Here is a 115,343-nt window from a genome sequence, read left to right on the forward strand (position 1 = left end):
GGAAAAGTGATTGGATTAGGCATCACATTATATACAGTATGGTCTTCAAGTGTTCATATACTTGATGCTATTATTTGGGGGTTAATCGGAATTGCCACACAAGTAGTTGTGTATTTGATTATTGAATACGTATTAACACCAAAAACAAGCTTGGAGAAAAAAGTGGAAGAAGGAAATACTGCAGTAGGCTTCAGCTTATTTGCAGTAGGCATTACGGTAGGGTTAATTATAGCAGGAAGTTTGTCATATTAATAAAGTATATTTGAGAGAATTATAATAAAACATTAGAGAGAGCATGTTATGTGAAAAAACATGCTCTCTCTTTATGTGATCTGTCCATAGTAAAAACTCTACAATAGCACATAATCTAGCGTGTCGATTAGGAAAACATAGGTTTATTATTTCCTCAATGGACAGTTCTTACAGTATGGAATATCCGCTTTTGTATTAACTTGATAGTATCGGCAACATGTTTTTCGAACGGGTACTTCACTCCATGTCTCTTTTCGCTGAAGATAAGTTTGAAAAGGATTTTGCTCCATACCTAACCAATTAGTTTCAGCGCATGTAAGTTCATTAAAATGTTCATTTAATTCATTTAAAGTATACAATTCTTCATTTTTACGAAGAGTTGCAAGTAGCCTTACAGCGAGATTTTCCCATAGGATTTTTAAGGAAATTTTACATTCTTCGCTGATGATAGTAATCATTGGTGTTAAATGTTGAGCGAAAATGCGATTTTTCCAACAGTCATCAAAAAGTGCTGTTGGATTTTCTTCAATTAGCAATTTATATGATGTTACATCAAGTCGAGCTGTAGACCACCAATCCATTTTTTTCTTTTGAAGTCCATAATAATCCAGACTCGAAGCTGCTACTAAAACAGCATAACGTTTTAAAAATAGAGAACCTGCTACAGCTAAGGAAGGCGTATTCAAATGATTTCCATACTGTTTAATGATTGGTAGTAAAGTATCCTTATTTAATAATTGATGTAAAGGAATACCTTGAGGTGAGGGGTGCTTTTCCACGCCATAAGGCTCTAAATTCATTTTATATACCTTCCTTTTCCTTTCGGGATACATAATGGAGTTCCAAAGAAAGGATCCTCCGATACTGCTACTTCCATACCAAATACTTCTTGAACCATTTCTACTGTGACAATATTCTCTGGAGGGCCTTGGTTTAAAAATCCTTATGTCACTCCCATGAAAGAACTTAATCATCTTTCATTATCTGTGATGTAGCGCTGTTTTGCGCTACATGGATGGCTAACAGGGCAGAATAATGAAATTAAGCTAAAAATCGCCAAATTCAATTTTAGTATCGAGGAATTACGCTATTTAGAATTAGAATTTCCCTAACATTGTAATTCCGTATTTTCTTAAACTACATCAAATTGTATGTGTAAAATATCGCTTAAAAAAGTGCAAAATACCTCCTGAAGCAACCCGTCCTAGATTAGAACGGGTTAACTTTACTGAGATTATAAAATTAAATAGCTATATTGTCACTTTATATTACTGCATCTGGTGGTTGTGTCTTTCTCCACCCATAAAGCTGCATAACGTCTTTTGATCATATAAATCATCTCATTTCCCACCTTTCATGTTTTTTAGTTAACAAAATTAATATTGACGAATACGAATATAATTTTCTACTTTTCTTCGGTTCTCTTCAAAGATTTTTTTCACATTTTCATTATGAAGTGCTTCCTCAAGAGACTTCTCACGTTTTGTAATCGTTATCGTGAGAGAAAAAATGTTTAATATCATTTATTATCACCTCCTTAAATTACCGTGAAAAATGAAAAAAACCGTAGAGAGACTCCCCTACGGTGAAAAAAGGCACAAAAATACCGCAGGGGCACACTTCTCCCTGCGGTATGGGTATGCTTAATTACAAAAAAAACCTTAAGCGATCCATTCCGATCTGGTCGAATGTGTGATTTTCATTTTTACTGAAGTTGTAACTACCAATGACATCAATTTAACAATAACGATCATTTCATTCGACCTCCTTAAGAATTTTTTTGTTTACTTTGTAAGTATACCTATCTTTAAGTTGTTTGTAAACATCTTTTACTAAGTTTTCCTTATTGTGTTAATGACTAGAGAAACTCATTGCTGCTTTACATTGTTAGTTACCTGATTTTTTCGGAGTAGCAAATAGAAGATATAGAAGACTTAAAGCCAAAAAACATAATACTAATTCAGCGGAAACAAACAATAAGTAATATATAGTAACTGGAGCTATCACAAAAGTGAAATTCTGCTAAGAGCTTTTGTAACGGCTTTTTTATTTGTAAGGTGTTGAATTTAAAAGGCAGTAATGATAAGGGTTTATTCTTTATCGTTACTGCCTAATTCGTGTAGCGTTTTATTCAAGCAACTTAAGATATATTTTTTCTGTCTAGAAAGGTTGGGATGTTTTATGAAAAAACGGATTCTGATTGCTGAAGATGAACGATTATCACAATGGCCTTGAAAATGATGCTTTGGAATCATGGTTATGAGATTGTCGGAGAAGGAGCAGATCGAGCGATTGGACTCGCTTTTAAGCTAAAACCAGATCTTGTATTAATGGATATTGAAATGCCAAAAATCAGTGGTTTAAAAGCAAGTGAGGTGATTGATCGTCAGCTGGATATCCCAGTGTTGTTGATTACTGCATATAGCCAAAAAGAATTTGTAGAAAAGTCTAAGCAAGATAATATAAGGGGTTATCTAGTTAAACCGGTTTCTGAAGCTAGCTTAATCCCAGCAGTCATCATGGCACTCCAACAAGCTAAGAGTGCACAGGCGCTAAAACAATCTTTACAACTTACACAAGAACAAATTCAAAAGAGGATTGAGCAAGCAAAAGGGCAAGGTAATAGAAAGTACAAATAATCGAGCGATAGTATACTGATAACCAATTTCACAAAAGAAAAATCCCGAATAGACCACTTTTTAAGTGTCCGCTATTCGGGATTTTTCAAAGAAACTAATGATGATTATTTTACTTTATAATGTGAATTTTTTAAGCTCTACAGACAATGTATTTGTCATGTCTTGAAGGTCAGAAACCTTTTCACTAATTTTCTCGAATGACAGAAGCTGTTCTTGAGTAGAGGCGGATATTTCTTCTGTGCCAGCTGCTGTTTCTTCAGTGATCGCTGAAATGTTTTCAATTGTACTGTTCATTTGCTGACTCATTGCAGTTGTTTGCACCATATCTTTAGTAAGGTGCTGTAACTGATCATTAATGTCTAAAACATGGGCTACAATCTCCTCAAATGACTTTTCTGTATCGGTCATCGATTGTAATTGTTCGTTAGAAAGCTGATGTCCTTGCTCAGCAGTAGAAAGAATAAGCATAATGCCATCTTCTATATGGGTAACCATAGAAGAGATGAGAGTAGTTGCTTTTTCGGTTTCAAATGACAGTTTTTTGACTTCTTGTGCGACAATGGCAAATCCTTTTCCGGCTTCTCCAGCACGCGCAGCCTCGATTGCAGCATTTAATGCCAAAAGATTTGTTTGTTCAGCAATCGTGTGAACTACATTAGCTGCGCCTTCAATTTCTGTTGTAAATTGAGAAAATTGAGTAACAGCCTCTTTAATGTTAATCGATGTGGATGAAATATCCTTCGCGATGGAGGATTGCTTTTCTAAGGAACTACGGCCATTTTGAACAGCAGCAAGTGCCAGTTTACTGTTTGCCGCCGATTGTTCGCTTGTCTGTTGAACAGTAGTAAATTGATCTGTCATCGTATTCATAAGGATAGACGTTGATTGGATATCTTCTGAAATAGTTAGGCTTCCTTTCGCCAATTCGTCCGTTGATGAAGCAATTTGTTTACTTCCGGCATTAACGGTTTCAATATAGCTCGTCACATCTTTTGTAAATAGGCTAACATTTTTACCTACATCGTCAATGGAATGTACGGTGCTTTTTAGATTGTCAATCATTATGGAAAAGTTCTCAGTCAGTTGATCAACTTCATTTCGACTGCCCTGCTTATAGGATAGGGAAGATGTATCTATAGTTAGATTCCCTGCGGCCACTAATTGTGCACAATCCACAATTTGATTAATCGGATTTGTAATTCTTTTCGCTACAACATATGAAAAAATGGATGTAACAATAAGTAATAGAATACTTCCTACGATTGTAGTTGTGGTAATAAAAGTAATTTTTTGCTCAGTCTTTTGATTTATTTCTTTATACCATTCATTTGTTTCTTTTTTCAGTAAATGCATATCATTTAGAATGCCAGAAATTCTAATTGCTTGTTTTTTTATTTCAGGACGGTTGTTCGCAACAAAACCTGTCTCTGTAGCTTTTGCTAGTTCTATGTATTTACCTTCGATTTTTTTGATAATGGCCTTATGTTCAGGTACCCTCGCAACAGAAGAAAGTGCTTTTAAATTCGCATCTGTTACTTTCAAATTTGCCAGAGCTTCATTTTTATTGGCCTCACTGTCTAAATAAGTGTAATTGTTTAATGATAGACTTGTTACAACTAAACTTTGTTCAAGTTCTTTCACTGCAAGCAAAAGTGCTGTATCATCTTGTGCAGTTGTTTGAATATCAGATGTTTGAACGATAATAAAGCCAATCATAGCCATTGCAAGCACAATTGGAATAAGGATGTTCATAAATAATCTTTTTCGTAACGTCACTGGCTATTCTCCTTTTCTGCGGTAACTTTTATTTTACCTGAGACAATATCTTCTTCGGCTTGTTCAATGGCAGCCTGCTGTTCAGATGTTAATTTGATAATACGGATATCTGCAAGTCCGACTCCATTATCAGCTAGACCGAATGAAAATGATTTTTCGGAAATTTGCCCTTCCTCAACTAATGTTTTACACATGTTAAAAACAGCTTGGTCGACATTTTTTAACATAGATGTTACGACCGTTTTTTCTGCAATGTAAAATTGATCTATATCTACACCCGCTGCATAAACACCCATTTCTTCAGCTTTTTTAATGGCGCCAAAGCCTGTGAATCCCGCTGCATGATAAATAAAATCTACTTTGTTCTTTATGTAACGTTCTGCGATTGCGGCACCAGCCTCGGTATCATCAAATGAGCCGGCATATTCACTAATGATTTCGATATTTGGATTATAATATTTAGCGCCCTCAATAAAGCCGTTTTCAAAGTGATGGATAACCGGAACATCTGCACCACCAATAAATCCTATTTTTCCAGTTTTACTCGTCATTGCAGCAACCATTCCAAGTAAAAAGCTTCCTTCCTGCTCTTTAAATGTTATTGAAATGATATTTTCAACTTCTGATTGCGCATCGATAAGGATGAATTGTTGATCTGGATGTTGTTTTGCTGTCTTTTCCAATGCTTCCTGTACAGAGAAGCCAAGACCAATAATGACGTTATAATTTTCTGAGACAAGTTCTTCAAGCTTCTCTTCGTAATTACCATCAGGCGCCTCTTTATAATCAAATAAAATACCTAGCTCATCTCGTGCTTTCTCAAGCCCTTTAAAAGCGGAGTCATTAAATGATTCGTCACCAAGACCAGCATCTGAAAGCAGGATCCCTATTTTATATTCTTCTTTCGATTTTTCTGTCTGAGCCGTTGAGCAGCCAGTTAATAACAAAGCTATCAAACAAAAGCCAATCATTAATTTTTTCAATAGTAGTACCCCCAGTTGTTGTATCATTTTCTCGGTAAAAAGTGTTTTTTTGTCTGATGTCAGACGGTATTTTTTTGAATCTAACTATTAAACTTGTACAATCTACAGATTTACAATAAAAAAATAAAAATCTATAATACCAATAAAGTAAGTAAATTATTCATTTTACCATTAAATACTATCAGATATTTTACATTTTACTAGAGGGAAATGGGTTCAAATTGTCCTGAATTTTTTTAAATTACTAAGTATTTAGTCTGTTGTGCAATGGATTTTCTCTATGTTTATAGTGAAAAAAGTACTGATATTTTCCTTTTTCAGAGGAGAAGCTGGAATGATATCCAAAAGAGGGTAGGAAGCTAAAAGAAAGGCTATACGCCCTATCTAGAACATTAACTAAACAAAAGCACCGTATCAGCGTTTATAAGCTTTACGGTGCTCTTTTCGTGTTAATTTAAACATGGTAAACAAAAAGTATACGAATAGCTTTCTGTTTGAGTATGTACAAAATTTATAAATTGTGTAGTATATCTTTTGTCAGTAATTCAGATAGCTATAACAACTCTAAATGGATATATTTTTATTGTTTAGCTAAGTCATAAATTACAGCTTTTACAAATGAATCCATTTTAGTTTCTAGACGAGATTTAGAGTAAATAAGTTGAATCTTTCTATTAAGCGCCACATCGTATAAGTCTTTTTTTATTAAAAGTCCTGATTTTAATTCATCCTCAATGAAGGCAACTGATAAAAAGGCAATTGTTTTTCCGAAAGTAAGCATCTTCTTAATCGTACTGACAGAATCAAGCTCGATTGTATAAATGGATGGGTGAAATGGATCCATCCATTTTTCTATAAAATGATTCGTTGAACTAGAGGAAGTGTGCAATAATACTTTGTTTTTTAGGACATCTGCTTTTGAGATGTCCTTTTTTGCTGCAAGCTCATGGGTAGGGCTTAATGCCAATACAAGTTCGTCTTCACCAATTGTTTCGTAGACAAGGGACGAATTTTCTTGTTTTGTTTCCATAATTAGCCCGAAATCTAATTCTTGAAGGGCTACTATTTGTTCAATTTCGGGAGCTGTTTTTACTTCCAGTGATATTCGGATATCTGGATAGGTTGTTGAAATTTGATGGATGATATCCGGCATAAAAATATGCGCAGGTAACCCGCTTGCTCCAAGCCGAATGGAGCCGATATTGCCGGCTAAAAGATTTTCGACAAAGCGGTTCATGTCTTTTTGTAGCTGTACAATTTGGCGAGCGTAATGATAGAGTCCTTCTCCCGCTTCTGTTAAACGGTATCCACCTGCATTTGTCCGAAATAAACGGATGCCATATTCCTCTTCAATTGAGCGAATATGAAAGGATACTGTTGGTGCTGTAAGACCAAGCTCTTTGGCAACAGGAGCTAATTTTTTTAATTCTACAAGTAGGCAAAATGCCTGTAATTTCACATTATTCATTTTATCCTCCTAAAGTAAATTAGAAAAAATCTTGTATTTGCTTTAGTTTATTAGATTTTTTTTAACGAGTTATTAATAGTAGATTAATATTTTCTAAATATCTGGAATTTATAGTTGTAATTAACAAGGAGGATATTATGAAAATCTCATTAACGAATATCGAGAAAAATATGGACAGGCTCAAGCGCTATGGCCTATCAATATTGAGTTGGATAGCAAATTCATTACAATCTTAGGACAATCAGGCTGTGGAAAGACAACGTTATTAAAACTATTAGCAGGTCTTGAACAACCAACAAATGGAGAAATCCGTTTTGATGAAACAATTATTTATTCATCCAAACTTCGTAAAAATGTAAAACCAAATAAGCGAAATATGACAATGGTATTTCAAGATTTTGCCTTATGGCCTCATATGACGATTTTCCAAAACATTGCTTTTGGCTTGAAGGGAATTGTTCCAAAGTCAGATATTCCGGCACGAGTAGAGCACGTTATGCGATTGGTCAAAATGGAAGGATTTGAAAAACGAAAGCCTGGTGAGTTATCTGGAGGACAGCAACAACGGGTAGCGCTTGCGAGGGCACTTGCGACAAATCCAAAGCTTATTTTGTTTGATGAACCTTTATCGGCGCTCGACGCAGTACTAAGAGAAAAAATGCAAGATGAAATCATGCATATTATTCATGAGCTAGATTGTCAGGCGATTTTTGTCACACATGATCAAACAGAGGCTATGGCAATGTCCGATCAAATTATCGTGATGGAGGCAGGAAGAATTGCACAAGTAGGAACGCCAGAAGAAATATATCACGCCCCAGCAACACCATATGTAGCAGATTTTATCGGAAAAGTGAACTGGTTTGATAAAGGTAATTATATTGTGCGACCTGAAGGAGTTTCCAGAGTAGCACGCCCAGGAACAATTGCGAAACAAGCGATGATTGTAAAAAGTACCTTTGTTGGAGATCGATATTTAGTGCAGGCACAGGTAGATGGTAAGCATTGGAGCTTTTACGAGGTAGAACCTATAGAACATGGTAAGCAGCTTGAGGTTTTTATTGATGAAAAACAAATCTATCAATTGGAGGGTTTACATTGAAAAAACGAAGTGTAAAACTATTTGCTACAGCGGGCATTCTTTTAACATTAGCATTAGCGGGCTGTGGAAATAAAACAGTAGAGAGCAATAAAGAATCCAGTGCAGAGCCTAAAGAAGAACAAACTTTAACGGTATATTCTGCTGGTCCAGATGGTTTAGCAGCGAATATTCAACAAGCATTTGAAGAGCAAACGGGAATAAAAGTTGAAATGTTCCAAGGGACAACAGGCAAAATATTATCACGTTTAGAAGCAGAGAAAAATAACCCTGTAGCAGACGTTGTTGTACTAGCCTCTGTCGCTTCAATGGATGGCTTAAAGGAAACGGATCAGCTTCAAAGCTATAAAGATGCTGCAAATGCAAAGAAAATCAATAGCGATTGGTCAGATGCAGAAGGTTATTATTATGGTTACAGTGCCTCCGCTTTAGGAATTGCTTATAATACAAAAAATACGCAACAGGCTCCGGAAGAATGGACAGATTTAGCAAAAGCTGAATGGCAAAATAAAATTAATATACCAGATCCAAGTTTGTCAGGCTCTGCTGTAGATTTCCTATATGGATATACAGAAGCGGAAAAAACGGCTTGGACTACGATGGAGAAGTGGAAGGAAAATGGTTTACAGGTGAATGGTGCCAATAAGGAAGCGTTAGATGCTGTTATTACTGGTGACAAAAATGCCACAATTTCAGGTGTAGATTACATGGCCTATAAAGCAAAAGCTGAGGGTGAGCCAGTAGAAATTGTTTATCCAAAAAGCGGGACAGTTGTCAGTCCACGAGCTGTTGGTATTTTAAAGGATGCAAAAAATGTAGAGAGTGCAAAAGCATACGTTGATTTTTTACTGTCAGATGAAGGGCAAAAGCTTGTCGCAGACGCCTACTTGCTACCAGGCAACAAAGATATAGCTGTAAAGAATCGTGCAGCCTTAGATGAAATTCCTCAGCTAAATGTGAACTGGAAGGGCGCAGAAGCGAAGCAACTTGAAATATTAACTAAATTCAATGATCTTTTTCGTTAAGTAGTTTTGGGAGGTTTTTAGCCTCCTTTAAGTTTTTCTAGGGAAGGATTGAAATATCAATGATTATGGAAGGCAGACGAACTTTTGGATTATTACTGACACTTGTCATCACGTTTGCTATCGCACCGTTAATTGCCATTGTGCTATATACATTTATGAAAGATGGGCAATTAGACGTTTCACAGATTAATAGAATGTTTACCAATGAGAGAGTGTGGCATACGCTTGGAAACTCTATACTATTAGGAGTTTTAGTTATTATAGGGACAACAATTATAGCATTCCCCATGGCGTTAATAAGAACGAAAACAAGCTTGTATAAATATAATTGGCTAGATATTGTTCTAACGATTCCGTTTATGACACCACCGTATATTGGCTCGATGGGCTGGATATTGTTTATGCAAAATAATGGTTTTCTCCAACAGCTATTTCCAAGTGCTGCTTGGATGACGGAAGCGTTCTTCTCCTTATCTGGAATGGTCATGATTATGAGCCTGCATCTTTTTCCTTTTTTATATTTAATGCTAAAAAATACGCTATTAAGAATCAATGGATCCTTTCTTGATGCTGGATTAATTTTCGGACGAAGCTCTTGGAGAAATTGGACGAAAATAGTTTTGCCTTTATTGGTTTCTAGCTACGTACTAGGAAGTTTGCTAATTTTCATCAAAACGTTAGCTGAATTTGGAACACCTGCAACATTTGGTAGTCGAATTGGTTTTCAAGTTTTTACGACTGAAATTCACTCTTACCTTTCTAGATGGCCAGTAGATATAAGTATGGCGACTTCGCTGTCATTATTTTTACTATCAGTTTGTCTCATTATCTGGTACTTTCAAAATCTTATTGGACGCAAATATACATATAGCGTGCTTTCTGGAAAAACACCAGCTATTCGCGAAATCAAAGATAAGTGGTATGTCAAGCTTGGCTCATGGTTTTTTGTGGGGATCATCATTTTGCTATCGATCGGTATTCCTTACTTTTCGATTATCGTGACATCTTTGCAGAAAGTTAGGGGAGATGGTTTGCAAGCAGGGAATTTTAGTTTTGCCTCCTACCAGGAAGTGTTTACAAGTGGAAGTGCTGGATTGTCAGCATTTTTAAATAGTGTTGTTTTCTCCATAATCACAGCTGTCGTTACAGTAATTATTGGTTTGTTCATTGCCTTATACATTAAAAAAGGAGAAACGAAAAAGCAGCAAGTATTAGATTTCTTTAGTTTAATGCCTAACATTATTCCTGGAATTGTTTTTGTAGTTGGGTTAATTATGTTTTGGAATGCGCCATGGCTACCAGCAACCATTTATAATACGAAGACAATGGTTGTAGTGACGTATTGTGTACTTTTCTTACCGTATTCCGTGCAATATATCAAGTCCTCTTTATCACAATTAGATTCTTCGATATTCCAATCAGCGGCTATTTTTGGGAGAAGTAGTTGGGTTGTTTATCGACAAATCATCATTCCATTATTAATGAAGGGAATTCTAGCTGGGATGACGATGACGTTTATTATCTCAATGCGTGAGCTTGTCGCTGGATTACTTATTTTGCCCCCTTCAGTGGAGACTGGCGCGACATTTATTTACAGTCAATTTGAGCAAGGAAATGTCGGGGAAGGAATGGCTGTTGCAGTCATCACAGTCATCATGACCGTTATTTTCATGTTGCTGTTTGCCTGGCTACAAAAAAGGGGAGGACATGCGGATGCTTAATGTGGAGATTTTAGGTGGGGTTGGTGAGTATGGCCGTAACTGCTTTTTCATTGAAAATAATGGACATGCTATTTTACTCGATTGCGGAGTGATGAACAATCGACAGAAGACTCCTCCGAATTTAACGCAAGCTCATGTAGCGAAGCTTGATGCAGTATTTATTTCCCATTCACATACAGATCATGTAGGTGCTCTTCCTTTACTTGAGAATTGGGGATACACAGGACCGATCATTATGAGTGAAATGACTGCGCAGCAATTAAAGCAGTCTTGCCAACTTGCAAAAACCTTTCAACCCGAATCCATCGGTGAGTGGATAGGTGTTAGTAATGGTCTTAGTTTTCAATGGGGCTATAGTGGACACCTAATAGGAAGTGTTTGGTATAAGATTCGTTTTTTTGAGGAGGTGATATTTTACTCTGGCGATTATGTGGTGGATTCCTATCTGTTGAAAGCAACATTGCCGATAGAGGACGGCACTATTTATGATGTGGCATTTATAGATAGCGGTCATGTTGAGAAGCGCATCAATAATTTAGACGTATTGCAGCAAATGACAGAATATATTCATGCAAATCCGGGCTGCCCAATTATTTTACCATCTTCTTTTTCAGGAAAAACAGTCGATATTGCTACTTATCTTTTTCAGCATACGACAAGATCGATATGTATACATGATAATTTGTTGTCGTTATTTGAAAACTATTATGAGGAACCTGAAAACTTATTGCCTACTAAAACAATATTACCATCGTTTAAACGACAATGTTTGATAAAGACGATAGATAGTGAAAATGCCATCTATTTTGTGCCTGAGCGTGATGAAACGAAATTAGAGGATCTACTTCATAAAAAGTCGAATGCAATAGTGATCTTTACGGGATATTGGAATAAAGGAAAATATAACATGCAGTTCAGCCGAAATCAACAGAAGGAATTTTTTTATAAAACGCATCCAGATTATCATGACTTCATCACACTTTCTAAGAAAATACATGCACAAAAGACCATCTATTTTCACAGTTCATTAACGACTAAAGAAACGACTTTCTTGCAATTAATAAAAAATGAGGAGGAAGTATTATGATGAATCGAATGAAGAAATGGGCACTAAATTTGTGTTTAATTGGAACTATCCTTGTTAGTATTATGTTTGTTGGATCCGTACAAGCAAAAGCAGCAATCGTACCAGAGCATGAAATTAAATTTAATATTAAATCAGAACTTTTCACAGAAACGGATATTGTGAATATTTTTCAGGCTACAAAAAAAGATGAAGTAAAGGTTTATTTCTTTGATACACCACAGAGAGCCTTTCTAAATGAAGACTATATCCAACGTTTGCGTGTCTATAAAGGGAGCAATAAGATGGATATTACCTATAAAAAGAGATTCTTAAATACACCTCTAGATGAAGCAATCGCTATTACAGAAAGTCATGGTTTCACTGGAGCAGAGTCTAATTATAAATTTGAAATGGATATTAAGGGTGGTAATCGGACATTCACGATTAGTCGTAAGGAATCATTAAAGACTACATCTAAAGTGTCCTATGATGCAGTCGATACAAACGCTGCTAAAAATTTATTTTTGAAAATGTACCACTAACGTCGCATGAATTTTAACTGAATTTTCTGTTTTCTAATTCTTCCGTTTTTGAAGAAAATGAAAGACGCTTAAGTAGAGATAGTAAACATCCATTTTTTTACTATAACCTTTGACTAGGGCAACTGCAGTTCAAAATCCTTAGGGTACCGTATTTCCTTCGATTTTTCGAAGCCAAATACGTGCTGGTTTCCATAGTGTTGCTTTTAAGTACCTACTAATTTGTAAATATGTCCGTGAACTGTTTGTGTGAAGCTTTGCTAGCACGTTTAAGCAGTAAACGATCATTGCGATGTATACCTGATTATGCACAGCTTGCTCGCTTTGCCCGTAGAACTTTTTAATGTTCAGATGCTGTTTCATCCATTTGAAAAACAGTTCGATTGCCCAGCGTGACTTATACAGTTCAGCGATCTCATCTGCACTTAAATCAAAACGATTCGTCATCAGATGTAGTTCTTTACCGTTTGGATCCAGTACTTCGATACGGCGAAATACATTTTCAGCGCGATTTTGCGTGTTGCCAATCAGAATCATTTCATCCGATAACACCGATGACTGTTCAGGTACTTCAAATGATTCAACCACACGTGTTACAGCGTTTTTTCGTAAGCGTGAGACAAAGAAAAATCCGTCATCTGTCATGCGATCAAAGCGCTCATAATCTAAGTAACCTCGGTCAAACACGTACATGCACTCCGTGTCATCAATGAGAATTTCAAGCTGACCACGATCATGTTCTTTCGCATTCGTCAACACCGCTTTATCAGGGTAGGAACAACCTTTTTCTAGGTAAACAAGGCGCAAATGTAACTTCACACCTGATTTTGTTTTACGGAATTCAGCCCATCTATGGTTGTTTAAGTTTAATGGCATTGTGCTGGAATCAATGATTTTCAGTGGTGTTGTGGTTTTTCGCCTATGCTCAAAATTCATTTTCTCATGAATTTGCTCGACTAAGTCTAGAAAAATTCGTTGGAAAAACTCAGTTGGCACTTGGGTTAATCGCCGACCTAACTGCGAAAAGCTGATGGACTCTAAATACGTTGCTTTTTGTAAGTCGTCTGATAATAGCGTGTCACTAATAGCACGTAGACTTTCGGTTTCATTCAGTTGCGCAAACAGTAATAATTTCAAGAATGAAGCGATGTGAAGCTTCTTTGTATAGTAATTTAATTGATGAATTTCAACTAATTTCTCCATTTGTGTAGAAGAAATAGGTGAAAACCATTGTTCAAATGATGTTTTTCGTGTAAACTTATCCATGCTTATGTCCTTTATTTTGGATTTGGATGGTTTACTATCACCCAACCATTATAAAGGCTTTTTTTATGCATGGATAATATTGCAGAAAATTCAGTTTTTTAAAATGCGTTGAATTATATTAATGCGACGCTAGTGAAAATGTACCAAAAAAAATTTTAAATTGGGATTCTGAAGAATGGTATCAAAACACATTATCCCAAGCCGTAATTTACGGTCCTGCAAGGGCTACAACATATAAAGGAAGCTTTGCGGGCTATGCAGCGGATATTGAGGTTTGGCAATACCAAGGAGAAATTATGGTGGAACTATCGACGAAGGAGGAGGACGCATTAAAAGCCGCAGTTATAGAGAAAGATTGGCATGATCAATTAATGTCAGCGGGTTATTTAAGTGATGATCAACGTGGCAAAACGGCATTTGTCATGGATATGTAATTTTTAAGTTCATTAGCGAAAAATACGCTGAAAAATTCGCAACTTTTCTAGGAACCGTGACAAGCTGTAGTGTATGGCATCTACAAGACTTGGCATTCGTTTGGAGAAGGGGAGTGAGTTTTTTCTTTTTGGAAACAGGTTTAAATGATGTGTGAAGTGGGATAGAAGGTAAATAAAACACAAAAAATTTGTTCTAACTTTTTCAATTTAGCTTACACTTACTATAGGACGAACTTAGCTTTGAACAAGGGAGGAAATGACATAGCGAAAAAAATGGGAATTGTCGCGCTACTATTGTTCGGCGTTTATGTGCTGTGTATGTATTGGTATATATTCCATAGCGGCGGTGGTACAGTACCACGAGCGATGCAGGGAACAGCTGCGGATCCAGTGATGTTTATGTCTGAAAGAGAACTATATTTAAGTGGTGAATACTCGAAAATACGAAACTTCCTGTTTTTTGTTGCTACACCCTTGGAATGGTTAGTCTATTTCATGATTTTATTAATGGGCGTATCTCGTTATTTTGAAAAGGTGGCGACGTCTCAAACAAAAAGGAAGCTGTTACAAAATGCAAGCTATTTATTCTTATTATCACTTTTATTATATGTGGTACTATTCCCACTCGATTATTATCGTTATAATTTAAGTAAAAATTACGGTATTAGTACACAAGGATTTTCGTCGTGGATGCGAGATGGTCTTATCGATTTTTGGGTTAACTTTGGCATGAGCTTTATTATTGTGTCTGTTATTTACTGGCTTATCAAAAAAAGTGCTAAAAGATGGTGGCTATATGCTTGGTTTTTAACAATTCCATTTACAATATTTGTGATGTTTATCCAGCCTGTTGTAATTGATCCTTTATATAATGATTTTTATCCGTTGAAAAATAAGGAGCTAGAGGCGAAAATCTTATCGATGGCTGCACAAGTCAATATACCGGCAGAGCATGTTTATGAAGTTAATATGGCAGAAAAAACAAATGCCCTAAATGCCTATGTAACGGGAATTGGAAGTAATTCGAGGATTGTGTTATGGGATACTACATTAAATCGTCTAACAGATAATGAAATTTTATTTATCATGGCACATGAAATGGGACATTACGTTGAGAAGCATATTTATTTTGGTATTGCAGGCTATCTTTTGTTGACCTTGCTAGGATTATGGTTAACAGCAAAGTGTATGAGATGGATTGTTGGCCGTTATGGACAGGTCTTAAAAATTAAAAAAATAAGTGATATAAGTTCGTATCCATTGTTTTTACTTATAACATCTGTTTTATTATTTGCTTCAAGCCCTCTGTCCAATTATATCTCAAGGTATCAGGAAACGAGAGCCGATCAATATGCGATTTCACTTACTGGTGATCGAGAGTCCGCAGTTACGGCATTCCAAAAGCTGACGATATCTGGTTTAAGTGAGGTAAATCCAAAGTTACTTGTAAAATGGTTCCGTTATACACATCCACCAATGCTTGATCGTATTAATAAGGTAGCGGAGAAAGAAGGCGAGAAAAAAGAAGAGCCTTTAAAAGAAGTGCCGATAAAAGAGGAGCAGAAAAAAGAACAACAGAAGAAATAAATAGCTTTGTTTAACGGCAGTGCAAAATCCAGGTTTTTAGAAAGAATAAGTTGGGTATTCTAAGGAAAAGATGTATCAAAATTCGTTTGTTTTACTGATAGGGGAATCGTTATGCGTAATGTGGTCATTATTACACTTTCATCAATATTAATTGCCTTTGCCTACAATTTTTTATTAATTCCGCATGAAATTTTAAGTGGTGGATTAAGTGGGATTGCTATCATGCTTGGTATTATCACGCCCTTGAATACAGGGGTTTTAAATTTACTTTTGAATTTGCCATTGCTTATTTTAGGGGTTATGAAGTTAGGGAAGCGGTTTATTGGATATACGATACTTTCAGTCGCTGTTTTGTCAGTAAGTTTGTATATTATTCCTATTTATAAAGCTACGCAAGAGCCGATTCTTGCCTCTTTATTTGGCGGAGTTATTGTGGGCTTGGGAACGGGGTTGATTTTCCGTGCATCTGGTTCCTCTGGAGGTTTTGATATTATTGCGATGCTACTAAGTCGTAAACGTGATTTTCCGCTTGGTACATTAATCTCTACGATGAATGGTATTGTTGTAGCGATCAGCGGATTTGTTTTTAGCTGGGATGCGGCACTACTGACCCTCGTATCGATTTATGCTACAGGGAAGGTTGTTGACACGATTCATACGAGTCATATTAAATTGACGCTGATGATTATTACAAGTAAGGGCGAAGAAGTAAAGCAGCAACTGCTATCAAAGTTTTATCGTGGTGTTACGATTATGGACGCAAGGGGTGCCTATTCAGGGGAAAGTCGTAAAGTATTGATTACAGTTATTACACGCTATCAGCTTGCTGAAGTAAAAGGTACGATCAAAGAAACGGATGAAAAAGCTTTTGTCAATATATTGCAAACTACAGAAGTCATCGGCATGTTTGATCGAGGGGTTAAGTAAAAATTATTAAATTGGAAAAAATTAATAATTGTTATTTTCTCTACACACGTTATGGGTTATCCTATGTATAATCGAACGTGTGTTTTTTGTTTTTTGCCGGGGAAATGTTATATAGCGAAAGTGAAAACGTCAGCTACAATTGCACCAAGGCCATTATGGGGAGGGAGTATTGGAATGGATAAAGAAAAAATTCACGCCTATTGTTCAAAGCTTCATGGCACAACGCATGATTATAAAATAGAGTGGGAAGCTGATCGCTACCATATTGGGGGAAAAATGTATGTGATGATGGGCGGAGATGCTACTGGAAAGCCAGTACTTACATTGAAATGTGAGCCTAATCGAGCTGAAGAATTAAGAGAAGCTTATGAAGGAATTATTCCGGGCTACTATATGAATAAAACACATTGGAATTCAATCTATATGGATGCAGATGACGTATCTATGGATTTAGTAGAAAATTTAATCGAGCATTCCTATAAGCTAGTTTTCGGAAAGCTAACGAAAAAAGCTCAGCAAGAAATTGAATTATTGAAAGAAATATAGTGATGCCTATATTCGCGGGAGAGAAGTGAATCCCCGCACGGGAAGTGAAATCCTTGGGGAATCAGAGTGCCCCCACGCGCAACAGCATGAAAAAAGAATCTGCCATTTCACCAGCTTAACTGTGAAGAAAACAGATTCCTTTTTCATTGTGTAGCTTGTTACTTAAGAATTATATCCACGTTCGCCAAAAGGCTGTAGCATGTCGAGCCACTTTTGCTCTAATTTTTCTAATTCTTTTTTAGCATCGAAGTAGCCTTCTTCTTTTTTCTTCAAATATTCTACTACTTCAATTTCAAAAGCATCTTTGCCGAATGAGTTGTAATCGGTTTGGAGCTCTTTATTTGTGTGTGTATTTGTTTTTAACATAAACTGAAAGCCGTTTAGGCGTTTTAAATTATTGAAGCTGCCAACAAATACTTTACTATTTTGTTTATTGGTCATTGTAAAAACGCCCGCTTCAATTTTCATGTCTTTATACATTTCCTTTAATTCTTTTTTATGATCCATTGAAAACCCTGCCTTCTTATTTTTTTACCCAATAGGCACTACCATCATCTGTACGGTCTATAAAACCGTATTCGATTAAATAGCGACGTATTAGTACATAATCCTCGTAGATCGGTTGGATGATGGCATTTAATTCTTTTTCTGAATACTGTTTCGCTTCATCGAAAAGTTTTGTGATTGCGCGGAGTATCACGATTTTATGCTTTTCGCGTTTTGGGAAGCGGGCTAGCTCTTTACCGATACCATGTGGAAAGTGTTTTTCTAGTAACTTCTGTTCTTCAGAAATCGTAACATCATAGCGTTCGTCGACCATTGTAGCCGTTTTGTGTATGGGGACGAAGCTCTCTTCCTTTTGATTCTGCTCCTTTAATAAATCCATCATGGCAAGAAAAGTTTTTGCCTGACGTTCCTTCTCTTTAAGGGCAAAGCGATGATGACGGATCGTTGCTGCACTACCTATTTCCAGCTCTTCTTTAATTTCTTGATCGGTTTTTCCTTCATAAAATAAGCGCAAAATATGACTTTGATGATCAGTTAATCCTGTCATTTTTTTATTTAGGCCATTTAAATAATGGAATACAGATTGATGTGCTGAAGTAATATGATGCTGTATAAATTTTTCTGCCTCGTAGAGTACGCCTTCATGTGGATAAATAATACCCTTTTCAATCTTTTCCCCGCAAAGCAAACAAGTAAAATGTGTTGTTTCATCTTTGTAGCCCTTTTTTATGTCATGGATCGAAGCCTGCCAAAATAATTCATTAACATCCATTGAGTATCCTCCTAAAAACAAACGATTAATTATTTTGTTTGCTTATTTATTATTAAAATAACAAATTGTTTGATTAAAATCAATAAAAAACACATCATTTTATAAACGATGTGCGAAAGTGTTTATTTATTTTTCTTTTTAAAGATAATGATAGATAAGATTGCTAATACAAGAATTGAGACGAAAATAATCATAATGCTTGTTGAGGTACTTAAAATATTTCCGTGAAGGTCATAGACAATACCATACACTTTTTTATATTCGTCTATCTGTGAAGCGGGCGCACCTTCGAAAACCTTGGAAATGGAGCTCTCCATAAAGGCATTGCGTAATAGTAAAGTTGTATGGCTGATAGGGAAATACATAATAAGGTTTTGAGCAAAGGTTGGCAGTGCTCCTACAGGTACATAAACACCACATAAAAAACCAATGGCTGTTCCGACGATTGTACTGAGCGTTGAAAAGGAATTTTGTGTATTGACAAATATCACAAGAAACAGATTAAAAACACTGGCAAGTAAAACAGATAAAAATAATATGCCTACGACGTTAACGAAATTTCTAAAGCTTAAAAGCTCACCGCCTGTAGCAACGATAAAAATTTCACAGCCAATTAGGGCGATAAAAGAAAAGATACAGCCTATGATCAATGCGTTGATTACATAACTGAATTGAATTGTTGCTCGTGAAATGGGCGCAGTTAAAAAATCAGCCTGTGCTTTTGATTCTAAATCTTTTACAGCGACCCCATATGCAGCGAGTGTTGTCAAAACGGCGATCATAGATAGTAAGCCAGCCACTAGCCATTCATTGACCATCGTTACTAATTCTGGCGTAGCTTCCGTCATTTGCTCAATGGCATCTACTTGCATTTTTTGAAGGAATACAGCGTATAACACAAGTACGATAAGGACAGAAAGCAGGGAGAAGAAGACTTGTGTTTTATCACGTCTGAAAACCTTGCTATTGCGTTGTACTAAGCTAGATAATGCTTCCATTAAGCTACACCTCCCTCGGCCATGATATGAAGAAAGACATCATCCATAGTACCTTTGATTACTTCAAACGAAGCAATAAGTAGCTCCGCATTTTTTAATAGAGCTAAAGCATGAAGTGTGGATTTGACTCGGATGGAGAAAATGCCTAGCTTTTCTGTATAGGAGATAGCATTTTCTTCGAGCCACTGTAACCCTTCAGAAGTATTATGAAAAACAAGTGCCATTGAATCATAGGCGTATTTTGTTTTAAGAGCGTCTGGTGTGCCTTCAGCAACAATTTCTCCTTCCTTTAAGACGATGACTTGATGAGCGACTGCCGCTTCTTCCATATAATGTGTTGTTAAAAAAACAGTCATGTTTGTTTCGAGCTGAAGTTGCTTAACGGCTTGCCAAACGAATTGACGCGTTTGTGGATCAAGTCCAGTTGTTGGTTCATCTAAAAACAATATTTTCGGTCGATGGATAAGGGCTCGAGCGATATCAGCACGCCTTTTTTGCCCACCTGATAAAGTTCCATATTTTCGTTTTTCTATATCATCTAAATGCAAATAGGTGGATATGAATTGGTAGTTTTCGGCAAGTTGAGCTTTCGATAAGCCATATGTTTTGCCACGGTGAAGTATATTTTCTCGCACTGTTAATCGTTCATCCAGTAAACTTTGCTGGAATACGACACCAATGGATTTTCGGATTTCCGCATTGTCGTTACTTGCATCAAGTGTATAACCATTAATTTTAACTGTACCGCTTGATTTTTTTAATAATGTACAAAGTATTTCAATAGTCGTTGATTTACCCGCACCATTCGCACCTAAAAAGGCGAAGAGGGAGCCTTGCTCAACGGTAAATGAAATACCTTTTACTGCCTGAAAATCGCCGTATTGCTTACATAGATTTTCAACTTGTATAGCAAAGGTCATATTGTTTATTCCTTTCTTTTTTGAATTACTTGATTGATTTTTGCAATATCATTTTTTTGAAGTACATAAATAATGCACCAAGCGAAAAAGAAAATAATAGCTTCACTTATAAAAATAGACGTAATGCTTGAATGTTCAAACCAGCGCCCGAAATAACCTGCAATCAACACACACAGAGTAACTGCAATTACATGTAAAATAAACTGAGCAATAAAAGGTAAACGCTCGATATCAAAAATGATGGACAGCAAACCAATTACAGCTCCAAGTATGGCTGCGATGATAATTTGTTCAAGTAATTCCGATCCTGACATTACAGCGTTATTAGATATGACGCTTAATGTTACTAAGACGTAGGAAGAGCTAAGTGATATGAGTAGTCCGATAATCATCATGCGAATAAATTTCATATTATGAGTCCCTCCCAATACCTAAGTGGTGTTTTAATTCTTTTAAATATTTGCGGCTAACATGGACGGACACATCGTTTTCTAATATCAGTTCTGTTGTACCGATTTTCCCCATTTGAATAGAGGCAATTTTATTAATGTTAACGAGTGTCGATTTACTGACTCTGGCAAAGTCCTTCGATAATTGTGCTTCCAGCTCATACAATTTACGCTTCGTTTCGAATTCCTGTTCTTCCGTCTGCAAAAAAACCTTTGCACCCTCTGCGTAAATGGAGTAAATATCAGAAATTTTTAGCATATGAATTTCCTGTTGAAAGTAGCCATCTAGCATCGTGGTTTGGGACGCTTGTAGCTGCTTCATCAGTCGTTCAATTTGCTCGGTGTATTCCTTCGCATGTATATGAACCTCAGTTTCTTCTAGCTCACTATTGATTGTTAAATGAATTTTCATTGGAGGCCTCCTTTACATATCTCCGCTATGGAGAAACACTGAATCAGGTAATAATAATGTAGCATAGAAAAATTTGGCTTGGAGAATATCTTGGATAAGAGGTTAAATTTCATGAATAACAGGTTCATTTTTAACAATATAGAACCTCGCAAAAAGTGATGAAGTAGAAAAAATGGCAAGTTAACGGCATAATAAAATTATTCAGTCATGAGGGGTTGCTTCTATGTTTATTTTTGATAAGCACATGTTTATTACATTATGTATTGGTTTAGCAGGTGCTGTTTTTTTTCAACTTTTACATATTCCGATGCCATGGTTGCTTGGTGCTATAACAGCGGTACTAATTGTTCAGTTATCGACCAAAGTACAATTGAAATGGCATATATATTTTCGTAATTTTGGTTTAATCGTCGCTGGGTATTCTATTGGTTTTGCTTTTACACCAGAAGCCGTGCAGGATATTCAACTATTTTTAGGGAGTATGGTCGTTTTAAATGTACTATTCATTTTACTGTTTTTTTGCATCAGCTATTTAGTAGCAAAGCGTGCAGATTTAGATTTTGCGACTGCGTTGACGTGCTGTGTACCTGGGGGAATGTCACAGGTTGTTGCCTTTGCTGAAGAGCAAGGGGATATGGATATGGTTGTTATTACGTTCTTTCAAATATTACGGGTTCTTTTAATCGTCGGGTTTGTGCCATTAATGGTGTCAGGCTCTGGTGGAAATGTGTTAGTAGTAGACGGAGCATATTCATGGAGCCTTATAGGTTTACTCGCTGTGTGTGGAGTGGCGGGGTGGCTGGCGCAAAAGGTGAAAATACCAACAGGCTATATGCTTGGTCCAGTGTTTTTATTGATGGGCTTAAATATAGCAGGAATGGATGTACCAAAATTACCGTTGTCACTACTTCATATTGCGCAACTAATGCTTGGCATTTACATTGGGCTTTTATTGAAAAAAGAGGATTTACATTTATCGAAGAAGCATGTGTTTTACGCATTTGTATCAGCAGGCATCTTTATTGGCGCTGCATACGGCTTAACATTTATCATGAAGGATTTGTATGGTCTTGATTTTCAGACAGGTTTTTTAAGTATCGTACCAGGAGGGCTTGATCAAATGGGGATTATCGCCGCTTCTGTTCATGCGAATGTGACAATCGTTACTGCATTTCAGCTATTCAGAGTACTAGTCGTATCCATTTTCCTTGTACCGTTTGTCAAAATGTTTGTGAGAAAAGTGAAAGCTTAAAAAAACTGCCACAAATATTTGTATATTTACAAAAATTTGAAATGTATAAAATTTTTCTTTACCAAATTTCCTGAATTATGGTATTATAAGTTTAACTATGATGAACGGAGGTGAAAAGGAATGAATAAAAACGCTACGAAAACAGGTGTAAAAGAGGATAAAGCTATGTATTTTGCACGTGTTATTACTTTCGATTTTGCGAACAAAGGGAGAGGTCTGTCCATTTTTAAGCAAAATCAAATAACAAACGTAGCGAATTAACCATTCTTTTTCACAAACTAATGAGGAAAAGACTGCTTGTTAATCGAGCAGTCTTTTTTGTGTCTAAAGATGTTTTTCGCACGTTTCATTGGAGGAAAAAACGATGCAAATTAAGGCTGAACAAATACAAAAAATTATGGGTGGAAGCGTATTATTTGAAGGGCTTCAATTAGAAGTAAATACAGGCGAGCATGTTGCCGTTGTTGGCGTGAATGGCAGTGGGAAAACGACTTTATTACAGTTACTAGCTGGGTTGGATACGCCAGATAAGGGACGAATCATAAAAAGTAAAGAAGCGACGATTGGTTATTTACATCAAATTCCGGATTATCCTATGCTCACAGTAAAGGAAGTGCTGGAGGAAGCATTTGCGGAAATCTATGCATTAAAGGCAACAATGACAAAGCTTGAGCAAGAGATGCAGTTGGCTGTAACAGATAAAATACTTCAGCAATATGGTCATGTGCAGGAACGGTTTATGCTACAGGGTGGCTATGAAATTGATGCGCAATTAGCGATGATTGCCAATGGTTTAGGTATTACGCCATTGCTTGAGCAACCATTTACTAGCTTAAGTGGTGGGGAGAAAACAAAGGTGATGCTTGGGCAAATCCTTTTAAGTAATCCTTCTATTTTGCTATTAGATGAACCAACGAATCATTTAGATATGCAGGCAATTGAATGGCTAGAAAACTATGTTCGAAACTTTGCAGGAATTGTTATTGTCGTATCACATGATCGTCAATTTATGAATCAAATGGCTCAAAAAATAATTGAAATTGAAGATGGAGAGGCCTTTGCGTATAGTGGCAATTACGATGCATTTGTTGAACAAAAAGAAGCTAAGGTTGAACAGCAATTTGCTCAATACGAAGAACAGCAAAAGAAAATTAAAAAAATGCAAGAAACGATCAAACGTTTAAAGCAATGGGCAAATGAAGCGAATCCGCCGAATGCTGCCTTACATCGACGTGCTAAAAGTATGGAAAAAGCATTAGCCCGTATAGAGCGTGTGAAGAAGCCTACAACGAAAAAGAAAATGAATCTAGCCTTAACGATGGCTGAGCGTAGTGGTAAAGAGGTTGTACAATTGAAGGGCATTAGCCATGCATTTGAGAAACCATTATTTAAGGAAAGTAATTTAGCGGTTTATTTCGGAGAACGACTGGCGATTGTAGGTGGTAATGGTAGTGGGAAATCAACGTTGTTAAAAATGATGCTAGGCGAAGTTGAGCCTAATAAGGGGATCTGTCATGTCGGCAGCAGTGTGAAAATTGGCTACCTTTCACAGCAATTTGAGCATAAAAATCCTGCCATTCGTTTAATAGATGCTTTCCGTGAGATTGTCGCTGTGTCAGAGGCAGAGGCACGTCATATTCTTGCTCAATTCTTATTTTATGGCTATGACGTTTTTAAAAAAGTGAAGGATTTAAGTGGGGGCGAAAAAATGCGCTTACGTCTAGCACAGTTAATGCATGAAGATATTAATTTATTAATGCTAGATGAGCCGACCAATCATTTAGACATTGAAGCGAGAGAGGTATTGGAGGATACATTAGAGTCCTTTGAAGGGACCATTATTGGTGTCTCGCATGACCGTTATTTCTTACAAAAGATTTTTACAAAAGTTGCATGGATTGAGCATGAAACGATTCAAGTATTTGAAGGCCATTATGAATGGGCAAGGCAAAAACGCTTAGAAATAGTTAAAGAACCGGTTATAAAGGAAGCACCTGAAAAGACCTACGCTGCTAAAAAAGAGTTACCCATTGAAGATCAGATTGAAAAGCTTGAAATAAAATTAAAGGAGCCGACACTTGCCAAGGAGCAACGTCAAAAGCTTGAACAGCAGCTAGAGGATTTATATGGAAAATGGATTGAGGGAGGAACAAAAAATGCAAAAAATTGAGCACATCATGCAGTTAGATATTAATTATATTAAAAGTTTTAGTGAGATGGAGACATGTCACGAAGGAGTATTATTTTATAATAAGGAAATGCCGACATATTATGACGCTAATCATGCACACATTTGGAAGAAGATTACCGATCCAGATATGTTTTTAAAGAAAATCAAAAATTTCTATCAGTCAAAATCTCTGATTCCAAGATTGTATTTATACAACGTGGAGGAAAATCAGTCATGTATAGAAGTGCTAGAGAATCATGGCTTTCAATATGAAAGTTTTAATGATGATGTACAGTGTTGGAACGGTGAATACTTACAATTACCACATAATCCAGCAATACAAATTGAACGTGTAACAAATGCCAATATGGAGGAAGCATTAGCTGTAGAAATGAGTATTTCTACATTTGGGGAGCCTGCATTAATCAAAAAAGCCTTTGAGGAAACTTATCATTCACAGTATTTTACTTACTATTTATTAAGATTGGATGGCACAGCTTGCTGTACTGCCAATATTTTCGTCTCAGGAAATCAAGGGAGAGTCGAGAGTGTAGCAACACTTGAAAGCCATCGAGGTCGAGGTTTGATTGGATATATTCTGCAGCATATACAGCAAGAGTCGATAAAGCAGGGGTTAGAATATCTCTGGATTTTGCCTATCAATGAACAGGTTGCAAAAGTCTATGACAAGGCAAATTTCAAATCAGTAGGTAAAGTAGAATCCATTCATGCGTTTACTGAGGGAAAAAGCATTAAGCAAATAAGACAAGATTCTTAATGAAGCTAAACAATTTCGCCATACTCCTATGGGACTGTGATCCAAGGTGGATTCTCCCATAGGAAAAGAGCGAAATTTTTTTATATTAAAAGCTAGAGCGTTACTTGCCAATTGTCATTACATGTTGTATGAATGGATGGTTGTTTTAAAATATAGTTTGCAATCAGCTCCGTCATATCAAATTCGAAACCGGGTACAAACATAGCTTGTCATAGTGGAAAATGGTAAAATTGCTATGATGATAAATGGAGTAATTCTGATTAGTATCGACTATTCGGAATTTTTGGATTATTGTTCAAAAGAAGGATTTTCAATCTTTAAAAGTTTTTTACTTGAAAAAATAGCGTATTCGATTTATTGTCTTTAGAGATACTTGTTTAATGGACTTGGAGGATATGGAATGCACGGAATTTATATACGCTATAATGTCTCAGAAGAAACCCCAGCAGCACAATGGCCCAAAAAAATGGATGCATTTGCGTATGTTCAACGAGGAAAGCCACAACAAGACAATGACAACTTGCTGTCAACAGAAGAGCTAAAAAGCCACGCAATTCGCTATATTAAAAGCTTAAAAGACAATGCAAGTGAACATTTAGTAGAGCAACGCAATGGTGAAATTGAGCACTTTGATCGACGCTTTATGGAGTCCTTAAAGCTAAAGGAAAACATTGATTCGCAGCTTATTAATCTAGAAGAAATTCGTTTACTATTACAGTTAATGAATGTACTGAATTTATCGCATGGTTTCGGTGAAAATGCTGGGAAGCTACTACGCCAAATTACCCCATATGCAAAAGAGGTAGAGCATCCAACATTCCAAACAACTCGTGTAGAGCGACATTTTTACTCAGAATTAATTGAACAAATTGAAGCGGTATATGGACGAATTATACGTCAACACAACCCATCAACAACAGAAATGCAGCACTCAGAAAAATTATGGACAGCAGTTTGTGAGCAAGCGATTGAAAAGGTAGAATCACGAATTGAGCGTTTGTCTTCTATCAAATTAAAGCATGAGAAAAATTTGTTAGAGTTTAGTCAATTAAAACAGCAAAATATCGAGGCAAAGGAACGTCTAGATCTTGCTGTTAATGAACTCGATGCTATTTTAAATGTATTAGAATCTTAAAGTCTTTGTTAATGCCTATATAGTGTGGTTTGAGGTGGGGTTAGCTATGAGCTAGCCCCACTTTCAATAGCACGGTTGTATAGAATGTAACAATAAAACGGCCTTCTCTCCACCTTTATAGAAAAAAGGCTTAGGAGGTACTACTACTTTCTTCATTATTTTGAATACCTCACTAACATATTTTTAGCCTTACATTAAATATGGAATTAAAGCCTTTCTACAGCTGAACTGTTCTAAATTCAAATTTATCTGTCTATGCAAAAAAAATTTAGACCCTTAGCGAGCCACGGAAGCCCCTAGCAGCATAGTAAGAGTCTGCTCCATTGTGATACACAAAGACAGTGTCGTAGCGATAATCACAAAAGATAGCCCCACCAAGTTTTCTAATATTAGCAGGTGTTTGCACCCAGCTCGAAGTTTTCATATCGAAATTTTCAAGTTTCTGCAGCTCACGGTATTGTTCCTCCGTTAAAAGTTCAATGCCCATGGCAGTAGCCATATCAATAGCGTTATTTTCTGGTTTGTGTTTTTTCCTTGATTCTAGTGCTTCATGGTCATAACAAACACTTCTTCGACCTTTAGGACTTTCCGCTGAACAATCATAAAAAATGTATTCACCCGTCTTTTGATCATGGCCAACAACATCTGGTTCTCCTCCAGTTTCTTCCATTTCATTGAGCGACCATAGTTTTTCAGTATTAGCTTCGAGTTTAGCTTGTACTTCAGCCCATTCAAGATCTTTATGGCGATTCATATTTTTTTCAAAACGTGCTTTCAAAGTTTTGAGTAGTTCCTCACGTTGTTCTGGTGATAACTCCTTATTTTTCTTTGTCATAGTAGTTTCCCCCTTAATGTTTTTACTCATAATGGTTTAAGAATTAAACTGCTCAGTTCAATAAAAAATTCAATTTTTACTAAAGAATTTAACGTGCTTATGATAGGGTTCTCCGTTTAACGGGGAGTATCCTGCTTATTATAAATCACGAATCATTTCCTTTATTTCATCACGAGTTTGAATAATTGTATCGTTTTCGTTTGGAAAAATCGATATGGCACCACCGTCATTTTCAATATCAACAACTAAATCGTCTAAAAAATTCGCAAGTGGCATGTTGAACGCTTCAAATGACTCATCAAAATTGGCAGCCACCATTTCAGCAAAGCTTCAAGTTGGCCAAACAGGTAGTAAAAATGGATAGCCGTCTTCGTCTTCGAATAGTAACAAGTCGTCATTTTTGTCGCGTAGCAACCATACCATAAAAATAGGCAAGTCATTTTCCTGCAGGGCGATTTAAAATAAATCGTTTCATTAGTTTCATATTGGTCATTCCTTTAAGGTGTCATTCTAAAAAAGATATCAAATAAAATAAAAAATTACTATATATAACTTTTTCGAAGTACTGTTAATTACATAATCCTTCTTCTACTAACATGCACCATTCGTTGAATAACAACAATCCTAAAGAAAACACCCATTCATAACATACAATCCCTTTTTTAAAACGAATCTACTACTATAGTTTAAAAGATCGTGCATGCATTCAAGTCACATAGAATCAAAAAAAAGCATGTCTACTGATTGGAACTTTGAATTAATTCCAATCGTTGACATGCTTTTAATTTCAGTTCTATTTTGGGTATCGATAAAATTTATAGGGGGTGTCTTTGTACCCGCAGAATCCAAGTGACGGATAGAAAGACATAAAGTGACAAGGAATTCTAATGTATTTATTCCTGCTTTGCTTTTTCCTCAGACTGCTCACGCTTTGATTGACGATAAACACGTAGTAAATCAAGCGCAAGTAACAACACGATCAAATAAAAAAAAGGACTGTTATAGGATAAACCTAATTGCGATTCGCCGCCAAGTAATGTTAAAACAATCCAAAGCCCGACTGTATATACTGTTAAGCCAACATATGCTTTTTTAGAAAGCTTTTTATATTTTCCCTTGTCTGACGCGATTTGTATGATGACAAGAGCGATTAATATAAGAAGGATGATTTGTTTAGACAATACCTCAGCTAGTGTAGTGTACGGGAAAAAATCATTGACGAAAAGTAAGGTGAAAAATACAAGAATACAAAAGTTTAAAATAGTTGAAAGCTTCATGCAATATCTCCTTAGTTGCCAGTATTCATTTAATTGTAACATGGTTCTGTTTGAAGAGAATCCAAAATTACTAACTTAAAACTACTCACTCAAAAATTTTTAAAATATTAAAAATTATGAAACTTTCTATTGAGTACAATCGTATAGTAGGTAACACAATGAAAAGGGGTGAACTACTTGACGCTATTTGGCTATTCACTTGAGCAGATCTTTTTAGTGGTATTAATTTTCGCTGGCCTTGCAACACTCTTATTTATGTTTTTTGGCGATGCTGTCGAGGGCATTGGAGAAGGGCTGCCGATTTTTAATCCAAGTGTCATTCTATCTTTCATTACGTTGATGTCAGCAGCAGGATTTATTTTAGAAAAGTTAGCCTTATTCCCTAGCGTTTGGAATATTGTTGCTGCTTGCATCATCGGAGTTATTTTAAGTGCACTATTTTATTTGTTTGTTCTTGTCCCACTAAGATCGGCTGATGTTTCTTTAGCTTATACAGAAGAATCACTTGGTGGTCAGCTTGGGAAGGTTATTGTTCCGATTCCTAGAGATGGTTTTGGAGAGGTTGTGATTGAAACGACAAGTGGGATGATTTCCAAGCGAGCAACAGGCTTTGACAATGAGGCTATCGATTATGATACGACAGTACTTATTGTGGAAGTCAAGGAAGGAACACTTTTTGTAAGATCCTATGAGAAGAAATTTTTATAAAGGAGAGATACGTATATGCCAATGGAGATTTTGATTGTTATAGGGATCGTAGCTTTTATATTAATCGCACTAGTTGCACTGTATGTGACAAAGTATAAAACAGCGGGTCCTGATGAGGCACTTATTGTGACAGGTAGCTATCTTGGCTCAAAAAATGTACATAAAGATGAGTCAGGAAATCGCATAAAAATTATTCGTGGTGGCGGGACATTCGTATTCCCAATTTTCCAGCAAGCACAGCCATTAAGCTTGTTGTCTAGTAAGCTTGATGTGACAACACCTGAAGTGTATACAGAACAAGGTGTACCAGTGATGGCAGATGGAACCGCTATCATAAAAGTTGGTGGTTCTATTTCAGAAATTGCAACGGCAGCAGAGCAGTTTTTAGGGAAGCAAAAGGAAGACCGTGAAAATGAAGCGCGGGAAGTGTTGGAAGGTCATTTGCGTTCGATCTTAGGTTCAATGACGGTTGAAGAAATTTATAAAAATCGGGATAAATTTTCTCAAGAAGTACAACGTGTTGCATCTCAAGATTTGGCGAAGATGGGGCTGACAATCGTTTCCTTTACGATTAAAGATGTACGCGATAAAAATGGCTATTTAGAGTCGCTTGGTAAGCCAAGAATTGCACAAGTTAAACGTGACGCAGATATTGCAACTGCCGACGCTGAAAAAGAAACACGTATTAAGCGTGCTGAAGCATCGAAGGAGGCACAAAAGGCTGAGCTTGAACGTGCAACAGAAATTGCAGAAGCGGAAAAAGAAAATCAGTTAAAAGTGGCTGAATTCCGTCGTGAACAAGACATCGCAAAAGCACGTGCAGACCAAGCGTATGAGTTAGAAACGGCGCGTGCAAAACAGGAAGTAACCGAACAGGAAATGCAAATTCGTATTATTGAACGTCAAAAGCAAATAGAGTTAGAAGAAAAAGAGATTTTACGTCGTGAGAAGCAATACGATTCAGAAGTTAAGAAAAAGGCTGACGCGGATCGTTACGCTGTCGAGCAAAATGCAGCAGCGGCCAAAATGCGTGAACTAGCGCAGGCAGATGCGGAGAAATACCGTATTGAATCATTAGCACAAGCTGAAGCGGAAAAAATTCGTTTGGATGGTCTTGCTAAAGCAGATGCTGAGCGTGCCAAAGGGGAAACAGATGCAGATATTATTCGCCTTCGTGGTCTTGCGGAAGCAGAGGCAAAACGAAAAATTGCAGAAGCCTTCGAATACTATGGTCAAGCAGCTGTCCTTGATATGATTGTACGTATGATGCCAGAATATGCGAAAGAGCTAGCGAGTCCACTTGGCAATATCGATAAGATTACAGTTGTCGATACTGGTGGAGGAGAAGGAAGCGGCGGTGCCAATAAAGTAACCGCTTACGCAACTAATTTAATGTCAACATTACAAGAATCATTGAAAGAAACTTCGGGCATTGACGTGAAGGAACTAATTGAAAGCTATGCAGGTAAGCATACATTGCGCCCGGAGTTAGAGCAAATAGCGGCTGGCTTAGAAAAAAAGCAAGAACCCGTTACAGCTGATAAAACACAAAAAGAGATGAAAGAAACAGTTGAACAATAATAACAATAGCCACCTGATGAGTGTCATCAGGTGGCTATTTATCGGTTAAGAGCAAGAATAGTCCTCATTAACTTGTTTCCACTCACTAGAGAGTATGCCGTATGCAGCATGGTCAACATAATGATCGTAAAGCCATTCTGCTTCACGAATCGTGCCTTCTTTTGTAAAGCCTAGTCGTTCAGGGATGGCCCGGCTTTTTGTGTTGCCCACAGCAGCACGAATTTCGACTTTATTGAGCTGTAACTCTTCAAAAGCATACTGCAATAAAGCCTGTACGGTCCTCGTCATAATACCATGTCCTTGAGCCCCTTCACTGAGCCAATAGCCAATAGCAGCAATTTTATTATGATGATTGATCGTATTAAAGCCCGCTATCCCAACGATTTCATTTTGAAAAATGATGACAAGAGAAAGGCTGCTTTTAGCTTCATGTCCTTTTATACAACCTTCAATATAAGCCGTTGTGTCAGCTACTTCTCTTGTAATATCTAGCCACGGCAACCATTCCCGTAAATATGCTCGTGATGCATCTGTTAATGCAAAAACTGTTTTGGCATCTTCTAATGTTAGAGTACGTAAAGATAATTGCTGATCAATTGTAATTTGCAATATTTTCACCTCGTTATTATTTTAAGGAATCATGCATAAAGCCTTACATCTCACGATTCAGAACGGTTAACACTTCAATCATTTCACTTAAATCTTGAATGAGCTGTGCCTGTTCATTCATTGGTAGTCCAAATGCTAGGGCACCTACGACTTTACCATTTCTATATATTAGGAATTAGAAAGCGTTGAGGCGACTCCGTAGACATTCTTTGGTATAACGACATCCGCATTTTGTCCTTTAAAGGCAACGATGAAAACATTTTGGTCATTAGCATTGACTTTTTATCCATCTTGATAACCTGACTCGACTCGCCTGCCAGCTAAATATTTTACAACTGTTTCATCTTCCTTCTCAACGACAGCCACTATTGCCTCTTCTTTTCATGCAAGGTGGATATACGGAACTGATAGAGTGAATGCCTCGATAATCTTCATGGAAATTCCTCCAAGTCTGTGCAACGAAAATAGTATAGTCATCGGAGGTCGTATTACCAATGATTTCTAAATGATTACTTTCACTGTATCACAATAACTGCCAATTCAAAATAGATATAATTTTAAATTTTCTTAAAAATAATGTGACAATATTTAAGTAAACTGTAGAAAACTGTTGTTGAATAAAGTGAGGTGTTGATTCTTTAAAGAATCTTTGAAAGGAAAACGAAGTATTGGCTCTTAACCAAAACGTGTGGTTGATTTCCGTTCCGACTTGGCGCTTTGTTGCTGACGCTACGCTTTCGCACAGATAAAACATTTGCCGCTGACGCTTCGCTTTTGCACAGAGCAAAGCTTCCTTGGGGCGTTCGATGCGCCGCTTGGGGCAACAAATGTTTTTTTGTGCGAAAGCGTAGTGCAAACGCAGCGTCAGCGACAGCACCAATGTTGGTCACGTAGGCGTTATCACAGGACGTGATGTTGAAACAGCAGTCCAAGCAATAGGGATAAATATGTCTATTTTTTGACAACTCTATCGTGTGTTTTAAAAAATATTGTATTAAAATAATAGTAGAACTCGCTGTACGTAAGGAGAGAGAAATGGATACTATTCAAAGAGGAACGAAGGCCTTTCATAAAGCTAATTGGGCTTTATTTTTAGCAGGGTTTATAACTTTCGCAAACTTATATGTGACACAACCGCTACTACCAACATTTGCAAAGGAGTTTCATGTTTCACCAGCAGTTGCGAGTTTATCACTTTCTGTGACAACTTTTGCGCTATCGATCAGTATGATTATTGTTGGCTCCTTATCAGAGGCATGGGGTAGGAAATCTTTGATGACGATTTCTATTTTTGCGGCATCTATTCTTACGCTTGCACTTGCCTTTTCTCCTAATTTTGAAACGATTTTAGTGTTGCGAGTGATACAGGGAGTTGTCTTTGCAGGCTTGCCAGCAATTGCAATGGCTTATTTAGGGGAGGAAATGCATCCTTCTAGTTTAGGTATAGCGATGGGCTTGTACATAAGTGGTAATTCGGTTGGGGGGCTTAGTGGACGAGTTATCATAGGGACACTAACAGACCTTTACACGTGGCAAGTGGGGATGATTGTTCTCGGTGTCATCAGTCTTATGATTAGTGTGTTATTTATCTGGATGCTACCTAACTCTAAGCATTTTACAGCACGTCCATTGCAAATAAAAGCATTGACGACATCACTTATCCAACATGTAAAGGACTCATCCATGCTATGTCTTTTTGGTATTGGCTTTGTATTAATGGGAAGCTTTGTGACTCTTTATAACTACATTGGCTTTAAATTAATGGCACCACCTTATAATTTAAGTGCCACAATTGTTGGGTGGATTTTTGTTATTTACTTAGTAGGTACTTTTAGCTCCACTTGGTTTGGTAGTCTAGCGGATCAATATGGCCGCCAAAAAATGTTGTTATTGTCCATTGCTATCATGTTAACAGGGGCAATACTTACATTAATCGGGCTACTTAGTTTGAAAATTATAGGGATTACAATCTTTACGTTTGGTTTCTTTGCGGCGCACTCGATTGCTAGTGGTTGGGTGAGTAAACGAGCCACTCATGATAAGGCACAAGCATCTTCTCTCTATTTATTTTTCTATTATTTTGGTTCAAGTGTTGGAGGAACAGTAGGGGGAATATTCTGGATGCATTACGGCTGGGGAGGCGTTATTGCGATGATTACTTTATTTTTAATCGTTGCATGCTTACTGTCATTTTTATTAAAGGGTATTATTGCCAAACAACGTATTGCAGCGGGGCTTTAAGAAGAATGATTTGTCGTAAACTATTTGATAGTCTTATAATGAGTAGAATGGTTATAAAGAGGAGTTGAAAGAATATGTTCACGCGTTATAAAGGATTTTCATTTGTCTTTGCTTTGCTAGCTGTAGCCTTTGTTTTGACAGGCTGTGGAGCAGCTAAAGAAAGTGGGCAATCAGAGGGAAGTAAGGAAAAGGAATCAGAAGAAAAAGTGGATTATTCATCAAATGTGAAGGAAAATCCAATTGTGACGATCACGATGAATAATGGAGAAAAAATCGTTATTGAATTAGAGCCTTCTGCAGCGCCGAATACGGTTGCTAATTTTATTTCCTTAGTGGAAGAAGGTTTTTATGATGGTCTTATTTTCCATCGGGTTATCCCTGATTTTATGATTCAAGGTGGAGATCCTTCAGGTAATGGTACAGGTGGTCCAGACTATTCGATTGAAGGTGAGTTTTCTTCAAATGGTTTTAAAAATGATTTGAAGCATGAACGCGGTGTCATTTCAATGGCTCGTTCGGGTGATCCGAATTCTGCGGGATCTCAATTTTTCATTATGGTAGAGGAAGCCTCGCATCTTGATGGCCAATATGCTGCCTTTGGGAAAGTAATCGAGGGGATGGAAACGGTAGATGCTATTGTTGCTGTTGAACGAGATGGTGAAAAACCATTAGAAGATCAGCAAATGAAAAAAGTGGAAGTGGATACAAAGGGCTTTGATTATCCAGCTCCAAAGAAACTAAAATAACTGATGTGACAACCAGTATGAAGACGAAGAAGCATGAGAGATCAAGGATGATCTTCCATGCTTCTTTGTAGTTAACCCATAATATTGTAGCCAGCGTCGATGTAAATTGTTTCACCTGTCACACCACGAGATAGGTGAGATAGCATCACAATTGTCATATCTGCTACTTCGTCTTGTTGAACATTACGTTTTAATGGAGCTGTTTCCTCGATTTTGTGTAAAATTGTGTTAAATGAAGGAACTCCTTTTGCAGCAAGTGTGCGAATCGCTCCTGCTGAGATCGCATTGACACGAATATTATCTTTACCGATATCTGCAGCAAGGTAACGCATAGAAGCCTCTAATGCAGCTTTCGCTACGCCCATGACGTTGTAGCCATCAAGCACGCGTTCTGCTCCTAAGTAACTCATTGTCACGATAGAACCGCCTTCAGTCATATAAGGATGTGCGGCTTTCGCTGCTGAAATAAGAGAATATGCACTAGTATCTTGTGCAAACGCATAGCCGTCACGAGTTGTATCTAAGAAGCGGTTGTGTAAATCCTCAGCATTGGCAAATGCTACAGAGTGCACAATACCATGGATCACGCCTACTTTTGTACCGATTTCATTGAAGGCTGCTTTTGTGCTTTCGTCGCTATTGACGTCACATTGTACGATTAGTGAATCAGATTGTCCGATATTTTCTAATTGTTTTTGTAATTTTTTTAATGAACGTTCTTGACGATATGTGAAAATGACATTTGCACCTACGTCAAATAAACGTTTTGCAATACCCCAAGCAATACTTCGGTCGTTTGCCACACCCATTACAACAATATTCTTATCTTTTAATTGTAATAAATTATCCATCATTTATAAGAACCCCTTTATGAAATAATATCTGTTATTAGTACCAACTACTAAAATCTTATCATACATAAATAATGGATGCAATAATAAGATAAAAAAGAGTGTCCGACGTTACTAGGATAGGCACAAAAAAAATTCATCTCCACTTACTTAGAGACGAATCCAATAGTTGTATTTAAATTTGTGCTACCTCATACATATCTAAGCCGCTGTAGACTGCGTTATGTACTGCAATCATAAAGCAGTTTTGCGTACGAATAGCCTGTGCCATAATTTTGATGGCTCTTGTTTGAACTTTATGAAATGTTTTGTCACTTGATAAAAGATCATCATTCAAATGCGCTAGAAAATAGGGTTGTTGGATTATTTGTTCTATAAGATCTGCAGCATCATTTTGACCGAATATGTTATAGGCCCAGAGGTCAATATCATTGCCTAGTTGGAAAGCGACGAAGTAGAATAAATCATCATCATTTCTCTCGATAATTTTATGAATAATTTGAATCTTTTTGAGCTCTTCTATTAAAAAAATGTTAATTGAATAGTGCATTGCCTTTGAAGAATTTAAAAAAAGACTATCTTTTTGATGTGATTTTAAAAAGAACCAGCAATTTAAAATAACAGCCCAAGAATCTAATGCATTCATACACTTAGATTGAAAATTAGGGAAAATAGATTGCCATTTTGCTGCAAGATTTTTAAATTGATTCATCTGGTCTTCGTCAATATGGTATAAGCTATGATTTGTTTCTAATTGATTAAACATTATCATTCATTCCTCCAATAGAGTTTATATATATTCTGAGTAGGGAAATCAACTATATAATCAACTAAATTTAAGCGTTGTGTTTCTTTTGTGTTTCAACGTGAAGATTCTAATTAAGTAAGAAGGCACCCAGTTAAGGATGCCTTCAGTGTACGAATAGAGTTACAAACTATTCGAATTTTAATGAGTCGCCATCAAAAGTTTCGTCTGCTACTTTGATTGAGTCAGTTGGGCAGCCTTCGAAAGCATCTTGCATATCTTCTAATAGATCTTCTGGAACTTCAGCAGTTCCCATGTTATCATCTAAAATAACGAAGGCAATACCTTCATCATCATAATCATAAATATCTGGGGCTGCGGCTCCGCAAGCGCCACAAGCGATGCATGTATCTTTATCAACAATTGTGAACTTAGCCATTTTTCATTCTCTCCTTTTACATGTTCCTACAAAGCTTCATACTCATTTTAAAGATGTTTATCTTACTTTTCAACATAAATACTATTAAATTGGAGGAATTTGCGTCTATGTTTCATCAAATTTTATTGCAAATCTTTCAAAAACTCAATAACGAACGGTCGATTTCTGCAGCTTATCATGTATTGAGAGGAAAGCGCTCAGGACAGACGATTCAAGACATTGGGTTATTTCAGCTACATAAATATTTCGGGCTATTACCTAAGTTATCGCGAGCGACATTTGATGAAGCTGTATCCTTATTTTCGCAGAATAGTTGGTTAATAATGCAAGAATCTGGTCACTATTCCATGAAAAAGTTAGGTTTACAGCAAGCGGAGCAAACACCTGATTTTTTATTTGATGGGTGGCACTATAGGGGAAATGAGCATATATTTTTTGCGAGATTGTCATTAATTGTACAAAGTTTATCCTATCAGCGTGCTGGATTACGTTCCTTTTCTCCAATAAGTAGGGATACGAATATTCAGTCTTGGGTTCGTACATTTTTACTTGAACATAATTATCAAGATGGGCATTTACAGCAGCAATTACTGGAGGAATGCGAAAACGTGCTTTCTGAGTTATCTTTATCTGAAGCCAACAAACAGCTTGTCCTCTATCGATTGAGTGGCTATGGTTTGCCAGGATGGACATGGCAGCAACTTGCTAGTGAACGAAAGGAAGCAATTTTAGATTGTCAATTAGCGTTTATAGAATTGCTACATGTATTTTTAAATGAAGTCCATCAAACAACTGATTATCCGTTACTTGGAAAAATAGCAGAGGAAATAAGAGTAAAGGCGTTATTAACCGATTCAGCTCAGCAAACAGCGCATTTATATGAGCAGGGCTATTCGATTGAACAGATTATGCAAATAAGAAAGCTAAAACAAAGTACCATTGAGGATCATTTTGTAGAATTAGCCATGTATGAACCAAACTTTTCGATTGGTCCATTCGTCTCTTATAAGGAAGCGGAAAAAGTTTGGCAGGCATCGAAACAATATCAAACAAAAAAATTAAAAACATTGCATGAAGTGGTTGAAGGTATGAGTTATTTCCAGTTAAAGCTTGTCCTCGCGAAAGGAGAAGTATAAATGGAACTTGAACAAATATTGGCAAAGCAATTTGGTTATACAGCTTTTCGTCCAGGGCAAAAAGAGGTTATTGAAGCAATCCTAGAAGGAAAAGATGTTATTGCTCTATTACCGACAGGAATGGGTAAATCACTTTGTTATCAGTTGCCAGGGTATATCTTGCAGAAGCCGGTATTAATTGTTTCTCCACTGCTTTCGCTAATGCAGGATCAGGTAGAGGAGTTAAAACGCTTTGGTGAAAAGAGGGTAGTTGCTTTAAATTCATTTTTAACCATAAGTGAGAAACGTTATGTATTACATTTTTTAGAGCAGTTTCGTTTTATTTTTACGTCACCAGAAATGCTATTGCAGCAACAAGTTCAGGATAAGCTTTCACAAATGCAGTTAGGTCTTATTGTTGTGGATGAGGCACACTGTATTTCTCAGTGGGGCTTTGATTTTCGACCAGATTATTTACGAATTGGACAGTGGTTTTCACAAGCAAATCGTCCACCTGTTTTAGCTTTATCAGCGACTGCGACGAATAAAGTAGTCAATGATATACGGGATACATTGTCGTTAGATTCACCTTTTGAGTTTTTATATAATGTGGATCGATCTAATATTCATCTCGGTCGTGTTGTATTTGAGGATAGGGAAGATAAAGCACACTGGATTATACAGCATATAAAAGAGACAGCAGGACCAGGTATTTTATATATGTCCTCGCGAAAGCGTGCTGAACAATATAGTGAGGTACTAATCCAGGCAGGCATACGAGCGGCTGCTTATCATGCAGGCTTTGGTGCTGAGGATCGCCAGTTTATTCAGCAACAATTTATTGACGGGGAACTCGACTGGATTGTGGCAACAAATGCGTTTGGGATGGGGATCAATAAGTCGGATATTCGTCAGGTCATTCATGAAACGATGCCTGCCAATGTAGAAAATTATATGCAGGAGATTGGTCGAGCGGGGCGTGATGGTCACCCGGCGCTTGCAGTTTTACTTTATTGTGATGATGACGTAGAACTTGCAAAATTTGTTGTAACAGGCGATTTGCCAACATCTGGTCATGTCGATCGGTATCAGGAACTACTATATCAACAAACACAACCATCGCAAATGCTGAAAAACGGAGAGCTGAGTGAGACCGCTTTTCGTGTGCTTGATTATTGGTTACAACAAGAAACGATGGAACAAGTTAAAGTACGACTAAATCATTTGGCACTGGAAAAATACCGTGCTGTCAATGAAATGCAAAAAATTACTCAGACAAAAGACTGTATTCGCAAGCAGCTAGTCGGGTATTTTGGGCAAACATTGTTGAAAAAACCGGAAAACTGTTGTGAAAATTGTGGAATCAATTATGATGAAATCAATAAAGCGCGCTTGAAGGAAGAGAAGAAAATAGAAATGATTCCATGGAAAAGTCGGTTAAAGCAACTTTTAATGGGCTTTTAGACTATAATTGACGGTCATTTACTTTTTGCGCAAAATTCGTCATAATAGAATGATAGAAAGCGTAGTAAGGTTGGAGGAAAGGCGAATGAGTAAAGAAGATTATCGCGATAAAATCGAAGAGCATCGTCAATCTTTTGTAGAAGAGCAAACAGAGCAGCAAGATTTATCTAGAGTTTCAAGAATGAATAAAAATGGGGGCAATAATAAAAAGCCGAAAAAAACAAAAAGAAAAACGCCATTAATGACGATTCTTTTTGTCATCTTTATCTTAATTCCATTATCAATATTAATCTATTTTTTAAAATTCTATGAACCGGGTGAAACAATTGAAGAGGCTGAAAAAAATTCTACGGATACAATTGTAGAAATTGATAAGTCTGGAAATAAAGCTGAAGTAGCTGACAAAAACAAAGAAGACGATAAAGCAAACAAAGACAAAGCTGAAAAAGAAGACAAAGCTAAAGATCAGTCTAAGAAAGATGCTGAGAAATTAGCAGCTGAAAAAAAGGCAGCTGAAGATGCTAAAAAGGCTGAAGAAGCTAGGAAGGCCGAAGAAGCTAGAAAAGCCGAGGAAGCTAGAAAAGCTGAGCAAGCTAGAATAGCACAAGCTGAAGCGGCAAGAAAAGCTGAAGAAGCTAAAAAAGCCGAGCAAGCACGTAAAGCCGAGGAAGCACGTAAAGCAGAACAAGAGAAACAAACTGCAAAAGCAAGTACCCATACTGTAAAGGCAAATGAAAATCTATATCGTATTGCATTGAATCACTACGGTGATGGAAGTGAAGCAACCCTAGCGAAAATCCGTGCAGCAAACGGTATGTCTTCAAATGATGTAATGGTTGGGCAAGTTATTAAACTACCATAAGAAAAGCAGGTGTCATTCTTTGGTAATGATGTTTTTCTAGTATAAAATAAAGGACAAACGTCAACAACAAATAAAGTTGAGGCGTACGTCTGATTTAGTGAAAGGCGATTCTTCATTATAACGAATCGTCTTTTTGCTTTCATAAGGAGATGTTAGGGAATGATTTATATTGGACTATTCGTTTTAGTAGTCATCGCGTTCCTGCTTTATATGTTAAAGGTGGCACATGAGAACAATGTTTTACATCATCAATTGCAATTAAAGGGTGAGCGGGAAAAGATTAGACTGTTTTTTATTTCGGATACACACTTACGAAAAATTAACCACCAGATGATTGAGCAGTTAGATGGCCAATTTGACGCGGTTATTATTGGTGGAGATTTTGCGGATGGACGCACCCCTATTGAGCGTATTCATGACAATTTAAAATTATTGACTCCTTTAGGACCGACTTATTTTGTATGGGGAAATAATGACAGAGAAGTAGGCGAGGAGCGGCTACAAGGTATTTTACAGGAGCATGGTGTTCAGATCGTAGCCAATGATGCAGTATTACTGCCTAAAAAAAACCGCTTTTGGCTAAGTGCAATTGAAGATACGTCTACAAAGAAATATAGCTTTGATGAAGCATTTGCAAAGGTGGGAGAGAAAGACTTAGTTGTCTTTATTTCGCATAACCCAGGTGTTTTCGCAAGAGTCCGTGCAAAATTTAGAGCAGATTTAATGATTGGTGGGCATTTACACGGAGGTCAAATTAGAATTGGCCCATACAGTGTACATCCAAATGGCTCATATCGAGAGCGTGAGGGTGTGATGACTTTAGTAAGTAACGGTTATGGTACGACATTGTTACCTTTCCGACTTGGTGCGAGGCCACAATGTCATATTATTGACATTGAAATTTCGGGTAAATGAACAACCAAAACTCGATAGAAGGCGTATAATGGAACGATAAGGATTTATTCGGTAAAAGCCCGATTAATCAATTATGCCTTGGCATAATTGCGTCCGGAATCGGCTTTGTGCATGCATAAAGAACTCCTTTCCGATTTCCGTTAAACCTGTATTCATCTCACCGTCTATAGAGATGGGAGACTTCTTCTGAAAGAAGTTAAAAGTAAAGTATTAGCAAATCGCTGATACAAAGTTGATAGGAGTGTCAAGAAATGCAGCAAGTAGATGCAATTATTGTTGGAGGAGGTCCCTGTGGTTTAGCGGCGGCAATAGCCTTGCAAAATATTGGATTAAAGCCAATTGTCATTGAAAAAGGAAATATCGTAAATGCGATTTACAATTATCCTACGCATCAAACTTTTTTTAGTACGAGTGAACGTTTAGCTATTGGTGATGTGCCTTTTATCATTGAAGGACGTAAACCTAAGCGAAATCAAGCACTAGTTTATTATCGAGAAGTTGTGCGTTTGAAGGATATTCAAGTAAACCGCTTCGAGAAAGTAAATAGCGTTGTGAAAAATGGAGCGGAGTTTACAGTAACGACAAACAAAGAGGTTTATGCAACACCTTATGTTGTGATCGCCACAGGCTACTATGACCATCCAAATTATTTAAACATTCCAGGTGAGAAATTGCCGAAAGTCTTCCATTACTTTAAAGAGGGACATGAATTTTTTGATACTGATGTTCTTGTAATAGGTGGAAAAAATTCGGCGGTGGATGCGGCGCTTGAGTTGAATAAGGCTGGGGCTCGCGTCACTGTTGTCTATCGTGGTAGTGAGTATTCACCTAGCATCAAGCCATGGGTTTTACCAGAATTTGAAGGAGTAGTACGAAATGGAGAAGTCCAAATGCATTTCAAAACAAATATACTGGAAATCCGTGAGCATGAGGTTGTAGTAGAAATTGATGGTAGCAAAAAAACTGTAAAAAATGATTTTGTTTTTGCGATGACAGGCTATCACCCTGATCATTCATTTATTCGAGCAATGGGTGTCTCAATTGATTATGAAACAGGTCGTCCTTTCTTTAATGCAGAAACTATGGAAACAAATGTGGAAGGATTATTCATTGCTGGAGTTATTGCAGCTGGAAATAATGCCAATGAAATTTTTATTGAAAATGGCCGTTTCCATGGTGATTGTATTGCAAAGACAATTGCCAAAAGAGCAAAATAGCACTAGAAGCTGTATAGGCATGTAAGCTTATACAGCTTTTTTTTAAGAAGTTGGATAGAAGAAGAGAGAAAGCGAAGGAAAGAAGGGTCATGACGACGGATAAAAGAGCCCAAGCGATGGAAAGAGGTTGAAGCGACGGATTGAAGAGCCAGAGCGACGGAAAGAAGGGTCATGACGACGGAAAGAGATCGAAGCGACGGATAGAAGAGCCAGAGCGAAGGAAAGAAGGGTCATGACGACGGATAAAAGAGCCCAAGCGACGGAAAGAGGTCGAAGCGACGGAAAGAAGGTCCAGGGTGACGGATGAAAGAGGCGAAGCGACGGAAAGAAGAGCCAGAGCGACGGAAAGAAGGGTCATGGTGACGGAAAGAGATCGAAGCGACGGAAAGAAGAGCCAGAGCGACGGAAAGAAGTCGAAGCGACGGAAAGAAGAGCCAGAGCGACGGAAAGAAGGTCCAGGGCGACGGAAAGAGGTCGAAGCGACGGAAAGAAGAGCCAGAGCGACGGAAAGAAGGTCCAGGGTGACGGATGAAAGAGACGAAGTGACGGAAAGAAGGGTCATGACGACGGATAAAAGAGCCCAAGCGTCGGATTGAAGAGCATACGCAACTCATCGGACGCCACAGAAAAGTGCCCAGTAGGATCGGAAATCTAACCCATGTAATGGTAATGAGACAAAATTTCATCGAAGTTAATTAAAAAGGTGTGAATGAATGCTTGGTTTATACTGGATATTTAGTTATATCGTAGGGAACTTTATGACGGCATATTTCGTTGGAAAAGCGTATGGTGTTAATTTACAGGAACAAAAGAGTAGAAACTTAGGTGCTCGAAATGCTGGCAATGTTATTGGGAAAGCTGCATTTATATGGACCTTTTTAGGGGATTCTTTAAAGGGTGTGCTTGTTGTTGGTGTAGGACATTTATGGCATTTTGAAGAATGGGAAATAGTTCTAGGTGCTTGTTTAGTTATGTTTGGTCATTTCTTTCCATTTTGGCTGAAATTTAAAGGGGGAAAAGGGGTAGCAACTTTTATAGGTGTAGGTCTGGCATTGTCACCAAACTTATTTTTAATGATGGTTGTAGGGACAGCTATTACGCTTAGTGTAACGAGAAGTTTAACGCTTAGTATGTTAGGTGGCTTTGTTTTATATGGTGGAGCAATTGTTTATACCGATCAATTACTGTTATACATACCAATACTAGGAACAATAATCTTTATAATTATGAAGCATATGCCGAATATTAACGAAGCTTTAGGGAGAAGGAAGTGATGATATGTATTGGTGTAAAATTGCGCATACGGAAGCGGAGTTTGAGGAAATTGCACGATTAAATTATGAAACCTTTGTCGAAGAAATTCCACAGCATCAACCTAATTCCGCTAGAAAAAAAATGGATCGATTTCATCATGAAAATACGTATATCGTTGTTTATAAAGAATTAGAACTTATAGGGATGCTTGCCTTTAGAGATCAGAGACCGTTTTCAATTGATGAAAAGATAGGAAAGGTTGAGCAGTATTTATCAAAGGAAATTAGCACTAAGCTATGTGAAATTCGATTGCTAGCTGTGAAAAATGCATATCGAACAGGAAGAGTACTACTGAAATTGACACAGGCATTAACTGCTTTTGCATACGAAAAAGGTTATTCGGCAGCCGTAATCTCAGGGACTACCCGTGAAGAGAAACTTTATAAGCAAATGGGTTTTACCCAATTTGCACCTGCAACAGGGACAGAGGATGCTTTATTTTTACCCATGGTATTAACAAGACAGCAATTTGAAACGTCTTTGCAGCAAAGACTTGCGAAGGAGTGCCATACATTTTATCCAGGACCAGTGAAACAAAACGAACCATTCAATTATTCTGAGCTTTCTCATCGTTCGTTGGGCTTTCAATCACTATTTGAGCAGATGAGAAATAAGTTGCTTCAATTATCAGGAGCAGAACATGTAGCTACAATTGTAGGAACTGGGACATTGGCTAATGAGGTGATGCTAGGGCAATTGAAGGCTCAACAATTAGGACGTGGACTTATTTTAATAAATGGTGAATTTGGAGAACGTCTTCGGAGGCAAGCTGAGAGATGGTCATTGGATTTTGATGTGGTTGAACAAGATTGGGGCAGTACGTTTGCTATAAATATTTTGGAGTCTTATTTACAAAAGGGATCTTATCAATGGCTTCTTGTAGTACATGGAGAAACGTCGACTGGTACTTGCAATGATTTAAAGGGGATTTTACAGCTGACTAAACGTTATGATACAAAGCTTTGCGTTGATTGCATTAGTTCGTTCGGAGCAATGCCATTTACTTTAGAAGATTGTTACTTAGCAACTGCGGTAAGTGGAAAAGCTATTGGTGCGCTTAGTGGCTTGGCTTTCGTGTTTTCGCAAAACATTGTTAAATCTTCAACAACATTACCAGCTTATCTCGATTTAGCTAATTACCAGCAAGGTGCGATTCCGTTTACGTTACCAGCAGTACTTGTAGCAAATGTTGAAACAGCATTACAAGCATATCCAGAAAGATATGGACAGCTACAGCAACGCTTTAATACATTGCTGCAGCTACCATTTATGCACTATCAAGTTTCAACTAGACAATATCCGATGTTAATTACTTTACAACTTCCTAAAGCTTTGGCAAATCTACAGAGCGATTTAAAGTTAAATGGGTTATATGTTCATGCAGATAGCCAATATTTACGACGAAGAAATTTTATACAGCTTTCTGTTATACAGCCAGATTTTGAGTTAGCAATCGAACGTTTACATAATATCTTAAGTTATTATAAGCAAGTTGCAGATGCATAAGTTAAAGTGAAGATTGAATACATTAGCTTTACATGAAAAATTCCTTTAAATCAAGAGGAGTTCCTGTTTTGTTAAGCCCAATTAATAATTTTAATCGCGCTTTTTGACCATTAATACCAGTTGCAAATATGGCTCCTAAGTCTTCGAGCATTTTACCACCACCTACGTAGCCATATACGCCCTCGGCAATACCATTAAAGCAACGAGAGACTAATACAACAGGAATTCCTCGTTCTATTAAGCTTTCGATGCCTTTAACAACTGATGGAGGAACATTGCCTTGTCCGAGTCCTTCTAAAACGACACCATCATATTTGCATGCGAGCACTACTTCAAGTAGATCAACCTCCATGCCAGCATAAACTTTTAACATGGCTACGCGTTTTGATAATGCATGAATATCTACATATTGACGACGAATGGGTGCATGATGGAATAAAATACGTGTTTTTGTAATAAGTCCAATTGGTCCATACTGTGGTGATTGGAATGTATTTACAGAGCTGGTGCTTGTTTTGGTTGTATTTACGGCAAGATGAACTTCGTCATTCATCACAACTAGCACACCTTTTTCACGTGCTTCCTGATCAACAGCTACTCGTACAGCTTCCACTAAATTGTAAATTCCATCTGCACCTAGTTCATTGGAGGAGCGCATTGCACCAGTTAGTACAATAGGAATTGATAAATCAGTTGTTAATTCTAAAAAATAGGCTGTTTCTTCTAATGTATCGGTACCATGGGTGATGACAATGCCATCAATTTGCTCCTCTGAAACTTTTTCGATAATGAGGTTACGTAACTTAAGCATTTCTTTTGGCGTAATATGTGGCGATGGGAGGTTAAAAGCCTCCATTTCAATAATTGTGGCAAGCGTGTCGAGTTTGTTGCTTTCCTTCATTAAAGGGTTTTCCTTGTTTGGTATAACGGCACCTTCATCCGTCATCGCCATAGATATTGTTCCACCGGTATGAATTAATAAAATTGTTTTTTTCATAAAAAATAATGTCTCCTTTTAAAAAGTTTTATGTCATTACATGGTATAATAATAGCAGTTTATGTTTATTCAATAGCTATTTTTTGTTGAAAACGAAAGCTTAATACTACAGAAGTTTTCCACCTAAAATATGTGAATGTATTTTTTTAGTGGTCTCCACTAATTGACTGAGAACTTGGGCTAAGGAATTTCATCCTAGGAAAACGCCAAATTATCCAACTTTATGTTGGTCTAAAGCCTCAAGACGATGTCACAGATTTTGAATTGTGCTAACATAATTTAAAATTTGATCATAATTATGTCAAGGCGAAATTGATTTTTGAAAGGAGCCGGCAACATGATCATTTTATTATCAGCTGCCATTGCTCCCGGTCTAGCGCTTTTTAGTTACTTCTATTTGCGCAATCAGATGGCAACGGAGCCAAGAAGAACCTTACTTCAAACGTTTTTGTATGGCGCATTTTTAACGTTCCCAATCTTGTTTTTACAATATGTTTTAACAGAGGAAGGGATTTTTCGATCTCTTTATCTACAAGATGTAGTTTTTTCTAGTGTCGTTGAAGAATTTTTTAAATGGTTTGTTCTTTTAATCGCAATCTACAATCATGTCGAATTTGATGATCCGTATGATGGCATACTCTATGGTGCAAGTGTATCTCTTGGTTTTGCCACGATTGAAAATGTTCTCTACTTATTTTCGTTCGGATTAGATACGGCATTTATGCGAGCATTATTACCCGTATCAAGTCATGCATTATTTGGCGTTGTAATGGGTTATTATTATGGACGTGCCAAATTCTCGAAGCATGCAAAGACGACAGAAATGATTGCTATGGCGCTTTGTGCACCGGTAGTATTACACATTCTTTATAATACAATTTTATCATTCAAAGGGTATTGGGTATATTTAATGATACCGTTTATGCTATTTTTGTGGTGGTTTGGGCTTAGAAAAGTCAAACTTGCTCATTATCACCTTGTGCAACATTTGCATATGCATAAAAAAATATAAAGCGTAGAAATCTAAAAAAAGATTTCTGCGCTTTTCTTTTTTTACTTCTTTCAGCAAATGTTTTCGTAGCGAAAGTGAAACGTCAGCTACAAATGTTTTTTCGTAGCGAAAGTGAAACGTCAGCTACAAATGTTTTTTCGTAGCGAAAGTGAAACGTCAGCTACAAATGTCTTTTGGAGCGAAAGCAAAGCGTCAGCTACAGGAATCTTCCTTCTCGATAGGTGGTGAGATGAATATAGATTTAAGTTACTTTTCAGCGGGTGTCCAAACACCTGTACCTGTCGTTACGCTTTCGGTACAGAAAACATTGTTGAAAGAAGCTAAAGCCTCCGCACGATTCTAGACGCAATTTTTGCCGAGGCAAAATTGATATGTATAAAATGAGTTGTTTGTTTCAAGCTATGAAAAAAGGAGTGATGATCATGCGCTTAGTAAGCTTAATTTTTGCTTTGATGTTGGGGATTAGTATATTCGCTATTCCACAAAATGACGCCATTGCATTTACCGAGCAACAGATTTCTCGTGGTGCTTATGGAGATGATGTAATTGAACTGCAAGCAAGGCTACAATACTTAGGATTTTATAAAAGTAAAATTGATGGTAAATTTGGCTATAACACATATTGGGCTTTACGGAACTTCCAAGAGAAATATGGTTTACCAGTGGATGGGGTAGCCGGCGCTAATACAAAAAAAGCTTTATCTGGCAATTCAGATTACGATGAAGGCTGGGTTAAAGCTCAATTAAATGCAGGTAATCAATTTACCTATTATGGAGGCAAGCCACTTGAACAGCAAGTAAAAACAAACACTGGCGGTGGTGGTGGTGGTGGTAAAAGTAGTGGTAGTAGTAATAATAATGGCACTAAAACTCAAGTACCTCCAAAGTATACTGAAAAAGACGTACAGTTAATAGCGAATGCGGTTTATGGTGAAGCAAGAGGAGAGCCTTATGAAGGTCAGGTAGCAGTAGCTGCTGTTATTTTAAATCGTCTGGAAAGTCCTGAATTCCCAAATACAATTTCAGGTATTATCTTCCAACCTTTGGCGTTTACAGCGGTGGCAGATGGGCAAATTTGGCTTGAACCAAACGAACGTGCAAAAGAAGCCGTAATTGACGCTATGAATGGATGGGATCCTTCAGAAAATGCACTTTATTATTTTAATCCGAAAACAGCTACAAGTAAGTGGATTTGGTCAAGACCTCAAATTAAACAAATTGGAGAACACATTTTCTGTTCATAGAAAGGAGGAAAATAAATGAGAACTATGCTCGTTATACTTACTGTAGCAGTTATTGGTTTAGGGGCATATAGCATTCATATGCACAAAGAAAACACTAGTTTACAACGTACTGTGCTAGCTCAGTACACAAATAATTTAACGGATGCTTCTGAGAAATTATCTGGACTACAACAAGCTGTTTCACAATCACTATTGTTTCAGGATGACCAAGCGATGAACAATGAGTTAGATTCTGTTTGGCGACTAAGCTCTGAAGTTCGATCTTCTTTATCTAATATTCCTGTCGGGCAAGAAGTCTCGAACCAGTGGCTAAGTTACTTAGGGCGCCTGGGAGATGAAGCCAAGAGAACAGAAAAAACAGGAGATTATCAAGCTTGGCAAGAAAAAATGCCACAGGTCTCTACAAATTTACAATCACTTTCAGATGAATGGACAGCCGCAACAGTAGATTTTTATAAAAATAACGGAAATATGGACGTCTGGGTGCAACAAGTAGATAATAAGAAGCCAAATACAACATTTGATAATGTTCAAAAAACATTAAAGGATTACAGCGAAAAAGATTTCCCACTTACATTAAGTGAATCTGATTGGCAGAAAAAAATAGAACTTAAAGCATTACAAGATTCGGTCATTACTGAAAAAGAGGCATTAGAAAAAGTAAAAAATTTATTCCCTATTATTAAAGATGCAACATTTACTGTTACGAAAAGTAGTGATACTGCACCATATCCGTTTTATCATATCCAATTCCACCAAGGTATTCGTTTAGGATATGTCGATTTAACAGAAAAGGGTGGACATTTACTATCCTACTTAGTGGAACGTCCAGTAGATGAAGCAAGATTATCACAAGATGAAATTAAGAAAAAGGCTGAGGAATATTTAAAACAACTTGGCATGAATGATGTTGCATTTGTGGAATCTCGTGAAAACCATCAAGCATGGCATTTGACATTTGCACGTGTGCATCCTGGAGACAATGCGTTGATTTATGCAGATGGCGTCCAACTAAAACTGGCAAAGGATACAGGCGAGTTACTAGGTGCTAATGCAATGGAATATATTCAGGAAGAGACGATTAAACCACAAACCCCAAGACCAATTGATTGGAAAACTTTCTTCGATAATGATGTGAAAGTAGAGGAAGTAAGAAAGATTTATACAGATAACGGTCAATTTGAACAACGCCTTTGTTATGAAGTGATTGCGGTTCGTGATAAAAATACACAAGAAACATTCAGGGTTGTTATTGATGCAGAAAATCACAATGTTTTAAAAGTGGAATATTTAACGTAATTTAATAAAAAACACCAGTTCATATAGCCAAAATGGGCATCTCATGCGATAATGAAGATATATATATTTGTGTTCGAGGAGATGCTCATGGAAATAAAAATTGGTACACAATTAGAACTTGAACCAACTTATACAGAGCGTGTTGAAAAATTCCGCTGTAAAGTTGTAGAACAAAAAGACAATATTATTTACATCGATTATCCAACAAATGTTGCTACAAAGAAAACAGCATTTCTAATAGATGGTTCTGAATTTAGAGCATCTTTTCGTACGGATGACAAACAATCATTTGCATTCATTACAGAAGTGACTGGACGTAAAGCTGGCAATATACCAATGATTATGTTGCACTGTCCAAATGCAGAGGACTTTATCAAAATTCAACGTCGTGAATATGTACGTGTAGAAACACCAGTGGATGTAGCGATCCAATTTAAGGATCACAAATATCAGCTAGTAACAGAAGATATTAGCGCAGGTGGTTTGTCAGTTGGCTTAAGAGGGGCATTTGCTTTCCAAGATGGTGATGAGGTTAAGTTAACGATCGTTTTACCGTTTGCTAATGGAGATGTTAAATACGTAATCACGGATGCGACGGTTGTTCGCATATCCGAAAACGATAACAAAAAAATAGCAACTATACAGTTAACAGATACAGATGATGTAGACAAACAGCATATTGTTCGTTTCTGTTTTGAACGTCAGTTAGTCAATCGTCGTAAAGAAACGAATCCTTTTGATGCTTAATTTTTTTCGCTTAAAATGTAGCGAATGCAAAGAACTAAGGTGGGAGCTGAACTGCCCATAAAATCCCCATTGAGTAAGTTTCACTTCTTGCAGTTAAGTTATCCTTCAAATCGATTAGTCGTTTTATTTAAGAAAGCCCTCTGCTAGAAGAGGGCTTTTTTATGATACAATGTGGTGTGATAGAAAGTAGGGAAGAATATGAAGAAAAACATTCAAATTGCGATTGATGGACCTGCTGGCGCTGGTAAAAGTACAATCGCGAAAATTGTTGCAGAGGCACTCGGGTTTACTTATATCGACACTGGAGCAATGTATCGTGCTGTGACGTATAAAGCACTGCAACAAGACATATATTTAGATGATGAAGAAAAATTAGCAGAAATGTTAGCATCTAGCACAATTGAATTAAAACCTTCTCCTCAAGGACAGCTTGTCTTTTTGGACGAGAAGAATGTGTCGGCAGAAATTCGATCAAATGAAGTAACTTCATCTGTTTCACAAGTATCGGCTCATGCTAAAGTGCGTGAACTATTAGTAGCACAGCAACAAAAGCTTGCGGCTAATGGTTGTGTTGTTATGGATGGGCGCGATATTGCTACGCATGTGTTAAAGAATGCAGAACTAAAAATCTTTATGTCTGCAACGGTAGAAGAGAGAGCAAGACGTCGTTTTATTGACAATCAAAAGCGCGGAATTGAATCTTCCATTGAAAAACTTCAAGAAGATATTGCTCTACGCGATAAAATGGATAGTGAGCGTGAAGCATCACCACTAATTCAAGCAGCAGATGCCATATTTTTAGATACGACAGCCTTGTCAATTGATGATGCAGCACAGGCCATTTTAAAATTAGCGCAAGAAAAAATGAAGTAAATCCAAAAATTTCAGACATTTTTTGAATTTAAAGGATTTATTTTTGTCTTTGTCTTCAAAATCGAATAAAATAGTAAGGGAAGATGCGAAGGAGGGTTACATATGTCTGAAGAAATGAACTATGCAGAACAAACATTTAACGAAGGTGATATCGTCAAAGGGATTGCAGAGCAGGTTGATGAAAAAGCAGTAACTGTTTCAATTCCAGGTGCACCATTTGACGGTATTATACCAATAAGTGAATTATCAAGCTTACACATTGAAAAAGCGTCTGACATAATCTCTGTTGGAGATGAGTTGGAGTTGGTGATTACAAAGGTTGAAGAAGGAAACTATGTATTATCAAAACGTAAAGTAGACGCATTAAAAGCATGGGATACACTTGAGCAACAATTCAACGCTGAGGAAGTTTTCGAGGCGGAAGTAAAAGATATTGTTAAAGGTGGACTTGTCGTCGATTTAGGAGTACGTGGCTTCGTTCCAGCATCCCTTGTAGAAGATTACTTTGTTGATGATTTTGAGGGCTATAAAGGCAGATCTCTTAGCTTTAAAATTGTTGAGCTTGATAAAGAAAAAAATCGCTTAATTTTATCACATCGTGCTGTAGTGGAAGCGGAAAAAGCTTCTCAAAAGAAAAATGTCATTACCCAAATTAAAACTGGCGATGTGTTAGACGGTAAAGTACAACGTATCGCATCATTTGGTGCATTCATCGACCTTGGTGGTATTGATGGCCTTGTGCATATTTCACAAGTGTCTCATGAGCATGTGAGTCAAGTGAGCGAGGTTTTATCAGAAGGGCAAGAAGTGACGGTTAAAGTCCTTTCTGTAGATCCTGAAAATGAGCGCATTTCGTTATCTATTAAGGACACGATTCCTGGTCCTTGGTCGAACATCGAAGAGCGTGCTGCTAAAGGTACAGTATTAGATGGAAAAGTAAAACGTCTTACTTCATTCGGAGCATTTGTGGAAGTTTTCCCAGGTGTTGAAGGTTTAGTGCATATTTCTCAAATCGCGCATAAGCATATTAACACGCCACACGAAGCTTTAAAAGAAGGACAAGAAGTACAGGTGAAAGTGCTTGATGTAAATGCTGAAGATGGCCGCTTAGCATTAAGTATTAAGGATTTACTTGAAAATCCTGATGCCGAGGAAGTAATCGACTATAAATTACCAGAAGAAAACACAGGCTTCTCTTTCGGTGATGTTATTGGCGATAAACTAAAAAACTTTAAATAAACTTGACAAGCGAGGATACAGTTTGTGTCCTTGCTTTTTTTTTATGGAGGCAACGAGTAGAAGAGGGAAATGACGAAAAAATTTAAAAAGAGATGGATAGAACAGTACATAGCGCGCACTATTATGGATATGATATGATATAATGGCATTTTTCGTGTATAATAGCGAAAGACAAGAAGTTGGAAGGATGAAGTACAGATGACGAAACCAGTAGTAGCCATCGTAGGTCGTCCGAACGTAGGTAAGTCGACGATTTTTAATCGTATCGTTGGAGAACGTGTATCGATTGTGGAAGATATTCCAGGGGTAACACGCGACCGTATTTATAGTTCGGCAGAGTGGTTAACACATGACTTTAATATTATTGATACAGGTGGTATCGAGATTGGGGACGAGCCGTTCTTAGAGCAGATTCGTCAACAAGCAGAAATCGCCATTGATGAAGCAGACGTTATTATTTTTATGACAAACGGACGTGAAGGTGTAACAGCTGCAGACGAGCAAGTAGCAAAAATTTTATACAAAACAAAAAAACCAGTCGTTTTAGCAGTGAATAAAATTGACAACCCAGACATGCGCGAAATGATCTATGACTTCTATGCGCTTGGCTTTGGTGAGCCTTGGCCTATTTCAGGCTCTCACGGCTTAGGTTTAGGGGATTTATTAGATGAATGTGCAAAACACTTCCCAAAAGAAGATGAAGAGCAATATGGAGACGAGGTCATTAAATTCTCGTTAATTGGTCGTCCTAATGTTGGGAAATCTTCATTAGTCAATGCATTTTTAGGCCAAGATCGCGTTATTGTTAGTAACATCGCTGGTACTACTCGAGATGCTATTGACACACCTTACGCGTATGATGGCCAAGAATATGTCATTATTGATACTGCAGGTATGAGAAAAAAAGGGAAAGTGTACGAAACAACAGAGAAATACTCTGTATTGCGTGCGCTACGTGCAATTGAACGCTCTGATGTTGTTTTAGTCGTTCTAAATGCAGAAGAAGGCATTCAAGAGCAAGATAAAAAAATTGCAGGCTATGCACACGAAGCTGGGAAAGCTGTTATCATTGTTGTGAATAAGTGGGATGCGATTGAAAAAGACGAGAAAACAATGAACGTCTTTACTCAACAAATTCGTGAACATTTCTTATTCTTAGATTATGCGCCAATTATTTTTGTATCGGCTAATACTAAACAGCGTGTACATCAAATTTTACCGATTATACAGCGTGTAAGTGAAAACCATGCAATGCGTATTCAATCATCTATTCTTAATGAAGTGATTGAGGATGCTGTGGCGCGTAACCCAGCGCCAGCTGATAAAGGCCGCCGCCTTCGTATTTACTATGCAACTCAAGTTGCGATACAACCACCGACGTTCGTGGTATTTGTCAATGAACCAGAATTAATGCATTTCTCTTACGAACGTTTCTTAGAAAACCGTATTCGAGAAACATTTGATTTTGAAGGAACGCCAATTCGATTAATTTCCCGTGCTCGTGCTTAGGAAAAATATACACATACAGTACGCCGACCCGACATTCATTGTTGGGTGGCGTCTTTTTACAAGAGAGGAAAGTATAAATTTTCTAATGTCTACTTTAAAGTTGCTTGAGTTCAAGTGCATTGTAAGCCTTTCTCTAGTATTTATCGTAGCTAACAAGGAATTATCTTTTCTTAATAAGGGAGGATTTTGAATGGAAAAAGTTTGTGTGTTAGGGGCAGGCTCATGGGGGACAGCACTAGCGATGGTACTTGCAGAAAATGGGCATGATACGCTTTTATGGACTCACCGAACTGATCAGGCTGAAGAAATTAACAACCTGCATACGAACAGGAAGTATTTGCCGGAAACGATATTGCCTGCAAATTTGCATGCAACAAGTGATATTGCTGAGGCAGTTGCTCATTCGGAGATAATTGTCGTGGCTGTTCCTACGAAGGCCATTCGTGAAGTGTGTGAAAAAATGACAGCAGCACTTGATAAAAAAGTATTGTTTGTTCATGTTTCGAAGGGGATTGAGCCTGATTCGTTAAAACGAATTTCAGAAATTTTAATAGAAAGTCTCCCGGCTGAATTTGTAGAAGAAGTTGTTGTACTTTCAGGCCCAAGTCATGCAGAAGAAGTTGTTCTGCATCATCCTACAACAGTGACAGTGGCTTGTGCTAATATTGAAGCTGCTGAAAAGGTTCAGGATTTATTTATGAATCAATTTTTCCGTGTCTATACAAATGAGGATGTGGTCGGTGTAGAAATAGGTGGTGCGTTGAAAAACGTCATCGCATTAGCTGCCGGTATTACAGATGGTTTAAATTATGGAGATAATGCCAAAGCTGCACTCATTACTAGAGGATTGGCTGAAATTACACGCCTTGGTGTCAAAATGGGAGGAAATCCATTTACATTCGCAGGGCTCACTGGTATGGGAGATTTGATTGTAACGTGTACAAGCGTGCACTCGCGTAATTGGCGCGCAGGTAATTTACTGGGGCAAGGCATGAAATTACCAGAGGTACTCGACCAAATGGGCATGGTCGTTGAGGGCGTTCGCACAACTAAAGCTGCCTATCAACTAGCAGAGAAATATGACGTTGCTATGCCAATATCAACGGAGCTCTATAGTGTTTTATTTAATGATATAGAACCGAAAGTAGCAGTTGACGCATTAATGATGCGTATGAAAAAGCGAGAAATTGATGACATGATGCACTAATAATATAAATTTAATTAGTTTTGTCATAAAATGGACATATATAAGGTGTCTCAGAGAGTAACTGAGACACCTTATTGTGCGCTTTTAGCTGAATAATCTATACCGTTAAAAAGGTTGTCCGTTTGATGATAGTTACTGGACAACTATTTCTTTTTAGCGAAAGCACATAGTATAATATACTTTCAGGCGTGTTGATTAGGAAAAAATAGGTTTATTATTGAGCGATAAAAGGTTTTTTTTGTTGCTATTTTGCTAATATATTCTCGTTTTTAACTGATTGTAGTGTAGGGCTACTCGACTCCCGCGGGAAAGCGAGACAGACGAGACCCTGAGGCCAACACGATGTTGGTCACGAAGGCATTGTCACAGAACGTGACGCACTTAGTCTTCGTTCCACTAGCGGAGGAAGCGACTCGACGCTCGCCCGCAGGAAACCTTGCTCTGCTTTAATTCGGGTGGATAAAAATGGTTAATCAACACACCTAATATATTTTGATTGTTTTCTGACATAGAAGAAAGGTGGTTGTCTTGAATGGGTCCGTTAGCACATTTGCCTGCGCTTGATGTAATGTGGGTATCATTTTATTGTATCGGTTTTATGATTATATCAGTCGGTTTAATTTATTTAGGTCGTAATAAGGTTTCCAACGTTTTTTTACGTACAATCGTAAATTTATCTGCATACATACTGTTTGGGCTTGGCACATTTTTAATGGTACTAATTGTTGCCACATGGCCAGCATAAAAAATAATGAGGTGGAAGTGACATGAAAAAACTAAGTGCTTTTCTTTTGGTAATAGCATCAGCAGTACTTTTAGTTGGTTGCGTATATCCAGAAGATGAAAAAAAGGCAAAATTAGTGCCTGATGTTGACCAATTAGCAGCGGTTCAGCGTGCTGTTGACGAATACCGTGAGGCAACTGGTGGATTAGTTCCGATTAAAAATAGTGAGCTAGATACTGATATATATATAAAATATTTAATTGATTTTGATAAACTAGTGCCTAAATATCTTGCACAAATTCCTGGGAATGCCTATGAAAAAGGTGGTATTTTCCAGTATATTATTTGGGATCCTGAGAATGAAGCTAAAGTAAAATTGGTAGATTTAAATGCTGCAGAACGTATTCGTGAAATTAATATTCGTAAAATGTCTACCCAATATTTACCGATAAAGGATGCAACTTCAGATAATGTATATCAAATTAACTTTGAAGAATTGGGATATAAAGAAGACGTAACCGTGAAAAGTCCCTATTCTGGTGCCGAATTGCCAATGTTTATGACAGGTGATGGCGAAATACATGTTGACTATTCAATCGATTTAGGTCAACTACTAAAAAAAGACAAGCCTGATGTAAAGCCTGGAGATGACATTCGTCAGCTACTTGTCGATAAATATCCAGTAGTACCCGCATATTCTGTACCCTATACAGTAGATGAAAATGGTGAGCCAGTTTACTTTATGGATGCTTATAATAGTGATGCAAAAAAAGCTCGAGAAAAGGCTATAGAACAAGCTGAAAAAGAGGCAGAAGCCCAATCTAAAAAAGAATAAATCGATAAGCCCCTTACATTATTGTGAGGGGCTTTTCATATTTATCTACCAGCTCGCATATAGTGAAAAAGCGTAGATAAAGGAGGCAGAAACCTTGAGTGAAGCAGTATTTAGAGAAATTGCAGAGCGCACAAATGGCGATGTTTATATTGGTGTTGTCGGTCCAGTACGTGTAGGTAAATCAACATTTGTAAAAAAGGTTATGGAATCGGTCGTGTTACCGAATATTGTGGATGAAACAGAAAGAATGCGCGCACAAGACGAGATGCCACAAAGCTCGCCGGGGCCAGTCATAATGACTGCTGAGCCGAAGTTTGTGCCTGCTCAAGCAACACGTATTGCGGTCGGTGAAGATGAAATGACGTTCCAAATTCGTTTAGCAGATTGTGTTGGTTATGTCATTGAAGGTACAAAGGGATATGAGGATGAAAATGGGCCGAAATATGTGCATACACCTTGGCACACTGAGCCTATTCCATTTCAGGAAGCGGCGAAAATAGGAACAGATAAAGTTATTCGTGACCATGCTAATATTGGAATTGTTGTCACAACGGATGGTACGGTGAATGGTATAAGTCGTCGTGCAGCAGAGAAGGCCGAAGAGGAAATTGTTGAACAACTAGCGGACATAGGAAAACCTTTCGTTATTGTGTTGAATTGCCAAATGCCGGCAAGGGAAGAAACGGTACAGCTTCGAAATGAGCTATTTGAGCGCTATAATGTCCCAGTGATTGCTACTTCAATTGATCAAATGCGCACATCTGATATTCAGTATATTTTGCAAGAAGCGTTATTTGAATTTCCAATCCGAACAATTGAGGTTGAGAAACCAGATTGGTTAGATGTTTTAGATGCAACACATCCATTGAATGTAGCACTAATTGATTCGATGGAAGAAGTATTATCATCTGTTATGAAAATTCGAGATGTGCAACAGGCGTCAGATGCCTTTAAAGCCATCGATTTTATTGACCAAAGCGAAGTGGTACATGTAGATGCTGGAGTTGGTACCGCGGTCATTCGAGTGTCATTACAAGGTGAGCTTTATAAGTCGGTTTGCAATGAATGGCTAGAAGAACCAATAGAGACGAAGCGGGATTGGCTACTCTTTATTAAAGAGGCAGCAGAAGCAAAAGAGGCGCAAAAACGCTTTAAAACTGCCATTCATGAAGCGGATTCGACTGGCTATGGCGTAACATTGCCGATGATGCAGGAATTTGAACCAACAGCCCCAGAGCTTATTAAGCAAAATAATTTTTTTGGTGTGCGTATGAAAGCGAAGGCACCATCTTATCATATCATTCGAGTAGATATGGAATCAGAATTTGCGCCATTAATAGGCTCAGAATTCCATAGTCAACAATTACTTAAAGATTTAAATCATGCTTATTTACATGATCGTGAAGCTTTATGGAGTACACAGCTTTTTGGAACGCCATTGCATGAAGTGTTAAAAGAAGGAATTCGCTATAAAATGGATGCTGTCCCATCTACAGCCAAAAAACGCATGCGTCAAACAATTGAACGAATGGTGAACGAGGGTGATAGAGGATTAGTAACATTTATTTTATAGTGTTGAAAATTAAAAAAAAGAGCAAAAAATTGGTGCAGGTCTTTTCGTTTTTATGCGAAAAGTCCTGTTATTTTTATTTTTTGGGTGAAAAACTTATTTTTTGGTTATAATCATGAATGAATACAGTTGCGTAGCGGTTTTCTATGTGTTACTCTTTTTACAGAATTGATTCATGACCCTTTGAGAGGAGGTGAATGGTGTGAATAAAACAGAATTAGTAAACTCTGTTGCTGAAGCTGCAGGTCTTTCTAAAAAAGACGCTTCTAAAGCAGTTGAAGCTGTATTTGATACAATTCAAGATGCTCTTGCAAAGGGTGACAAAGTACAATTAATTGGTTTTGGTAACTTTGAAGTACGTGAACGTGCGGCTCGTAAAGGTCGTAACCCACAAACTGGTAAAGAAATCGAAATCGCTGCTAGCAAGGTACCTGCTTTCAAACCAGGTAAAGCGCTTAAAGATGCTGTAAAATAATACACGTCTAGTAGTTACATAGAGCAGTCTTCATGTAAATAACATGAAGACTGCTCTTTTTAACGTCACGCTGAAAAAGTATGCATAATAAGTTTTAGTACATAAAAAGATGCAAGAATTAATTTTATAAGAGATGTTCGGTCGTGAATTGAGTATTATAGTTATCATATGCACAATTATAAAATGTGCCCCTAGCTAGAAGTCATTTAGTGGCTATTTTGCTCATATAGCGTTGAATTTCTTTTGAATCAAGTAAGTCGTTTTGCGCTTACCTATTGGATATGCTACGATGCATAAAGAAATGTGTAATGTATAGATACGCAGGAGGTTTTTTCGGATGTCAAATATTGATTTATTGAAAATAGAGGAAGCAGTCAAAATGATTTTAGAAGCGGTAGGTGAAGATGTAAATCGTGAAGGTTTACTCGATACACCGAAACGTGTTGCAAAAATGTATGCGGAAATGTTTAGTGGCTTACATGAAGACGCAAAAGATTATTTTAAAACAGTGTTTCATGAAGATCATGAGGAGTTAGTACTTGTAAAGGATATTCCGTTTTATTCAATGTGTGAGCATCATCTAGTTCCTTTTTACGGAAAAGCTCATGTAGCATACATACCAAACGACGGCATTGTTGCAGGACTAAGTAAATTAGGACGTGCAGTAGAAACCATTGCTCGTCGTCCGCAATTACAAGAACGTATTACTTCTTCAGTGGCAGATACAATTATGGAAATGCTCACTCCTAAAGGTGTCTATGTAGTGATTGAAGCAGAACATATGTGTATGACTATGCGAGGACTTAAGAAGCCAGGATCTAAAACTGTGACATCTGTTGCACGCGGCATTTACGAAGAAGACGAAGTGAAACGTAGAGAAGTATTATCATTTATTCAAATGTCTTAAATTGCAAGTGTAATTATGTTATGATGGACTAAGAATTTGTCGGATTTAAGGAGCGTACAGACAATGGCACAAGATTATATTGTTATTCAAGCAGAGGAAGATGGCGTGCACGTAATCGGTTTAACACGAGGTACAGATACAAAGTTTCATCACTCTGAAAAATTAGACGCGGGCGAAGTTATGATTGCTCAATTTACTGAACACACATCCGCCATGAAAATTCGCGGAAAAGCGCAGATTCATACGGCTCATGGTGTCATTAATAGCGAGGCTAAAAAGTAATAGAGAATAATCTATTTGAAGTACTTTGTGAAAGTTATGATGACACATATTAAACGAATAGATGTGTAAAACTAGTAATGTCTTTGATTCGATTTTTAGGCAGTGGGATTTAAGATAATTTTTAATATATTTTAACAGGTGTTTAAACATTTGCTGAAATAGAGGAACTCTGGCGAAGAAATTCACATCATCGAATCAATTATGCCTAGGCATAATTGATTGGTGAAGCTCTACTGCCTATCATGTTGAATGCAGCAAAAATTTTTTATTCCGAATCGTCGCGTATGCTATAATGACTCAGTAAGCAAGCGTTAGGTTATGAATGCGACTAACGTATTTGAAAGTGAAATGGAGTAAGGTCTATGAATGCAACATACATTCAAAATTCAATTGCACAGTTAAAAACAGAGATTTTCATGGATGTTCGTCATAGAACTTTGCAAAAATATACAGGGGTACCTGTGCTCGATGAAAATCAATTATTTTACTTGTTAGTTCCCTTTTTGAATGGTGAAGAGTGGCAACAAGAGCAAAGAGAAGCTGCTATCACTGTTGGGATTGTGTACGCAGCCTTAGCGACGCACGATCATATAAAAGAATTTGATGCCACATCAAAAGAACAGCAGCTAACCGTTTTAGCTGGTGACTTTTATAGTGGCCGTTATTATGAAATATTAGCGATGTCAGGAAATGTCGCATTGATTCGAAGTTTGTCGCAAGGGATTGTGGCACGTTGTGAACACCAAATTAAAGTATATGAGACAGAAAAACGTACAATCGAACAATGGTTTGACTCAATAAGTAATATTGAATCAGGATTAATCTCAAAATTTTTTGAGCTCTATTCGTTTAGTGAATATATTCCAATTATGGAGAAGAGTTTATTAATCTTGCGTTTAGAGAGAGAATGGGCGACATATCGACGTGGGCAAGTAACTTCAATGAGTAGGGCCCTTGAAGAAAGTGCGAGATATGCTGGATTGACATATAACGACGTCATCCAGAACAAAATTGTGCAATTAAAAACAGAGCTGTTACAGGTGATAGAAAATGCATCGTTTTTACAAAGTGATGTAAAACAGGCTCTACAAGCACGTGTAGAGGCATCCATTGCTTCTACTAATGGATAAGAGAGGTTTTTCAAAATGGCTAAAACGAAAGAAGAGCACGTGCACGAAGTATTTGAAAGTATTTCGGAAAACTATGACAAAATGAATGGTGTAATCAGTTTCCAGATGCATGTTGGCTGGCGCAATGATACGATGAAGCATATGGCAGTAAAACCTGGAGCGAAGGCACTAGATGTTTGCTGTGGTACGGCAGATTGGACAATTGCCTTAGCTGAGGCTGTGGGTGAAGGCGGAGAAGTTAAGGGGCTAGACTTTAGTCAAAACATGTTAAAGGTTGGCGAGCAAAAGGTAAAGCCTTATCCACAGATTGAACTAATACATGGAAATGCTATGGAATTACCTTTTCCAGACAATACATTTGATTATGTAACGATTGGTTTTGGTCTTCGTAATGTACCAGATTATTTACAAGTACTGAAGGAAATGCATCGTGTTGTAAAACCAGGTGGAATAGTTGTTTGTTTAGAAACTTCGCAATCTGAAATTCCGGGCTATCGACAATTATTCCGTTTTTATTTTAAATATATAATGCCGATATTTGGTAAAATATTTGCGAAAAGCTATAAAGAATATTCTTGGCTACAGGAATCAGCAAATGATTTCCCAGGTATGAAGAAGTTAGCGGCATTGTTTGAGCAGGCAGGTTTAGAAAAAGTAACGTACAAAGCATACAGTGGCGGTGCTGCGGCAATGCATATAGGCTTTAAAAAGGTACGTTAATGGGGGAAGGTTTTCACACGTGGAAAAGATGAAGTTGAAACTACTCTATTCCGATTTGAAATCAGATATCGATATTATTGAAAAAGAGTTAGAAAAAGCGGTGAACTCTTCTTCAGATTTGATCAATGATGCTTCTCTCCATTTATTGCAAGCTGGTGGTAAACGGATACGACCAATTTTTGTGTTGCTTGGCGCGAAATTTGGCGAATATGATATCGATAAGATGAAAGATGTAGCTGTGCCTGTAGAGCTTATTCATATGGCGTCACTAGTGCATGATGATGTAATTGATGATTCCAATATGCGAAGAGGACGCCCGACTGTCAAATCACAATGGAATAATAGAGTAGCGATGTACACGGGCGATTTTATTTTTGCACGTGCACTTGAATATATTACAAAGCTTGAAGACCCATTAGTTCATCAAATTTTAGCACGTACAATGGTGGAAATTTGTAACGGTGAAGTCATTCAAATCGAAGATAAGTTTAGATTAGATCAAGGTTTAAAGGATTATTTTAGAAGAATCAAACGAAAAACGGCATTGCTGATTTCTTCTAGTTGTGAGCTTGGTGCTGTAGCTGCAGGTGTTGATGCCAAAACAGTGAGACATTTGAAACGCTTCGGCTACTTTGTTGGCATGAGCTTCCAAATTATCGATGATGTTTTAGATATTATGGCGACTGATAAAGAATTAGGAAAGCCAGCAGGCAGCGATTTATTGCAGGGCAATATTACATTACCGATTCTTTTATTAAAAGATGATCCAGAGATGCAACCTTATTTAGTAAAAGTATTTGCAGGGACATTGACCGAGACAGAACGTCAAAAAATGTTGCGGTATGTGCGTAAATCTGACGCGATTGAACAAGCTAATAAAATGAGTGATAAATATTTGAAAAAGGCATTACAGGAAATAGATGCATTACCAAAACATCCTGTTAAGAAAAAATTGCGTGATGTCGCCTTATTTATGGGCAAGCGTAAATTCTAGCTTTTTGTTGTACAAATGCTCATTTTTTGTTAATATTTATCGGTAGGTGTAAAACCTGTTAGACGAATTTAAGGAGTGTTTTAAACATGGCAATCGAACAAACTTTTTTAATGGTTAAGCCGGATGGCGTAGAACGTCAAGTAGTAGGAGATATCGTAGATCGTTTTGAACGCCGCGGTTTTGTTATGAAAGGTGCTAAATTAATGGTAATTCCTAAAGAATTAGCAGAAAAGCACTATGCTGAGCATGCTGAACGTCCATTCTTTGGTGAATTAGTTGATTTCATCACTTCTGGTCCTGTATTCGCTATGGTATGGGAAGGCGAAAATGTAATCAAGCTTGCTCGTACAATGATGGGAGCAACTAAACCTGAAGAATCTAACCCAGGTACAATCCGTGGTGACTATGCAACAACTGTTTCTCACAACATCATCCACGGTTCTGACTCTCTTGCTTCTGCAGAGCGTGAAATTGGCTTATTCTTCGGTGAAGATTTAGCTTAATTAGCAAATAGATTAAGCAATCTCAATTTACTTTGAGATTGCTTTTTTTTTATGCTCTGGTTTATGAGATGAACGGCTAATATACACGCGGTGGATGGACGACTAACTAGAAAATAGCAACATGCTAGTCTATTAAAATTGTTAATATCTTCTTATTCATGTAAAATAAATGCTATAATATTCTGATAATTAAATCAGTATATATTTCATCGCGCCCAAATAGACTTTATCGTGATGGATGATAGGGAATGAGAATCAATGGAGCAAAGGGGTTTTAATTATGAGAGAAGTGGTAATCGTAGCGGCTGTTCGTACAGCAGTTGGCAGGAGTAAAGGGGCGTTAAGCAATGTTCGTGCTGACGATTTAGCTGCTGATGTGCTGCAAGAGGTTGTCCATCGAGCTGGGATTGGAAAGGAACAAGTGGAGGATGTAATTTTTGGCTGTGTGACGCAAACAGCTGAGCAGGGAGCAAATATAGCCCGTACAGCATTGTTAATGGCAGGTTTTCCAGAGACTGTCCCAGGTGTGACAATTGATCGTCAATGTGGTTCAAGTCAGCAGGCTGTACATTTTGCAGCACAGGCCATTTTAGCAGGCGATATGGACATTGTCATAGCTGGTGGGGTTGAAAGCATGACGAGGGTGCCAATGGGTTCTAACATGAAGGGTTCTCATGCAGGTAAACGCTTGCAAGATAACTATACAATTATACATCAAGGGTTATCCGCCGAGAAAATAGCGGAAAAATGGAGCTTGTCGAAGGAACAGCTAAATAATTATGCTTACAATAGTCATAGACGAGCATTAGCTGCTATTGAGGCGGGGCGTTTTGAAAAGGAAATATTGCCTGTCCACGTTATACAAGAAGACGGCTCAGTTACCACGTTTTCTGTTGACGAGGGACCTCGGGCAGAAACGACAGTTGATAAATTAAATGGACTAAAAACTGTCTTCCAGGAAGATGGGGTAATAACAGCTGGAAACGCAAGTCAAATGAGTGATGGTGCCTCTGCTGTGGTTGTTATGTCTTTAGAAAAGGCACAGGAGCTTGGTATACGACCGCTTGCTAAAATTGTTACTAGAGTGGTCGTTGGCTCAGATCCGATGTTAATGTTAACGGGTCCAATTGAGGCAACTAGACAAGCATTAGCACGGTCAGGTCTTACGATTGAAGAAATTGATACGTATGAAGTGAACGAAGCTTTTGCACCTGTACCACTTGTTTGGTTGCATGAAACTGGTGCAGATCCAAATAAATTAAATCCAGATGGTGGAGCAATTGCTTTAGGGCATCCATTAGGAGCGTCGGGTACAAAATTGTTAACAACGATGCTGTATCGGATGGAGCGAGAAAATTTACGCTACGGTTTACTTGCTATATGTGAAGGTATGGGGATGGCGAATGCCACTATTATTGAAAAAATGTAAAAGGGGTTGTGTTTAATGAATGAAGTAATAGCAGTTGTAACAGGGGGAGCATCTGGTTTGGGAGAGGCGACTGTTCGTAAAATTGTTGCAGAGGGTGGCAAAGCAATTATTTTTGATCTAAATGACGAGCGAGGACATGCATTAGTTGAGGAGTTAGGGGAGAATGTCCAGTACGCACGTGTTGATGTCACAAAAGAAGCTGATGTAGCGGCAGGGCTAGAGCAAGCAGTGGCGAAATTTGGGTCCATTAACGTCACAGTGAATTGTGCGGGAATTGCTGATGCAAAAAAAGTACTTTCAAAGCGTGGTGTACATGCACTTGGATTATTTGAAAAGGTCATTTCTGTAAATTTAATTGGCACTTTCAATGTTATTCGCCTTGCAGCTGAGAAAATGCAACATAATGAGCCAAATGAGGATGGTCAGCGTGGCGTTATTATTAATACTGCATCTGTGGCAGCATTTGATGGGCAAATAGGACAAGCGGCATATAGTGCCTCAAAAGGTGGTGTGGCAGCGATGACCTTGCCAATTGCTAGAGAGCTTGCTGAAATTGGTGTACGTGTTATGACTATTGCTCCAGGAATAGTAGAAACACCAATGTTTGCATCGTTACCAGAGCCAGCAAGAATTGCGCTTGCCCAAATGACTCCGTTCCCTAAACGACTTGGGAAACCATCTGAATATGCGCTATTGGTCGAAAGTATTATCCAAAACGGTTTATTAAATGGTGAAGTCATTCGTTTAGACGGCGCAATCCGAATGCAGCCAAAATAGGGGATATCCAGAAGGGCGCAACTCCTACTAAAAAGCAAGACCTTGCACAAAGCTTAGTGGATGAACGAACGCAAAAACCATCTTCTTGTGATTACCTTCATGGTGCTCGGATGTAGAAAGGTGTTTGCGGATAGTGAGAAAAAAGATTAGGTTCTTCAACATATTTTGTTTCGTATATTTTGTTGGTATCAGTAGTCCGACTTGGGAGATTTAAGAAAATTTAAGAACAAAGGGGAACGTTATTATGCATATGATGGATACACCTTTATTATTAACTAGTTTTTTGGATCGAGCAGAACGATTTTTCCATGCGAAAAAAATATATTCGCGGACAAGCCCTACAACAATTCATGAGATTACTTATAAAGAATATGTAAAACGGACTCGTAAATTAGCAGATGCCCTTACAAAGCTGGGGATGGAGCGAGGTATGAAGGTGGGTACTTTTGCTTGGAACCATCATCGCCATTTAGAAGCATATTTTGCAGTTCCGTGCGCAGGAGCTGTATTGCATATGATTAATATTCGATTATCGCCTGAGCATATTGCTTATGTCATTAATCATGCCGAAGATGAAATATTGTTAATTGACGATAATTTAGTTCCTCTTATAGCACCAATCGTCTCACAGCTTAAATCAGTAAAGCATTTTATCGTAATGGGAGATGATATCGCGATAGAAAACATTCCATTACCGAATGCTCTTTCTTATGAGGTATTACTTGCAGAGGCAAATGATGATTTTAAATTTCCAGAGGATCTAGATGAAAATACACCTGCTGGAATGTGCTACACAAGTGCGACTACAGGAATGCCAAAGGGTGTAGTGTATACTCATCGTAGTATTGTCCTTCATAGTATGGTAGCGGGACTCTCCGAGGGTGTTGGTATAAGCGAAGCAGATGTAGTACTACCTGTCGTACCAATGTTCCATGCGAATGCGTGGGGGTTTCCGTTTGCTGGTGTATTATTTGGTGCTACACAGGTGCTACCAGGACCAATGTTTACACCACAGTTACTACTGGATTTATTTGAAACATATAAGGTCACGTTGACTGCAGGAGTACCTACGATTTGGCTTGGTGTATTACAGGAGCAACGCAAAAATCCTCGTGATTTGTCTTCAATACGGTTGATTGTATGTGGTGGTTCAGCCTCGCCGCTCGGTCTAGTGCGTGGCTTTGAGGAGGAGCTTAAGATTCCATACATGACAGGCTTTGGTATGACCGAGACATCGCCACTTGTTAGCGTATCGACGTATTTAACACATATGCAAGATTATACAAACGATGAGAAAATGGATGTTCGTATTACACAGGGGCTAACGGTGCCACTCATTGAAACACGGGTGGTCAATGAAAATGGTGAAGTACCTTGGGATGGCAAAACAATGGGAGAACTAACAATTAAGGGCCCGTGGATTGCTGGAGAATACTACAACGATGAGCGAACTACAGAAGCCTTCAAAGATGGCTGGCTCTACACGGGAGATATTGCGGTAATGACAGAAGATGGTTATATAAAAATAACAGATCGTACAAAGGATTTAATTAAAAGCGGTGGAGAATGGATTTCTTCAGTGGAACTTGAAAATGCTTTGATGTCACATCCTAAAGTGTTTGAGGCCGCAGTTATAGCAATTCCACATGAAAAATGGATTGAACGACCTCTTGCATGTGTTGTACCAAAACCTGAATTTAAGGATTCTATTACGAAATCAGAGCTATTAGATGATTTACGATCGCAATTCCATAAAACATGGATTCCTGATGATGTTGTGTTTTTAGATGAGGTACCGAAAACCTCTGTAGGAAAATTCATGAAGATAAAATTGAGAGAAGAGCTAAAGGATTATCGAGTTGAGGTTTAGACTGAATCTTTGAAGGTGGTGACTAACTGCCTTCATTTTTTATGTGTGAATTTCAAAGAGAATATTATAGTTAAATTAATGCAAGAATGAATAGAAAAATGAAACTATTTTTTCCATTTTGCCGTATAATCATTAGTAATGAAAGGAAGTGGACGTATTGTCAATTGCAATGGTTGCAATTATGGGAGGCGTATTAATTGCATTAGCAGGTATTTTTACTGATGCAAACACAAGAAAGCAAAAAATTAAATTAAAGGCTATCGAAAAGGAAGTAGAGCTAGAAAAGCTCAGACTAGAATCATACACGATGGAAACCGAAAAGATGCGCTTAGAATTAGAACATTCGAAAGTTTTACTATTAGAGGAAAAACACAAGTCAACTAAGTAACTTAGTTTACATGTGAAAGACTATTTCAGGAATGGCACTTTTCCGCTATAATGGAAATATGACGCTAGAGGGGAAGAAGACCGTATGTCTGATTATGAACAATTTATAGATGGTATAAAGCGCAAAACAGGAATAGATTTAGCTTTATATAAAGAAGCGCAAATGAAAAGACGATTAACATCTCTCTATGAGAAAAAGGGTTATCGTAATTTTGTAGACTTTCTAAAGGCACTTGAACAAGATCGTGACTTAATGAATGAGTTTTTAGACCGTATGACGATCAATGTTTCCGAATTTTATCGAAATGGTAAGCGTTGGGAAGTGTTGCAGAAAAAAATATTTCCGAAATTATTGCAATCTAATAAGCGTTTAAAAATTTGGAGTGCTGCTTGTTCAACTGGTGAAGAACCTTATTCTTTAGTTATGGTGTTATCTCAATTAGTACCATTATCTCAAATTCAAATAATTGCTACTGATTTAGATGAGAATGTAATCCAAAAAGCGAAACTTGGTGTCTATCCAGAGCGTTCCTTAGCAGAAGTGCCAAATGAAATAAAAGCGAAGTATTTTGAGCAAGAAGGTTCTTTCTATAGAGTCAAGGATGAAATTAAACGCTGTGTGACGTTTAAGAAACATAATTTACTGAAAGATCAATACGATTCTAATTATGATTTAATTGTTTGTCGCAATGTTATGATTTACTTTACTGAAGAGGCAAAGGATCAGATTTATACGAATTTTAGTAAATCATTGCGTAAGGATGGGATTTTATTTGTTGGATCAACAGAGCAAATCTTTAATCCATCTCGTTACGAGTTTGAAGTAGAGGATACATTCTTCTATAGACGAAAATAATTAATAATATAAGAAAAGCAATCGTACAGTAGACAACGCGAATGTCATGTACATATTTTAAGGCTTAGATATAGATAATCGTACGCTTTTCGCTTGTTATAAGCAAAAAGCGTATTTTTATTAAAATCAAATAAACCTTTTTAAATGCTTCTATCTACTAGTGATAAAAGTTTTTTTATCCGAATCGTTCAGAATATTCGCATTTAAGCTCGAGAGTTGCTAGAACAATTAGAAATTTGCGAACAATTAAAGCGATACTTTAATGACATTTGCAAAAGGACTGTTTTTTTAGAGAATATATGTTATAGTGAAAAATACATACTTTAGCGAGTTGAAGGGAGAAAGCGTTTATGCGTTACTTAACAGCGGGAGAGTCACACGGACCCCAACTAACAACAATTATTGAGGGCTTACCATCACTATTACCAATTACAGCAGAAAAAATTAACCACGATTTAAAACGTCGCCAAGGAGGACATGGACGCGGTCGTCGGATGCAAATCGAAACGGATACAGTGGAAATAGTTGCTGGTGTTCGTCACGGACAGACACTTGGTTCTCCCGTAGCACTCGTAGTCACAAATGATGACTGGAAGCACTGGACAAAAATTATGGGAGCAGAGCCATTGGCAGAAGATGTGAACCCTGATGATATCAAACGCCAAATTTCACGTCCACGTCCAGGGCATGCGGATTTAGTAGGTGGCATGAAATACGGACACCGTGATTTGCGCAATGTGTTAGAGCGTTCTTCAGCACGTGAGACAACTGTTCGAGTAGCAGTAGGTTCTGTTGCAAAGGCACTATTAAATGAATTAGGTATTTCCATTGTGTCACATGTAACAGAAATCGTTGGTATTAAGGCAGATTCTTCCTTAGTAGAAGGGAAATCTGCAGATGAAATTCGTGCCATTGTTGAAGCAGACCCTTGCTATTGTGTTGACCCAGAGGCTTCTGCAAAAATGGTAGCAGCGATTGATGAAACGAAAAAAGCGGGGGACTCAATTGGTGGCGTTGTTGAAGTGATCGTTGAAGGAATGCCAGCTGGAGTTGGTTCATATGTTCATTATGATCGTAAGCTAGATTCAAAACTAGCAGCTGCAATGCTATCTATCAATGCATTTAAAGGTGTTGAATTTGGAATTGGATTTGAAATGGCACGTCGTAAAGGCTCTGAAGTACATGATGAAATCATTTGGTCAGAGGAAGAAGGCTACACTCGTGCAACAAATCGACTGGGTGGTTTAGAAGGTGGCATGTCTACAGGAATGCCTATTGTCGTACGTGGTGTGATGAAACCAATCCCTACGTTATATAAACCGTTACAAAGTGTTGATATTGAAACGAAAGAACCATTTAAAGCTAGTGTAGAGCGCTCGGATAGCTGTGCAGTACCGGCAGCATCAGTAGTTGCAGAGCATGTTATTGCCTGGGAAATAGCGAATGCAATATTGGAACAATTCCATAGTGATCAATTACCTCAACTAAAAGCTCAAATCGACGAACAGCGTCGTTATACAAAGGGGTTCTAATTTATGCGAGTACCAGTAGCGACGAAATCACATCAATATGAGGTTGTCCTTGGGCATAAATTTTTAACGGAAGCAGTAAAAGCATTTGACGATCAGCTACAAAAAGCCGATAAACTCATTGTTTTTACGGATGCTAATGTATGGGTGGCACAAGGTGATTATTTCAAGGCGAATTTCCCTTATGATTTTGAGGTGTTTGTTTTACCAGGTGGTGAGGCATGTAAAACCTTCGAACAATACAATGCGGCCCAAACATTTTTACTTGAACAAAAATGCTCACGTAAATCATTTATTTTTGCATTCGGTGGAGGTGCTGTAGGTGATTTAACAGGCTTTGTTGCTGCCACTTACATGCGTGGGGTACCGTTTATTCAAATCCCAACGACGATTTTAGCACATGACTCGGCGGTAGGCGGTAAAACAGCTATTAATCATCCACTAGGCAAGAATATGATTGGTGCGTTTTATCAACCTGAAGGCGTAATATATGATACCGTATTTATCGAAAGCTTACCTGAGCGCGAGGTACGTTCGGGAACAGCAGAAGTGATAAAACATGCGATGATTTCTAATGCAGCATGGTTAGAGGAATTAATGGCTGAAGAGACAGTTATTCATTTCAGCACAGAAGAATTAGCAAAGCAACTTAAAAAAGGTATAGAAGTGAAGGCGCAAATTGTAGCAGAGGATGAAACCGAGCAATCCGTGCGAAAATTTTTAAACTTAGGCCATACTTATGGGCATGCAATTGAAGCGGCTGCTGGTTATGGAAAAGTAGCGCATGGAGAGGCTGTCATGATTGGGCTCGTATATTGCTTATTATTAAGTGAACGATACGGTGAGTTAACTCGTAATTTCACTACAGCGTTTTTACAATTTGCATTAAAAAATGGCTATCCTTTTGGAGCAGTGAAAGAGTATTCTTTTGAACAGTTAACAGAGTATCTAATGAAAGATAAAAAAGCAGAGTATGGTATTTTACAATTTGTGTTATTGGAAAAAATCGGTAAACCTTATGTGCGACCAATTGATCTAGCGGAGTGCAAAGAAGTAGATGCCGAATTCCGACAGCTATTAGCGGAGGTGCTTGTATGATTCGTGGACTTAGAGGAGCAATTACAATTGAATCTGACAAGGCAGAGCTTGTATGGGATGAGACAGCAAGGTTAGTGCGTGAAGTGGTAGCAGCAAATAATGTAGAGGTAGATGATATTGCTTCCATACTTATATCCACAACACCTGATATTACGTCAGCATTTCCAGCACGTGCAGTTCGATTAATGGACGGGTGGCAATATGTACCTGTTATGTGTACGCATGAAATGGACGTGCCAAACGCATTGCCACTTTGCATTCGTATATTAATACATGCGAATGTGGAAGTAGCACAAAAAGATGTAAAGCACTTGTATCTTAATGATGCAGTGAAATTAAGACCAGATTTAGCCCAAGCTAAATAATTAGAGGAGATGTTTGAGATGAAATGGAAACAACAACTGGACGGTATGCAAGCATATAAGCCTGGTAAACCAATTGAAGAAGTACAACGTGAATATGGCTTACAAGAAGTCGTAAAATTAGCATCTAATGAAAACCCATTTGGATGCTCACCTAAGATAACAGCTTATTTACAAAATAATTCAGCAAATCATGCGATCTATCCAGATGGCTATGCACAGAATTTACGTACGGCTGTTGCAAATCATTTAGGTGTCAATGAAACACAGCTTCTTTTTGGTAACGGCTCTGACGATATTATTGCAATTATTACTCGTGCACTGTTGTATCCTGGTGTGAACACAGTCATGGCAGACCCATCATTCTCTCAATACTGGCATAATGCTGAAATTGAAGGGGCAGAGGTACGCAAAGTTCCTTGTATCGAAGGTGCGCATGATTTAGATGCAATGGTAGCAGCCATTGATGATAACACATCGGTTGTTTGGGTTTGTAGTCCAAATAATCCAACGGGCGTTGTGATTCCTGATGTTGAATTACGTGCATTTTTAGCTAAGGTACCAAGTGATGTACTAGTCGTATTAGATGAAGCGTATATCGAATACGTAACGCATCCTGGTCACAAAGATACTCTACCATTAATCGACGAGTATCCAAATGTACTATTATTGCGTACATTCTCAAAAGCATATGGTCTTGCTTCTTTCCGAGTTGGTTATGCAATAGGGCAACCAGGAGTAATTGCTAAGCTGGATCCAGTAAGATCGCCATTTAATAATACAATTTTAAGTCAAGCAGTTGCGACAATTGCTATAAGTGACCAAGAATTTATAAAAGCTTGCCGTGAAGCAAATGAAAAAGGCAAAAAACAATATATTGAATTCTGTGAAAAATATAATTTAAAATACTTCCCTTCTGATACGAACTTTATTTTCTTTGATACGAATACTGATAGTGATGTTGTTTTCAATGAGCTTATGAAGCGAGGCTTTATAATCCGTAGTGGAAAAGCGTTAGGATTACCTGGGTTTATCCGTGTGACCATCGGAACAGAGGCTCAAAATGAAGCGTTGTTAGGTCACCTTGAAAACGTCCTAAAAGAGCAAGGGGTTTTTGCATGACACGGAATGTGCTCGTTATCGGGCTTGGTCTAATTGGAGGCTCGATTGCCTTGGCATTACAAAAGGCACCTGAAACAAAAATAATAGGCTATGATATGGATGCAAAAACACGTGAACATGCGAAAACGTTAAATATTGTTCATGATATTGTGACAAATCCGAAAAAAGTTGCAGCCGACATAGATGTCATTATTTTTGGAACTCCTGTCAACGCAACACTTGAATGGATGGAACAATTAAAAACATGGCCGTTAAAAAATAAAGTAATCGTAACAGATACAGGTAGTACAAAAAAAACGATTATGCAAAAGGCCGGGGAATTACGTGAGTTAGGTATTACTTTTATTGGTGGGCATCCAATGGCAGGCTCTCATAAAAGTGGTGTATTAGCTGCGAAGGCCCACCTTTTTGAAAATGCGTATTATATGCTAACGCCACTCGCTGGTGAAGAAATTGTCAATATGGCACAGCTTGAAAGTCTTTTAAAATTTACACATGCAAAAGTTGTAAGTGTATCTGCTCGTGAGCATGATCATATGACAGCTGTAGTTAGTCATTTTCCACATGTCGTTGCTGCTTCTCTTGTACATCAGTTGGGCGGAGAAAATGGGGAATATCCGATGACACGTTCACTTGCTGCAGGTGGCTTCCGCGATGTAACGCGTATTGCCTCGTCCAATCCAATTTTATGGCGAGATATTACATTGCAAAATCGTGATGAGCTTATTGCGCAACTAGAATGCTGGGAAAAGGAAATGACTCGTGTTAAGGAGCTGCTATTAAATGGTGGTTCAGCTGACATTGAAAGCTATTTTGCGGTTGCCAAGGAGCTAAGGGATGAATTACCGATAAGTGCAGGAGCTATGTTTACATCATTTGACTTATATGTTGATGTTCCTGACTATCCGGGGGTTATTTCCGAGGTGACAGGATTGCTTGCAGACGAAGCGATTAGTATTACCAATTTACGTATCGTAGAGTCACGTGAAGATGTTTTCGGGATCCTTGTTATTAGCTTGCAAAGCGAAAGTGACCGTGAACGTGCAGCGGCATGTATACAAAAGCGTGCTAACTATGAAACTTATATTTCATAGACGATCTATATTGGAAATGTCTGTTTAAAAGAAAGCGTCGGAAATTACGGCGCTTTCTATCTTCATATTGGAGGGAAGAAAAGATGAGTGAAAAAGTATTACAATATGATAAACCTTCCTTACAAGGGACTTTAACGATTCCTGGTGACAAATCTGTTTCTCACCGTTCTGTTATGTTTGGGGCTATTGCCAAGGGGAAAACGACAGTTGACGGCTTTTTATTAGGTGAGGATTGTTTAAGTACAATCGACTGCTTCCGAAAGCTCGGTGTAAAAATTGACGTGGAAGGAACAAATGTATCCATCGACAGTCCAGGTATAGACGGGTGGCAAGAGCCCTCAGAGGTACTATACACAGGAAACTCTGGTACGACAACGCGTTTAATGCTTGGGATTTTAGCTGGTTCTAATGTGCACACAGTGATGACAGGGGATGCGTCTATTGGAAAACGACCAATGCGCCGTGTTATTGATCCATTACGTCAAATGGGAGCCCATATTACTGGAAGAGCAAATGGACAATATACGCCACTAGCCATTCAAGGTACAACATTACGGGCTATAGATTATCACATGCCTGTTGCGAGTGCACAGGTGAAGTCTGCTATTTTACTTGCAGGCTTACGTGCAGAAGGTACTACAATTGTTCGAGAAACTGAAATATCTAGAGATCATACGGAGAGAATGCTTCGTCAATTTGGAGCAAAAGTTGATGAGGTGGATGGTGTTATTTCAATACAAGGAGGGCAAACTCTAACAGGGACGCATGTTTCTGTTCCGGGTGATATTTCATCTGCTGCCTTTTTCTTAGTTGCAGGAGCTATTTGTGAAGGTAGTAAAATAATGCTAAAAAATGTCGGAATGAACCCAACAAGAGATGGTATCATTGAAGTGCTTCAAAATATGGGAGCAGCTATGAAACTTATGCCGAACGAAGATAGCCAATCAGAGCCGACAGCAACAATTACAATTGAAACGTCAGCATTAAAAGGAACTACAATTGAGGGAGATATTATTCCTCGACTTATCGATGAAATCCCGATCCTTGCTTTATTAGCAACGCAGGCACATGGAAAAACTATTATTAAGGATGCTGAGGAGTTAAAAGTGAAGGAAACTGATCGGATAACAGCTGTAGTGGATGAATTGAAAAAACTAGGCGCTAATATTGAAGCAACCGAAGATGGAATGATTATTGAAGGGCCAACGCCATTACAAGGCGCTAGTCTTAAAACCTATGGTGATCATCGTATAGGAATGATGGGCGCCGTTGCAGCACTTATAACAGATGGGGCAGTAACTTTAGATGATGCCGAATGTATTGCGGTTTCTTATCCACCATTTTTCGAGCATATAGAGGTAGTAAAGTAAAGTAAAAGCTAATGCTAGACTCTCCAAGCCTTTTGGGGAGTTTTTTTACTTGTTTCGGTAGAAAATGTCTTGTAGCATAAAGGTATCAATGAAAGAATAGGTGAAGACTGTGAACAATGCGATGACTGAAATGATGCAAGCACTTGAACAAGGGGACTTAGCATTAATAGAACAGCTACTTGAATCATTTTTAATGAAGGAGTTACCCGAGGAAATTTATGAGCTGGCTGAAATTTTTATGCAGTATGGGTATATGAAGGAAGCAGACCGTGTACTGGAGCATTTACAATTTTTATTCCCAGAAGAGGCACAGTTAAAAATTGATCGTGCAAATGTTTTAATGGAACTTGGCGATGAAGATGAAGCGTTAGATTTTTTATTAGAAATAGAGGAGACCTCTCCAGAATATCCTCAGGCATTATTAGTATTAGCGGATTATTATCAAATGCAAGGATTATTTGAAGTAGCGGAAATGCGCATCAATGAGGCGCTAGCTATATTACCGGAGGAACCATTATTACAATTTGCTAAAGCAGAACTATTGTTTGAAACTGGTCGTTTTTTAGAGGCTGCGAGACTGTATGAGGAATTGAATGAACAACAAGTTGAATTTGCAGGAGTAAGTCTTGTTGAACGACTTGCTGAGGTGTATCGTGCAGGGGCTGCCTATGAAACAGCTTTAGATTACTATTTAACGGCACTTGAGGGTGAAATAAAGCCAGATATTTTATTTGGTGCAGCATATTCTGCTTTCCAATCACAAAAATTTGAAATGGCCATTAAACAATTAGAGGAATTAAAAGAATTGGATCCGGATTATTTTTCTGCCTATTTATTGCTAGCCGAAAGCTATGCTATGATTGAGGACAATAAAAAAGCATACGCTGCCATTATGGAAGGATTAACACGTGACGAATACGATAAATCCTTATATTTATTCGCTGGTAAAATGGCTTTAAAAACTGGTTTGCCAGCTGAGGGCGAACAGCATCTACGTGAAGCCATTGCGTTAGATCCTGAATACATGGAGGCAGTATTAGCATTAACCTCTGTGTTGGCACAACAAGAGCGTTATGAGGATGTAATAGAATTATTTGAAACGTTGCAACAAAATGATTTTGAATGGAGCACATTATACCCATTTGCTGCGGATGCATATGAAAATTTAGAATTGTACGACCGTGCATACGAATTTTACCATTTGGCATATAATGATTTTAAGGAAGACGCAGCATTTTTAGAAAAATACGTTTACTTCTTATTAGAGGAAGGGAAACGTTCAGAAGCTAAAGAAGTACTCGGTCAATTAATAACTATTCAACCGGGTGAACTCGAGTGGCAAGAGAAGTTAGAAACCTTAGAATTAGAGTAAAGGAGGGAGTGGGTATGACTGCTTCTGTATCAGTTGTCGATAAAAAAGCATTTGTTAGATGGTTCTTAAAAAATTATCAATTGAAACGTCGTGAATGTGTATGGATTTTGAATTACTTATTAAGTAATGATGAGTTATTAAAACGAATTCGATTTGTTGAAGAAGCTCACTATTGTCCTAGAGCGATGGTAATGTCAACCGTTGACTCAACGGGTGTGCCATTTCGTTTTTACAAAGGCAATGTAATGACAGCAGATGCTGAGAAATCTTTCCATGATTTACGCTTACATGAACAAGAAGATATGTATATACAATTGAATTTTCCAAATGTACCACCAAGTGCACAATACTTAGCAGTTCTTGAAGAAAACCCTTATATGCCGGAAGCACTGATTGTCAGTGAAAAAGATCGTTTACTGGCAGAAGAGCTGCTTTCCAACAGCTTACTCGTATTCCAAGAAGAAAAATTACTCGCACAGATTGATGAGGCTCTCGATCAAGGAGATGAAGAGCGCTTTTATGAATTGTCTAATTTGTTACAAGCATTAAAGGAAACAGCTAATTTACGTTAGACAGAGTTAAAAATTGAATGTCCTTTATCCACCTCGATATGGTAACATAACTAGTGAATGATTGTTTTCACTTTTTATTGGTTATCCTTTTGAAGAGTGGAGAAGGGCATTTTTTTCTTCATTCAGTGGATGTGAAAAACACCTACTGAAGATAGAGGACCCAGTCTAAGAACAACACGTCCTGTGGCAATTTATCTGTGCGAAAGCGAAGCGGCAGCAACAATGTTTATCTGTGCGAAAGCGAAGCGACAGCAACAATAATTTCGCCAAGGCGAAATTAATTTATGTATATTGGGAGGTTTGTTGGATGTATTTTAATGCAAACGATGTGACATCGTTTATGGCACAGAAGGAATTTATTGATACAGCAATTGTTCCACTCGTATCCGTCGATTTAACTTCTGAAAAAATGAAACAGAGTGGTTCAGAAGCAAATTTTTTGTTATCGCTCACATCTTTTGTCGAACAACAATTTAAAGGTCGTCTACTACTGATGCCACCATTTTCGTACAGTGTAATCTTAAAAGACAAAGAAATGCCAAAGCAATTAGAGGCACAATTACATAATGCTGGTTTTAAGCATGTGTTCTTCATTACTTGTGACCATTTTTGGACAAATATTGGAGATGAAGTTAATGTTATTTGGTTACCAGCGATTCCGTTAGAAAGTATGGATAAAGGTGTGAAAAACTCTATTCTCGAAGATCAATTGCGACAAGTGATTCCGATACTTTCGACCAAATGGGCACAGATTTAACAATTTGTTTCAATAAATGTTCACATTCTCCAGCTTTCCACAGAATGCTATATTGACCAAGCTATGGACTTGATATATCATAGATATGTCCTAGTATTACTATTTGTAAAAGTATGTCCGTTGGACTGACCTTTAAGTTAGAGGGGGGAAAAAAATGAGTAATAATCGAGTTTCACGTCGTCAATTCCTAAGCTATACACTAACTGGTGTAGGTGGCTTTATGGCGGCAGGTATGCTGATGCCGATGGTTCGCTTTGCAATTGACCCAGTATTACAAAAGCATGATGGTGGGAATTTTGTAAAGACAGAGCACAAAATCGCTGATATTACTGACAAACCTGTTAAAGTTGACTTAAAATTTGAACAAGTTGACGCATGGTACAAATCAGAAGTAACAAACGTAGCTTGGGTTTACAAAGATGGCGATCAAATCGTTGCATTATCACCTGTTTGTAAACATTTAGGATGTATGGTGAACTTTGGAGAAGATTCAGCACACCCAGATCAATTCTTCTGTGGTTGTCACGCTGGACGTTACGAGAAAAATGGTAAAAACGTACCGGGAACACCGCCTTTAGGTCCATTGGATGAATATGAAGTTAAAGAAGAAGACGGTTACTTATCGCTTGGTCCAACTAAAGCAAATACTCTAGTTAAGTAAGGGGGTACAAAACAGTGCTAAATAAAATTTATGATTGGGTCGATGAACGCTTAGATATTACACCTATTTGGCGTGATATAGCCGACCACGAAGTGCCAGAGCACGTAAACCCTGCACATCATTTTTCAGCATTCGTTTACTGTTTCGGAGGATTAACGTTCTTTATCACAGTAATTCAAATACTATCTGGTATGTTCTTAACAATGTACTATGTGCCAGACGTAGTGAATGCTTGGAAATCAGTTTATTATTTACAAAACGAAGTAGCATTTGGTGAAATCGTACGCGGTATGCACCACTGGGGAGCTTCATTAGTAATCGTAATGATGTTCTTACATACTCTTCGTGTATTCTTTACAGGTTCTTATAAGAAACCTCGTGAATTAAACTGGATGGTTGGTGTAGGTATTTTTGGTGTAATGATGGGTCTTGGTTTTACAGGATACTTATTACCATGGGATATGAAAGCATTATTCGCAACAAAAGTAGGTATCCAAATTGCTGCATCTGTACCGTTTATCGGTGAGTATATTAAAATCTTATTAGCGGGTGACTCAACTATTCTTGGAGCTCAAACGTTAACACGATTCTTTGCGATTCATGTATTCTTCTTACCTGCAGTATTGTTTGGGTTACTTGCAGCACACTTTATCATGATTCGTCGTCAAGGAATTTCAGGGCCGTTGTAATAGTTCTTGACGGTTCGATGATTTTTTAAAGGAGGGGACATAATGCATCGCGGAAAAGGAATGAAATTTGTTGGTGATTCACGTATTAAAGCGAGTCACAGAATGCCGAACGTTCCAAAGGATTATTCCGAATATCCAGGTAAGACGGAAGCTTTCTGGCCGAACTTCTTACTAAAAGAATGGATGGTTGGTGCGGTATTTTTAATTGGTTATTTATTATTAACAGTTGCTCATCCATCACCACTTGAAGGGCCAGCTGATCCTACAAGAGCATACACGCCATTACCGGACTGGTACTTCTTATTCTTGTATCAATTATTAAAGTACTCATTTGCTTCTGGTCCATATAATGTTATTGGGACTATTGTAATACCAGGTCTTGCATTTGGTGCGCTATTATTAATGCCATTTTTAGATAAAGGCCCAGAACGCCGTCCATCTAAACGTCCGTTACCTACAGCGTTTATGTTATTAGCTTTGGCTGCTATGTTCTACTTAACATGGGAGTCAGTTGTTAACCATGACTGGGAAGCTCAAAAAGCTATGGGCGCAATTGTAGCAGAAGTTGAAGTTGATGAATCACTTCCAGGATTTAAAATTTGGAATGGTGACACTGGTGAACAAGCTAAATCTTGTATTGGCTGTCATGCGGCTGACTTAAAAGGTGGCCCAGCTGCTCCAAAATTAGTTGGTAATACACTAACGGCTGAAGAAGTTGAAGATATTATCCATAATGGTCGCGGCGGAATGCCAGCTGGTCAATTCCACGGTACAGACGAAGAAGCGAAGCAATTAGCTGAATTTATTGCGAGCTTAAAGGCTAAAGAATAAGCTTAGTTTAAAAGAGTCAGGAAACTGGCTCTTTTTTTCTACTTCTATAATAATGTGACTGTTCCTGAATCAAAATGGTTCCCGAAAAATAATATTTTTTTGGGGAAAATGTCGAAAAAGACGGTCGGATGAACTAGAAATTATCTAGCATGTAGCTTTTTGGTTCATTACCAAAAGTTGTGGATGACATTTTTTTTAATTTATGCGCTGTATATTAGTTGATTGGAGTGGAGACTGGGCGACTCCTTGGGGATCAGCGTCACAGATGAGACCCTGGAGCGAGCAACGCGAGTGAAGCGGCTCATCGGACGCCCCCAGGAAAGCGCCCAGTCGGAACGGAAATCAACCACACGTTATGGTGATGAGCCAGTTTTTTGGCATTAATAAAACAATAAATAAAGACTATATATACATAATAAAAATAAAAAAAGACATCTTAGTAAAGACGGAAAATAAAGGAGTTTTAATCATGCAAATTACTCGTGAAAACATTTGGTATCTCCTTACGCACAAGTCATTCTTAATATTATTACTCATTATCAATCTATTAGGAACTATTTACGGTTATTATTGGTATGGAGGGCAGCTTGCCAACACGGAGCCGATTTTTTACATTTTTGTTCCAGATAGTCCGACAGCCAGTTTATTCTTTTGCTTTGTATTGTTAGCGTGGATTTTGGGCAAAAGTTGGCCGCTGATGGAAGTGCTAGCACTTGTTACACTAGTGAAGTATGGGATCTGGGCTGATGTCATGAATATTTGGACACTGATTGAAACTGGATCGATTGGTTGGCAGGGCTGGATGCTGGTAGGCTCGCATTTTGCGATGGCTGTCCAAGCAATCCTTTATATCGGTAAATATGTCTTTTCATATTGGCATGTTGCCGTGGCAGCGGTGTGGACATTGCATAATGATGTGATTGATTATGTATTTGGACAAATGCCAATGTATCGTGATCTAGCAGAGTATACAAATTATATTGGCTATTTTACTTTTTGGTTATCAATGGCATGCATTTTTCTAGCCATCTGCTCAATTAGGTGGCGTAAATATTTGCCGAATTAAGTAATTGATTATAGAATTATAGCATAGAAGTAGAAAGGGGTTAGAAAATTGTCAACAAGCATGTATATTGTTTACTTTGCAATTATTATGCTACTGCCACTTTATGCACAGATGAAAGTAAAGGGCACGTATAATAAGTTTGCAAAAGAACGTACAATGAAGGGACAAACAGGTGCAGAGGTAGCGCGTGCGATCTTAGATGCGAACGGTTTATATGATGTACGAGTTGTTCCAACGCAAGGTGTGTTGTCTGATCACTATAATCCGGCGACAAAAACAGTTGCTCTATCGGAAAGTAACTTCTATGAGGCTAGTATTGCAGGTGCTGCAGTAGCTGCCCACGAGGTTGGCCATGCCATCCAACATAAAGAAGCTTATTCAATGCTTACATTACGTAGTAAGTTAGTTCCTGCAGCAAATATTTCATCAAATATGTCATGGATCTTTGTTATGATTGGTATTTTTGCAAGTAGTACGAATATGTTGCTTTTAGGTATCATATTGTTAGCAGCAGGTGTGCTTTTCCAATTAGTAACGTTACCAGTTGAGTTTGATGCTTCAAAGCGTGCGTTAGTACAAATGAATTCTTTGGGGATTATTACAAATGAAGAAGAGCGTCCAGCACGTAAAGTGTTAAGTGCCGCAGCATTAACATATGTTGCCGCAGCAGCAGTAGCTGTATTAGAATTATTACGTCTAGTATTAATCTTTACAAATATGCGAAATGACGACTAATGAAAAAACTTGTTGTAGTGGTATGTCACTATAGCAAGTTTTTTCATCGGTTAAACTATGGTTTTACTGAAATGCTCTGTGACGCTGATCCCCAAGGAGTCGCCTAGTCTCCACTTAACTTATATATAAGGCATACGTTTTAACAAATGTCATTCACAACTTTTGGTGATGAGGCATATTAATGGAGCGGTTGTTTTTGGTCGTCGAGGGTAAAGCCTTCTCCTGCAACATCTCGTACTTCTATTATAGATACGAAAGCATGTGGATCAACCTCATGAACAATAGATTTTAAGCGTACAACTTCATTGTGACCAATAACACAATAAATAACTTCTTTTTGTTGCTTTGTAAAATGACCATGACCTTCTAGTATAGTGATACCACGTTCCATTCGTAATGCAATCATCTCAGCTATGGTGCCAGACTTTTCAGAAATAATAAGTGCTCCACGTGCTGCATATGCTCCTTCTTGAACTAAATCAATGACACCCGCGCCCACAAAGACCGCAACAAGGGTATACATCATCGAGCGTGCATCTAAAAACGTTAGCCATGATAAGATAATGACGACAGCGTCAAAGATGAACATCGTTTTACCCATACTCCATCCAAAATATTTATGCCCAAGACGAGCCAAAATATCTACACCACCAGTTGTACCTCCGAAGCGAAAGACGATACCGAGCCCAAGTCCTACAAAAACCCCAGCAAAAAGAGCAACGAGTAACAAATCGTCCTCTAAATGAATAGTAAATTGATATTTTTGAAAAATTTTAAGGAAAACTGAAACAGATAAAGTTCCGACAAGCGTATAAATAAATGACTTTTTCCCAAGTAAGCGATACCCAATAATAAACATTGGAATATTTAATAGTAAATTCATTAAGGCAGGGTCCCAGCCTACTGTAAAGTAAAGTATGAGTGTAATCCCACTTAACCCACCTTCACCAAGTTGATTTTGCATGTTGAAGTGGACAAATCCAAAGCTAAAAATGGCAGCGCCGAGCATTATTGCGATGATATTGCGGATTTTAATCTGTTTTAGCATATGACCTCCTGAAGTTCTAAACAAATGAAGTAGTGATATCTATTATCTGACATTTTATTGTTTTTGACAACAATGGTGTAAATTTTATACGATGGTATGTAGGAGTGTGATTTAGATGACTGAACAAGTGACAATGCAAGCTTTACAACAGCGTGTTGATGATTATATTGGACAATTTAAGGAAGGCTATTTCCCGCCATTCGAGTTACTGGCACGTTTAACCGAAGAGCTTGGTGAATTGTCTCGCGAAGTGCAGGACGTTTACGGGCAAAAGAAGAAAAAGAGCACAGAGGAAGCGAATAGTATCGAAGAAGAATTGGGTGACTTTTTCTTTGTTTTAGTTTGCTTTGCAAATGCACAGGGTATTAAATTAGATGAAGCACTTTTACGTGTCATACATAAATTCGAAACAAGGGATAAAGGTCGCTGGACTAGAAAGGATGAGGAATAATGTCGATTCGTGTAGCAATTGCAGGACCTAGAGGTAAAATGGGAGCTGAAGCTGTACATACGATCATGAAACATGACAAAATGGAATTAGTAGCTGTACTTGATTATAAGGAAGTAGGAAAAACATTAGCTGATTTAGAAATGTTTCCAGCAAGTTATACAGCACCAATTTTTACAGATATGCATGATCTTGTAGAGGCCACTGCACCAGACGTATTAGTGGATTTAACGAACCCGCATGCAGTTTATAAGCATACTAAAGAGGCCTTGAATTTAAATGTACGACCTGTAATTGGTACAACAGGCTTTACAGATGCACAACTAGAAGAATTATCAGCAATTGCTAAAGAAAAAGAGCTAGGCTGCATTATTGCACCAAACTTTGCAATCGGAGCAATTCTAATGATGAAATTTGCCAAGGAAGCAGCAAAATATTTACCTGATGTTGAAATTATTGAATTGCACCATGATCAAAAGTTAGATGCACCATCTGGAACAGCTGTTAAAACAGCACAATTGATTCAAGAGGTGCGAGCAACAAAAATGCAAGGACATCCAGAAGAAAAAGAAACAATTGAAGGTGCAAGAGGGGCAGAATTTGATGGCATGCGCATTCACTCTGTTCGCTTACCTGGTTTAGTAGCACACCAGCAAGTGCTATTTGGTGGAGACGGGCAACTATTAACAATTCGCCATGATTCATTAAATCGTAATTCTTTTATGTCCGGTGTTGCTTTTTGTGTAGAAGAGGTCATGAAAATGGATCAACTAGTATATGGTTTAGAAAACATCATCTAAAGATTGGGATGGAAGCATTATGAAAATCGCATTAATTGCACATGATCGCAAAAAAGATAATTTAGTACAGTTTGCTATTGCTTACCGAGATATATTAAATGAGCATACGCTGTTTGCTACAGGAACAACGGGGCAGCGTGTGATTGAAGCTACAGGTTTAGCAGTAACACGTTTTTGCTCAGGTCCACTTGGTGGCGACCAACAAATTGGCGCAATGATTGCCAATAATGATATGGACATGGTTATTTTTTTCCGTGATCCTTTAACAGCACAACCACATGAGCCAGATGTTTCTGCACTTATTCGTCTTTGTGATGTTTACCAAGTGCCACTGGCAACAAATATGGGAACGGCAGAAATCTTACTTAAGGGCCTACAGGAAGGCTTTGTGGATTGGAGATTGATTCAAGAAAGAAGAAATTAACAAAAGACGTGATTTAGAAAGGATGATAATCGAATGAGAAAGCTAAAAATCGGCATTACCTGTTATCCAACAGTTGGAGGCTCTGGTGTAATTGCAACAGAATTAGGAAAAATGCTTGCAGAGAGAGGACACGAGATTCATTTCATCACCTCAAGCGTACCATTTCGATTGAACAAAATTTATCCAACCGTCTTTTTCCATGAAGTAGAAGTTAATAATTATTCAGTATTTCAATATTCGCCATATGATATAGCATTAGCGAGTAAAATGGCGGACGTGATTAAGGATGAAGAACTAGATGTGCTTCATGTACATTATGCAATACCACATGCTGTTTGTGCGGTTTTAGCACGAGAAATGAGTGGTCGTGACATTGGTATTGTCACAACGTTACATGGTACAGATATTTCGGTGCTTGGGCAGGATTCGACCCTTTCACAGGCGATTAAGTATGGCATTAACAAATCTGATATGGTTACGACAGTGTCAGAGGCATTAAAGCAACAAACCTACGAGCTTATTGATACAGTAAAACCAATTACTACGATTTACAACTTTGTTGATGAACGTGAATACTTCCCACGCAATCCAGGAACCTTAAAGGAACAATTTGGAATTGAGGAAGATGAAAAAGTGATTATTCATGTATCTAACTTCCGTAAAATTAAGAATCTTCCGCATATTATTGATGCATTTATGAAAATTCGTGCAAACATGAAGGTAAAGCTATTGCTTGTAGGTGATGGTCCAGAAAAGCATCGTGTCATGGATCAAGTAAAGGAAAGTCCCTACATGAAGGATGTTCTATTTTTAGGTAAACAAGAAAACTTGGCTGAATTGTATGCTATAAGTGACCTAAAATTATTACTTTCACAGCAGGAATCATTCGGGCTAGTCTTACTTGAAGCAATGGCTTGTGGTGTACCTTGTATTGGATCAGCTGTTGGCGGTATTCCAGAAGTCATTGATCACGAAGTAGACGGCTTTATTGTGGAATTAGGAGATACAGATGCAGTGGCAGAATATGCAGTGAATCTATTGAATGATGAAGAGAAATTGCAACGGTTCCGAGAAGCAGCTATCCGTGCTGTTGATGAAAAATTCCACTCATCTAAAATTGTAGAACAATATGAAAAATTGTACGAAAAGGTTGCTGAAAGAAATCATGCAAAACAATAAAGAATGGCAAGCAGCCTATTCAGTTATTGAACAACTTGAAAACGCAGGCTTTGAAGCCGTGGTCGTTGGTGGTGCGGTACGAGATGCGATACTCGGTCGTCCTGCCCACGATGTAGATGTTGCAACAAATGCCATGCCAGAAGAGGTAAAGTCTGTTTTTAATCATACGGTTGATGTAGGAATTCAGCATGGAACGGTACTTGTAATCGTGCCAGCTGGACCTGTGGAGGTCACGACATATCGTACAGATGGAGATTATATTGATCATCGTAGACCAGAGGAAGTGCAATTTGTACGTTCGCTGAAAGAAGATTTACAGCGCCGTGATTTTACGATGAATGCCATAGCGATGCGCCGTGATGGGTCTTTTATTGATTATTACGGAGGGCGCCAAGATATTGAGGCTGGTGTCATCCGTGCTGTTGGAAATGCACAGAGACGCTTTACAGAAGATGCTTTACGAATGCTACGAGCTGTGCGTTTTTCAGCACAGCTTGGCTTTGTGATTGAATCAGAAACGTTGGCAGCCATGCAGATCAAGGCTGCGGATATTTCTTGGATTGCGAAAGAGCGCATAAAGGCAGAGCTCGATAAACTATGGATAGGGAAAGATGTTTTTAATGGCATTCAAAAGTTAGAGGAAAGTGGCTTAGCAGCCTATTTGAATGGTCATTTTCAAGCGAATCACTGGCGTGAGTTTAACGTTCAGGACAAGCTAGTAGGCTGGGCATATTTTGCATTGTTACAGGGTGAGCAATGGCGAGAGGTGCTAGGCAGCTATCGTTTATCGAATAAGGAGATGGCGTTTGTAAAAGCTGTGTTAGCTGCTTTAGAAGCTTTAAAAAATGGTTGGACGAATATGGATTACTTTTTGTATGCACAACAGGAACTAGAGGTGGCTTGTTATTTTGCAGAGCTTAGACAGTTAGATGTTCAAATGCCACAGCAAAGTATTCAGGAAATACAGACAAAGCTTCCAATTAGGCATAAGCAGGCGTTACTTGTAAACGGAACGGACTTGTTAAAATGGTCTGGAAAAAAGGGTGGACCTTGGGTAAAAGAAGCGTTGCAGGCAATGCTTGAAGCGGTTGTGAATGGCGAGCTTCAAAATGACCGACAAGCGATAAAGAATTGGATCGCACATGATTATTTCAACAAAGAATGAAAATTTCTGTATGACAAGGAGCCGTCTCAAAAAATGCATGAGACGGCTCCTTATTATTAATGGATGTTCTATTTTTTCAGCAAATATAAACAACATGTTAGCAGATGGACAAAACGAACTAAGAGTAAAAACAAAGAAACTTCGCTCTGTCTAATGTTTTGGTTAACTTGTCTCTGTGCATTTGACCTTAGTAACAAGATGGGTTCTACTCAGCAAACCTTTAACGGAACTTTATCTTTCGATGTAATGTTAAAATAGAGTTGAAAGCCTGGTGATTTATGAAATATCCTTGTCCGGGTTGTGGATATAAAACAATTGATGATGGCCATTACGACATCTGTCCAATTTGTTTTTGGGAGGATGATCCTTTTCAGAAAGTAAATATAGATGAAGAAGGGGCTAATAAAATCTCTTTGGTAGAGGCACAAGCAAATTATTTTCGTTTGGGGTGTCTCAGAAGAGCAATTTAGTCATCATGTTAGAAAGCCTAGAATGGAAGATCAAAGAAATCCTGATTGGAAACCGATGTAAGAATCTTTATGGGGGTTGATATGAAGTACTTTGAAGAAGCTAAATATATTTGGGGAATTATGTTCCAAATAGTGAGCAGGCAGATACAGTTGAAGGTGAACTAATAAGAGCGATTGAAAGACTTCAGTGCGAAATTGATTTGACAGAATAATTGACCATATTATTGAAAGGACTTTTACGCATAAAGGACCTAATAAAAGAGAAAATGATCCGACACAATATAGGTGAAAAAGTGGATAATTGGTAGCTAAAAGATATTTGATGATAGCTTGTAGTCAATTGCCATAATTTACAGTATGATTATTACTAATAAGAGGATGAGAATAGTAGAACTTACTAAAGGATTGATTTGAGCATGAATATTTCCATGAAAGATGAAATTTTAAAAAGAATATTAGCTGCTAATGGTGAAGCAGTTTCAGGTCAGGAGCTGGCAAATTCTCTTGGCGTATCACGAACAGCTGTATGGAAACATATGCAGACGCTACAGGAGGAAGGCTATACATTTGAAACCGTAAAGAAAAAAGGCTATGTACTTACGGGTGTGCCAAATAGCTTAAGTCCAACACAAATTGAGCTCTTTTTAAATACAGAACGATTTGGGCGTGAAATTCACTATTTTGATGTTGTTGATTCAACACAAACAATTGCCCATAAGCTTGCACAGGAAGGTGCACCACATGGCACGATCATCATCGGTGAGGAGCAAACTGCTGGTCGTGGTCGTATGGCGCGTCCTTGGGAGTCTGCAAAAGGTACAGGTATTTGGATGACCATTATCGTGAGACCTGACGTGACTCCTCAGCAAGCTTCATCGTATACGCTTGTCGTAGCAGTTGCGGTTACAATGGCTATTAAAACATTATATAAACATGTTGAGCCAGCCATTAAATGGCCCAATGATTTACTCATTAAAGGCAAGAAATGCACAGGTATTTTAACAGAGATGCAGGCTGAGGCAGATCTTGTTCAAGCACTACTAGTAGGCATTGGTATTAATGCAAACCAAGTCGAATCAGATTTCTCACCTGAGATTGCGAATATTGCAACATCTTTACGCCTAGAAGCGGGTGAAGAAATTAATCGTGCAGCCCTTGTCGCATCTATTTTACAATACTTAGAACAATTTACGGAATTATACGTGAAAGAGGGCTTTGCTAGCATTAAGAAGCTATGGGAACAAATGTCATGTACCATTGGGCAACGTGTTGAAGTGACAACTTTACGTGGACGCTTTGAAGGCATTGCCAGTGGAGTTACGGATGAAGGTGTACTACAGCTAACACAGGATGATGGTACAGTCCGAACAATTTATGCTGGAGATATAAAAATTTTATAAACTAAAAGCTGCAAGAATCATTATGAATCTTGCAGCTTTCTTTTGTGTACGATGCAATTTATAGTTAGAGCTTTTAGCGGCGCAAAAGGGAGTGCAACCGGCGGAGTAGCGGCTTTAAGCGGCGCAAAAGGGAGAACAAGCGGCGGAGTAGCGGCTTTAAGCGGCGCAAAAGGGAGAACAAGCGGCGGAGTAGCGGCTTTTAGCGGCGCAAAATGGAGAACAAGCGGCGGAAAACCCGACTTTAGCGGCGCAAAAGGGAGTGCAACCGGCGGAACCTCCGACTTTAGCGGCGCAAAAGGGAGTGCAACCGGCGGAAAACCCGACTTTAGCGGCGCAAAATGGAGAACAAGCGGCGGAAAACCCGACTTTAGCGGCGCAAAAGGGAGTGCAACCGGCGGAACAACAAACTTTAGCAGCGCAAATAAGAGTCCAACCGACGAACAACCACTTCTATCATCTAAATTGCCGATGCTCATTTTATTTCAACGTTAACACCAAGTCACCGTGTGAAATTGTTGCTTTTAGTTGGTTATCCCCTTTATATGATTGTGATGCTTTGCCGTTTTGTTCCTTCTTATCAACTGAAAGATCCCCAAAGTCCGTGTTTAATTCAAAGCCAATTTCACTTTTTTTGTTTTGCAAGTCAAGTGTAGTATCTCCAAAGTTAGACGTAATAGTGGATTGACCATTTAATGTACCATCGATGTTAATATCACCATTCTCACTTTCGACAACGAAGCCATTGCTTGAAAATTGCTGTAGCTTCATATCACCAAACGATTGAGTAATCTCTGTTTTATCACCAGTAGTGTTTTTAAATAGTATATCTCCATAATTTTTAATCAGATTTAACTGCTGATAGTTTAGATCACGAATGGTCATATCTCCAAAATTGCTATCGATGTCAACGGTTTTCAATTCCACATCTTTAGGAACATAGATTGTGATGGAAGGAGTATTAAAGCTACCAAATCCGAGTTGTAGTTCATTTTTTTTCTTACCCTTCGTTTCGATAGTTAATGCTTTATCTTTAATGCTGTACGTAATATCATCATCTTCCACAACATTCGTTTCTAATGCATAACGATCGCTAGTAACAATTTCAACATTTCCATAGTCATTGACAATATTGATGCTAGTAAAATCATCTAGTTCAAAAGAATGGTTTACTAGATTATTGTTCTTGGGTACCTGGATGCCTTCATCAGTTAACACAAAACTCCATTTTCCACCAGAGAAATAACCAACTAGAGCTAACAGTATGCCAAAAGCAATCATAGTCATAGCGATATGTGTATGTCGAGACATCATTAGTAACCCTCCTTCCGCTTTTTCGTTATTTTATGGAATAGTCTAGCTAGTGCTTCAACACAAATAACGACTATTTTTTTAATAAAACGAGCAACGACTGGGAAAAGTAAGATGCCTAGACCTGTAACAATAAAGCCAACACCCATAAAGAGTAATGCTGTCGGCCAGTCCTCCGTTAAAATGAAGAAGCCTGAAATAAGTGCAACGATTCCACCGAAAATGATACTAAGGACAGTTGCAATAATAGCAAAGACAACGCTGAAAATGACTACACCAAATGAAAAAATAAGTGCTATAGCAACTGCCAATAACGGTATTGAAAGTGGGGCAGATAGTATTGCTAGAATGATGAGCCAAATAGCAGTCACATTCTTCTTAGTCGAAGTCGAGGTTTCATCTAAATCCCTTAATGCAGAGTCCGCCATTATTTGCGATGCAACATGAGAAGGGGAGCCTAGTTGTTGAATGATCTGCTGCTCGTTTTCTTCTCCTGCTTCATCGAAATATTCCTCATAATAGGCAAGCGCAGCATCAATCTCATGCGCTGGAAGACGTTGTAATTTCCCCCGTAGCTTTTTCAAATAGCTTGCTCTATTCATTATATTTCCCTCCTAAAAGTACACAATCAATATTTTCTTTATACAGTTGCCACTCTTTTAATAGCTCCAGTAATCGAATTCGACCTTGCTCGGTAATTTGGTAATAGCGTCTATTTCTGCCTTGATAGGGCTGATCGTAAGTTGTTAAGTAGTTTGCTTTTTGTAAACGACGTAATACTGGGTACAGCGTAGATTCTGATATATCCATCACGGATTGGATTTGCTGTGTTAATGAGTAACCATAAGCATCCTCTTTATCGACGATGGCAAGTACACAAGCGTCAAGTAAAGCTGAGCCAAGTTGAAATGTCATTTTCCTCACCTCACAATGTAATACCTATACAGGGTCTTATATTATATGTCGTATAGTATGGTGGAAGTATATTACATATTGCATTGGATTGTCAAATTTTATTAAAAAGTTCAAGAGGAAAATAAAAATGATAATAGTGTCATTTTTTATGCTTGGAGGTAGAGGTAATGCCAAAGGTAAGTCATGAGTATGTAAAGGAAAAGAAAAAAAGTATTTTAGAAGCAGCCATAGCAGTATGTAAAGTTAAGCCACTCTATGACATGTCGATGAGGGATATTATTAAAGCATCAGGAGTAAGTCAAGGTGGGATTTATCGTTATTATTCAGACTTGGATGAAATACTTATTGAAGTTATTAATCAAGTAAATGTTAATGCAGACTATAAACATATTATCGATGGCATTACGGATACGGGTAATTCCCCCACAAAGACAATCATTAAATTATTTAATTTTCTTGGAGAGTACATGAAGGAGAACGTATCAACAGTTGGCAAAATCCAATTTGAGCTTACGATTTTATTTGCTAACAATCCAGAAAGAGAAAAGAAAATTTTATCGAACATTTATGAGAATGAAAGTGGGCAATATTTTATGCAACAAATTTTTCATTCCATCCATAAGGGTATTTCTTCAGGATGTTTTCAGCTTGAGATATCGATAGAGGATCTATCTACTTTTATTATGACGTCCATTGATGGCATTGTGAGAGACGTTGTCTTGCAAAAATGTTACGGGGTGTTCTCAAATGATCAAGTGCAATTTGATGAGATTCGTTTGATGAATACACTTTGCAAATCCGTATTATTACTATTGGGTACGAAAGAAGGAGAGGATTAAAATTGGGAATAGAGGTAAGAAGATTTCTATTTTTCCTTTGCAACGTCTTGGATAATATGGGGCAGTTTAGCCTTATTAACACAGCTGAATTTACTGAAGTTTGGCAATGCAATATATATGCTATTGTTTATTCTCGGCGGAATTACTCCTGCAATTTGTGAGATTTGGTTGAAAAAGAAATATTCGACTAAAGAAGAGTTCAAATCATTTATCCATAATGTAAAAAATCCTAAGCATCCTATATCTTGGTACATATGTGTAATCGGATTGGCATTTGCGGCTTTTTTTTTACCAACGTTATGGGGTGGAGCAACTATAAAGAATCCAATGTATCTGGCGTTACTTGAATTGCCAATCATGATTATTGGAGGAGGAGTTGAAGAAATCGGCTGGCGTGGTTTTTTGCAGCCTTCATTACAAAAAAGATGGTCTCCCTTCACGACCACAATGATTGTGGGCGTTATTTTGGCAGTCTGGCATCTGCCATTATGGTTTGTCGTGGGATCAAATCAAATGAACATGAACTTTCTATGGTTTTCTCTAATAACTTTAGCGTTATCCTTTTTATTGACGATCATTTACCAATCCACTAAAAGTATTTTTCTCTGTATTATTTTCCACGCTTTAACCAATTCATTTTGGGATGTTTTTGTACCAATTACAAATGTATCGTCTGGTTTTTTCACATTATTATTTGCTCTGTTACTATTTACATTGTTTGAAGTTTATCGAAAATCAAACTTTCAAAAACGAATGGTTTGAATTTGGTATTCGTTATGGATCGTAATTATTAGAAAATAATATTTGAAGATTACTAGAGGAATCTGTTATAGTATGTGCTGAAGGGCAGTATCCTTTTGTGAACGGCACCTTCAAAAGCGTAAGACCTATTATAATAAATATCTGCCTTGATCTTTTAATGACAGGGACGGAAGAAAACAAGCGTTCAAAATAGTACTTGATTCAATGGAATAGGCTATTCTCTCAAAGATATTGGATTGTGTATGCCTATGAAAAATCAAGATACGGCCTCTTATCAAAATTCAAGACAAGAGGTATTTTTGATGACGAACGAAACACTACCCTTCTGTCCATTTTAGGCGCAGAGGGGTTTTTCTGTTTTCTTCCCTTAAAAAGGAGGACTACACAATGAAAACAACTTCAGATTTTTTAAAGATGAAGGCAGCAGGTGAGAAAATCGTTATGCTCACTGCCTATGATTACCCTGCTGCAAAATTTGCCGAGGATGCAGGTGTCGATATGATTCTAGTGGGAGATTCACTAGGCATGGTCGTACTAGGTTATGACTCTACAATGCCAGTAACAGTAGCAGATATGGTTCATCATGCAAAAGCGGTGCGTCGTGGGGCAAAGGACACATTTGTTGTTGTTGATATGCCATTTGGTTCGTATCACGGTGATGTAAACGAAACGTTGAAAACGGCTGTATTCATGATGCAGGAGACGAGAGCTGATGCACTTAAGGTAGAGGGTGCTGGAGATGTTATTCCAGTAATTCGTAAATTAACGTCGGCGGGCATTCCGGTGGTAGCACATTTAGGTTTATTACCACAATCGGCAGGGGTGCTTGGTGGTTATAAAGTACAGGGCAAAACAGCTGAGCAGGCAACGAAACTTATCGAAGATGCGAAACAATGCCAAGAGGCTGGTGCTTGTGCAGTTGTTTTAGAATGTATTCCACATCAGTTAACAGAAATGGTATCTGCTAATCTTATTATTCCAACGATTGGTATTGGTGCTGGTGTAGAGGCTGATGGACAAGTATTGGTTTATCATGACATGCTAAGCTATGGTTCACATCATGTACCGAAATTTGTGGAACAGTTTGCTAATATGGGCCGAGAAGCAAGCAGTGGAATTGCTAGTTACGTAGAAGCGGTAAAAGCAGGCACATTCCCAGCACCGAAGCATTCCTTCACAATGAAAGAGGAAGCATTGGATCAGCTATATGGGGGCGTAAAGTAATGAAAGTCGTAACTACAATCCAAGCACTAACCGTAGAAATCCAAGCAGCCAAACAAGCTCAAAAAACAATTGGACTTGTTCCGACGATGGGGTATTTACATGAGGGCCATTTAACGCTAGCAAAAACAGCTCGTGAAGAAAATGACTTAGTCGTTATGAGTATCTTTGTAAACCCAACACAATTTGGGCCAAATGAAGACTTTGAAAGCTATCCGCGTGATCTGCCACGAGATACTGCTTTGGCAGAGACTGTTGGTGTAGATATTGTTTTCGCACCAAGTGTTGAAGAAATGTATCCTCACGATGGCGGTATTCGTATTCATGCGGGTGAACAAGCAACAATTCTTTGCGGGGCGAGCCGTCCAGGCCATTTTGATGGCGTTTTACAGGTTGTATCAAAATTATTTCATCTAACACAGCCGACACGAGCTTATTTCGGCCAAAAGGATGCACAACAAGTTGCGATTATTGCTACGATGGTACGCGATTTTAATTTCCCTTTGGACATGCGAGTAGTGCCAATTGTGCGTGAAGAGGACGGCTTAGCCAAATCTTCTCGTAATATTTATTTAAGTGAAGTAGAGCGTAAAGAAGCACCAGCAATTAATGAAGCACTACAGCTTGCTCGTCACAGCTTTTTAGCGAATGGTGATGCAGTGAATGCACTTGCTAAAGCAAAGAATCACATTGCAGCACGTACACACGGAGAAATAGATTATTTTGAGCTATTAGCGTATCCAGACTTAACACCAATAACGACTGAAACGGAGCAAGTACTGTTAGCAGCTGCTGTATATATGGGTAAAACTCGTTTAATTGATAATTGTATCTTTAATGTGAAAGAAGGATTATAAGATGTTGCGAATGATGATGAATAGTAAAATCCACCGTGCTACAGTGACACAAGCAGATTTAAATTACGTTGGATCGATAACGATAGATGAGGATATTTTAGATGCAGTAGGTATGCTCCCGAATGAAAAGGTGCATATCGTCAATAACAACAATGGGGCACGCTTTGAAACCTACATTATCGCAGGGGAGCGCGGATCAGGCGTTATTTGTGTGAACGGTGCAGCAGCACGTCTAGTACAATGTGGAGATATTGTGATTATTATTTCTTATGTGTATGTAGACAACGAAGAGGCAAAAGATCATAAGCCTACGGTTGCCATTATGGGAGAAGGTAATACGATTAAAGAAATGATATCCTATGAGCCAGAAGCAACGGTGATGTAATTTCAGAGTAGCTGTACAGGAGGATGTAGAGATTAATTAGCAAGGTGTATTCCCATTAATTATCTAAAGATTCATAGTATATTTTTTTGAAATATATAATTTTTTAATAGACATTTTGAAGAAGATGCTGTCTGTATTTTATAAACAGCATCTTTTTTATTATCATTTTAAACATTCGAATAAATCACACAATTCTTCACTTTATTATACACTTACATATTTTGTACTGATATTTCTATAAAATTCACAATCTATAGATTAAAATAGATTTTTTTATATTTATTGTTGACATTTGTTAAAAATTGTATTTAAATGTAAATATAAGTTTTAACAAAAAAAGGTAGGTGTTCATTGATTTGGTATACTTAGAAAAAATTTCTGTTATTTTGATGTTAGGTTGTTTAACAATATTATTAATAAAAATATTTTTATTAATAAAAGATAATAATGCAAATAAAGTAGTTGATTACGTTAATGTAAAAAATGATGAATTAATGACACCAGTACAATTTGAAAAGCTTATAATGAGTAGTCAATTTAAAAAAGCATTAGATATGTATAAACCGAAGATTTTATTATTAATTAGTAAAGATTGCCCGTATTGCAAAGAGATTTTTGAGATTTATTGGAATGAATTTCATAGTAAAGTTAATAACTATATAGATACTTTTGTATTAGTAGAAGATATTGATGAAAAATCAGAATCTTTTCTAAAACTATACGATTTTAAATTCAATATTCTTAAATATGATAGGCAATTTCTTGCTGAAAATTCAATTGATACTGCCCCTTCATTTATTTATTTAAATGAAATAAATGAAATAATATTAAAAACACCAGATGTTTATAGCTTTTTTAATTTAGTTTATGATTCTAATTCTACAATCAAAAATAAGGAGGAAGTATTATTATGAGTAATTTTCTAAATAATTTAATTCAACCAGCAGCAGCAGCTTGTTCAGAAAAAGTATTTTACAAATGGTGTCAAGGTGACGCACGTTGTGCTACAGAGGGGATGATAGGAACTATGGGACGATGGGTTGACAAGAACAACCCGCAATGGGGTTGCGATGGTAATATACAGCTTTGCAATTGTGGTTGCACTAAATAAAACTATATAAAAATAGTTTAATATTTATTAAAATAAAAATTAAATAAAAAAATAGTCTAATATTGTAGAATTAGAATTTATAATAAAGGTTGGACTTTAAAGGTTCAGCAAACCGTAGACAGTTTTCCTTTGTCTACGGTTTTTTTAGAGCATTTCAGCTAATTTTTCCGTGGGGATAGTTTTATTTAAATATAGTTTCAATAAATAATTATTAGGGAGAACTTAAAAATGTTATTTTATATAATAAATTTTTATATTAAAAACTGTTTAAAATTATCAATTTTTAATATAATTTTAAAAATAATAAATGGATTTTCTCCAGTAATTTCGATATATTTTTTCCAATTGTTAATTAATGAAATACTAAATTACATAAATGGGGAATCTGAACTAAAAAAATTAATAATTCTTTTTTTGCTTCAAATTTTACTATTAATTATTCCTTATTCTATGAATCATTTGCTTGCAATAAATGAACAAATACTTACAAATAAAGTAACAAAAATCCTTACAAATGAAATTTTTTTTAAAACCTCTCAAACAGAATTTCTAAATTTTGAAAACCCGGAATTTTATGATTCTTACCAAAGAGTCATTTCAAATAAAGAAAATTTGAATAATGCTTTTAATGCTTTGACTTATCTTGTTAGTGCTTTAATAAGTCTAATATCTTCACTGGCTTTACTAACAATTATTGATAATTTAGTTGTAATAATAGTAATTTTTGGGGTTATTCCTTATTTCGTTATTCAGCTTAAATTCTCTAAAAAAAATTTCCTATTTTTGTCAAGTTTAATACCTATACATAGGAAGGAACAGTATATCTCATTTACTCTTAGCCAACGAGATATGTTAAAGGAAACCATTATTTTTAATAGCTTTGATTTTTTTGTGAAAAGGTGGAATAACTATTTTCATGAATATACAGATTCCGAAATTAATTTCCTTAAAATTAAAACTAAATATCTATTTTTATCAGAGATTATTCTAGTTCTAACATATGCTTTTTCTGGAATTATTGTAATTTTGAATTTACAAACAAGTACTACAGCTGGGGGGGTATTAGCAACTTTACAAGCAATTCAGTTATTACAAAGCAATTTAAGCCTTTCTACTAGATATTTTTCAGATTATAAAAATTCGTCTTACTTTATTAAAGATTTTCTGGAATTTGTAAAAACTCCAGGAAAATCAGAAAAGGAGTATTCAGTTTCAAATAAAGAAGAGTTAAGAATAAAAAATATTAAAATTAAAGATCTTTCTTTTAAATATCCAAATATGAGTGAAAATATATTAAAAAATATAAATTTGGAAATAAATTATGGCGAGAAGGTTGCTATTGTCGGTCAGAACGGTAGTGGCAAAACAACCTTAATGAAAACCATTTTAGGCCTATATTCTAACAAAAGTGAAAATATAAAAATAAACAATATTAAATTTAATGATTTGGACATTAAGGAATATCAAGAAAAAATTTCTGTTTTATTTCAAGATTTTGTTCATTATGAACTCACAGTTAATGAAAATATTTCATTTGAAAATGATGAGAATTGCGATAATTCTCGCATCAAGAATGCTATCAATAAGGTTGGCTTAACAGAATTTGTTGAGAATTTACCTCATAAGTATGACTCGGTATTGGGACGACAGTTTGAGGGAGGAAATGAATTATCAGGAGGTCAATGGCAAAAAATTGCATTAGCAAGAGCATTATATCGTGATAGTGATTTAATTGTGTTGGATGAACCGTCTTCTGCGCTTGATCCGATTGCAGAAAAAGAAATTATGAATAACCTTTTAAATATTTACGAAGGTTCAATTTTATTTGTTACTCATCGATTAAAAATAGCCGCCTTAGCAGATAGAATTATCGTTTTAAAAAATGGTGTAATTATAGAAGAAGGTACTCATCAAGAGTTAATAAATAAAAAAGGATATTATAACGAAATGTATAATGCCCAAAATAACATTCATAATATTGAATTTTTAGTTCACTAAAAATTTTTTAAGAATAATTAGGAGGGAAGAATTTTGTATTCTATATATTGGATAAGTAATTTTCTTTTAATTTTTTTAATATTCATTTTTAGTACTTCTGCTTTGGATAAAGCAATTAATTTTAAGCAAAGTATTGTAACTTTATCTAATTTTGGTATTAAGAAAAATTATGCTCAAATTGCTTTAGTATTTTTATTAGTCGTAGAATTTTATATTGCTATATCTTTGAAATTAATGGGTGTTACATTAATTAATTTACTTTTAATCACTATTTTTTTTAGCACTGTATCAGTAGTAATATTTATAAATATCAAGAAAGGGAGAAAAAATATTTCATGTGGATGTGGTGGGATTTTAGAAAATGATAATCTATCATATTCGATCATCATTAGGAATGTAATTTTTATTTTAATAAGCTTATGTTTATATGATAAAAAATTAGATATTTCTAATGCTCATTTAATTATTATTTTTATTGTCATAGCTTCAATAGGGTTTATTAACTTATCAATAAAAAATCTTAAAAATTTCAAAAAGAATATGATTAACGTTATTGAAAAATTACAATAAAATCAAGATTCGAAATATAAACCAAGATTAAAAAGAGAGGAAGATGAAAATGTTTATTAATTTTATTATTGGAATAATTGCTGTAGTTTTACTTGTAGAAACATATGTAATTTATAGTTTAATTAAACTTATAAAGAATTTCTTAACGGAAATTCATTCCATAAAAGGTATTCAATTTGGTACCATTGCACAGGGAGACTTAGCGCCATTATTTAGAGCAGAAAATCAAAATAAGTCTAGAATAGTTTTAAAAGATATTTTAAGAGATAATGAAGTGACTTTATTATTTTTAAGTAATACTTGTTCTCAATGTCAAGAAGTTTTGAAGAATAGTAATGAAATCTTTAATGATTCTACAAGATATACCATTATTATTATGCAAGACCAATTAAAAGAAGAAATGTTCTTAAATAATGAAAAAATCAGTTTGATAGTTGCACCAGATTTATTTAAAAATTATAAAGTAACAAAAACACCCTACCTTTATTTTGTAGATAAGAACGGTCTAGTGAATTTTTCTACAGAAATATCAAATCCTAAGCATCTTAAGAAGTTATTATTATTAGAAGATGCTTCTTAATTTATAATATCTCTTTTAAAAAACGAAACAGGTGACGAATTAACAGCTTAATTCCTTTTCACCGGTTTCGTTTTTTCTTTTTAAATACTATATTCCTATGCACTTATTTAAGTGAAAAATTGAAACAAAATCATTCTAAAACATCTTTTATAGTTTTACAATAGTTTGTAACTTAGCCTAATGTAGAATTGAAAATTTAAAGCATTAGAATAAGTTTTAGTATAAAAGAACACTACGTAGGTAACCCATACATGACCAAACATATGATTTTATGTTAAAATTCATCTATCTAATGTGAACTGTGAGTTGAGATGTATGATGGAAAGTCAAAAGTATGCAATTGTAGATTTGGAGACGACTGGTCATTCACCGGCAAATGGGGACCGAATGATTCAAATAGCCATTGTTATTATGAAAGATTGGAAAATTGAGCGCACCTTTACGAAGTTTATTTATCCAGGTAAATCCATTCCAACTTTCATTCAGGATTTAACGCATATTACGGATGAGGATGTAAAGGATGCCTTGCCGTTTGAGGCACATGCCGACTACATATATGAATTACTGGCTGACTGTGTATTTGTCGCGCATAATGCGGATTTTGACTTATCCTTTTTACAAGCGGAATTCAAGCGTGCTAGTTTACCGAAATGGCAGGGTAAAAAGATGGACACGGTTGAGCTTGCCAAAATATTATTCCCGATGTCACTCAGCTTTAAGCTAGGTGATTTAGCGGCTGATTTAAATATAGAGCTAACAAATGCACACCGAGCAGACGATGATGCCCGTGCAACTGCTGAGCTCTTTATACATTGCTGGAAGGAGCTACTCAGTCTCCCACAGCTAACGCTTGAACAAATGCATAAACGTTCATTCAGATTAAAATCAAATTTATCCCAGCTGTTCTTCGAGGCGCTTCAAATTAAACGACAGCATGTCACTACTAATGAAAATGTCTCCTATTATCGCAATTTGGCTGTTTGTGATGGACGAAAAAAGTATACAAATAATGCAGAGATTGTAGCGTATCCACAAACGGCAGCTGACAAAGTATCATTAATGACAAAGGCGATGCCGAATTTTGAGCAACGACCCGCCCAATTCGAGATGATGGACACTATTTGGCAGGCGTTAAATGACAAAAGGGAGTGCGTTATTGAGGCTTCAACAGGTATTGGTAAAACAGCAGGATATTTACTTCCTGCGATTTTGTATGCTCGAGCAGTCGATAAAAAAATTGCGATTAGCACATATACGTCACACTTGCAAGAGCAGCTTGTTGAAGAAGAGCTACCCAAGATTGAAAAAATCCTTGGCACTAAAGTAAATATTGCTGTTCTAAAGGGCATGCAGCACTATATTGACCTTACACGTTTTGAGCAATGTATGGCATATGCAGATGAATCCTATGACGATACCTTTACGATTTTACAGATTCTCGTTTGGCTTACTAAAACAGAAACAGGTGTGTTAAGTGAGCTCAATGTTTCTGGTGGCGGACAGTTATTTTTAGAGAAAATCCGCAAAATGCCTGATGAAAAACCTTCTAGGGGCTTTGATTTCTATGAGCAAGCGTTAAAAAATAGTGAATTTGCCGATTGTATTGTGACCAATCATTCTATGGTACTCAGTGATTTAGTCCGCCAAACTCCGATTTTTACACAAATCGATGGATGGATTATTGATGAAGCACATCAATTTGTACAATCCGCCATGCAACAAGACGAAATTGTATTCTCTTATACGCAGTGGAAGTATATTTTCGGCCAAATCGGAACGATGGAGGAAACGGCTTTATTCCAACAATTTAGTCAGGCAGCTAAGAAAAAACAACGTGTTCCTATGCAAAGTTTACAACGACTAGATGCACAACTGATACGCCTACAACGGACATTCGATGAAACAATTCAGCGAGCTGTGCAAAAAATGCAGCAACAAATAAAAGGGAAACAAGCTAGTAGCAAATGGACTTTGTTTTTAGAGGATGTATCGTTAGCAAAAGAACCGCTTTTGCAAGTGAGTAAGCTCACACAGCAGTGGCTTGATCTTGCGACAGAGGTAGGTCATACCTTTGAAAATAATATTGAGCAATTAGATAAAAACGAGCTCTATATATTATCAGAGTGGCATTATTGGATCCGTGAATTGAAGGTGAAAATCGCCGAGTGGGAGGAAATTTTCCTATCGCCACAGGATGATAATTCAGTGTGGCTAGAATTTGATTTACGGAGCGTTCCTGGAAGCTTGCATGTCTTTAAAAAGCCTGTCAATGTCACGCCTATTATCGAAAAAGTACTTGCACCACTTCGTAAGCAGGCAAGTATTGTTTGGACTTCAGGGACTTTAACTGTGCCGGGCAATGAACGTTTTGTGACCCGTCAGCTTGGTATTTCTGATCGTGTACAAGTAATAAAGCTTCAAGCACCACCAGCCTATTATGCAGGAGCGAAAGCATTTATTGTTACGGACATGCCTGATATTCAACATGTGTCACAGGATGAATATATTGAAGCGGTGGCCCAAGCTATTACCCGTACGGTGCGGATGACTGAGGGACGTTGTTTCGTTTTATTTACGGCGCAGGACATGCTTCGCAAAACTGTAGAGCTTATTCAAGATAGTGAACTCCTTGATGATTATATGCTTTTTGCACAAGGCGTTACGGGTGGTAGCCGTATGCGAATTCTGAAATCATTCCAAAAGTTTAGCCATTCGGTACTCTTTGGTACAAACAGCTTTTGGGAAGGTGTGGACGTTCCAGGTGACGCACTGGCATCGGTTATTGTTGTTCGTTTACCGTTTTCTTCGCCAGAAGAGCCTGTATTTAAGGCGCGAGCAAAACATCTTACTGCTCAAGGTCGTAATTCCTTCAATGAGTTATCATTACCGGAAGCCATCATGCGCTTTAAACAAGGCTTTGGTCGTTTGATCCGTTCATCACAAGATAAAGGAGCCTTTATAGTTTTAGACCGCCGCATTTCAACAAAGTCGTACGGTAAGGAGTTTATCAAGGCATTACCACCGATTGCTGTAAAGAAATTGCAGCTACCTGAGTTGTTAAAGGAACTTAATAATTGGCAGAAATAGATGAAACCCCTTTTGGCAAAACTGCTAAAAGGGGTTTTTCGTAGAATAGAATCTAGCTAAAAAGTAACGGTTGGTCAAAGAGTGCAGGGAGCGGAGCGAATAGTTACTCATCTGATGTAATCGACCAAAAAAGCGTCAAGACAAAATGACTGTCTTTGACGCATCTTTATTTAATAGAGACAGGGACATCATCTATTAAAAATTCAACACAATTTCTGCCTTGTTCTTTTGCTTGATATAAAGCCTTATCACATCTAAATAATAAAGTATTTAGTGTATCACCATCTACATAGCTAGTTACACCAAAGCTACTAGTTTTTCGGTGCACGACAGGGAATTGATGATTTTCAAATTGTTGACGAAGCTTTTCAGAAAGCTTAACAGCATCATCTAGTGTAGTTTGAGGGCAAATAACTAAAAATTCCTCACCACCCCATCTTCCAATTGTATCTTGCGGTCGAATCGTATTTTGCAGGATCTCTGCTACGTTCATTAAAACTAAGTCGCCTACTTGATGGCCGAACTCATCATTTACTTCTTTAAAATAATCAATATCTAGTAGAATTATCGAGAACGGAGCGTCATGATGTTGTGCATGTTCTATAGCTTCCGCTAACACATAGTCTAACCTTACACGATTAGGGATTTGAGTAAGACGATCTGTATTTGCTAATTTTTCAAGGTCAAGTTTTGCACTTTCTAGTTCTTGTGTTCGTTCTTTTACTTTATGTTCGAGCGTTTCAGTGAGCGATTGTTGCATTGCCTGATGCTCTTTTTTTATTATATTAATTTTATCGCCTAAAGCTAATGACAAAAATATAGCTTCGAAAATAGCACCGACTGCAGGAACAGCCTCAAATATAATTGGATGGAAAGGAATAATACTTAAAAAAGCTAATGCTTGTACAATGATGGAACCAAGCAGAACAGTCCAACCGACTATATAAAATCTAGCCATTTTGTGGCCTTTTAACCACACAAATATTCCTGATAACCAAAGAAAACTAAAGACAACTACAGCAAAAATACTTGTGAAATTATTTGCAATCGCAACATCAGGGATAATAAATGAAGTTATTAAAGAAAATATCGTGATCCCTAATAGTATATTTCCTATTTTGTTGAATCGAGGTAAGTATTTTTTTAGTTCTAGAAACTCTTTACTAAATAGAATCATAAATAAAAATAAGATATTGCCACTTATGGCTGCGGATTTTATAAACAACCATTTAGGCAAAAGTTGTCCTACTAGTTCAATATCTAAAGAATTCAAAGTAGCTTGATAGAGAATAAAACTAAACATATACAAAACGTAGTAAAAGTAAGCTTTTTCTTTTAACGAAAAAAATAGAAATAAATTGTAGATTAATAATGCGGTTAAGAATCCATAAAAAATCCCTGTTAAATATTTATAGTCAATAATCTTATTGGCAAAGCTATCCGTTGTGAAAAGATAAGAAATTGTATTTAATGGTAATTGTCCATCTAATTTTATATAAATTTCTTTGATGGTTGGATCTTCAATTTCAAATAAATTAGAACGAAAATGAATTTTTTGTTCATCAATATTTACTATGCCTCTTTTTTGAACACGGTAGGAGCCATCTTCTTTCACTAAAAACATGTCAATGCTATTTAATTTGTCTGTTACCTCTAACCAGTAAGACTCCTGTTTATCCTTTAATATTTCATCGGCATCTAACCGTAGCCAAATCGTATCATTCGTATGCCAAAAAGATAAATAATTATCTTTACTAGCGACAAAGGAATTGTCATATGCACCACTTAATATATCTTCTATCGTAATTTTTTTTGACGGGTCACGAAAAATATCATAATACTTACCCAATATTATAGGTTCTGATTGTTCTGCCGCATGACATGTTAAGTTGAATTGTGTAAAAGTAAATATAAGTACGATAAAAAAATAAAATAACAGGTTGATTTTTTTAATTTTATTTTTCATCATTAATTCTTTCTCCTATCTTAATCCCTCTCCTTCAGTTTTTAGTAAGCGTACTGATGAAAGGTTTTATAAGGTACTCTAAAAATAGAGTATTATGTAAATATATCACACTTTATTCTATAATTAGGATATTTCCCTGAATACTAAATAAAATATTAAAAAAGTACCGATAATTGTTAACAAAAGAATTCACAAAGACCATAAGAGTAAGAATGATGATGGCTCATCAACAATATACAGGCATCATCATGCCAAAAATCAAGGAATTTAATGAACTATAATTAGTGGAAAAGCGATTATTTATAGGAAATATGCCCAGTCGGAACGGCAATCATCTAATTAAAGAGCAGCTCAATATCTGTGATTCACTAACATTTCCTTTGTTTGTAGTAAAGACTTAGCCTAGTCAGCCCTTTGTATAAATAAGCGGTTATTGCAAAAAATAAGATCGTCAAAATGGGCAATTTAATTACAATAAGTGTTTGTAATTTTATCACTTGTTATGACAGGTTTTTCTGCAAATCGAACGCTTTATACATGTGAAAAATGGACGTGTATACTGGCTTCGTATTTACAAATGAAGGAGGTGTAAACATGAGCGTAGTTTATAGAATCGCTTTAGTATTAGTCATCATTGGAGCAATCAACTGGGGATTCATTGGATTCTTTAGATTTGATTTAGTTGCCTATTTGTTTGGTGGACAAACTGCGGTATTGTCACGATGGATTTATGCATTCATTGGGTTAGCCGGACTAATATCGTTACCGATTCTTGTTATGCGATTTGATGAGGATGAAGATCTTGATACAACTGACCTGGATCCTTATTCTCGTATAGACCGAAATCCTAGCTATGGTATGGAGGCTGGGGAAGAAGCGGATTTTATTGAAGTAAAAACAACTGAAGTGAAAAAAGTAGAAAAAAAGGATTCGAAAAACAAGTACAAATAACCTCCATTTTACCGATATACCTCAAGAAAACTGATGACCATTTGGTGGATCGTCAGTTTTTTGTTATGGCTAGGAGTATAGTATAAGGCTAAAATCCGCATAGAAATCAAGGATTGGGGAACAGTGTGTGTTATACATCCAGAAATCCAGATAACGAAGCGGATTGTCGTTTAGAATAAATTTCATTTCCTTGCAGCAATTAAAACAACTTCCGTATTTGTTACCATTAAAGTGATTTCTCCTAAGAGAACTGCCCGATTGGTGAAGACTAATAATCAGTGGGGAAGAAAAAACCCCACTGATTATTAGTTCACTTTATGGCTGTTGTAGAAGTGTGTTTAACGCAGTCGTAAATTTCTCCACAATAAAATCTTTTTCATCCGAAGAGATAATCAGTGGAGGAGACAGTGTTAGGATATTGTTAAAGCCCGCAACAGTGACTCCATTTTTGCCGATAATTAATCCCTGATCTTTACATAAGCTAATCACCTTGTTGACATCAGCTATATCAAGTGGTGTCTTACTATTTTTATCGCTTACAAGCTCAACACCTATTAATAAGCCCTTGCCACGAATGTTACCTACATAGGGGTGATCTTTTAACTGCTCTTGTAATTCAGATAGAAGAAGAGATCCCACTTCCGCAGAGCGTGTAAATAGATTTTCCTGTTCCATAATTTCAATGTTTTTCAATGCAACCGCACAGGCTGCTGGAGAGCCACCAAACGTGTTGACATGACGGAAAAAGTCATACTCCTCGCTACCTGCAAACGCCTCATAAACTTCACGTCGTACAGCTGTGGCAGATAGAGGCATATAAGCGCTCGTTAAGCCTTTTGCCATTGTCACAATATCTGGTTGAATCCCGTAGTTTTGGAAGCCAAATGCCTTTCCAGTACGTCCAAAACCACAAATTACCTCATCGACAATTAGCAAGGCACCCTGTTTTTCACAGACAGCTTTTACTCCTCGTAAATAGTTTTCATGTGGCATAATGACACCACCGCCTGTAATAATAGGCTCCATAATAACAGCGGCAATAGTATCTGCCATCTCCCAAGTCATCACATTGTCGATGGCCTGCACAGATGGTAATGAAGTAGGATCGTTACTTTTGATATGATCTTCATTCGCACGATAAGCGTCAGGTGGCGAAACATGAATAAATCCTGGAGCAAATGGTTCATATTTATATTTGCGCTGAGCTTGTCCCGTCGCAGCTAATGCGCCCATAGAGCTACCATGATACGCACGGTAACGAGAGATAATTTTTGTGCGGCTAGCATTGCCCTTTTGCTGATGATATTGTCGTGCAATTTTAAATGCAACTTCATTTGCTTCAGAGCCACTATTTGAGAAAAATACGACATACTCATCGCCTAGAAGCTCACTAATTTTTTCACTCAATTGGATGGCAGGTATATGACCTACCGATAAAGGTGTATACGTATTTTCTAGTAATTGCTCATAAGCCACTTTTGCAATTTCCTCACGTCCATAGCCAACATTTACGCACCATAAACCAGACATTGCATCGAGGTATCGTTTCCCACCAATGTCTGTAATCCAAGCTCCTTTTGACTTTTCAACAATCATCGTTGCATTCGGATTATAGGGCTTCATAGCGTGCCAAACATATTGCTCATCTTTGACTTGCCAGTTTTGACCTGTTAAATTTGCCACTAAGATTCAATCCTCCTAAACAATTAGTTTTGCAAACATTCATCTATATGAGGCAACAAAATGCAAAGTCGACCCCATTTGTACTTTATATGAATGCCTAAAGTGATTTAGAAGGTGAATATATTAATCGAAAATTCAGATAGATATAATTACGTCTATTGATGCGTCAACACATCTTCAATCAAAAATGCGATATAGAGATTCGTTTTTGTAAATGGGTTACTTAAGTCCATATCTAATAGCGTTTCTATTTTTTTAAGTTTATAAAGGACTGTGTTGCGATGAATAAATTGGCGTTCGCTAATCCTGCTAGTACTACCATTTTCCTCGATAAAAATGCGTAAAAATTGTACATAGTCTGTGTTATGCAATTCATCATAGCGGTAAAGCTGACCTAAGATGTCTTGATTATAGGATTTGATTAATGTTTGATTTTGCACGGCCATTATTATTTTATAGGCACCAATTTCTTTATATTTGTATAGGAAACGGTTGTTATGAAGTTTTGCTAATTGGATTACTGTTAATGATTCATCATAACTTTTGCGAACATTTTCAAGTTCTTTATGATAATTCCCTTTACCAATGATAATATCCAAGTAACCATTTTTTTGCGTTATTTTGTCGTATATTTCTTCAACGATTTTTGAGAAGGGAGTATTTGGTGTACTGATTTGTGCTCTGTCGATTAAAAAGATGAGGTGATTTTTATGCTTTAGTTTTAAGAAGCGTTTATATCTATTTTGAAATGCAAATTGAATCATGACCTCATAACGGTCAATACTAGCTTGTGCACCGTTTGTTGTGCATGAAATGATGGCAAACTCACTACCTTGTGGAAAACCTAACAGTGTTAATTGATCTTTAATATAGTGGGCGTTTTGTTTGTAGTGAAAAAGTAAGTTGTAGAGAATCTTTTCTTCGATGGAAAGCTCTTGATGGTGGTTGGAAATAAATTGAAATGTTGTTTTTAATAGATCTGCTATTCGATAACTCCATGGCATTTGAAAAATAGGGAAATCATGTTTGTTGGCAAATGTGATGACTGATTCTGGTATTTCCGGAATATATGGACCAGTATTAATAATAAAACCTGCTACTTTTTTAGAGAAAGCTAGTTTAACAAGCTGCTCTAAGTCTCCTTGTGAAGATAAATTAATACCTGTAGTCACGACTAATTCATTGGGTCTACAAAACATAATTAAATCGATGCTCTCTATTACGTTAATCCCTGTAACTCTTCGATATGTTCCGCTTTGTCCAGCTACTAATGTTAGCATTGGGAATTGAACTCCCTCTACAATTTTGCGAATCGTCCCCATTTTTTCCCCCCTTATTATGAACATAACTTACCATATATTATGTGCGGATGCACATATTTTTTTAGTTTGCTATCCATATCTCATAATTTTTATCTCTTATAGAATGTGTATTAACTACTGTGAAAGAGAGGACTTGCATATGTATAAGTGTAATAGTAGACGATTGCAAGAGTTAATTGAACAATTTAGCCAATTTGGAGCTACTGAAAATGGTGGCGTAACCCGTTTGTCTCTTTCGAATGAAGATGTTTTAGCAAGAAACTATTTTTGTGAGTGTTGTGAAGAATTAGGGATGGATATTAAAGTTGATGATATGGGCAATATTTATGCCATTCTACCTGGGAAAAAGGATGTCCCGCCAATTGTCATGGGCTCGCATTTAGATTCCGTTGAAAAGGGTGGGAAATTTGATGGTGTGTTGGGCATTTTAACAGCCATAGAGGCCATTAGAACGTTAAAGGAAAACGAGATTGAGCTAGATATACCGTTAATGATTGTTAATTTTACGAATGAAGAAGGTGCTCGTTTTGATCCAGCAATGATGAGCTCTGGCGTCATCTCATCCAAATTTGAAAAAGAAAAGATGCTGCAATCTGTCGACAAAAAGGGCACTAGTTTCGAAGAAGCACTGCAAGCAAGCGGCTATGAGGGAGATCAAGAAAATCGCTTAAAAGAAGCACTTGCTTATATTGAATTGCATATCGAGCAAGGGCCTGTTTTAGAGGCGAAGCAATTGGAAATAGGCGTTGTTGAAGGTGTATTAGGCATGGTTTGCTATGAAATTACGGTGACAGGGCAATCCAATCATGCTGGAACGACACCGATGACAATGCGTCAAGATCCGATGATCGTAACTTCGAAAATCATTTCGTATTTACATGAAGAGCTCGGAAAAATTGATGAACAGTTAGTGTTTACTTTTGGCCGAATGAATGTTTCTCCAAATATTCATACAGTGATACCGAACAACGTGACATTTACGATAGATTCACGTCATCAAAAACCAGAGATCATGCAAAAGGTTGAAGATATACTGAATAATCTTCCTACAGAGGATAAGGGCTGTAGTATAAAGCCAGTTAAGCTATGGGGTAGAGATACAGTCTATTTTGATACTCATATTTGTAATGAAGTGGAAAGGGCTTGTCAGAGCTTCGGCTATACTGCCCATCGAATGTTTAGCGGGGCAGGGCATGATGCGCAATATATTACAAGTATTGTTCCATCAGCGATGATTTTCGTACCTAGTATTAATGGTAAGAGTCATTGTGAGGAAGAGGAAACAACATTTGAAGATTGTGCGAAAGGAGCAGATGTATTACTTGAAACAGTATTGACGCTGCAAACAAAGTTCAGTATGGGGGAGACCTACACACTACATTAAGGTAGTTCCTAACATTATTATGATTGAGCATTCTCCATTATTTTACGAAGGGTGAGGGGCAGAATGAAAAAAATTATTAAAGGCGGACGAGTTGCGACAGCTGCAGATATTTTTGAGGCAGATATTTTAATTGAAAACGGAAAAATTGTTCAAATTGGCAAAAATCTACCCGACATTGGGGCAGAAGTAATTGATGCAACAGGTAAATATGTGATGCCAGGAGGAATTGATCCGCACACACATTTAGATATGCCATTTAACAATACTGTGACTGATGATGATTGGAAATCTGGTACCATTGCAGCAGCTTTCGGGGGGACAACCACAATTTTAGATTTCTGCTTAACTGCTGGTGAAGAAAAACTTTCGACTGCAGTTGAAAAGTGGCATGACAAGGCGAAAGGGAAATCAGCTATCGATTATGGATTCCACTTAATGATTGGTGATTTAACCCCTGAAACAGAAGCCGAATTGCCGCAAATCCTAGAGCAGGAGGGCATTACTTCTGTAAAAGTATTTATGGCTTATGCGAAAGAATTTCAAGCAACAGATCGCACCCTTTTTAAAGCTTTTAAAATAGCAAAAGACCTCGGTGCTGTTGTGATGGTGCACTGTGAAAATGGTTCTGTTATTGATGAGCTTGTAGAAGAGGCGCGACGTGCAGGTCATAAGGAGCCTATTTATCATGCGCTTACTCGTCCGGCTGAATTAGAAGGAGAAGCAACAAAACGTGCGATTGAGTTAGCCCATATTGCGGGCGCTACCCTTTATGTTGTGCATGTAACTTGTAAAGAGGCTGTAGATGAGATCATTGCTGCACGTGAAAAAGGCTATAACGTCTATGGTGAAACATGTCCACCATATTTAACTTTGGATCAATCTGCTTTAGCACAACCAGGTTTTGAGGGTGCAAAATATGTTTGGTCCCCACCACTTCGCCCGAAATACCATCAGGATCATTTATGGAATGCGCTAAAAGCAAAACAACTTCAAACAATCGGCTCTGATCAGTGCTCGTTTAGTTTTAAGGGTAAAAAACAGTTAGGAATAAATGATTTTTCTAAAATTCCTAACGGTGGGCCATTTATTGAAGATCGCTTCAGTATTTTATACTCAGAAGGTGTAGCAAAAGGGAAAATTTCTATCAATGAGTTTGTCGATATGATTTCCACAAGTGCGGCAAAAATATTTGGTTTATTCCCACAAAAAGGGACGATTGCAATTGGTTCTGATGCCGATATCGTTATTTTTGATCCAGAGGTAAAACGAGAAATTTCAGCGAAAACACATCATATGAACGTGGATTATAGCCCATATGAAGGTTGGGAAGTAACCGGTGAGCCAGTAAGTGTTCTAGTGCGTGGAGAGTATGTCATTAAAAATAAAGAATTTGTTGGTGTACTAGGTAGTGGGCAATATATAAAACGTCCATTAAAAACAGCAGCTGCAGAAGCACTAAACATGTAGCTTCTTCTTTCAGTTTATGACCGAATGGCCGATTGCTTTGGATGGAGAACAAAGCAATCGGTTTCGTAAATTACTTTACGGAAAAAATGAACACATGAGGGGGATGTGGAAATGGTTCCGATTCAAGAAAATCCAATGGCCTTACAGCTAAGACGTAATTTTGTGGAATTGACAAGCAAGATGACAAAGAATGAGGCAATGGAGGAAGCTAATCGTTGCCTGTATTGCTATGATGCACCATGTATTAAAGCTTGCCCAACGAGTATTCAAATCCCAAATTTCATAAAAAAAATTGCTTCTGGTAATATGAAGGGCTCTGCTACGACTATATTAGAAGCAAATCCAATTGGTGCAAGCTGTGCAAGAGTTTGTCCAACGGAGGAACTATGTGAAGGGGCGTGTGTACTAAATTCCTCAACAAAGCCAATTAAAATCGGAGAGTTACAGCGCTATGCTACAGATTGGGCAATGGAGACAAATGCTCAGCTATTTAAGCAAGGGCAAAGTAATGGTCAGAAGGTAGCGATTATTGGTGCAGGACCTGCTGGCTTATCTGCAGCTCGTGAACTTAGTCGTTTAGGCTATACTGTCACAATTTATGAAGCTGAATCGAAAGCTGGTGGTTTAGGTAGCTATGGTATTGTGTCGTTCCGCCTACCTAACGAAGTCGTTGATTGGGAAGTCGAGCAAATTGAAAAGCTTGGTGTGGAAATCAAAACAAACACATCTGTCGGTGTTGATATTTCTGCTGATGAGATTTTAGAGCAATATAATAGTATTATTTTGGCGGTTGGTATGGGAGCTGTACCGAATTTGGGCATTGAAGGGGAAGAGCTAGATGGCGTACATGATGCCATCGAGTTTGTTAGGAATACAAAAATGGGACCGCTTACAAAAGAAATAGTTGGGAAGCGAGTAGCTGTTATTGGAGCCGGAAACACCGCGATTGATGGTGCTACATGTGCTGTACGTTTAGGTGCTGACAATGTTCAAATTCTTTATAGAAGAACACAAAAAGAAATGACTGCATACAAATTCGAATATGAATTTGCCAAGCAGGATGGTGTTGAATTTAAGTGGTTAACAGCACCGAAAAAAATAATTGGTAACGAGCTAGGCAAGGTAGTAGGCATTGAATGTGTAAAAATGAAGCTTGGTGAAGCGGGGGCAGATGGTCGTCAAAGACCTGAGGAAGTTGAAGGCTCCAACTTTATTATTGAAGTGGACACTGTCATTAAGGCAATTGGTCAAACACGTTTTGTGTCATTGATCGAAGCTTTTGGCTTACAGCATACAAATGGTGTTGTGGATATTGATGAAACGACAATGCAAACTTCGAATGACAAAGTATTTGCATGTGGAGATGTCGTCTTCGGAAATGGACAGGGCGAGGCGATGGTAGTTACAGCTGTACAGCAAGGAAAAGATGCAGCCTATAAGATCCATGAACGTTTAACTTCTTTCAGCAAAGTGTCTATTGTACCGAAAGTGTAGCGACAGGTACAGATGAGTTGCAGAAATCTCCCATCTCTATAGGTGGTGAGGTGAATGCAAGTTTAAGTTACTTTTCAGCAGTTGTCCAAACATCCGCTGAAAGAAGTTAAAGCCTCCGGCGGATGTCACAGAATCGGAGTGGAGTTCTTTGTGCAAGCACAAAGCCGATTCTGAACGCAATTATGCCGAGGCATAATTGATGAAACCAAGTGAGATTGCATAAGGGAGGAACTAATATGGCAGACTTACGCATTGACTTAGCGGGCATCAAATCGCCGAATCCATTTTGGCTTGCCTCAGCACCACCAACGAATTCAGGTTATCAAGTACAACGCGCATTTGAAGCGGGGTGGGGGGGAGCTGTATGGAAAACATTAGGGGATCCGATTTTAAATGTTTCTTCACGCTTTGCAGCTGTTAGCTTTAACGGACAAAGAGTAGCTGGCTTCAATAATATTGAACTGATTACGGATCGACCGTTAGAGGTAAATTTACAAGAAATCTATGAAACTAAAAAAAGGTTTCCACATCACACAATCATCGCTTCTTTAATGGTGGAGCCAAAACAAGAAAAATGGCATGAGATTGTTAAACGAGTAGAAGATGTGGGGGTTGATGGTCTTGAGCTTAACTTTGGTTGTCCACATGGGATGGCAGAACGAGGAATGGGCTCTGCCTCTGGTCAAGTGCCTGAGTTGGTGGAAAAGCAAACGTACTGGGTGAAAGAGGCAGCGAAAACACCAGTCATTGTGAAGTTAACGCCAAACATTACCGACATTACGGTAACAGCAGAAGCGGCCACAAGAGGTGGAGCAGATGCCGTTAGTATGATTAATACAATTAACAGCTTAGCTGGTGTCGATTTAGATACTTGGAATACAGTGCCTCATGTAGCAGGAAAGGGTGCACATGGTGGCTATTGTGGTCCTGCCGTTAAACCAATTGCACTCAATATGGTTGCAGAGTGTGCTCGGAATCCATTAATCAATGTTCCGATTTCGGGCATTGGTGGTATTTCTAATTGGCAAGATGCCGCTGAGTTTATCTTAATGGGAGCTACTGGCGTGCAAGTTTGTACAGCAGCAATGCATCATGGCTTTAGTATTGTTGAGGATATGATTGATGGACTCAATAATTATTTAGACGATAAAGGAATCGCCTCTGTTATGGATTTAGTAGGACGCTCCGTTTCTAGATATTCCAATTGGGGTGATTTAGACTTAAATTATAAAATCGTGGCTGAAATTAATAACGATGTTTGTATTAACTGTAATAAGTGTCATATTGCATGTGAGGATACATCGCATCAATGTATTGATTTATTTACAGAAGATGGTCGACCAATGCTGAAAGTTCGAGAGGAAGATTGTGTAGGCTGTAATTTATGCTCAATCGTCTGTCCTGTAGATGGTGCTATAACAATGGTTGAACGTAAATCTTCTGTTCCACCAATGACTTGGAATGAACGTCAAGCTCTAATTAGCAGTCTATCTAAGTAAATAAGCTTTCAAATAAACTGAAATTCCACCTTCCTGTTGAAATGTTGAAGGAAGGAGCTTCATGTAGTTGTCACGGAAATTGAACAAAAAAGGAGAGAGTATATGGAACGTGAAGGGAATTATTTAAAATCCCCAGATTTACTTCCAGTGACACATCAACAAAGAAACATTGGAACATTTGGTTTTGCAGTAATTTGGATAGGAATGGCCATTGTTTTAGCAGCTTTTGCAATTGGTGGTTCAGCAATCATGAGCTTACCATTACCAATGGTGATTTTAGCAACATTGATTGGCTCTTGTTTAATTGGTGTATTTATGACGTTAATTGGTGATATAGGGGTCGAACATGGTTTATCATTCCCAGTATATATGCGTGCTCCATTTGGTACGTTTGGTACACATATACCGTCACTTGTCCGAGGAGTAACGGCTGCATGTTGGTTCGGTCTGAACACTTATTTTGGAGCACTTGCAATAAACGGCATTTTAAATTTACTTTTTGGTTATGATAATTGGTTTATCTGTTTCATTGTCTTTGCAGCACTCCAACTCTTTAATACGTCACTAGGAATTAAATCGATTGAGCGATTTGCGGATTTAGCAGCGCCAATTATTATCTTAATTTCTTGCTGGATGTATTATACATTGGCAGATAATGCTGTAGCTCAAGGAAAGAATATTTGGACGTGGGTAGAGACGCCGACAACTGGTTTCGCTGCTTTTACCGCATTTATGGTAGTAATCATGGCAAACATGGGCTTTTGGTCCACGTTAGCAGCGGATATGCCTTCACTTTCACGCTACTTTAAAGCACCAAAAAATGAACGTAATTGGTTTAAACGCAATAAAACACAGTTAGTTGGTTCATTAATCGTCATGCCGATCACAAATACCTTTATTGTGACGATTGGTGCCGTGTGCTATATGGCAGTTGCCTCTGCGGATCCGATAAATGCATTACAGCAAAGTGCTAGTGGCTTTATTTTAGGAATCTTACTGTTAATGATTGTGTTAGCCCAA

The 115,343-nt window shown here is 37.5% G+C and carries 121 protein-coding genes (2 of these 121 cut by a window edge); 91 read left to right on the forward strand and 30 right to left on the reverse strand.

The genetic code is table 11. The features are described 5' to 3' along the window. Window positions 1–252, forward strand: partial view of a DUF350 domain-containing protein gene (locus AB9L17_RS07055; protein ID WP_068982910.1) — the 3' portion only. 162 nt of this gene lie to the left of the window's left edge; the window shows 252 of its 414 coding nt (coding positions 163–414); the start codon falls outside the window, past its left edge; its stop codon occupies window positions 250–252. 146 nt (window positions 253–398) lie between these two features. Here the strand turns inward: AB9L17_RS07055 and AB9L17_RS07060 are convergent, their stop codons facing one another. Together AB9L17_RS07060 and AB9L17_RS07065 are read right to left on the reverse strand one after the other, a co-directional pair. After that, window positions 399–1,052: an IucA/IucC family C-terminal-domain containing protein gene (locus AB9L17_RS07060; RefSeq protein WP_068982909.1), complete on the reverse strand. Its 654-nt coding sequence runs from the start codon at window positions 1,050–1,052 to the stop codon at window positions 399–401. 576 nt (window positions 1,053–1,628) lie between these two features. Next, window positions 1,629–1,775, reverse strand: coding sequence for a YrzI family small protein (locus tag AB9L17_RS07065; RefSeq protein ID WP_083226877.1), 147 nt, complete (start codon window positions 1,773–1,775; stop codon window positions 1,629–1,631). 702 nt (window positions 1,776–2,477) lie between these two features. On the opposite strand from AB9L17_RS07065, the gene AB9L17_RS07070 reads away from it, so the two are divergent. Beyond that, window positions 2,478–2,891 (forward strand): ANTAR domain-containing response regulator, encoded by a 414-nt coding sequence (locus tag AB9L17_RS07070; RefSeq protein WP_375200275.1) that lies wholly within the window; start codon window positions 2,478–2,480, stop codon window positions 2,889–2,891. Between the two features lie 114 nt (window positions 2,892–3,005). Here the strand turns inward: AB9L17_RS07070 and AB9L17_RS07075 are convergent, their stop codons facing one another. From AB9L17_RS07075 to AB9L17_RS07085, 3 genes are all read right to left on the reverse strand, one after another. Next, window positions 3,006–4,667: a methyl-accepting chemotaxis protein gene (locus AB9L17_RS07075; protein ID WP_375200276.1), complete on the reverse strand. Its 1,662-nt coding sequence runs from the start codon at window positions 4,665–4,667 to the stop codon at window positions 3,006–3,008. Next, complete coding sequence (locus AB9L17_RS07080; protein ID WP_068982905.1) at window positions 4,664–5,650, reverse strand: BMP family lipoprotein; 987 nt, start codon at window positions 5,648–5,650, stop codon at window positions 4,664–4,666. Before AB9L17_RS07080 ends, AB9L17_RS07075 begins: the two co-directional genes overlap by 4 nt. A gap of 580 nt (window positions 5,651–6,230) precedes the next feature. After that, window positions 6,231–7,118, reverse strand: a complete 888-nt coding sequence (locus AB9L17_RS07085; protein ID WP_375200277.1) for a LysR family transcriptional regulator — start codon at window positions 7,116–7,118, stop codon at window positions 6,231–6,233. Window positions 7,119–7,326: 208 nt separating this feature from the next. Here AB9L17_RS07085 and AB9L17_RS07090 point away from each other — a divergent pair, with 208 nt between their 5' ends. Genes AB9L17_RS07090 through AB9L17_RS07110 form a run of 5 tightly spaced genes read left to right on the forward strand, consistent with a single transcriptional unit; the run spans window position 7,327 to window position 12,571 of the window. Further along, on the forward strand, window positions 7,327–8,220 hold the full coding sequence (locus tag AB9L17_RS07090) for an ABC transporter ATP-binding protein (RefSeq protein ID WP_375200278.1): 894 nt from the start codon (window positions 7,327–7,329) through the stop codon (window positions 8,218–8,220). Beyond that, window positions 8,217–9,242 (forward strand): ABC transporter substrate-binding protein, encoded by a 1,026-nt coding sequence (locus tag AB9L17_RS07095; protein WP_223553083.1) that lies wholly within the window; start codon window positions 8,217–8,219, stop codon window positions 9,240–9,242. The genes AB9L17_RS07090 and AB9L17_RS07095 overlap by 4 nt, the downstream gene beginning before the upstream one ends. 59 nt (window positions 9,243–9,301) lie before the next feature. Continuing rightward, a complete protein-coding gene (locus AB9L17_RS07100; RefSeq protein ID WP_375200279.1) occupies window positions 9,302–10,963 on the forward strand; it encodes an ABC transporter permease in 1,662 nt (553 codons plus the stop codon). Then, window positions 10,956–12,050, forward strand: a complete 1,095-nt coding sequence (locus AB9L17_RS07105; RefSeq protein ID WP_375200280.1) for an MBL fold metallo-hydrolase — start codon at window positions 10,956–10,958, stop codon at window positions 12,048–12,050. The genes AB9L17_RS07100 and AB9L17_RS07105 overlap by 8 nt, the downstream gene beginning before the upstream one ends. Next, window positions 12,047–12,571: a hypothetical protein gene (locus tag AB9L17_RS07110; RefSeq protein ID WP_375200281.1), complete on the forward strand. Its 525-nt coding sequence runs from the start codon at window positions 12,047–12,049 to the stop codon at window positions 12,569–12,571. Before AB9L17_RS07105 ends, AB9L17_RS07110 begins: the two co-directional genes overlap by 4 nt. A gap of 138 nt (window positions 12,572–12,709) precedes the next feature. Here AB9L17_RS07110 and AB9L17_RS07115 read toward each other — a convergent pair whose 3' ends face one another. Next, window positions 12,710–13,834, reverse strand: coding sequence for an IS4 family transposase (locus AB9L17_RS07115; RefSeq protein WP_375199823.1), 1,125 nt, complete (start codon window positions 13,832–13,834; stop codon window positions 12,710–12,712). A 296-nt stretch (window positions 13,835–14,130) separates the two neighbouring features. On the opposite strand from AB9L17_RS07115, the gene AB9L17_RS07120 reads away from it, so the two are divergent. The 4 genes from AB9L17_RS07120 to AB9L17_RS07135 all read left to right on the forward strand — a co-directional run bounded on the left by AB9L17_RS07120 (window position 14,131) and on the right by AB9L17_RS07135 (window position 17,328). Continuing rightward, window positions 14,131–14,268 carry a hypothetical protein gene (locus AB9L17_RS07120; RefSeq protein WP_375200282.1) on the forward strand — a complete coding sequence of 46 codons (138 nt, stop codon included), beginning with the start codon at window positions 14,131–14,133 and terminating at the stop codon, window positions 14,266–14,268. Between the two features lie 261 nt (window positions 14,269–14,529). Then, the gene (locus AB9L17_RS07125; RefSeq protein WP_375200767.1) at window positions 14,530–15,855 is read left to right on the forward strand and encodes a M48 family metallopeptidase; all 1,326 of its coding nucleotides are present in this window, start codon (window positions 14,530–14,532) and stop codon (window positions 15,853–15,855) included. Between the two features lie 111 nt (window positions 15,856–15,966). Next, window positions 15,967–16,782 carry a YitT family protein gene (locus AB9L17_RS07130; RefSeq protein WP_068982900.1) on the forward strand — a complete coding sequence of 272 codons (816 nt, stop codon included), beginning with the start codon at window positions 15,967–15,969 and terminating at the stop codon, window positions 16,780–16,782. Window positions 16,783–16,956: 174 nt separating this feature from the next. Continuing rightward, window positions 16,957–17,328, forward strand: a complete 372-nt coding sequence (locus tag AB9L17_RS07135; protein ID WP_375200283.1) for an MmcQ/YjbR family DNA-binding protein — start codon at window positions 16,957–16,959, stop codon at window positions 17,326–17,328. Window positions 17,329–17,490: 162 nt separating this feature from the next. Here the strand turns inward: AB9L17_RS07135 and AB9L17_RS07140 are convergent, their stop codons facing one another. From AB9L17_RS07140 to AB9L17_RS07165, 6 genes are all read right to left on the reverse strand, one after another. Beyond that, window positions 17,491–17,835: a GIY-YIG nuclease family protein gene (locus AB9L17_RS07140; protein WP_375200284.1), complete on the reverse strand. Its 345-nt coding sequence runs from the start codon at window positions 17,833–17,835 to the stop codon at window positions 17,491–17,493. Between the two features lie 16 nt (window positions 17,836–17,851). Then, window positions 17,852–18,607 carry a DUF2087 domain-containing protein gene (locus AB9L17_RS07145; protein WP_068982897.1) on the reverse strand — a complete coding sequence of 252 codons (756 nt, stop codon included), beginning with the start codon at window positions 18,605–18,607 and terminating at the stop codon, window positions 17,852–17,854. Between the two features lie 122 nt (window positions 18,608–18,729). After that, complete coding sequence (locus AB9L17_RS07150) at window positions 18,730–19,605, reverse strand: ABC transporter permease (RefSeq protein ID WP_375200285.1); 876 nt, start codon at window positions 19,603–19,605, stop codon at window positions 18,730–18,732. After that, entirely contained in the window at window positions 19,605–20,525 is a 921-nt protein-coding gene (locus AB9L17_RS07155; RefSeq protein ID WP_375200286.1) for an ABC transporter ATP-binding protein, read from the reverse strand. The genes AB9L17_RS07150 and AB9L17_RS07155 overlap by 1 nt, the downstream gene beginning before the upstream one ends. A gap of 5 nt (window positions 20,526–20,530) precedes the next feature. Then, on the reverse strand, window positions 20,531–20,935 hold the full coding sequence (locus AB9L17_RS07160) for a DUF3021 domain-containing protein (protein WP_068982894.1): 405 nt from the start codon (window positions 20,933–20,935) through the stop codon (window positions 20,531–20,533). A 1-nt stretch (window position 20,936) separates the two neighbouring features. After that, window positions 20,937–21,386: a LytTR family DNA-binding domain-containing protein gene (locus tag AB9L17_RS07165; protein ID WP_068982893.1), complete on the reverse strand. Its 450-nt coding sequence runs from the start codon at window positions 21,384–21,386 to the stop codon at window positions 20,937–20,939. 223 nt (window positions 21,387–21,609) lie between these two features. On the opposite strand from AB9L17_RS07165, the gene AB9L17_RS07170 reads away from it, so the two are divergent. From AB9L17_RS07170 to AB9L17_RS07190, 5 genes are all read left to right on the forward strand, one after another. After that, a complete protein-coding gene (locus tag AB9L17_RS07170) occupies window positions 21,610–22,638 on the forward strand; it encodes an AbrB family transcriptional regulator (RefSeq protein ID WP_375200287.1) in 1,029 nt (342 codons plus the stop codon). 120 nt (window positions 22,639–22,758) lie between these two features. After that, window positions 22,759–22,899, forward strand: coding sequence for an RAxF-45 family protein (locus tag AB9L17_RS07175; protein WP_375200288.1), 141 nt, complete (start codon window positions 22,759–22,761; stop codon window positions 22,897–22,899). 103 nt (window positions 22,900–23,002) lie between these two features. Beyond that, a complete protein-coding gene (gene abc-f, locus AB9L17_RS07180) occupies window positions 23,003–24,808 on the forward strand; it encodes a ribosomal protection-like ABC-F family protein (RefSeq protein WP_375200289.1) in 1,806 nt (601 codons plus the stop codon). Next, on the forward strand, window positions 24,795–25,586 hold the full coding sequence (locus tag AB9L17_RS07185) for a GNAT family N-acetyltransferase (RefSeq protein ID WP_375200290.1): 792 nt from the start codon (window positions 24,795–24,797) through the stop codon (window positions 25,584–25,586). Before abc-f ends, AB9L17_RS07185 begins: the two co-directional genes overlap by 14 nt. Before the next feature lie 400 nt (window positions 25,587–25,986). After that, window positions 25,987–26,721: a hypothetical protein gene (locus tag AB9L17_RS07190; protein WP_068982889.1), complete on the forward strand. Its 735-nt coding sequence runs from the start codon at window positions 25,987–25,989 to the stop codon at window positions 26,719–26,721. 268 nt (window positions 26,722–26,989) lie between these two features. Here AB9L17_RS07190 and AB9L17_RS07195 read toward each other — a convergent pair whose 3' ends face one another. The 3 genes from AB9L17_RS07195 to AB9L17_RS07205 all read right to left on the reverse strand — a co-directional run bounded on the left by AB9L17_RS07195 (window position 26,990) and on the right by AB9L17_RS07205 (window position 28,833). Beyond that, window positions 26,990–27,556 carry a DUF4256 domain-containing protein gene (locus AB9L17_RS07195; RefSeq protein ID WP_375200291.1) on the reverse strand — a complete coding sequence of 189 codons (567 nt, stop codon included), beginning with the start codon at window positions 27,554–27,556 and terminating at the stop codon, window positions 26,990–26,992. A gap of 138 nt (window positions 27,557–27,694) precedes the next feature. Continuing rightward, window positions 27,695–27,874: a hypothetical protein gene (locus AB9L17_RS07200; RefSeq protein WP_223553099.1), complete on the reverse strand. Its 180-nt coding sequence runs from the start codon at window positions 27,872–27,874 to the stop codon at window positions 27,695–27,697. Window positions 27,875–28,449: 575 nt separating this feature from the next. After that, window positions 28,450–28,833 carry a hypothetical protein gene (locus tag AB9L17_RS07205; RefSeq protein WP_068982886.1) on the reverse strand — a complete coding sequence of 128 codons (384 nt, stop codon included), beginning with the start codon at window positions 28,831–28,833 and terminating at the stop codon, window positions 28,450–28,452. A gap of 177 nt (window positions 28,834–29,010) precedes the next feature. Between AB9L17_RS07205 and AB9L17_RS07210 the strand changes: the two genes are divergently transcribed. Both AB9L17_RS07210 and AB9L17_RS07215 read left to right on the forward strand, forming a co-directional pair. Beyond that, window positions 29,011–29,541 carry a hypothetical protein gene (locus AB9L17_RS07210; RefSeq protein ID WP_068982885.1) on the forward strand — a complete coding sequence of 177 codons (531 nt, stop codon included), beginning with the start codon at window positions 29,011–29,013 and terminating at the stop codon, window positions 29,539–29,541. 15 nt (window positions 29,542–29,556) lie between these two features. Then, window positions 29,557–31,122 carry an SPFH domain-containing protein gene (locus AB9L17_RS07215; protein WP_375200292.1) on the forward strand — a complete coding sequence of 522 codons (1,566 nt, stop codon included), beginning with the start codon at window positions 29,557–29,559 and terminating at the stop codon, window positions 31,120–31,122. 45 nt (window positions 31,123–31,167) lie between these two features. Here AB9L17_RS07215 and AB9L17_RS07220 read toward each other — a convergent pair whose 3' ends face one another. Together AB9L17_RS07220 and AB9L17_RS07225 are read right to left on the reverse strand one after the other, a co-directional pair. Continuing rightward, a complete protein-coding gene (locus AB9L17_RS07220; RefSeq protein ID WP_375200293.1) occupies window positions 31,168–31,731 on the reverse strand; it encodes a GNAT family N-acetyltransferase in 564 nt (187 codons plus the stop codon). Window positions 31,732–32,254: 523 nt separating this feature from the next. Next, window positions 32,255–32,518 carry a hypothetical protein gene (locus tag AB9L17_RS07225; protein ID WP_375200294.1) on the reverse strand — a complete coding sequence of 88 codons (264 nt, stop codon included), beginning with the start codon at window positions 32,516–32,518 and terminating at the stop codon, window positions 32,255–32,257. A gap of 248 nt (window positions 32,519–32,766) precedes the next feature. Between AB9L17_RS07225 and AB9L17_RS07230 the strand changes: the two genes are divergently transcribed. Beyond that, window positions 32,767–33,972 carry an MFS transporter gene (locus AB9L17_RS07230; RefSeq protein ID WP_375200295.1) on the forward strand — a complete coding sequence of 402 codons (1,206 nt, stop codon included), beginning with the start codon at window positions 32,767–32,769 and terminating at the stop codon, window positions 33,970–33,972. A 74-nt stretch (window positions 33,973–34,046) separates the two neighbouring features. Further along, a complete protein-coding gene (locus AB9L17_RS07235) occupies window positions 34,047–34,718 on the forward strand; it encodes a peptidylprolyl isomerase (protein WP_223553173.1) in 672 nt (223 codons plus the stop codon). A gap of 71 nt (window positions 34,719–34,789) precedes the next feature. On the opposite strand, the gene AB9L17_RS07240 is transcribed toward AB9L17_RS07235, so the two are convergent. From AB9L17_RS07240 to AB9L17_RS07250, 3 genes are all read right to left on the reverse strand, one after another. Continuing rightward, window positions 34,790–35,572, reverse strand: coding sequence for an enoyl-ACP reductase FabI (locus AB9L17_RS07240; RefSeq protein WP_223553174.1), 783 nt, complete (start codon window positions 35,570–35,572; stop codon window positions 34,790–34,792). 172 nt (window positions 35,573–35,744) lie between these two features. Beyond that, window positions 35,745–36,335 (reverse strand): hypothetical protein, encoded by a 591-nt coding sequence (locus AB9L17_RS07245; RefSeq protein WP_223553177.1) that lies wholly within the window; start codon window positions 36,333–36,335, stop codon window positions 35,745–35,747. A gap of 169 nt (window positions 36,336–36,504) precedes the next feature. Continuing rightward, window positions 36,505–36,753: a ferredoxin gene (locus AB9L17_RS07250; RefSeq protein ID WP_053482601.1), complete on the reverse strand. Its 249-nt coding sequence runs from the start codon at window positions 36,751–36,753 to the stop codon at window positions 36,505–36,507. 107 nt (window positions 36,754–36,860) lie between these two features. On the opposite strand from AB9L17_RS07250, the gene AB9L17_RS07255 reads away from it, so the two are divergent. The 5 genes from AB9L17_RS07255 to AB9L17_RS07275 all read left to right on the forward strand — a co-directional run bounded on the left by AB9L17_RS07255 (window position 36,861) and on the right by AB9L17_RS07275 (window position 42,326). After that, window positions 36,861–37,889 carry a helix-turn-helix domain-containing protein gene (locus tag AB9L17_RS07255; RefSeq protein WP_223553178.1) on the forward strand — a complete coding sequence of 343 codons (1,029 nt, stop codon included), beginning with the start codon at window positions 36,861–36,863 and terminating at the stop codon, window positions 37,887–37,889. After that, window positions 37,890–39,332 carry a RecQ family ATP-dependent DNA helicase gene (locus AB9L17_RS07260; RefSeq protein ID WP_375200296.1) on the forward strand — a complete coding sequence of 481 codons (1,443 nt, stop codon included), beginning with the start codon at window positions 37,890–37,892 and terminating at the stop codon, window positions 39,330–39,332. It abuts the gene before it with no gap. Window positions 39,333–39,417: 85 nt separating this feature from the next. Then, entirely contained in the window at window positions 39,418–40,194 is a 777-nt protein-coding gene (locus AB9L17_RS07265; RefSeq protein ID WP_068982878.1) for a LysM peptidoglycan-binding domain-containing protein, read from the forward strand. A gap of 159 nt (window positions 40,195–40,353) precedes the next feature. Next, window positions 40,354–41,109 carry a metallophosphoesterase gene (locus AB9L17_RS07270; protein ID WP_375200297.1) on the forward strand — a complete coding sequence of 252 codons (756 nt, stop codon included), beginning with the start codon at window positions 40,354–40,356 and terminating at the stop codon, window positions 41,107–41,109. A gap of 251 nt (window positions 41,110–41,360) precedes the next feature. Next, complete coding sequence (locus tag AB9L17_RS07275) at window positions 41,361–42,326, forward strand: YpdA family putative bacillithiol disulfide reductase (RefSeq protein ID WP_223553185.1); 966 nt, start codon at window positions 41,361–41,363, stop codon at window positions 42,324–42,326. A gap of 87 nt (window positions 42,327–42,413) precedes the next feature. On the opposite strand, the gene AB9L17_RS07280 is transcribed toward AB9L17_RS07275, so the two are convergent. Further along, a complete protein-coding gene (locus tag AB9L17_RS07280; RefSeq protein WP_375200298.1) occupies window positions 42,414–42,560 on the reverse strand; it encodes a hypothetical protein in 147 nt (48 codons plus the stop codon). Further along, window positions 42,557–42,940 carry a hypothetical protein gene (locus AB9L17_RS07285; protein WP_375200299.1) on the reverse strand — a complete coding sequence of 128 codons (384 nt, stop codon included), beginning with the start codon at window positions 42,938–42,940 and terminating at the stop codon, window positions 42,557–42,559. The genes AB9L17_RS07280 and AB9L17_RS07285 overlap by 4 nt, the downstream gene beginning before the upstream one ends. A gap of 99 nt (window positions 42,941–43,039) precedes the next feature. Between AB9L17_RS07285 and AB9L17_RS07290 the strand changes: the two genes are divergently transcribed. Together AB9L17_RS07290 and AB9L17_RS07295 are read left to right on the forward strand one after the other, a co-directional pair. Continuing rightward, window positions 43,040–43,600 carry a glycerol-3-phosphate acyltransferase gene (locus tag AB9L17_RS07290; RefSeq protein ID WP_375200300.1) on the forward strand — a complete coding sequence of 187 codons (561 nt, stop codon included), beginning with the start codon at window positions 43,040–43,042 and terminating at the stop codon, window positions 43,598–43,600. Window positions 43,601–43,604: 4 nt separating this feature from the next. Continuing rightward, a complete protein-coding gene (locus tag AB9L17_RS07295) occupies window positions 43,605–45,146 on the forward strand; it encodes an aminotransferase class V-fold PLP-dependent enzyme (RefSeq protein WP_375200301.1) in 1,542 nt (513 codons plus the stop codon). 28 nt (window positions 45,147–45,174) lie between these two features. On the opposite strand, the gene AB9L17_RS07300 is transcribed toward AB9L17_RS07295, so the two are convergent. Next, entirely contained in the window at window positions 45,175–46,143 is a 969-nt protein-coding gene (locus AB9L17_RS07300; protein WP_368637984.1) for an asparaginase, read from the reverse strand. Window positions 46,144–46,480: 337 nt separating this feature from the next. Here AB9L17_RS07300 and prsW point away from each other — a divergent pair, with 337 nt between their 5' ends. The 39 genes from prsW to AB9L17_RS07495 all read left to right on the forward strand — a co-directional run bounded on the left by prsW (window position 46,481) and on the right by AB9L17_RS07495 (window position 81,990). Continuing rightward, window positions 46,481–47,155, forward strand: coding sequence for a glutamic-type intramembrane protease PrsW (gene prsW / locus AB9L17_RS07305; RefSeq protein ID WP_068982871.1), 675 nt, complete (start codon window positions 46,481–46,483; stop codon window positions 47,153–47,155). Between the two features lie 148 nt (window positions 47,156–47,303). Continuing rightward, window positions 47,304–47,498, forward strand: a complete 195-nt coding sequence (locus AB9L17_RS07310; protein WP_375200302.1) for a hypothetical protein — start codon at window positions 47,304–47,306, stop codon at window positions 47,496–47,498. Between the two features lie 79 nt (window positions 47,499–47,577). Continuing rightward, the gene (gene sleB / locus AB9L17_RS07315) at window positions 47,578–48,399 is read left to right on the forward strand and encodes a spore cortex-lytic enzyme (RefSeq protein WP_223553195.1); all 822 of its coding nucleotides are present in this window, start codon (window positions 47,578–47,580) and stop codon (window positions 48,397–48,399) included. Window positions 48,400–48,414: 15 nt separating this feature from the next. Further along, window positions 48,415–49,698, forward strand: a complete 1,284-nt coding sequence (locus AB9L17_RS07320; RefSeq protein ID WP_068982869.1) for a PepSY1/2 domain-containing protein — start codon at window positions 48,415–48,417, stop codon at window positions 49,696–49,698. Between the two features lie 87 nt (window positions 49,699–49,785). Beyond that, the gene (locus tag AB9L17_RS07325) at window positions 49,786–50,445 is read left to right on the forward strand and encodes a flagellar brake protein (protein ID WP_375200303.1); all 660 of its coding nucleotides are present in this window, start codon (window positions 49,786–49,788) and stop codon (window positions 50,443–50,445) included. A 198-nt stretch (window positions 50,446–50,643) separates the two neighbouring features. Then, on the forward strand, window positions 50,644–51,318 hold the full coding sequence (cmk, locus tag AB9L17_RS07330; protein ID WP_375200304.1) for a (d)CMP kinase: 675 nt from the start codon (window positions 50,644–50,646) through the stop codon (window positions 51,316–51,318). Window positions 51,319–51,420: 102 nt separating this feature from the next. Then, window positions 51,421–52,557 (forward strand): 30S ribosomal protein S1, encoded by a 1,137-nt coding sequence (gene rpsA / locus AB9L17_RS07335; RefSeq protein WP_068982866.1) that lies wholly within the window; start codon window positions 51,421–51,423, stop codon window positions 52,555–52,557. A gap of 198 nt (window positions 52,558–52,755) precedes the next feature. Beyond that, window positions 52,756–54,066, forward strand: coding sequence for a ribosome biogenesis GTPase Der (der, locus tag AB9L17_RS07340; RefSeq protein ID WP_068982865.1), 1,311 nt, complete (start codon window positions 52,756–52,758; stop codon window positions 54,064–54,066). Window positions 54,067–54,256: 190 nt separating this feature from the next. Continuing rightward, the gene (locus AB9L17_RS07345; RefSeq protein ID WP_068982864.1) at window positions 54,257–55,273 is read left to right on the forward strand and encodes an NAD(P)H-dependent glycerol-3-phosphate dehydrogenase; all 1,017 of its coding nucleotides are present in this window, start codon (window positions 54,257–54,259) and stop codon (window positions 55,271–55,273) included. Window positions 55,274–55,805: 532 nt separating this feature from the next. Continuing rightward, window positions 55,806–56,018 carry a DUF2768 domain-containing protein gene (locus AB9L17_RS07350; RefSeq protein ID WP_083226873.1) on the forward strand — a complete coding sequence of 71 codons (213 nt, stop codon included), beginning with the start codon at window positions 55,806–55,808 and terminating at the stop codon, window positions 56,016–56,018. Window positions 56,019–56,040: 22 nt separating this feature from the next. Continuing rightward, complete coding sequence (locus AB9L17_RS07355) at window positions 56,041–56,832, forward strand: hypothetical protein (RefSeq protein WP_068982863.1); 792 nt, start codon at window positions 56,041–56,043, stop codon at window positions 56,830–56,832. Between the two features lie 94 nt (window positions 56,833–56,926). Further along, window positions 56,927–58,405 carry a stage IV sporulation protein A gene (spoIVA, locus tag AB9L17_RS07360; RefSeq protein ID WP_068982862.1) on the forward strand — a complete coding sequence of 493 codons (1,479 nt, stop codon included), beginning with the start codon at window positions 56,927–56,929 and terminating at the stop codon, window positions 58,403–58,405. A 199-nt stretch (window positions 58,406–58,604) separates the two neighbouring features. Next, window positions 58,605–58,877 (forward strand): HU family DNA-binding protein, encoded by a 273-nt coding sequence (locus AB9L17_RS07365; protein ID WP_004232618.1) that lies wholly within the window; start codon window positions 58,605–58,607, stop codon window positions 58,875–58,877. Window positions 58,878–59,214: 337 nt separating this feature from the next. After that, window positions 59,215–59,784 (forward strand): GTP cyclohydrolase I FolE, encoded by a 570-nt coding sequence (gene folE, locus AB9L17_RS07370; RefSeq protein WP_068982861.1) that lies wholly within the window; start codon window positions 59,215–59,217, stop codon window positions 59,782–59,784. Between the two features lie 63 nt (window positions 59,785–59,847). Beyond that, window positions 59,848–60,066, forward strand: coding sequence for a trp RNA-binding attenuation protein MtrB (gene mtrB / locus AB9L17_RS07375; RefSeq protein ID WP_049666799.1), 219 nt, complete (start codon window positions 59,848–59,850; stop codon window positions 60,064–60,066). A gap of 362 nt (window positions 60,067–60,428) precedes the next feature. Further along, entirely contained in the window at window positions 60,429–61,196 is a 768-nt protein-coding gene (locus AB9L17_RS07380; RefSeq protein ID WP_068982860.1) for a heptaprenyl diphosphate synthase component 1, read from the forward strand. Between the two features lie 15 nt (window positions 61,197–61,211). After that, window positions 61,212–61,916: a demethylmenaquinone methyltransferase gene (locus AB9L17_RS07385; RefSeq protein WP_068982859.1), complete on the forward strand. Its 705-nt coding sequence runs from the start codon at window positions 61,212–61,214 to the stop codon at window positions 61,914–61,916. A 19-nt stretch (window positions 61,917–61,935) separates the two neighbouring features. After that, window positions 61,936–62,910, forward strand: coding sequence for a heptaprenyl diphosphate synthase component II (gene hepT, locus AB9L17_RS07390; RefSeq protein WP_068982858.1), 975 nt, complete (start codon window positions 61,936–61,938; stop codon window positions 62,908–62,910). Window positions 62,911–62,996: 86 nt separating this feature from the next. Further along, the gene (gene ndk, locus AB9L17_RS07395) at window positions 62,997–63,413 is read left to right on the forward strand and encodes a nucleoside-diphosphate kinase (RefSeq protein ID WP_068982857.1); all 417 of its coding nucleotides are present in this window, start codon (window positions 62,997–62,999) and stop codon (window positions 63,411–63,413) included. Between the two features lie 280 nt (window positions 63,414–63,693). Continuing rightward, a complete protein-coding gene (locus tag AB9L17_RS07400; RefSeq protein WP_375200305.1) occupies window positions 63,694–64,842 on the forward strand; it encodes a thiolase family protein in 1,149 nt (382 codons plus the stop codon). Window positions 64,843–64,857: 15 nt separating this feature from the next. Next, entirely contained in the window at window positions 64,858–65,619 is a 762-nt protein-coding gene (locus AB9L17_RS07405) for a 3-hydroxyacyl-CoA dehydrogenase (RefSeq protein WP_068982845.1), read from the forward strand. A gap of 244 nt (window positions 65,620–65,863) precedes the next feature. Then, a complete protein-coding gene (locus AB9L17_RS07410) occupies window positions 65,864–67,489 on the forward strand; it encodes a long-chain fatty acid--CoA ligase (RefSeq protein ID WP_375200306.1) in 1,626 nt (541 codons plus the stop codon). Window positions 67,490–67,646: 157 nt separating this feature from the next. Next, complete coding sequence (locus AB9L17_RS07415) at window positions 67,647–67,877, forward strand: hypothetical protein (RefSeq protein WP_223554631.1); 231 nt, start codon at window positions 67,647–67,649, stop codon at window positions 67,875–67,877. Window positions 67,878–67,961: 84 nt separating this feature from the next. Beyond that, window positions 67,962–68,732: a CheR family methyltransferase gene (locus AB9L17_RS07420; protein WP_068982842.1), complete on the forward strand. Its 771-nt coding sequence runs from the start codon at window positions 67,962–67,964 to the stop codon at window positions 68,730–68,732. Between the two features lie 350 nt (window positions 68,733–69,082). Continuing rightward, window positions 69,083–70,264: a chorismate synthase gene (aroC, locus tag AB9L17_RS07425; RefSeq protein ID WP_068982841.1), complete on the forward strand. Its 1,182-nt coding sequence runs from the start codon at window positions 69,083–69,085 to the stop codon at window positions 70,262–70,264. A gap of 3 nt (window positions 70,265–70,267) precedes the next feature. Further along, a complete protein-coding gene (gene aroB, locus AB9L17_RS07430) occupies window positions 70,268–71,359 on the forward strand; it encodes a 3-dehydroquinate synthase (protein ID WP_375200307.1) in 1,092 nt (363 codons plus the stop codon). Next, window positions 71,356–71,724, forward strand: coding sequence for a chorismate mutase (gene aroH, locus AB9L17_RS07435; RefSeq protein ID WP_068982839.1), 369 nt, complete (start codon window positions 71,356–71,358; stop codon window positions 71,722–71,724). The genes aroB and aroH overlap by 4 nt, the downstream gene beginning before the upstream one ends. An 18-nt stretch (window positions 71,725–71,742) precedes the next feature. Further along, window positions 71,743–72,843, forward strand: a complete 1,101-nt coding sequence (gene hisC / locus AB9L17_RS07440) for a histidinol-phosphate transaminase (RefSeq protein WP_068982838.1) — start codon at window positions 71,743–71,745, stop codon at window positions 72,841–72,843. After that, complete coding sequence (locus AB9L17_RS07445) at window positions 72,840–73,937, forward strand: prephenate dehydrogenase (protein ID WP_223554627.1); 1,098 nt, start codon at window positions 72,840–72,842, stop codon at window positions 73,935–73,937. Before hisC ends, AB9L17_RS07445 begins: the two co-directional genes overlap by 4 nt. Window positions 73,938–74,020: 83 nt before the next feature. Further along, window positions 74,021–75,307 carry a 3-phosphoshikimate 1-carboxyvinyltransferase gene (aroA, locus tag AB9L17_RS07450; RefSeq protein ID WP_223554625.1) on the forward strand — a complete coding sequence of 429 codons (1,287 nt, stop codon included), beginning with the start codon at window positions 74,021–74,023 and terminating at the stop codon, window positions 75,305–75,307. A gap of 121 nt (window positions 75,308–75,428) precedes the next feature. Beyond that, window positions 75,429–76,679, forward strand: coding sequence for a tetratricopeptide repeat protein (locus AB9L17_RS07455; protein WP_375200768.1), 1,251 nt, complete (start codon window positions 75,429–75,431; stop codon window positions 76,677–76,679). A 14-nt stretch (window positions 76,680–76,693) separates the two neighbouring features. Next, complete coding sequence (locus AB9L17_RS07460; protein ID WP_068982835.1) at window positions 76,694–77,251, forward strand: ReoY family proteolytic degradation factor; 558 nt, start codon at window positions 76,694–76,696, stop codon at window positions 77,249–77,251. 307 nt (window positions 77,252–77,558) lie between these two features. Then, a complete protein-coding gene (locus tag AB9L17_RS07465) occupies window positions 77,559–78,008 on the forward strand; it encodes a YpiF family protein (RefSeq protein WP_068982834.1) in 450 nt (149 codons plus the stop codon). 154 nt (window positions 78,009–78,162) lie between these two features. Then, window positions 78,163–78,669, forward strand: coding sequence for a ubiquinol-cytochrome c reductase iron-sulfur subunit (locus tag AB9L17_RS07470; RefSeq protein WP_068982833.1), 507 nt, complete (start codon window positions 78,163–78,165; stop codon window positions 78,667–78,669). Window positions 78,670–78,683: 14 nt separating this feature from the next. Next, window positions 78,684–79,358 carry a menaquinol-cytochrome c reductase cytochrome b subunit gene (gene qcrB, locus AB9L17_RS07475; RefSeq protein WP_068982832.1) on the forward strand — a complete coding sequence of 225 codons (675 nt, stop codon included), beginning with the start codon at window positions 78,684–78,686 and terminating at the stop codon, window positions 79,356–79,358. A gap of 42 nt (window positions 79,359–79,400) precedes the next feature. Then, window positions 79,401–80,189 (forward strand): menaquinol-cytochrome c reductase cytochrome b/c subunit, encoded by a 789-nt coding sequence (locus AB9L17_RS07480; protein WP_375200308.1) that lies wholly within the window; start codon window positions 79,401–79,403, stop codon window positions 80,187–80,189. A 246-nt stretch (window positions 80,190–80,435) separates the two neighbouring features. Further along, window positions 80,436–80,573 carry a hypothetical protein gene (locus AB9L17_RS07485; protein ID WP_223554622.1) on the forward strand — a complete coding sequence of 46 codons (138 nt, stop codon included), beginning with the start codon at window positions 80,436–80,438 and terminating at the stop codon, window positions 80,571–80,573. An 85-nt stretch (window positions 80,574–80,658) separates the two neighbouring features. Next, window positions 80,659–81,255 (forward strand): DUF1405 domain-containing protein, encoded by a 597-nt coding sequence (locus tag AB9L17_RS07490; RefSeq protein ID WP_375200309.1) that lies wholly within the window; start codon window positions 80,659–80,661, stop codon window positions 81,253–81,255. 60 nt (window positions 81,256–81,315) lie between these two features. After that, window positions 81,316–81,990 carry a zinc metallopeptidase gene (locus AB9L17_RS07495; RefSeq protein WP_068983475.1) on the forward strand — a complete coding sequence of 225 codons (675 nt, stop codon included), beginning with the start codon at window positions 81,316–81,318 and terminating at the stop codon, window positions 81,988–81,990. Between the two features lie 178 nt (window positions 81,991–82,168). Here AB9L17_RS07495 and AB9L17_RS07500 read toward each other — a convergent pair whose 3' ends face one another. Continuing rightward, complete coding sequence (locus tag AB9L17_RS07500) at window positions 82,169–83,038, reverse strand: YitT family protein (RefSeq protein ID WP_375200310.1); 870 nt, start codon at window positions 83,036–83,038, stop codon at window positions 82,169–82,171. A gap of 115 nt (window positions 83,039–83,153) precedes the next feature. Between AB9L17_RS07500 and AB9L17_RS07505 the strand changes: the two genes are divergently transcribed. The 8 genes from AB9L17_RS07505 (at window position 83,154) to AB9L17_RS07540 (ending at window position 89,416) form a co-directional block, all read left to right on the forward strand. Further along, window positions 83,154–83,489, forward strand: coding sequence for a nucleotide pyrophosphohydrolase (locus AB9L17_RS07505; RefSeq protein ID WP_053593555.1), 336 nt, complete (start codon window positions 83,154–83,156; stop codon window positions 83,487–83,489). Beyond that, window positions 83,489–84,286: a 4-hydroxy-tetrahydrodipicolinate reductase gene (gene dapB / locus AB9L17_RS07510; protein ID WP_068982827.1), complete on the forward strand. Its 798-nt coding sequence runs from the start codon at window positions 83,489–83,491 to the stop codon at window positions 84,284–84,286. The genes AB9L17_RS07505 and dapB overlap by 1 nt, the downstream gene beginning before the upstream one ends. A 19-nt stretch (window positions 84,287–84,305) precedes the next feature. After that, window positions 84,306–84,710, forward strand: a complete 405-nt coding sequence (gene mgsA, locus AB9L17_RS07515; protein ID WP_068982826.1) for a methylglyoxal synthase — start codon at window positions 84,306–84,308, stop codon at window positions 84,708–84,710. 33 nt (window positions 84,711–84,743) lie between these two features. Then, on the forward strand, window positions 84,744–85,889 hold the full coding sequence (gene bshA / locus AB9L17_RS07520; protein WP_068982825.1) for an N-acetyl-alpha-D-glucosaminyl L-malate synthase BshA: 1,146 nt from the start codon (window positions 84,744–84,746) through the stop codon (window positions 85,887–85,889). Further along, complete coding sequence (locus tag AB9L17_RS07525) at window positions 85,876–87,054, forward strand: CCA tRNA nucleotidyltransferase (protein ID WP_375200311.1); 1,179 nt, start codon at window positions 85,876–85,878, stop codon at window positions 87,052–87,054. The genes bshA and AB9L17_RS07525 overlap by 14 nt, the downstream gene beginning before the upstream one ends. 278 nt (window positions 87,055–87,332) lie before the next feature. Then, window positions 87,333–87,524: a CPCC family cysteine-rich protein gene (locus AB9L17_RS07530; RefSeq protein ID WP_375200312.1), complete on the forward strand. Its 192-nt coding sequence runs from the start codon at window positions 87,333–87,335 to the stop codon at window positions 87,522–87,524. 416 nt (window positions 87,525–87,940) lie between these two features. Continuing rightward, on the forward strand, window positions 87,941–88,924 hold the full coding sequence (locus AB9L17_RS07535; RefSeq protein ID WP_375200313.1) for a biotin--[acetyl-CoA-carboxylase] ligase: 984 nt from the start codon (window positions 87,941–87,943) through the stop codon (window positions 88,922–88,924). A gap of 42 nt (window positions 88,925–88,966) precedes the next feature. Further along, window positions 88,967–89,416, forward strand: a complete 450-nt coding sequence (locus AB9L17_RS07540) for a hypothetical protein (RefSeq protein ID WP_375200314.1) — start codon at window positions 88,967–88,969, stop codon at window positions 89,414–89,416. Here AB9L17_RS07540 and AB9L17_RS07545 read toward each other — a convergent pair. Genes AB9L17_RS07545 through AB9L17_RS07555 form a run of 3 tightly spaced genes read right to left on the reverse strand, consistent with a single transcriptional unit; the run spans window position 89,402 to window position 91,147 of the window. Next, window positions 89,402–90,235, reverse strand: a complete 834-nt coding sequence (locus AB9L17_RS07545) for a DUF4097 family beta strand repeat-containing protein (RefSeq protein ID WP_375200315.1) — start codon at window positions 90,233–90,235, stop codon at window positions 89,402–89,404. The genes AB9L17_RS07540 and AB9L17_RS07545 overlap by 15 nt on opposite strands. After that, entirely contained in the window at window positions 90,235–90,834 is a 600-nt protein-coding gene (locus AB9L17_RS07550) for a DUF1700 domain-containing protein (protein ID WP_375200316.1), read from the reverse strand. The genes AB9L17_RS07545 and AB9L17_RS07550 overlap by 1 nt, the downstream gene beginning before the upstream one ends. Further along, a complete protein-coding gene (locus tag AB9L17_RS07555; protein WP_068982818.1) occupies window positions 90,827–91,147 on the reverse strand; it encodes a PadR family transcriptional regulator in 321 nt (106 codons plus the stop codon). Before AB9L17_RS07555 ends, AB9L17_RS07550 begins: the two co-directional genes overlap by 8 nt. A gap of 167 nt (window positions 91,148–91,314) precedes the next feature. On the opposite strand from AB9L17_RS07555, the gene AB9L17_RS07560 reads away from it, so the two are divergent. The 11 genes from AB9L17_RS07560 to dinG all read left to right on the forward strand — a co-directional run bounded on the left by AB9L17_RS07560 (window position 91,315) and on the right by dinG (window position 102,557). Then, the gene (locus AB9L17_RS07560; RefSeq protein ID WP_375200317.1) at window positions 91,315–91,986 is read left to right on the forward strand and encodes a TetR/AcrR family transcriptional regulator; all 672 of its coding nucleotides are present in this window, start codon (window positions 91,315–91,317) and stop codon (window positions 91,984–91,986) included. Between the two features lie 168 nt (window positions 91,987–92,154). Then, window positions 92,155–92,748, forward strand: coding sequence for a CPBP family intramembrane glutamic endopeptidase (locus tag AB9L17_RS07565; protein ID WP_375200318.1), 594 nt, complete (start codon window positions 92,155–92,157; stop codon window positions 92,746–92,748). A gap of 387 nt (window positions 92,749–93,135) precedes the next feature. After that, window positions 93,136–93,972: a 3-methyl-2-oxobutanoate hydroxymethyltransferase gene (panB, locus tag AB9L17_RS07570; protein ID WP_375200319.1), complete on the forward strand. Its 837-nt coding sequence runs from the start codon at window positions 93,136–93,138 to the stop codon at window positions 93,970–93,972. Continuing rightward, the gene (gene panC / locus AB9L17_RS07575) at window positions 93,972–94,826 is read left to right on the forward strand and encodes a pantoate--beta-alanine ligase (RefSeq protein ID WP_375200320.1); all 855 of its coding nucleotides are present in this window, start codon (window positions 93,972–93,974) and stop codon (window positions 94,824–94,826) included. The genes panB and panC overlap by 1 nt, the downstream gene beginning before the upstream one ends. Window position 94,827: 1 nt before the next feature. Then, window positions 94,828–95,211, forward strand: coding sequence for an aspartate 1-decarboxylase (panD, locus tag AB9L17_RS07580; RefSeq protein ID WP_068982814.1), 384 nt, complete (start codon window positions 94,828–94,830; stop codon window positions 95,209–95,211). A 356-nt stretch (window positions 95,212–95,567) separates the two neighbouring features. Further along, the gene (locus AB9L17_RS07585) at window positions 95,568–96,125 is read left to right on the forward strand and encodes a hypothetical protein (RefSeq protein ID WP_375200321.1); all 558 of its coding nucleotides are present in this window, start codon (window positions 95,568–95,570) and stop codon (window positions 96,123–96,125) included. Beyond that, window positions 96,122–96,322 (forward strand): hypothetical protein, encoded by a 201-nt coding sequence (locus AB9L17_RS07590; protein ID WP_375200322.1) that lies wholly within the window; start codon window positions 96,122–96,124, stop codon window positions 96,320–96,322. The genes AB9L17_RS07585 and AB9L17_RS07590 overlap by 4 nt, the downstream gene beginning before the upstream one ends. 228 nt (window positions 96,323–96,550) lie before the next feature. Next, window positions 96,551–98,320 carry an ABC transporter ATP-binding protein gene (locus tag AB9L17_RS07595; protein WP_375200323.1) on the forward strand — a complete coding sequence of 590 codons (1,770 nt, stop codon included), beginning with the start codon at window positions 96,551–96,553 and terminating at the stop codon, window positions 98,318–98,320. A gap of 33 nt (window positions 98,321–98,353) precedes the next feature. After that, a complete protein-coding gene (locus AB9L17_RS07600) occupies window positions 98,354–98,890 on the forward strand; it encodes a MauE/DoxX family redox-associated membrane protein (RefSeq protein ID WP_375200324.1) in 537 nt (178 codons plus the stop codon). Window positions 98,891–98,939: 49 nt separating this feature from the next. Beyond that, on the forward strand, window positions 98,940–99,470 hold the full coding sequence (locus AB9L17_RS07605) for a TlpA family protein disulfide reductase (protein WP_068982810.1): 531 nt from the start codon (window positions 98,940–98,942) through the stop codon (window positions 99,468–99,470). A 315-nt stretch (window positions 99,471–99,785) separates the two neighbouring features. After that, complete coding sequence (gene dinG, locus AB9L17_RS07610; protein WP_375200325.1) at window positions 99,786–102,557, forward strand: ATP-dependent DNA helicase DinG; 2,772 nt, start codon at window positions 99,786–99,788, stop codon at window positions 102,555–102,557. Window positions 102,558–102,723: 166 nt separating this feature from the next. Here dinG and AB9L17_RS07615 read toward each other — a convergent pair whose 3' ends face one another. Further along, window positions 102,724–104,526 (reverse strand): sensor domain-containing diguanylate cyclase, encoded by a 1,803-nt coding sequence (locus tag AB9L17_RS07615; RefSeq protein ID WP_375200326.1) that lies wholly within the window; start codon window positions 104,524–104,526, stop codon window positions 102,724–102,726. Between the two features lie 591 nt (window positions 104,527–105,117). On the opposite strand from AB9L17_RS07615, the gene AB9L17_RS07620 reads away from it, so the two are divergent. Continuing rightward, complete coding sequence (locus tag AB9L17_RS07620) at window positions 105,118–105,474, forward strand: DUF378 domain-containing protein (RefSeq protein WP_375200327.1); 357 nt, start codon at window positions 105,118–105,120, stop codon at window positions 105,472–105,474. Window positions 105,475–105,789: 315 nt separating this feature from the next. Here AB9L17_RS07620 and AB9L17_RS07625 read toward each other — a convergent pair whose 3' ends face one another. Together AB9L17_RS07625 and AB9L17_RS07630 are read right to left on the reverse strand one after the other, a co-directional pair. Beyond that, entirely contained in the window at window positions 105,790–107,163 is a 1,374-nt protein-coding gene (locus tag AB9L17_RS07625; protein WP_375200769.1) for an aspartate aminotransferase family protein, read from the reverse strand. A gap of 149 nt (window positions 107,164–107,312) precedes the next feature. After that, window positions 107,313–108,479: a PucR family transcriptional regulator gene (locus AB9L17_RS07630; protein WP_375200328.1), complete on the reverse strand. Its 1,167-nt coding sequence runs from the start codon at window positions 108,477–108,479 to the stop codon at window positions 107,313–107,315. 139 nt (window positions 108,480–108,618) lie between these two features. Between AB9L17_RS07630 and AB9L17_RS07635 the strand changes: the two genes are divergently transcribed. The 5 genes from AB9L17_RS07635 to AB9L17_RS07655 all read left to right on the forward strand — a co-directional run. Beyond that, complete coding sequence (locus tag AB9L17_RS07635) at window positions 108,619–109,863, forward strand: Zn-dependent hydrolase (protein ID WP_375200329.1); 1,245 nt, start codon at window positions 108,619–108,621, stop codon at window positions 109,861–109,863. Window positions 109,864–109,926: 63 nt separating this feature from the next. Then, window positions 109,927–111,330 (forward strand): dihydropyrimidinase, encoded by a 1,404-nt coding sequence (gene hydA / locus AB9L17_RS07640; RefSeq protein ID WP_223554594.1) that lies wholly within the window; start codon window positions 109,927–109,929, stop codon window positions 111,328–111,330. Between the two features lie 111 nt (window positions 111,331–111,441). After that, on the forward strand, window positions 111,442–112,824 hold the full coding sequence (locus AB9L17_RS07645) for an NAD(P)-dependent oxidoreductase (protein ID WP_375200330.1): 1,383 nt from the start codon (window positions 111,442–111,444) through the stop codon (window positions 112,822–112,824). Between the two features lie 236 nt (window positions 112,825–113,060). Then, window positions 113,061–114,323: an NAD-dependent dihydropyrimidine dehydrogenase subunit PreA gene (preA, locus tag AB9L17_RS07650; protein WP_375200331.1), complete on the forward strand. Its 1,263-nt coding sequence runs from the start codon at window positions 113,061–113,063 to the stop codon at window positions 114,321–114,323. Window positions 114,324–114,425: 102 nt separating this feature from the next. Continuing rightward, a protein-coding gene (locus AB9L17_RS07655) for an NCS1 family transporter (protein ID WP_375200332.1) crosses the window boundary here: on the forward strand, window positions 114,426–115,343 show its 5' portion. Its footprint extends 591 nt past the window's final position; the window shows 918 of its 1,509 coding nt (coding positions 1–918); the start codon lies at window positions 114,426–114,428; its stop codon lies off the right edge, out of view.

It is taken from the genome of Lysinibacillus sp. RS11 (genome assembly GCF_042019215.1).
Classification (GTDB): domain Bacteria; phylum Bacillota; class Bacilli; order Bacillales_A; family Planococcaceae; genus Lysinibacillus; species Lysinibacillus xylanilyticus_A.

Coding starts and splice junctions, on each gene's coding strand:
- AB9L17_RS07060 (WP_068982909.1), bottom strand. CDS start 1,052: ATGAATTTAGAGCCTTATGGCGTGGAAAAGCACCCCTCACCTCAAGGT.
- AB9L17_RS07065 (WP_083226877.1), bottom strand. CDS start 1,775: ATGATATTAAACATTTTTTCTCTCACGATAACGATTACAAAACGTGAG.
- AB9L17_RS07070 (WP_375200275.1), top strand. CDS start 2,478: ATGGCCTTGAAAATGATGCTTTGGAATCATGGTTATGAGATTGTCGGA.
- AB9L17_RS07085 (WP_375200277.1), bottom strand. CDS start 7,118: ATGAATAATGTGAAATTACAGGCATTTTGCCTACTTGTAGAATTAAAA.
- AB9L17_RS07100 (WP_375200279.1), top strand. CDS start 9,302: ATGATTATGGAAGGCAGACGAACTTTTGGATTATTACTGACACTTGTC.
- AB9L17_RS07105 (WP_375200280.1), top strand. CDS start 10,956: ATGCTTAATGTGGAGATTTTAGGTGGGGTTGGTGAGTATGGCCGTAAC.
- AB9L17_RS07110 (WP_375200281.1), top strand. CDS start 12,047: ATGATGAATCGAATGAAGAAATGGGCACTAAATTTGTGTTTAATTGGA.
- AB9L17_RS07115 (WP_375199823.1), bottom strand. CDS start 13,834: ATGGATAAGTTTACACGAAAAACATCATTTGAACAATGGTTTTCACCT.
- AB9L17_RS07120 (WP_375200282.1), top strand. CDS start 14,131: ATGGTGGAACTATCGACGAAGGAGGAGGACGCATTAAAAGCCGCAGTT.
- AB9L17_RS07130 (WP_068982900.1), top strand. CDS start 15,967: ATGCGTAATGTGGTCATTATTACACTTTCATCAATATTAATTGCCTTT.
- AB9L17_RS07135 (WP_375200283.1), top strand. CDS start 16,957: ATGGATAAAGAAAAAATTCACGCCTATTGTTCAAAGCTTCATGGCACA.
- AB9L17_RS07140 (WP_375200284.1), bottom strand. CDS start 17,835: ATGGATCATAAAAAAGAATTAAAGGAAATGTATAAAGACATGAAAATT.
- AB9L17_RS07145 (WP_068982897.1), bottom strand. CDS start 18,607: ATGGATGTTAATGAATTATTTTGGCAGGCTTCGATCCATGACATAAAA.
- AB9L17_RS07150 (WP_375200285.1), bottom strand. CDS start 19,605: ATGGAAGCATTATCTAGCTTAGTACAACGCAATAGCAAGGTTTTCAGA.
- AB9L17_RS07155 (WP_375200286.1), bottom strand. CDS start 20,525: ATGACCTTTGCTATACAAGTTGAAAATCTATGTAAGCAATACGGCGAT.
- AB9L17_RS07160 (WP_068982894.1), bottom strand. CDS start 20,935: ATGAAATTTATTCGCATGATGATTATCGGACTACTCATATCACTTAGC.
- AB9L17_RS07165 (WP_068982893.1), bottom strand. CDS start 21,386: ATGAAAATTCATTTAACAATCAATAGTGAGCTAGAAGAAACTGAGGTT.
- AB9L17_RS07170 (WP_375200287.1), top strand. CDS start 21,610: ATGTTTATTTTTGATAAGCACATGTTTATTACATTATGTATTGGTTTA.
- AB9L17_RS07175 (WP_375200288.1), top strand. CDS start 22,759: ATGAATAAAAACGCTACGAAAACAGGTGTAAAAGAGGATAAAGCTATG.
- abc-f (WP_375200289.1), top strand. CDS start 23,003: ATGCAAATTAAGGCTGAACAAATACAAAAAATTATGGGTGGAAGCGTA.
- AB9L17_RS07185 (WP_375200290.1), top strand. CDS start 24,795: ATGCAAAAAATTGAGCACATCATGCAGTTAGATATTAATTATATTAAA.
- AB9L17_RS07190 (WP_068982889.1), top strand. CDS start 25,987: ATGCACGGAATTTATATACGCTATAATGTCTCAGAAGAAACCCCAGCA.
- AB9L17_RS07195 (WP_375200291.1), bottom strand. CDS start 27,556: ATGACAAAGAAAAATAAGGAGTTATCACCAGAACAACGTGAGGAACTA.
- AB9L17_RS07200 (WP_223553099.1), bottom strand. CDS start 27,874: ATGGTGGCTGCCAATTTTGATGAGTCATTTGAAGCGTTCAACATGCCA.
- AB9L17_RS07205 (WP_068982886.1), bottom strand. CDS start 28,833: ATGAAGCTTTCAACTATTTTAAACTTTTGTATTCTTGTATTTTTCACC.
- AB9L17_RS07215 (WP_375200292.1), top strand. CDS start 29,557: ATGCCAATGGAGATTTTGATTGTTATAGGGATCGTAGCTTTTATATTA.
- AB9L17_RS07230 (WP_375200295.1), top strand. CDS start 32,767: ATGGATACTATTCAAAGAGGAACGAAGGCCTTTCATAAAGCTAATTGG.
- AB9L17_RS07235 (WP_223553173.1), top strand. CDS start 34,047: ATGTTCACGCGTTATAAAGGATTTTCATTTGTCTTTGCTTTGCTAGCT.
- AB9L17_RS07240 (WP_223553174.1), bottom strand. CDS start 35,572: ATGATGGATAATTTATTACAATTAAAAGATAAGAATATTGTTGTAATG.
- AB9L17_RS07245 (WP_223553177.1), bottom strand. CDS start 36,335: ATGTTTAATCAATTAGAAACAAATCATAGCTTATACCATATTGACGAA.
- AB9L17_RS07250 (WP_053482601.1), bottom strand. CDS start 36,753: ATGGCTAAGTTCACAATTGTTGATAAAGATACATGCATCGCTTGTGGC.
- AB9L17_RS07255 (WP_223553178.1), top strand. CDS start 36,861: ATGTTTCATCAAATTTTATTGCAAATCTTTCAAAAACTCAATAACGAA.
- AB9L17_RS07260 (WP_375200296.1), top strand. CDS start 37,890: ATGGAACTTGAACAAATATTGGCAAAGCAATTTGGTTATACAGCTTTT.
- AB9L17_RS07265 (WP_068982878.1), top strand. CDS start 39,418: ATGAGTAAAGAAGATTATCGCGATAAAATCGAAGAGCATCGTCAATCT.
- AB9L17_RS07270 (WP_375200297.1), top strand. CDS start 40,354: ATGATTTATATTGGACTATTCGTTTTAGTAGTCATCGCGTTCCTGCTT.
- AB9L17_RS07275 (WP_223553185.1), top strand. CDS start 41,361: ATGCAGCAAGTAGATGCAATTATTGTTGGAGGAGGTCCCTGTGGTTTA.
- AB9L17_RS07280 (WP_375200298.1), bottom strand. CDS start 42,560: ATGACCCTTCTTTCCTTCGCTCTGGCTCTTCTATCCGTCGCTTCGATC.
- AB9L17_RS07285 (WP_375200299.1), bottom strand. CDS start 42,940: ATGAGTTGCGTATGCTCTTCAATCCGACGCTTGGGCTCTTTTATCCGT.
- AB9L17_RS07290 (WP_375200300.1), top strand. CDS start 43,040: ATGCTTGGTTTATACTGGATATTTAGTTATATCGTAGGGAACTTTATG.
- AB9L17_RS07295 (WP_375200301.1), top strand. CDS start 43,605: ATGTATTGGTGTAAAATTGCGCATACGGAAGCGGAGTTTGAGGAAATT.
- AB9L17_RS07300 (WP_368637984.1), bottom strand. CDS start 46,143: ATGAAAAAAACAATTTTATTAATTCATACCGGTGGAACAATATCTATG.
- prsW (WP_068982871.1), top strand. CDS start 46,481: ATGATCATTTTATTATCAGCTGCCATTGCTCCCGGTCTAGCGCTTTTT.
- sleB (WP_223553195.1), top strand. CDS start 47,578: ATGCGCTTAGTAAGCTTAATTTTTGCTTTGATGTTGGGGATTAGTATA.
- AB9L17_RS07320 (WP_068982869.1), top strand. CDS start 48,415: ATGAGAACTATGCTCGTTATACTTACTGTAGCAGTTATTGGTTTAGGG.
- AB9L17_RS07325 (WP_375200303.1), top strand. CDS start 49,786: ATGGAAATAAAAATTGGTACACAATTAGAACTTGAACCAACTTATACA.
- cmk (WP_375200304.1), top strand. CDS start 50,644: ATGAAGAAAAACATTCAAATTGCGATTGATGGACCTGCTGGCGCTGGT.
- rpsA (WP_068982866.1), top strand. CDS start 51,421: ATGTCTGAAGAAATGAACTATGCAGAACAAACATTTAACGAAGGTGAT.
- der (WP_068982865.1), top strand. CDS start 52,756: ATGACGAAACCAGTAGTAGCCATCGTAGGTCGTCCGAACGTAGGTAAG.
- AB9L17_RS07345 (WP_068982864.1), top strand. CDS start 54,257: ATGGAAAAAGTTTGTGTGTTAGGGGCAGGCTCATGGGGGACAGCACTA.
- AB9L17_RS07350 (WP_083226873.1), top strand. CDS start 55,806: ATGGGTCCGTTAGCACATTTGCCTGCGCTTGATGTAATGTGGGTATCA.
- AB9L17_RS07355 (WP_068982863.1), top strand. CDS start 56,041: ATGAAAAAACTAAGTGCTTTTCTTTTGGTAATAGCATCAGCAGTACTT.
- folE (WP_068982861.1), top strand. CDS start 59,215: ATGTCAAATATTGATTTATTGAAAATAGAGGAAGCAGTCAAAATGATT.
- mtrB (WP_049666799.1), top strand. CDS start 59,848: ATGGCACAAGATTATATTGTTATTCAAGCAGAGGAAGATGGCGTGCAC.
- AB9L17_RS07380 (WP_068982860.1), top strand. CDS start 60,429: ATGAATGCAACATACATTCAAAATTCAATTGCACAGTTAAAAACAGAG.
- AB9L17_RS07385 (WP_068982859.1), top strand. CDS start 61,212: ATGGCTAAAACGAAAGAAGAGCACGTGCACGAAGTATTTGAAAGTATT.
- ndk (WP_068982857.1), top strand. CDS start 62,997: ATGGCAATCGAACAAACTTTTTTAATGGTTAAGCCGGATGGCGTAGAA.
- AB9L17_RS07400 (WP_375200305.1), top strand. CDS start 63,694: ATGAGAGAAGTGGTAATCGTAGCGGCTGTTCGTACAGCAGTTGGCAGG.
- AB9L17_RS07405 (WP_068982845.1), top strand. CDS start 64,858: ATGAATGAAGTAATAGCAGTTGTAACAGGGGGAGCATCTGGTTTGGGA.
- AB9L17_RS07410 (WP_375200306.1), top strand. CDS start 65,864: ATGCATATGATGGATACACCTTTATTATTAACTAGTTTTTTGGATCGA.
- AB9L17_RS07420 (WP_068982842.1), top strand. CDS start 67,962: ATGTCTGATTATGAACAATTTATAGATGGTATAAAGCGCAAAACAGGA.
- aroC (WP_068982841.1), top strand. CDS start 69,083: ATGCGTTACTTAACAGCGGGAGAGTCACACGGACCCCAACTAACAACA.
- aroB (WP_375200307.1), top strand. CDS start 70,268: ATGCGAGTACCAGTAGCGACGAAATCACATCAATATGAGGTTGTCCTT.
- aroH (WP_068982839.1), top strand. CDS start 71,356: ATGATTCGTGGACTTAGAGGAGCAATTACAATTGAATCTGACAAGGCA.
- hisC (WP_068982838.1), top strand. CDS start 71,743: ATGAAATGGAAACAACAACTGGACGGTATGCAAGCATATAAGCCTGGT.
- AB9L17_RS07445 (WP_223554627.1), top strand. CDS start 72,840: ATGACACGGAATGTGCTCGTTATCGGGCTTGGTCTAATTGGAGGCTCG.
- aroA (WP_223554625.1), top strand. CDS start 74,021: ATGAGTGAAAAAGTATTACAATATGATAAACCTTCCTTACAAGGGACT.
- AB9L17_RS07455 (WP_375200768.1), top strand. CDS start 75,429: ATGACTGAAATGATGCAAGCACTTGAACAAGGGGACTTAGCATTAATA.
- AB9L17_RS07460 (WP_068982835.1), top strand. CDS start 76,694: ATGACTGCTTCTGTATCAGTTGTCGATAAAAAAGCATTTGTTAGATGG.
- AB9L17_RS07465 (WP_068982834.1), top strand. CDS start 77,559: ATGTATTTTAATGCAAACGATGTGACATCGTTTATGGCACAGAAGGAA.
- AB9L17_RS07470 (WP_068982833.1), top strand. CDS start 78,163: ATGAGTAATAATCGAGTTTCACGTCGTCAATTCCTAAGCTATACACTA.
- AB9L17_RS07480 (WP_375200308.1), top strand. CDS start 79,401: ATGCATCGCGGAAAAGGAATGAAATTTGTTGGTGATTCACGTATTAAA.
- AB9L17_RS07490 (WP_375200309.1), top strand. CDS start 80,659: ATGCAAATTACTCGTGAAAACATTTGGTATCTCCTTACGCACAAGTCA.
- AB9L17_RS07495 (WP_068983475.1), top strand. CDS start 81,316: ATGTATATTGTTTACTTTGCAATTATTATGCTACTGCCACTTTATGCA.
- AB9L17_RS07500 (WP_375200310.1), bottom strand. CDS start 83,038: ATGCTAAAACAGATTAAAATCCGCAATATCATCGCAATAATGCTCGGC.
- AB9L17_RS07505 (WP_053593555.1), top strand. CDS start 83,154: ATGACTGAACAAGTGACAATGCAAGCTTTACAACAGCGTGTTGATGAT.
- dapB (WP_068982827.1), top strand. CDS start 83,489: ATGTCGATTCGTGTAGCAATTGCAGGACCTAGAGGTAAAATGGGAGCT.
- mgsA (WP_068982826.1), top strand. CDS start 84,306: ATGAAAATCGCATTAATTGCACATGATCGCAAAAAAGATAATTTAGTA.
- bshA (WP_068982825.1), top strand. CDS start 84,744: ATGAGAAAGCTAAAAATCGGCATTACCTGTTATCCAACAGTTGGAGGC.
- AB9L17_RS07525 (WP_375200311.1), top strand. CDS start 85,876: ATGCAAAACAATAAAGAATGGCAAGCAGCCTATTCAGTTATTGAACAA.
- AB9L17_RS07530 (WP_375200312.1), top strand. CDS start 87,333: ATGAAATATCCTTGTCCGGGTTGTGGATATAAAACAATTGATGATGGC.
- AB9L17_RS07535 (WP_375200313.1), top strand. CDS start 87,941: ATGAATATTTCCATGAAAGATGAAATTTTAAAAAGAATATTAGCTGCT.
- AB9L17_RS07545 (WP_375200315.1), bottom strand. CDS start 90,235: ATGATGTCTCGACATACACATATCGCTATGACTATGATTGCTTTTGGC.
- AB9L17_RS07550 (WP_375200316.1), bottom strand. CDS start 90,834: ATGAATAGAGCAAGCTATTTGAAAAAGCTACGGGGGAAATTACAACGT.
- AB9L17_RS07555 (WP_068982818.1), bottom strand. CDS start 91,147: ATGACATTTCAACTTGGCTCAGCTTTACTTGACGCTTGTGTACTTGCC.
- AB9L17_RS07560 (WP_375200317.1), top strand. CDS start 91,315: ATGCCAAAGGTAAGTCATGAGTATGTAAAGGAAAAGAAAAAAAGTATT.
- panB (WP_375200319.1), top strand. CDS start 93,136: ATGAAAACAACTTCAGATTTTTTAAAGATGAAGGCAGCAGGTGAGAAA.
- panC (WP_375200320.1), top strand. CDS start 93,972: ATGAAAGTCGTAACTACAATCCAAGCACTAACCGTAGAAATCCAAGCA.
- panD (WP_068982814.1), top strand. CDS start 94,828: ATGTTGCGAATGATGATGAATAGTAAAATCCACCGTGCTACAGTGACA.
- AB9L17_RS07590 (WP_375200322.1), top strand. CDS start 96,122: ATGAGTAATTTTCTAAATAATTTAATTCAACCAGCAGCAGCAGCTTGT.
- AB9L17_RS07595 (WP_375200323.1), top strand. CDS start 96,551: ATGTTATTTTATATAATAAATTTTTATATTAAAAACTGTTTAAAATTA.
- AB9L17_RS07605 (WP_068982810.1), top strand. CDS start 98,940: ATGTTTATTAATTTTATTATTGGAATAATTGCTGTAGTTTTACTTGTA.
- dinG (WP_375200325.1), top strand. CDS start 99,786: ATGATGGAAAGTCAAAAGTATGCAATTGTAGATTTGGAGACGACTGGT.
- AB9L17_RS07615 (WP_375200326.1), bottom strand. CDS start 104,526: ATGATGAAAAATAAAATTAAAAAAATCAACCTGTTATTTTATTTTTTT.
- AB9L17_RS07620 (WP_375200327.1), top strand. CDS start 105,118: ATGAGCGTAGTTTATAGAATCGCTTTAGTATTAGTCATCATTGGAGCA.
- AB9L17_RS07630 (WP_375200328.1), bottom strand. CDS start 108,479: ATGGGGACGATTCGCAAAATTGTAGAGGGAGTTCAATTCCCAATGCTA.
- AB9L17_RS07635 (WP_375200329.1), top strand. CDS start 108,619: ATGTATAAGTGTAATAGTAGACGATTGCAAGAGTTAATTGAACAATTT.
- hydA (WP_223554594.1), top strand. CDS start 109,927: ATGAAAAAAATTATTAAAGGCGGACGAGTTGCGACAGCTGCAGATATT.
- AB9L17_RS07645 (WP_375200330.1), top strand. CDS start 111,442: ATGGTTCCGATTCAAGAAAATCCAATGGCCTTACAGCTAAGACGTAAT.
- preA (WP_375200331.1), top strand. CDS start 113,061: ATGGCAGACTTACGCATTGACTTAGCGGGCATCAAATCGCCGAATCCA.